A 112,188-nucleotide genomic window follows, 5' to 3' on the forward strand; every position below is an offset into this window, starting at 1 on the left:
CTTCGCAGGTGGCGATCGCCTGGTTGGTGGTCGAGCTCGGCGGCGACGGTCTCGCCCTCGGCGTGGTGACGGCGAGCACGATGGTGCCCACGCTCGCCCTGGGGCCGTTCATCGGAGCGATCGTCGATCGCTTCTCGCGCCGCGGCGTGCTGGTCGTCACCGCGGTTGCTCAGATGACGATCGCCGGCGTGCTCGCCGGGCTCGCGTTCTCGGGTGCGTTGCAGATCTGGATGCTCGCCGTGCTCTCCTTCGCACACGGCGTGGCCTTCGCCGCCGACAACCCGGCGCGCCAGCTGCTGGTGCTCGACCTCGTCGGCCGCGACCGCGTGACGAGTGCGGTCAGCATGAACGAGGTCATCATCAACGGCGCCCGGGTGCTGGGGCCGGCGGTCGCGGGACTGCTGCTGGTCTTCGCCGATGCTGCGTGGTGCTTCGTCGTGAACGCGCTGGTGTTCGTTCCGTCGATCATCGTGCTGCTCGGCCTGAGGCTGCGTGCGCAGCCCGATCGGGCGACACCGGTGCGCGCCTCGGCCGACGGCGCACCGGAGACCGCCGCCGACCCGGTGCCCGCGGCGGGCGTTCCCGCGCCGAGCGCGTGCGTTCCCGCGCCGGGCGCGTGGCGTTTCGTCCTGCACACGCCCCCGGTGCGAGCGACCCTGCTGCTCGCGATCTGCGCGGCGGCCGGGTACAACATCGCCGTCGTGGTGCCGCTCATCGTCGCGAACGTCTTCGACGCCGAGGGCGGCACCTACGGCCTGCTCGCCGTCGCGTTCGGTCTAGGGGCGCTGCCCGGCGCGTTCTTCTCGGCCACCGGGCCGACGACGCCCCGCGGGGGAGAGGTGCGCGTGCTGGCGCTCGTCATGGGGCTCGCCGTGCTGCTCTCGGCTGCGGCCCCGGTGCTGCCTCTGCTGTTCATCGGACTCGGGGTGGTCGGTGCGGTCGTGATGTGGTTCATCGCCCGCGCCAACGCCCTGGTCATGCTCTCGACGCCGCCGTCCATCCGCGGACGGGTCATGGGCATCTGGGCGATGTGCCTCCCCGGGTCGACGGTGCTGACGGGGCTCGCCGTCGGAGCGCTCGCCGAGGCCGCAGACCCCCGGATCGCCTACGCCGTCGTCGGAGCGGCCACGATGGTGCTCGCCGCGGTGTCGTGGCGCGCGCTCGGCGACGAGCCCATCAGCGCTCGCGAAGCCTGATCAGCCGTTCGTGGCCGGTCTCCTCGAGCTCGGCGATGTCGTCGCGCGACTTGAGGAAGTCCGAGAACGAGCGGTAGCCGAGACCCTTCTCGCTGAACGAGGGGTCCATGCGCCGCATGTGCGTCTTGACGGCGGAGCTGTGCAGCCATTCGTCGGCATCCGCCTTGTCCTGCCCGAGTCGCAGGGCGCGCTCCAACAGCGCCGTCGCCTCCTGCTGCGGATCGACGACGGGTTCCACCGGGGCTGCCGTGGCGGACTTCGCGCGGCGCGACCGCGTCGTGGTCTTCTTGGCGCCCTCCGCCGGCTGCTCGGCCGCGGGCTCGGCGGGCGCCGCGACGACGGCATCCGCCGCGGCCTGCTTCGCCGGGCGCGTGACGCCCGACAGCGAGTCGTAAGCCTCGAACTGGTCGCACGCCGCCGCCAGCGACTTGGCCGTCGACCCCGCGACGCCCACGCCGATGACGTAGCGACCGAGGCGCTTGCAGCGCTGGGCGAGCGGCACGTAGTCGCTGTCGCCCGCGACGATGACCACATGGGTCAGATCGGGCAGGCGGAACATGTCTTCGACCGCATCGACGGCCAGACGGATGTCGGCGCCGTTCTTCGCATAGGCGGCGGCCGGGAAGAGCTGCACGAGGTCGACCGCGCGGGCGACCAGCTGCGAGCGGTACTCGGCGTTCACGGGCGACGACCAGTCGGCGTACGCGCGGGTGAGCACGAGGGTGCCGAACGAGGCGGCGTAGTCGATGATCGCGCCGACCTCGATCATGGCCTGCTTCAGGCGCTCGGCGACCTCGGGGTCGTTCGGGTTGTCGCTGATGCGCTGGCGGTCCTTGCCGTAGGCGTTGCGACCGTGCACCCGGTCGTACCAGGAGATGACGATGTTGTCGAAGTCGAGGTAGACCGCGACGCGGGCATCCGTGGTCTCGGCCATGCTCAGTTCCCGCCGTCCTGCGGCGCGGTCTCGTCGCTCTCGCCGGGATAGCGGACGCCGATCTGTCGGCGGATCTCGTCGAGGGCGCCCATGATGGCCACCGAGTCGGCGAGGGGGAGGATGTCGCCCGCGAGGTTCCCCTCGCGCACGAGCCGCTCGGCGGCGAGGGCTTCGAACTGCATGCCGCGGCCGCCGGCGTCGGGGTCGAGACGACCGTCGAACTCCTCGATCACGGTGCCCTCGGGGTCGATCACGCGCAGCACCGAGGGCGACCAGAAGAAGCGGTCGATCTCGATGCGCGCCTTCGTTCCGAGCACGACGGCGCGGTTGGGCCCGGCCGTCCGCGACGACGACAGCGTGGTCGACACCGCGCCGCTCGCATGGGTCATGACGGTCGCGACCTCGGCGTCGGCCCCGGTCTCGACGAGCTGGGCCACGGCGCGGATGCTCGTCGGCGCCCCGAGCACGTCCCACACGAAGGAGATCGGGTAGATCGCGAGGTCGAGCAGCGCACCGCCGCCGAGCTCGAGCGCGTTGAGCCGGTGCGTCGGGTCGGAGGGGAGGAGCTGGGTGTGGTCGGCGCTTACCGAACGGATCTCGCCGAGGACCCCGGAGGCGATGATCTCGCGGGCGCGCACCATGTGCGGCAGGTACCGGGTCCACATCGCCTCGGTTGCGAGCAGTCCGCGCTCCTCTGCGAGGCGCTGCAGGTCGGCGGCCTCGGCCTGATTCAGGGTGAACGCCTTCTCGACGAGCACGTGCTTGCCGGCCTCGAGCGCGAGGCGGGCGTTCGCGTGGTGCATCGGATGGGGTGTCGAGACGTAGATGATGTCGACCTCGGGGTCGGCCACCAGCGCCTCGTACGAGGGGTGCGCGTTCGGGATGTCGAAGCGTGCGGCGAAGGCATCCGCCGACTCCTGCGAGCGCGACCCCACCGCCACCAGGTCGAGCCCGGCGGCGCGCAGGTCGGAAGCGAAGGCGCCGGCGATGCCGCCGGTCGCGAGGATTCCCCATCGAAGACCAGTCATCCCCCCAGCGTAGGGCTTTCGCCTGGACGGCAGGACGCGGGTTGTCAGGGGACGAGCACGATCTTCCCGGCGACGTGCTGCTCGACGAGCTCGTGCGCCCGAGCCGCCTCGGCGAGCGGCAACTCGGGCCCGAGCTCGATCGTGAAGTCGCCGCTCGCGAGCAGTTCGATCGTCTTCGGCAGCGCCTCGGCCCGCCAGGCCAGTTCCTGCTCGGTCAACGGCTGCGGAGCCCCGCCGGAGAACGCACGGATGCCGAACGATGCGGCATCCGGTCCCCGCACGATCGTGGCGATGCGGTCGCGGTCGGCGACCAGGGCGAGCGACGTCTCGATGGCCTCGTCGGTGCCGGCGCCGTCGAGCACCACGGTCACATCGGACGGTGCGGCATCGCGGACGCGGTCGAGCAGCCCCTCGCCGTAGGCGACCGGGATCGCGCCCAGGTCGCGCAGCTGATCGTGCCGCGCGGGGCTGGCGGTCGCGATGACGGTGGCACCCCACGCGACGGCGAACTGCACCGCCGCCTGACCGACCGATCCCGAGCCCGCGTGCACGAGCAGCACGTCGTCGGCGGTCACGCCCAACGACTTCAGGGCCTGGTACGCGGTGCCGGCCGGGATGCCGATACCGGCGCCCTCCGCCGCGGTCACGGCATCGGGCAGCAACGCCAGATGCGCTGCCGGGACGGCGAGCGCCGAGGAATAGGTGCCGACGGTGTCGCGGATGGCGACGCGGTCGCCGACGACGAAGCCGTCGACCCCCTCGCCCACCGCGTCGATCACGCCCGCGCCGTCGAAGCCGACCGGACGCGGCTCGGTGATCGGGGGAGACGGGCGCTTGCCGCCCCGCAGCTTCGCATCGATGGGGTTCACGCCCGTCGCCTCGATGCGCACCACCACCTCGCCGGCCGCGGGCAGCGGGTCGGGGATCTCGGTGAGGTGCAGGACGTCGGGGGAGCCGATTTCGGTGTAGACGATCGCGCGAGCCATGCAGCCAGGCTACCGATCGGGTTCGTGTTGCGGGCAGATCAGTCCCGGCGGTGGCTGGGGAAAGCGGACGGGGCGGTGCTGAGGCGCGCGGCCAGCCGCTGCCGAGTGTCTCTTGGCCGAGGAATCCCTAGTCTTCGAATTGTGCCGCGATGACCTTCAACTTGGGCAGAGTCGCGCCGGCCTGCGGGCAAGCCTTTTGAGGGAGGCTGTCGGCGCGAGCGCAGGTCGCGTAGCGCCGCTACCGCCGCGCCTCCAGATACCGTCGCCAAGGCCTCAGTGGTGGAGAACGCCATCCCCATCCGAGGCTAACTTCGGACGCGAACTATCGGACCTACCTAGAACGGCGAATCCGCGTCCGGGTCTAGCAGGTCCAGCTCTGCAAGCAAACTGTCGATGGTCTCATCCGCACGGGAGAGACGTCGGACAATCGCGGTGTACAGGCTCCCGAGGACCGCCGATGCCTCCTCTTCCGGATTATCGAAGGGGCCATTCATATTGAAACCGGTGGTGGTGAACTGGCCGATCTTCTCATCTCCTCGAAACACCGCGAAGATGAATGGGAATCGTCCGTCAAAGTCTTCGGGATAGAGGTAGTATCGAGAGCCGTTCGGCGCGGACGCTCTGAAGGCCATGGGTTCTGGCGCGGTGGGGTCCTCCTCCCAGGTGAGAAGACCACCGCGGGTCAATCCGTCAACCCTGCTGCTGAGCTTCAACCAATCCTCACCGGTGAACTTGATTAGCATTCGACACCTCCGGGGCAGTGTATTTCTGAATCGTCTCGAACTGAACCAGTGACGAGTTCAGCCGAACTAGGACGGGCATGAGGCTCTTGGCGCTCGTTGTGGGTTTGGGGCTCTTGGATCTTGCGATCAGTTCCTTGACATCGGATGCGCCAGTAGCAGCGACTTGCAGGTCCGCGAGCACTTCCTCGGGAACGACGGGCGTCGTGTCCTGCTTTGCGAGAGCGACTGCGCGATGCATCATTTCAGAGAGCTGCACCAGCACGTGTTTGGCTACGGGGCTATCTTCATCCTCAATGGCCCGAGTGGCTTCCTTGATCGTCTCTCGGATGAGACGTAGATCGTTCACCATGTCCAGCGTCATTAGGTGCGACCGCGTTGTAGCGATCGCGCTCTTCGCGGCATCGGCGGCGGTTTCAGCGCGCTTCGCCGTGTCCTTGGCATCGCGCGCTTGACGCCAAGTCCACCACAGACCGACGAGCGTAAGAGCGAGCCCCACGATCGTTATCACCGCCATGGTCACGTCCAGCCACGTGATGCCGGTGAAGTCCATAACGCTGATACTAGCGGGCGATATGAGCGCTCTGCGGACACCCAACCCGGCTCGCTGCCAGTCGCAAGAGTCAGGCTTCCGCGGGCGGATGCCGCGACGGCGCTCCGCCCGGAGGTCCACACGCCCGGCGCCGTGCGACGGCGCTACTTCCCTGCGAGGGCCTTGGTGATGCGCTGCGGTGAGACGGGCTGGGCGGTGCCGAGGCGCTGGGCGAACACGCTCACCCGGTACTCCTCGAGCAGCCAGCGGGTCTCGACGAGATTCGGGGTGGCGTCGCGGGGGAGGGGGATCGTGCCCCCGGCATCCGCGAACTGCGCCGCCATGCGCTCGTACTCCGTCATGCGGCTGCGGTCCTTGCCCGGCTCGCTGCCGAGCGTCTTCAGGCGCTCGACCATGCCGTTCAGGTACCGCGGGAAGTGGGCGAGCCGGTCGACGCCCGCGGCGGACACGAATCCCGGATGCAGCAGCCCGCTCAGCTGCGTGCGGATGTCGTTCAGCGGGCCGAGCAGGGCGAGCGAGTTCTGCGACTTGATGCCGCGCTCGACCTCGCGCGACAGGGTGAGGATGCGGGCGACGAGCGAGACGCAGGCGAACAGCTCGTCGACGAGCACGGCCGACACGGCATCCCGCACGCGCGCGAAGTCCGCCTCGGTGCGCACGATGCCGCCGGGAACGGTGGCGTCGATCACCCGCCGGGCGACGGCGGCGCGGCAATCCTCGATGAGGGCGGCGGCCGAGGGGTAGGGCGAGGCCGCGAGCGCGAGCTTCTCCGCGCTGGTGAGGTGCTGCTGCACGTGCGACGACGGCGAGGGCACGGCCAGCAGCACGAGACGCAGCACGCCGGCGCGGGTGGCGGCGGCCGCGGCATCCGCCGACGCCTCGACGCGCACCGCGACCGTCTTGCCCTCGTCGCCGATCGCCGGGTACCCGCGCACGACACCACCGGCGACCCGGGTGTCGAGAACCTCGGGCAGCTCGCCGAACGTCCACGCCGTCAGCCCGGTGCGCTCGATCGATCCCGCTGAGACGGATGCGGCGGCGACGTCGTTCGCGCCCCGGCGGGACGAGCGGTCGGGTGCGGGGCGTGCGATCGACCGGGCCACGCTGCTGCGGGCGCGGTCGGCGAGGTCGCGCTGGAGGGCCGGGAGGTCGCGACCCGACCCGACGACGCGGCCGCGCTCGTCGACGGCGCGGAAGTTCATGCGCAGATGCGGGGGCACGCGCTCGTCGTCGAAGTCGGCCGCCGAGACGAGCTGGTTCGCGAGCGGTTGGATGAGACGCGCGAGCGCCTCCTTCAGCGAGCGTGCCGGTCGACCGTCGTGGTGCTCCGGGCCCTCTGCGGCGATCTCGGCGCCGAACTTGTCGGCCCAGTCGGCGGCGGGCACGACGTGGCGACGGATGGTCTTCGGCAGGGCGCGCAGCAGACCGGTGACGAGTTCGGCGCGCAGCCCGGGCACCTGCCAGTCGAACCCGCGGTCCTCGATCTGCGCGAGCAGCGGAAGGGGGATGACGACGCTCACGCCGTCGTCCGGCGCGCCGGGCTCGAAGCGGTAGGCGAGCCCGAGCACCTGATCGCCCTGCGTCCACCGGGTCGGGAACTCGTTCTGCGCGGCGCGGCCGTCGTCGTCGTCGATCAGATCGGACTCGCGCATCACGAGCAGCTTCGGCGTCTGCGCGAGGGTGTCGCGCCACCACTTCTCGAACGACCGCACGTCGAACACGTCGGCGGGGATGCGCTCGTCGTAGAACCGGAACACGGCCTCGTCTCCGGCCAGGATGTCGCGGCGGCGCTCGCGCTCCTCGAGCTTCTCCAGCCGCCGGCGCAGCTCGGCGTTGCTGCGCCAGAACGCACTGACCCGCTTGTCGAGGCGACTCGGATCCCACTCGCCCTCGACCAGCGCGTGCCGCACGAACAGCTCCCGCGAGGCGGCGCGGTCGATGCGGGCGAACTGCACGCGTCGCCGCGGCACGATCTCCAACCCGAACAGCGTCACCTTCTCGTAGGCGACGGCGGCCCCTGCATCCTTCGACCAGTGCGGCTCCGACACCTGTCGCTTGGCGAGGTCGCCCGCCAGCGGCTCGGCCCACGCCGGATCGATCGCGGCGACCGTGCGCGCGAACGTGCGCGACGTCTCGACGATCTCGGCCGCGATCACGGCCCGCGGGCTCTTCTTGCGCAGTCCCGACCCGGGGAAGATCGAGAAGCGGATGCCCCGGGCGCCGCGGTACTCGGCGATGCGGCGCTTGGCGTCCTTCGCCGGAGTGCCGCCCTTCCCCGCCGGAGCGGTGCGCTCGTCGAGCAGACCGATCTGCGACAGCAGCCCCGCGAGCATCGAGCGGTGCACGGCATCCGGATCGGCGGCCCCGTCGCCACGACGCCCGTCGCCGGCCTTCATCAGCGTGCGCAGCTGCCGGTGCACGTCGAACCACTCCCGCACCCGCACGTAGTTCAGGTGCTCGGCGCGGCACAGTCGGCGGAACGCGCTCGATCCGAGTTCGCGCTGCTGCTCGCGCAGGTGGTTCCACAGGTTGAGCAGGGTGAGGAAGTCGCTCGTCGGGTCGACGAACCGGGCGTGCAGGCGATCGGCCTCCTCGCGGCGCTCCTCCGGCCGCTCGCGCACGTCCTGGATGGTCATGCCCGACACGATCGGCAGCACGTCGTCGACCACGCCCTGCCGCCCCGCCTCCACGAGCATGCGGGCGAACCGCGGGTCGATCGGCATCCGCGAGATGTCGCGGCCGACACGGGTCAGGTACGGGGAGCCGTCGCGTCGGGAGGGCTCGACCGCCCCCAGTTCGGTGAGCAGGTCGAAGGCCGCCTTCACACCGCGCGAATCGGGAGGGGTGAGGAAGGGGAAGTCCTGGATGTCGCCGAAGCCCAGCGAGAGCATCTGCAGGATGACCGACGCGAGCGACGTGCGCAGGATCTCGGGTTCGGTGAACTCGGGTCGGCGGGCGAAGTCGTCTTCGGAGTAGAGGCGGATGGCGATGCCGTCGCTCGTGCGACCCGCGCGCCCCGAGCGCTGATTCGCCGACGCCTGCGAGATCGCCTCGATCGGCAGGCGCTGCACCTTCGACCGATTGCTGTAGCGCGAGATGCGCGCGGTGCCGGTGTCGACGACGTAGCGGATGCCCGGCACGGTGAGGCTCGTCTCGGCGACGTTCGTCGCCAGCACCACGCGCCGGCGCACACCCGCCACGCGGCTGCGTTCGAACACGCGGTGCTGCTCGGCGGCCGACAGCCGGCCGAACAGCGGGAGCACCTCGGTGGGGGAGCGGTCCTTCGCGTACGCGCCGCGCACGGCGTCGGCCGCGTCGCGGATCTCGGCCTCGCCGGGGAGGAACACGAGGACATCGCCCGGCGCTTCGCGGTCGAGCTCGCGCAGGGCCGCGACGATCGCCGAGACCTCGTCCTCGGGGTCGCCCGCGGCCGCGGCATCCGCGTCGTCCTCGTCCGCCACCAGCGGGCGGTACCGGATCTCGACGGGATAGGTGCGCCCGGAGACCTCGATGATCGGCGCCGGCGTGCCGTCGGCCGCAGCGAAGTGCCGCGCGAAGCTCTCGGGGTCGATGGTCGCCGAGGTGATGACGACCTTGAGGTCGGGGCGCTCCGGCAGGATGCGCGCGAGGTACCCGAGCAGGAAGTCGACGTTGAGCGACCGCTCGTGCGCCTCGTCGATGATGATCGTGTCGTAGCGGGTGAGCAGGCGGTCGCGGTGGATCTCGTTGAGCAGGATGCCGTCGGTCATCAGCGCGATGCGGCTCGACTCCGACACCTTGTCGGTGAACCGCACCTTGTAACCGACGAGGGTGCCGAGCTCGACCTGCAGCTCCTCGGCGACGCGCTCCGCGATGGTGCGGGCGGCGAGACGCCGCGGCTGCGTGTGCGCGATGCGCTCGCGGCCCAGCTCGAGCGCGATCTTGGGCAACTGGGTGGTCTTGCCCGACCCCGTGGCGCCCGCGACGATCACGACCTGGTGGTCCCGCATTGCGTCGGCGATCTCACCCCGCGCCGCGCTGACGGGCAGCTCGGGGGGATACACGATCACGGGGGAGGACATAGCCCTCCATCGTAAGCCGGGATCGGGTGCGTACGATTCATGGAGTGACGACCTCCCCGCGCGTGGAGCGCTGGTTCCGCGACTTCGGACGCCCGCCCCGCATCCTCGGCCTCGACGTCGCGCGCGGCCTCGCGATCCTCGGCATGGCCGGGGCGCACGTCGGAGAGACGCCGACCCTCGACGTTCTCGACCCCGCGACCTGGGGCGACCTGGTGCACGGGCGCTCGTCGATCCTGTTCGCCGTGCTCGCGGGGGTGTCGATCGCGCTCATGACCGGCCGCAGCACCCGTCCAGACCCGGCGCTGCTGCCGAGCATCCGCCTGCAGCTCGTGGGGCGGGGCGCCGTCATCTTCCTGATCGGCCTGGCGCTCGAGTTCCTGAACACCCCGATCGCCGTCATCCTGACGCTCTACGGTCTGCTGTACGTCGCGGTCATTCCGTTCCTGCGGTGGAAGCCGTGGCAGCTGCTCGCGGGAGCGGCCGTCCTCGCGATCGCCGGCCCGCCCGTCGTCGCCCTCCTCTCGGCCGTGACCCTCGAACCGTACGGTGCGGGAATCGCGTTCGTGCTCGACGGGAGCTACTCGATCGTCGTGTGGTTGGCGCTCGTCCTCGCCGGCCTCGCGCTCGGGCGCCTGCACGTCGCCACGCTCCGCACCGCGTGGGTCGCGCTGGGCGCGGGCATCGCGCTCGCCGTCGTCGGCTACGGGCTCGGCGCGATCGGTGCCGGCGTCGTGCGACGTCTCGACGGCGCCGAGCCGCCGATGGGCGCATCGGGCAGCGGGTGGGAGGGGTACCCCGACGCGCTCGCCGACGCCGACCCGATCGGCGCGATGCTGCGCGCGGTGTTCGCCGTCGACCCGCACTCGGGCGGCGTGGCCGAGGTGCTGGGGTCTGGCGGGTTCGCGCTGGCGGTGATCGGACTGTGCCTGCTGCTCGCCCGCCCGCTGCGTTGGCTGTTCCTCGCCCTGGGAGCGTTGGGCAGCATGCCGCTCTCGGCATACAGCGGGCACATTCTCGCGATCGCTCTCCTCGTGGGCCCCGGTGGGTACTACACGAGCAACACCCTCTGGGCGGTGCTCGCGGTGGGGATGCTGGTGGCCGCGACGCTGTGGTCGATGCTGGTCGGCCGGGGCCCGCTCGAGCGTCTGGTCGGTGCTGCCGCGCGCCGGATGGCGGCGAGCCGGGCCTTGTCCGACTGACGCGCCCTAGGCTAGACGAATGACCATTCCTGCACTCGAACTGAACGACGGCACGACCATCCCCCAGCTGGGTTACGGCGTCTTCCAGGTTCCGCCGGCCGAGACCGAGCGCGCCGTGAGCGAGGCGCTCGAGATCGGCTACCGCCACATCGACACCGCCGCCATCTACGGCAACGAAGAGGGCGTCGGTGCGGCGATCGCGGCCTCCGGCATCGCCCGTGACGAGCTCTACATCACCACGAAGCTGTGGAACGACCGGCACGACGGCGACGAGCCGCGCGCGGCGATCGGCGAGAGTCTCGAGAAGCTGGGCCTGGAGCAGGTCGACCTGTACCTGGTGCACTGGCCCACCCCGGCGAAGGACAACTACGTGCACGCCTTCTCGAAGCTCATCGAGCTGCGCGAGGCCGGCCTGACCCGCAGCATCGGCGTGTCGAACTTCCTCGTCGAGCACCTCGACCGCGTCGTCTCCGAGACCGGCGTCGCCCCGGCCGTGAACCAGATCGAGCTGCACCCCGCGTACCAGCAGCGCGACGTCGTCGCCCGGGCGGCAGAGCACGGCATCAAGACCGAGGCCTGGGGTCCGCTCGGACAGGGCAAGTACGACCTGTTCGGCACGCCGGCCGTCGCCGAGGCCGCTGCCGCGCACGGCGTCACGCCCGCACAGGCGGTGCTGCGCTGGCACCTGCAGAAGGGCATCATCGTCTTCCCGAAGTCGGTGCGCGCCGAGCGCCTGCGCGAGAACATCGACGTGTTCGGGTTCGAGCTGACGGATGACGAGATCGCGGCGATCGACGCCCTCGACCCGCTCGACGGCTCGGGCCGCGTGGGCACGCACCCGAACGAGTTCAACTGATCGACGACCCGTCGTCGCACATGACGCCCCGTGTCGCACCTCCGCGACACGGGGCGTCTTCGTGAGTAGCGTCGAGACATGGCAGCTCACTACCGCGTCGTCGCCGTCTCCGGATCGCTGCACGAGCCGAGCAAGACGACCGCGCTGATCCGGGCGATCGCCGATGCGGTCGCCGAACGCGCCGACGTCGAGGTGCAGCTCATCGAGCTGACCGACATCGGCCCCGAGCTGGCAGGAGCGCTGCGGCGCGACCAGCTGCCCGCATCCGTCGAGGAGAAGCTCGTCGCGATCGAGCAGGCCGACCTGCTCATCGTCGGCAGCCCCGTCTATCGCGCGTCGTTCACGGGCCTGTTCAAGCACTTGTTCGACTTCGTCGGCCAGTACGAGCTGGTCGGCACGCCGGTGCTGCTGGCGGCGACCGGCGGCGGCGAGCGCCACGCGCTCATCATCGAGCATCAGCTGCGCCCGCTCTTCGCGTTCTTCCAGGCGCTCACGCTGCCGGTGGGCGTCTACGCCAGCACGACAGACTTCGACGGCTACGAGATCGCCTCCGACGTGCTGCGCGCCCGGATCGACCTCGCCGCCGACCGTGCTCTTCCCCTCATGAGCTACGCCGCGTCGCAGCCACTCGAGGCTCTCGCGATCTGAGCATCCCGGCCCCGGCGCGCGCCCGGGCGCGTAGCGTGAAGGCATGACGAACCGGCTCGCCGACACGCTCAGCCCGTACCTCCGCGCGCACGCCGACAACCCCGTCGACTGGTACCCCTGGGGCGAGGAGGCGTTCGCCGAGGCGCAGCGCCGCGACGTGCCGCTGCTCATCTCGATCGGCTACTCCACCTGTCACTGGTGTCATGTGATGGCCCGGGAGTCGTTCGCCGACGCCGACACGGCGGCGTCGATCAACCGCGACTTCGTGGCCGTCAAGGTCGATCGCGAGGAGCATCCGGAGGTCGACGGCGCGTACATGGCGGCCGCCTCCGCCTTCACCCAGAACCTCGGCTGGCCGCTGACCGTGTTCGCGACGCCCCGCGGCCGCACCTTCTTCGCCGGAACCTACTGGCCTCCGCAGGCCCGCCCGCCGATGCCGTCGTTCCGCGACGTGCTCGCCGCGGTGCGCCAGGCCTGGGCCGAACGGCGTGCGCAGGCGGAGGAATCGGCGGATGCGGTGACCGAGGCGCTCGCCCGCGCGGCGGAGCGCCAGCCCTCCGACCTTCCCAATGCGGCGGCGATCGCGGCGGCGGCCGGTGCGATCGCCGCGCGGGAGGACGGCGCGCACGGCGGGTTCGGCGGCGCGCCGAAGTTCCCGGTGGCGACGACGCTGCGCTTCCTCCAGTCGCCGCTGGTGCGTCGGCAGGCCCCGGCGGCCGCGGCATCCGCGGAACGGGCGCTGGCGGCGATGGCGGCATCCGACCTGCGCGACGAGGACGGCGGCTTCTTCCGGTACGCGACCCGCGCGGACTGGACGGTGCCGCACTACGAGCGGATGCTGACCGACAACGCGCAGCTGCTCGATGTCGCGGTCGCCGACGGTGACGAGACCACCGCCCGCGGCATCGCGGACTTTTTGCTGCGTGTGCTGCGCCGCGACGGCGGCGGCTTCGGCGCCGCGCAGGATTCGGAGTCGTGGATCGACGGCGAACGCAGCGAGGGCGGGTACTACCAGCGCCCCCTCGCCGCGCGCGCCGAGCTTCAGCCCCCGGCCGTCGACGGCAAGGTCATCACCGGCTGGAACGGGCTGGCGATCGGCGCCCTGGCACGGGCGGGGTCCGCGCTCGACGAACCCCTCTGGATCGACGCGGCCCGCGCCGCGGTCGACGCGGTGCAGCACGCGAACCGCGGGGCGGACGGTGCGCTCGTGCGCGCGTCCCTCGACGGCACGCCGTCGCCGGCGGCCGCGACCCCGGCCGATCTCGCCCTTCTCGCCGACGGGATGCTCGCGCTCGCCGTCGCGACGGGTGACGCGTCGTGGGCCGTGCGCGGTCGAGCGATCCTCGACGAGGCGCTCGCCGGGGTGGCGGGCGAACCGCTGCTGCGAGCGCAGGGCATCGCCGCCGCGCCCGACCAGACCGACGGCGACCTCCCGTCCGACGCGGCCGCGCTCGCCGAGGCGGCGTACCGGGCCTGGGTGCTCGGAGCGGGCGATCGATACCGCGACGCGGCGGCGGTCCGGGTGCGCGAGCACACGGCCTCGGCGCTCGCCCAGCCGTTCGCGCACGGGAGTCTGCTGCGGGTCGCCGCCGCCCTCGTCGACGCGCCGCGGCAGATCGTGGTCGTCACCGACGATCCGTCGAGCGCGCTGTCGCGCTCCGCACGCCGGGCGGATGCCGACGTCGTCGCCGTGGTCACGCCCGCGCAGGCCGACGCCTTCTCAGTCGCGGGGTTCGAGCTCTTCGAGGGCCGGTCGGTCGGAGACGCCGACGTGCGGGAGCGCGCGTTCGACTGCCGGGGCTTCGTGTGCCGTCTGCCCGTGACCGACGCCGCCGAATTGCCGCACGCGCGCGCGGCGGTCTAAGGTGACGCGGGTGCGCCCGCCCGCCTCCGCCCCCGCTCCGTCCGCCGGTCTCCACCGCGGACTCACCCGCCGTCAGATCTCGATGATGGGGCTCGGCAGCGCCATCGGCGCCGGTCTCTTCGTCGGCTCGGGGCAGGCCATCGGGCTCGCCGGCCCGGCGGTGCTCGTGTCGTATCTCGTCGCGGGCGGCATCGTGGTGCTCGTCATGTCGATGCTCGCCGAGATGGTGGCGGCGCGGCCGAGTCCTGGCGCGTTCAGCGAGTACGCCCAGGATGCCCTCGGTCGCAGCGCCGGCAGCGCGATCGGGTGGCTGTACTGGATCCAGCTCGTGGTGGTGATCGCCGCCGAGGCGACGGGGGCCGCCGGCATCCTCGCCGGCTGGGTGCCCGGGGTCCCGGTGTGGGCGTGGGTGCTGGTCTTCGTCGCCGGCTTCACCACCGTCAACCTGCTCGGGGTGCGCGATTACGGTCGCTTCGAGTTCTGGTTCGCCGCGATCAAGGTCGGCGCGATCGTGGCCTTCCTCGTGATCGGCGTCTGCGCGATCCTCGGGGTGATCCCGGGCGTACCGGCGACCGGGCTGAGCAACCTCGTCGCCCAGGGAGGCTTCGCGCCGAACGGCGTCCCGGGCATCGCGGCGGCGCTGCTCATCGTGCTGTTCGCCTTCGGCGGCACCGAGCTGGTGGCCATCGCGGCCGCCGAGTCCGACGATCCCTCCCGCAACATCCGGCGCATCGTGCGTCAGGTCCTCGTGCGCATCCTCGTCTTCTACGTCGGCTCGATCGTCGTGATCGTCGCCGTTCTGCCGTGGAACGACCCCGCGGTGCTCGACGGACCGTTCTCCGCCGTGCTCGCCACCCTGCGCGTGCCGGGCGTCGACCTCGTGATGTCGCTGCTCGTCGTGGTGGCGCTGCTGTCGGCGATGAACGCGAACATCTACGGCGCATCCCGCATGTTCTTCTCGCTGGGCGAGCGCGGCCTCGCCCCGCGGGCCGTCACACGAACGACAGCCGGGGGAGTGCCGCTGGTGGCCGTGCTGTCGTCGGTGGCGTTCGGGTTCGTCGCGGTGGTGCTCAACTACGTGTTCCCCGACGTCGTGCTGCCGGCCCTGCTCAACGTCGTCGGCTCGACGCTCATCGTCACCTGGACGGCGGTCGCGGTCTCGCAGATCGTGCTGCGCCGCCGGGCCGAGCGCGAGGGCACCGCGCTGCCGGTACGGATGCCCGGCTTCCCGTGGCTGTCGTGGCTGTGCCTGGCTCTCATCGCGGGCGTCGTCGTGCTGGCGGCATCCGACGAGGGGGCGCGCCTGCAGCTCCTGCTCACCGCCGCCCTGACGGCCGTGCTGTACCTCGGGGCGCTCGTCGCCGGTCGACGCGGGGAGCGCGCGGTTCGCCGCTGATCTCGGCAACCGCCGCCGCCTCGGGGCGGCGCCCGTCCGTCCGCGCCGTCGGACCGCCCGTCAGACCCAGCCGGGCAGCCAGTTGTGCACGAGCCAGAACGGGTAGGGCACGCTCATGCCGACCCACAACGGCAGGAAGAACGCCGACACCAGCACGGCGCCCACCAGGAACACCGCCACGGTGCGCTGCCCGGCGGTGCGGCGGTCGAGCGTGTCGTCTCTGCGGCCGGCGATGCGGCGCAGCGCCTCGGCGAGCGCCAGCACCAGGAACGGCATCATCACCACGGTGTAGAACTGGAAGATCGTGCGGTCGGGGAACAGCAACCAGGGCACGTAGGTCACGGCGAGGCCGACGAGGGGCACGCTCACCGCGGGGCCGACGGGGGAGCGGCGCACCCATCCGCGCACGAGCAGCACGAGCAGGAACACGGATGCCGCGACTCCGGCCCACCAGATGAGCGGGTTGGGGATCGCCGAGATCACCCCGATGCAGTGGTCGGTGCCGCACCCGGAGGGGTCGGATGCGACCCACACCGCGGTCGGGCGCAGCAGGAACGGCCACTCCCACGCCGCGCTGGCGTACGGATGCCCCTTCGTGAGGCCGACGTGGAAGCCGTACATCGACTGGTGGTAGTTCCACAGCGCGATCAGCGGGTTCGGGTCGCTCTGCCGGTCGTAGCCGCCCGCGGTGACCAGCCACCCGGTCCAGCTCGTGAGGTACACCGCCGCGGCGGGCCCGACCAGCAGCAGGAACGACACCGGTCCCTGACGCAGCACGGCGTCGGTGGGCCACAGCACCACGCCCGCGCGTCGGCGCGCGAGGGCATCCGTCAGCACCAGGTACAGGCCGAAGCCGGCCAGCGCATACAGGCCCGACCACTTGACCGCGCAGGCCGCGCCGAGCGCGACGCCGGCCGCGAGCACCCAGGGGCGCCGCCACAGCACCCGTCCCCACAGCGGGTCCGGGCGCTCGGGGTCGCCCTGTGCGAGGAGCGGGAGGGTGCGTCGTCGATCGAGGAGCACGAACAGCACTCCCAGCAGCACGAAGAACGTCAGGATGCCGTCGAGCAGCGCGATGCGGCTCAGCACGATGCTCAGGCCGTCGATCGCGAGCAGGCCGCCGGCGACCGTCGCGACGACCACCGAGCCCGAGAGCAGGCGGGCGATCAGATAGACGAGCAGCACCGAGGCGGTGCCCAGGATGCCGGTTGCGAGGCGCCAGCCCATGCTGTCGTCGGGTCCGCCGACGGCCATGCCGAGGGCGATGAGCCATTTGCCGAGCGGCGGATGCACGATGAACGCACCCTGCTCGGACAGTGGCAGCTCCTGCAGGGTCGTGAACGCCTCGTTGGTGCCCTCGCCCCACGTGCCCTCGTAGCCCAGCGTCCACAACGACCAGGCGTCCTTGACGTAGTACGTCTCGTCGAAGGCCAGCTGGTGCGGATGCCCGAGGTTCACCAGGCGCAGGAACGCGGCGACGATCGTGACCGTGAACGGAGCCGCCCACCGCACGATCGCCGACCACTCCGCGTCGCCGAGCATGCGGTCGCGCAGCCGCTCCCACCGGGTCGTCCCCCAGACGTGGGCGGCGGGCGCCGCCTGCTGCGCGGGGGTGGCGGGCGCGGGCGGCAGGGGCTCGGGCGCGGTCACGGGGTACAGCCTAGGCTGGGCGGGTGATCATCCTCGCCGCGACCCCGATCGGAAACCTCGGCGACGCGTCTCGCCGTCTCGTCGAGGTGCTCGAGAACGCCGAGGTGGTCGTCGCGGAGGACACCCGGACGACGCAGCGCCTGCTCCAAGCGCTCGGCGTCGCGAACCGCCCCCGTCTCATCGCGCTGCACGACCACAACGAGAAGCAGAAGGCGGCCGAGCTCGCCGCGCTCGCCGCCGAGACCGATGTCGTCGTCATGAGCGACGCGGGGATGCCGACGGTCAGCGACCCCGGCTACGGTCTCGTCGCCGCGGCCGTCGAGCAGGGGGTCACGGTCACGGCGATCCCCGGACCGAGCGCCGTGCTCATGGCGCTCGCGATCTCCGGCCTGCCGACCGACCGCTTCGCCTTCGAGGGGTTCCTGCCCCGCAAGCCCGCCGAGCGACGGTCGGCGCTGCGGGCGGTCGCGCACGAGGCGCGCACCCTGGTGTTCTTCGAGTCGCCCGCACGGCTGGCGTCGGCGTTGGTCGACATGGGCCAGGCCTTCGGCGCCGACCGCCGCATCGCCGTGTGCCGCGAACTCACCAAGCTCTACGAGGAGGTGCGCCGCGGCACCGCCGCCGAGCTCGTCGCCTGGGCCGAGAACGGTGTGAAGGGCGAGATCGTGGTCGTCGTGGAGGGGGCGCCCCGTCGCGAGGCCTCGCCCGACGACGCGCTCGCCCAGGTGCAGGCGCTCGTCGCCGACGGCATCCGTCTGAAGGAGGCGGCCTCCGAGGTCGCCGGCCTCACCGGCCTCTCGTCGCGCGACCTCTACCAGGCCGCGCTCGCCGCCCGCGGGGCGTAATCACCGGCGGGCGGACGCCTAGAATCGTTGCATGCCCGCTGGCGACTCCTTCTACATCACCACGCCCATCTACTACCCCTCCGATGTGCCCCACATCGGTCACGGGTACACGTCGGTGGCGGTCGACACGCTCGCGCGCTGGCACCGTCAGGCGGGTGACGACACCTGGATGCTCACGGGCACCGACGAGCACGGCCAGAAGATGCTGCGTGCGGCGGCGGCGAACAACGTCACCCCGCAGGAGTGGGTCGACAAGCTCGTCACCGAGGCCTGGTTCCCCCTGCTGCAGACGCTCGACGTCGCCAATGACGACTTCATCCGCACGACGCAGGAGCGTCACGAGGAGCGCGTGAAGAAGTTCGTGCAGGCGATCTACGACCGCGGCTACATCTACGCCGGCGAATACGAGGCGCTGTACTGCGTGGGCTGCGAGGAGTTCAAGCCCGAGTCCGAGATCCTCGACGGCACCGGCCCGTTCGAGGGGCTGAAGGTGTGCGCCATCCACTCGAAGCCGCTCGAGCTGCTGCAGGAGAAGAACTACTTCTTCAAGCTGAGCGAGTTCCAGGACCGGCTGCTCGAGCTCTACAAGACGCAGCCCGACTTCATCCGCCCCGAGTCGGCGCGCAACGAGGTCGTGTCGTTCGTGCGACAGGGCCTCAAGGACCTGTCGATCTCCCGCTCGGCGTTCGACTGGGGCATCGAGGTGCCGTGGGACCCGTCGCACGTCATCTACGTGTGGGTCGACGCGCTGCTCAACTACGCCACCGCCGTCGGGTACGGCGACGACGAGGCGACGTTCGACCGCCGGTGGCCGGCGTACCACGTGGTCGGCAAGGACATCCTCCGCTTCCACGCCGTGATCTGGCCGGCCATGCTCATGGCCGCGGGTGTCGACGTGCCGAAGGGCGTGTTCGCTCACGGCTGGCTGCTCGTCGGCGGCGAGAAGATGTCGAAGTCGAAGCTCACGGGCATCGCCCCCACCGAGATCACCGACGTCTTCGGCTCCGACGCGTATCGCTTCTACTTCCTCTCGGCGATCGCGTTCGGCCAGGACGGCTCGTTCTCGTGGGAGGACCTCGCGGCGCGCTATCAGGCCGAACTCGCCAACGGCTTCGGCAACCTGGCCTCGCGCACGACGGCGATGATCGAGAAGTACTTCGAGGGCGTCGTCCCGCCTGCGGGTGCCTACACCGAGAAGGATCTCGCGATCCAGCGGATCGTCGCCGACGCGGCGACGAACGCGGATGCCGCGATCGAGCAGTTCCGCATCGACGAGGCCATCTCGTCGATCTGGACGATCGTCGACGCGCTGAACGGCTACATCACCGAGAACGAGCCGTGGGCCCTGGCCCGCGACGAGGAGCAGCGCGAGCGACTGGGCACCGTGCTCTACACGTGCGCCGAGGGTCTGCGCGCCCTCGCGGTGCTGCTGTCGCCCGTGATGCCGCAGGCCACCGAGAAGCTGTGGGTCGCCCTCGGTGCCGCCGAGACGATCGGACGCCTGCAGGACCAGCCGATCCGCGAGGCGGGTGCCTGGGGCGTGCTCGCACCGGGCACGAGCGTGAACGGTCTCGCGCCGCTCTTCCCCCGGGTGGAGTCGACGGCCTGACTGAGGAGCATCCGATCGTGAGCACGTACGTGCAGCAGCGCTCCGGCGACGGCCGCAAAGACCTCCGGTACCCGGCCGCCCCGGAACCGCTCGCGGTGCCGGTGTACGACAACCATGCGCACCTCGACATCGTCGACGGCGACGAGCCCCTCACGCTCGTCGAGCAGCTCGACCGAGCGCAGGCGGTCGGCATCGCGGGGGTCGTGCAGTCGTCGGGCGACATCGAGTCGTCACGGTGGGCCGTCGAGGCCGCGGCGTCCGACTCCCGGGTGCTCGCCGCGGTGGCCATCCACCCCAATGACGCGCCGACGTACGCCGAGCAGGGTCGCCTCGACGAGGCGATCGCCGTCGTCGACGAGCTCGCCGCTCACGCCCGCACGCGTGCCGTGGGGGAGACGGGGCTCGACTTCTTCCGCACCGAGCCCGAGCGGCGGGGGCCGCAGTTCACGTCGTTCGAGGCGCACATCGACATCGCCAAGAAGCACGCGATCGCGATGCAGATCCACGACCGCGACGCCCACGAGGCGGTGCTCGAGACGCTGACGCGTGTCGGCGCCCCCGACACGACGGTGTTCCACTGCTTCTCGGGCGACGACGCGATGGCGCGTGTGTGCGCCGACGCCGGGTACTACCTGTCGTTCGCGGGCAACGTGACGTTCAAGAACGCCCAGAACCTGCGCGATGCGCTCGCCGTGACCCCGCTCGACCGCATCCTCGTCGAGACGGATGCCCCGTTCCTCACCCCCGTGCCGCTCCGCGGGCGCCCGAACGCGCCCTACCTCGTGCCGATCACCGTGCGGTTCATGGCGGCCGAGCTCGGGGTGGAACTCGACGAGCTGTGCGCCCGGCTCGCCGCCAACACGCTGCGCGTCTACGGCTCGTTCGACGCCTGACGGGCGCCGCCCTCAGGTGGGGGACAATGGGGGGATGACCGTCTCCCTGCTCGGCGCCACCGAGATCCGCCGACTCGCCGCCGAGCTCGACGTCACCCCGACGAAGAAGCTCGGCCAGAACTTCGTCGTCGACGCCAACACGGTGCGCAAGATCGTGCAGGCCGCCCGTGTGCAGCCGGGGGAGCGGGTGGTCGAGGTCGGGCCGGGGCTCGGGTCGCTGACCCTCGCGATCCTCGAAGCCGGCGCCGCGGTCACCGCGGTCGAGATCGACCACCGGCTCGCGGCGCGCCTGCCGCAGACCGCCGCCGAGCGCGGTGTGCCCGACGGGATGCTCACGGTCGTCGACGCCGACGCGCTGCGCATCACCGAGCTGCCGGGCGAGCCGGCCGTGCTCGTCGCGAACCTGCCGTACAACGTCTCGGTGCCGGTGCTGCTGCACTTCCTCGAGACCTTCCCCTACCTGCGGCGCGGCGTCGTGATGGTACAGGCCGAGGTCGCCGAACGCCTCGCCGCGAAGCCGGGGTCGAAGATCTACGGCTCGCCGAGCGTCAAGGCGGCGTGGTACGGCGAGTGGAAGCTCACCGGCACCGTCTCGCGCCAGGTGTTCTGGCCCGTTCCCAACGTCGACAGCCTGCTCGTCGGATTCGACCGGGCAGAGGGGGAGCGGGGCGACGAAGACGAACGCCGACGCACCTTCCTCGTCGTCGACGCCGCCTTCAACCAGCGGCGCAAGATGCTGCGGCAGGCGCTCTCGGGGATCTTCGGCAGCTCGTCCGCGGCATCCGAGGCACTGGTGGCCGCCGGGGTCGCCCCCACCGCTCGGGGCGAGGACCTCACGGTCGACGACTACCAGCGCATTGCGCAGCATGTCCCGGCGGCCGCGCACGACGCGGTCGGCGGGTAATCTGACACCGTGACCGACTCGCCCCGCTTCAGCCCGAACGTCCCCGAGCTCCACCGCCCGTACGCCGCCGATGAGGGCCGCTACGGCACGTTCCCCTACCGCCAGGTCGGATCGACCGGCCTGTACCTGCCGCCGATCTCGCTCGGCCTGTGGTGGAACTTCGGCGACAACATCCCCCTCGACAACCAGCGCGCCCTGCTGCGTCACGCGTTCGACCGCGGCATCACGCACTTCGACCTCGCCAACAACTACGGCCCGCCGTACGGATCGGCCGAGAAGAACTTCGGCCGCATCTTCGCCGAGGACCTGCGTCCCTACCGCGACGAGCTGATCATCTCGTCGAAGGCCGGATGGGACATGTGGCCCGGGCCGTACGGCGACTTCGCGAGCCGCAAGTACATCCTCGCCAGCGCCGAGCAGTCGCTCACCCGCATGGGGCTCGACTACGTCGACATCTTCTACTCGCACCGCGTCGACCCGGTGACCCCGATCTTCGAGACGGTGGCCGCGCTCGACACCCTCGTGCGGCAGGGCAAGGCGCTCTACGTCGGCATCTCGTCGTACAGCGCCGAGCGCACCGAGGAGGCCGTCGCGGTCGCCGCCGAGCTCGGCACTCCGCTCGTGATCCACCAGCCCGCCTACTCGATCCTCAACCGCTGGATTGAAGACGGCCTCACCGACACCCTGCAGCAGCACGGCCTCGGCGCGATCGCGTTCACCCCACTCGCCCAGGGACTCCTCACCGACAAGTACCTCGGCGACGGGACGGCCGACCGGGCGCAGAAGCGCGGCTCCCTGCCCGAGGGCAAGCTGCCCGACGAAGCGGTGCAGACGCTGCGCAGCCTGAACGAGATCGCGAAGGAGCGAGGTCAGACGCTCGCGCAGCTCGCCCTGCAGTGGACGCTGCGCACCCCCGTCGTCGCGTCCGCCCTGATCGGCGCCTCGCGCACGTCGCAGCTCGACGAGAACATCGCCGCGCTCGACGGGCCGGCCTTCACCGACGACGAGCTGTCGCGCATCGACGAGCTCGCCGGCGCGATCGACGTCAACATCTGGGCGAAGTCCTCGGACCTCTGATCGGCACCGCCAGGAACCGTCATGCCCTCCGACTCCGTGCACGTCCGCGCCCCCGGGAAGATCAACGTCTACCTGGGGGTGGGGGCCCGGCATGACGACGGCTACCACGCGCTGGCGACCGTGTTCCAGGCCGTATCGCTGTTCGAGGACGTGATCGCCCGCCCGGCCGACGACTTCTCGATCACGGTGCACGGTGCCGAGGCGGATGCCGTTCCCCTCGACGACCGCAACCTCGCGATGCGCGCGGCCAAGCTGCTCGCGGCGGCCGCCGACTATCACGGCGGCGTCGCGCTCGAGATCCGCAAGAACGTACCCGTGGCGGGCGGCATGGGCGGGGGATCGGCGGATGCCGCCGCCGCCCTGGTCGCCTGCGACGCGCTCTGGGGCACCGGGTTCTCGCAGACCCGTTTGCACGAGCTCGCGGCGCGGCTCGGCGCCGACGTGCCCTTCTCGCTGCACGGCGGCACGGCGGTCGGTACCGGTCGAGGCGACCAGCTCAACCCGGCCCTCGCCCGCGGACGCTTCGACTGGGTGCTCGTCACGAGCGACGAGGGCCTCTCGACGCCCGTCGTGTACGACGAGCTCGATCGACTGCGCGACGCGGAGGCAGCGCTCGCCGACGATCCCGCGGAGTCGCTCGACGTGCCGATCCCGGTGCTCCAGGCGCTGCGCTCCGGTGATGCCGTGCAGCTGGCTGCGAGCCTGCAGAACGATCTGCAGGCGGCGGCGGTGCACCTGCGCCCGGATCTCGAGGAGACGATCCGCCAGGGGGTGCGCGCGGGTGCGCTGCACGGGATCGTCTCGGGATCCGGACCCACGGTCGCGCTGCTCTGCGCCGACGCCGACACCGCCCGCTCCGTGCGCAATGCGCTGCAGGAGGACGGCCGCGAGGCGCTGCAGGTGTACGGCCCCGTGCCCGGCGCCCGCATCCTGGTCTGACGGCAGGCTCGCTGCCCCGCACGACCCCTCCGCGCCGGTCGTGACATCGCATGTAGGCGCTCGGGCGCGCCCGGGGTCATAATGAGACGATCGATGTGACCGTGCACATGACGTGTGCACATGCAAGGAGGCCGTGATGTCCACTGCCTCTGAGCGCGCCCGGATGCCGAGCATCCGCGACGTCGCACGCCTCGCCGGCGTCTCGCATCAGACGGTCTCGCGGGTGCTCAACGACCACCCGAGCATCCGCCCCGAGACGAAGGCCAAGGTGCTCGACGCCATCTCGGTGCTCGACTACCGTCCCAACCTCGCAGCGCGGGCGCTCGTCACGAGTCGGTCGAACATGCTCGGGGTGCTGTCGGCCACGATCGGCGAGTTCGGGCCGACGTCGTCGATCGCCAGCATCGAGGAGGCCGCGCGCGAAGAGGGGTACTCGGTCACCACCCTGAACCTGGCCGCCACCACGCCCGAGGCCATCGGCAGCGCCGTGCGCCAGCTCGCGCGGGAGCAGGTCGACGGCATCGTGGTGCTCGCCCCGCAGGTGCGGGTGTTCCATGTCCTGCGCGGCATGGCGGTCGACTTCCCGTTCGTCACGCTGCAGACCGCGTCGGGATCGGACGGGGTGAGCCTCTCGGCGGACCAGGTCGCGGGAGCGCGCGCCGCGACCGAGCACCTCATCGCGCTCGGCCACAGCGACATCCTGCACCTCGCGGGGCCGCAGGACTGGATCGAGGCCGAGTCGCGCATGCGCGGCTACCTCGACGCGCTGCGCGAGGCCGACCTGCCGACGTTCCCGCCGATCCGCGGCGACTGGACCGCCGACTTCGGATACTTCGCGGGGCAGGAGCTGTCGCGTCGCCGCGACTTCTCCGCGGTGTTCGCGGCCAACGACCTCATGGCGATCGGGCTCATGCACGGGTTCCGCGACGCCGGGGTGCGCGTGCCGGACGACATCAGCGTGGTGGGGTTCGATGACATTCCCGTGGCGGCGCACGTCGCCCCGACCCTCACGACCGTGCACCAGGAGTTCCGGGAGCTCGGCCGTCGGGCGGTGCGGATGCTGCTGTCGCAGATACGCGGCGAGGAGACGCCCGAGTTCGGTCCGCTGCAGACCGCCGTGCGCGATCGCGAGTCGGCCGGACCGCACACACCTCGCGTGTCACGGTAACGACACGAAATGCCCGGGCGGACTTGACACTGCTCGCCCCTCGGGAGTTACATGTACCAATGTGAACGGTCACATCGAAGGTGACCGCACGTCGCGAGGAAGATCCGTGAGCACCACAGCAACGTTGCCTACCGTGTCTGGCCCGATCCTGGAGATGCGCAACATCACCAAGGAGTTCCCGGGGGTCAAGGCTCTCGCCGACGTCTCGATCACCGTCCGCGCCGGCGAGATCCATGCGATCTGCGGCGAGAACGGTGCCGGGAAGTCGACGCTCATGAAGGTGCTGTCGGGGGTGTACCCGTACGGCACCTACGACGGAGAGATCCTGCTCTACGGCGAGGAGCAGCGCTACCGCGACATCGCGGCGAGCGAGGCCGCCGGCATCGTCATCATCCACCAGGAGCTGGCGCTCATCCCCGAGCTCTCGATCACCGAGAACATCTTCCTCGGCAACGAGATCAGCCGCTTCGGCGCGATCGACTGGCAGGCGCAGACCAGCCGCACCGTCGAGCTGCTCGCCCGCGTGGGACTGAACGAAGACCCCGACGTGGCCGTCAAGACGCTCGGCGTGGGCAAGCAGCAGCTCATCGAGATCGCGAAGGCCCTCAATAAGGACGTCAAGCTGCTCATCCTCGACGAGCCCACCGCGGCCCTCAACGAGAACGACTCGCAGCACCTGCTCGACCTGATCCTCGGCCTCAAGGCCAAGGGCATCGCGTCGATCATGATCAGCCACAAGCTCAACGAGATCGAGCAGATCGCCGACGAGATCACCATCATCCGCGACGGCCGCACGGTCGAGACGCTCGACATCTCGCGCGGCGAGATCAACGAGGACCGCATCATCCGCGGCATGGTCGGCCGCTCGCTCGAGAGCCGCTACCCCGACCGCACGCCCGAGATCGGCGAGGTGTTCTTCGAGGTCAAGGACTGGTGGGTGCAGCATCCCACCGTCTCCGAGCGCATGGTCGTCAAGGGGTCCAGTCTCAACGTGCGCCGCGGCGAGGTCGTCGGCATCGCCGGACTCATGGGCGCCGGGCGCACCGAGTTCGCGATGAGCATGTTCGGCCGCTCCTACGGCACGTTCCTCTCGGGAACGATGATCAAGGACGGCCAGGAGATCGCCCTCCCCGACGTCGCGGCCGCGATCAAACACGGCTTGGCGTACGTCAGCGAGGACCGCAAGGTGCTCGGCCTGAACCTGCTCGACACGATCAAGCGGTCGGTCGTCGCGGCGAAGCTGTCGAAGATCGCCAAGCGCGGCGTCGTCGACGACCGCGAGGAGTACTCGGTCGCCGAGCGCTACCGCAAGGCGCTCCGCATCAAGACCCCGTCGGTCGAAGAGGGCGTGGGCAAACTGTCGGGCGGCAACCAGCAGAAGGTCGTGCTCGCCCGGTGGATGTTCACCGACCCCGACCTGCTCATCCTCGACGAGCCCACCCGCGGCATCGACGTCGGCGCGAAGTACGAGATCTACGCGATCATCAACGAGCTCGCCGCCCAGGGCAAGGGCGTCATCGTGATCTCCAGCGAGCTGCCCGAGCTCCTGGGCATCTCCGACCGCATCTACACCGTCTTCGAAGGTCGGGTCACCGACTGCATCCCGGCCGACCAGGCCACCCCCGAGGCCCTCATGCGCAGCATGACCTCCGCGACCCAGAAAGCATCCGCATGACCACCGAATCCACCCCCGCGAAGAGCGGATTCCACCTCAAGGACATCACGAAGATGTTCGGAGGGGGCGGCACGTCGACGCTGCGCCAGTTCGGCATCCTCGGCAGCCTCATCGTCATCATCGTGCTCTTCGAGATCCTCACCCTGCTGCGCAACGGCCCGAACGGTGCGACGCTGACCTCGGGCAACCTGATCAACGTCATCAATCAGTACTCGTTCATCCTGATCCTCGCGATCGGCATGGTGATGGTCATCATCATGGGTCACATCGACCTGTCGGTCGGATCGGTGGCGGCGTTCACGGGCATCATCGTCGCGAAGGCGATGACCGAGGGCAACCTCCCCTGGCCGCTCGCGATCCTGCTCGGCCTCGGCGTCGGCGCGCTGGTGGGCGCATGGCAGGGCTTCTGGGTCGCGTACGTCGGCGTCCCCGCGTTCATCGTGACCCTCGCGGGCATGCTGTTCTTCCGTGGTGCGCAGCAGTTCATCGGCGACGCGCAGACGATCCCGGTGCCCAAGGGGTTCCAGGTGATCGGCACCGGGTACCTGCCCGAGATCGGTCTGCCGCTGCCGTTCAACATCCCGACCATGCTGCTCGCGCTCGTCGCGGTCGCGTGGCTGGTCTTCTGGGAGATCCGCACCCGCCGCGTCCAGCGCAAGATGGGCTCCGACATGGCGCCGCTCTGGGTGAGCGTCACGAAGGTCGTGCTCCTGTCGATCGTCGTGCTCGCCGCCGCCTGGATGTTCGCGACCGGCCGCCCCGGCACGAGCTTCCCTGTGCCCGGTCTCATCCTGCTCGCGCTCGTCATCCTCTACACCTTCGTCACGAGCAAGACCGTCTTCGGCCGCCACATCTACGCGGTCGGCGGCAACCGGCAGGCCGCGCGCCTGTCGGGTGTGAAGGACCGCTGGGTCGACTTCTTCGTCATGATGAACATGTCGGTCCTCGCCGCCCTCGCCGGCATGATCTTCGTCGCCCGTTCGCAGGCCTCCGGGCCGAACGACGGCACCGGCTGGGAGCTCGACGCCATCGCCTCGGTCTTCATCGGCGGCGCGGCCGTCGCCGGCGGTATCGGCACCGTGATCGGCTCGATCATCGGTGGTCTCGTGATGGCGTTCCTCAACAACGGCCTCGCGCTGCTCGGCCAGGGCGCCGACGTCGTCTCGATGATCAAGGGCCTCGTGCTCCTGCTCGCGGTCGGCATCGACGTCTGGAACAAGCAGCAGGGCCGCCCCTCGCTCATCGGCTTCATGACGCGACGCTTCGGCCGCCAGGTCGACCCCGCGACCGAGACCTTCGAGCCCAACAAGACCTACCAAGCCCCACCCGTCGACAAGACGAGCGGAAAGTAGGGGTCCGTCGCGTGGCCCACGCGCGACGAGACCTTCACACACCAGAGAAAGAGATCACATGAAGAAGATCCTCCTTACGACGACAGCGCTTGTCGTCGCGGGCGCCTTCGCCCTCACCGGCTGCTCGTCGGAGCGCGGCGGTGACACCGGATCCGGCAGCGGTGACGAGGCCGCATCGGGCTTCGAGGCGGGTTCCACGATCGGCGTCGCCCTTCCCGACAAGACGTCGGAGAACTGGGTGCTCGCGGGCAAGCTGTTCACCGACGGACTGGAGGAGGCCGGCTACAAGGCCGACGTCCAGTACGCCCCGGCGAGCAACACCGTCGCCGAGCAGCAGAACCAGATCCAGGCCATGGTGCAGAACGGCGCCAAGGTCATCATCATCGGCGCGAAGGACGGCAAGCAGCTGGCCACGCAGGTGCAGGCGGCCAAGGATGCCGGTGCCTACGTGATCGCGTACGACCGCCTCATCGAGAACACCGAGGCCGTCGACTACTACGTCGCGTTCGACAACTTCAAGGTCGGTCAGCTGCAGGGTCAGGCTCTGCTCGACGGCCTCGAGGAGCGCGCGGGCCACGAGGCGCCGTACAACATCGAGCTCTTCTCGGGTTCGCCGGACGACGCCAACTCGGCCGTGTTCTTCGACGGCGCGATGGACGTGCTGCAGCCGAAGATCGACGACGGCACGCTGAACGTCGTCTCGGGTCAGACCGAAATCGCTCAGACCGCCACCGAGGGCTGGCTCGCCGAGAACGCGCAGAACCGCATGGACACCCTGCTCACCGGCTCGTACAGCGGTGACACGGTGCTCGACGGCGTGCTCTCGCCGAACGACACGCTCGCCCGCGCCATCATCACCTCGGTGCAGCAGGCCGGCAAGCCGGTTCCGGTCGTCACCGGTCAGGACTCCGAGGTCGAGTCGGTGAAGTCGATCATGGAGGGCGTGCAGTACTCCACCATCAACAAGGACACCGCGCTGCTCGTCGAGCAGGCCATCAAGATGGTCGGCCAGCTGCAGAAGGGCGAGGAGGTCGACGTCAACGACACCGAGTCCTACGACAACGGCGTGAAGGTCGTCGACTCGTACCTGCTCGAGCCGCTGATCGTCACCAAGGAGAACGCTGCCGAGGCGTACAAGAACGTTCCGAGCCTGCTCGAGATCGTCGAGTCCTACAAGTAACCAGACAGACGACTAACGAGTCGTAAGACTTACCAGTCGTCCTTCTGAGCAGCACCGCGAGCATCCGCTCCGCCGACGAGAACCGCCCGGGCCCTCCGCCCGGGCGGTTCTCCGCGTCTCCGGCGGCTTCGACCGCTCCGGCGCTCGCGTCGCCGGCTCCGGTCGCACGAACGGTCGCTTCGCTCGCTCCGGTCGCACGAACGGTCGCTCCCGGCGCTGAGAACGACCCTTCGTGCGACCGGAGCGGGACGGGAGGCGGGGGGAGGGTACAGCGGGGACGTGATTGAGTGGACGGATGCTGTTGCATGCGGAGGTGCGCGGAGACGCGAGCGGGCCGAGCGTCGTCCTGCTCCACGGGCTGATGGGGTCGGCGGAGAGCTGGCACGAACTCGTACCGCTGCTCGGCTCCCAGGGATTCCGGGTCGTTGCCCTCGATCTTCCGGGTCATGGCCTGTCGCCGCGCGATCCGGCGCTCACGGTTGCATCGGCTGCGGCATCCGTCGTTGAGACGGTCCGCGCGCTCGGCGGGGGCGCGCCGGTGTTCGCCGTGGGGCACTCGTACGGCGGGAGCGTGCTGGCAGAAGCCGCAGACTCGCTCGGGGCCGGGACGGCTGTGTACGTCGACGCCGGACTCGCGATCAAGGGAGGCGCCGACCGTCGATCGCTGACCTCGCAATACGCGCTGGAGGCGCGGGGGCGGAGCGTCGCGTCGCTGCAGGCCCGGTCTGAATACACGCTGGGCCGCGCCGTGCGGGAGGCGCGGGCGGCCGCGCGGTTCGACGCGGCGACGTCGGCATCGATCTCCTGCGGCGACGAACTGGTGTGGGCTCCGGCCCCCGGCTCGATCGTCGTGCGAGCGTCGCCGAGCCGGTTCGTGCCCGACGCCCTCGCCGCGGAGTGGTCGGAGCGCGGCGTCGACGTGCGCAGCATCCCGCACGCGGCCCACACACTCTGGTACAGCCACCCCGACGCATTCACCGCTACCCTCCCCGAGCTGTTCGCGGACCCGCTCGTCTCGTCCTCCGGTCGCACGAACGGCGGCTTCGCTCGCTCCGGTCGCACGAACGGTCGCTCCCGGCGCTGAGAACGACCCTTCGTGCGACCGGAGCGGGACGGGAGGCGGGGGGAGGGGCGAGCGGGGGCGATTAGTCTGGGAGGGATATGGCACATCTCCTGGGGGCCGAGTCCCTGCACCTCGAATACCCGACGCGCGTCGTCTTCGACTCCGTCACCCTCGGCATCGAGGAGGGGGACCGCATCGGCATCGTCGGCCGCAACGGCGACGGCAAATCGAGCCTGCTCGGCATGCTCGCGGGCACCAAGGAGCCGGATGCCGGGCGGGTCACCGTGCGCGGCGGCACACGCATCGGTGTGCTCTCGCAGGCCGACACCCTCGACGACGACCTCACGATCGGCGAGGCGGTGGTCGGCGACACCCCCGAGTACGAGTGGGCGGGGGATGCCCGCACACGGGATGTCATCGAGGGTCTGCTTGCTGAGCTGCCGTGGGACGCCCGCGTCGGATCGCTCAGCGGCGGCCAGCGCCGCCGCGTCTCGCTGGCCCGCCTGCTCGCCGGGGACTGGGACGTTCTCGCCCTCGACGAGCCGACGAACCACCTCGACGTCGAGGCCATCACGTGGCTCGCCGGGCACCTGAAGAAGCGGTGGGCGCCGAACTCGGGCGCGCTGCTCGTCGTCACCCACGACCGGTGGTTCCTCGACGAGATCTGCACCGAGACCTGGGAGGTGCACGACCGCATCGTCGAGCCGTTCGAGGGCGGCTACGCCGCGTACATCCTGCAGCGCGTCGAGCGCGACCGCATGGCGGCGGCGACCGAGGCGAAGCGGCAGAACCTCGCCCGCAAGGAGCTGGCCTGGCTGCGCCGCGGCGCCCCCGCGCGCACGAGCAAGCCGAAGTTCCGCATCGACGCGGCGAACGAACTCATCGCCGACGTGCCCGAGATCCGCGACACGGTCTCGCTGCAGTCGCTCGCCGTCTCGCGTCTGGGCAAGGACGTCGTCGACCTGCTCGATGTGGCGGTGACCTATGCGACGCAGGACGGCGGCGCGAAGACCGTGCTGCGCGATGTCGAGTGGCGCATCGCGCCGGGGGAGCGCACCGGCATCCTGGGCGTGAACGGCGCAGGCAAGTCGACCCTGCTCGGTCTGATCTCGGGCACTGTCGAGCCGACCGAGGGGCGGGTCAAGCGCGGCAAGACCGTGCAGGTGCGCACGCTCACCCAGCGCATCGACGAACTCGAACCGCACTGGAACGACCCGGTGCGTGTCGTCATCTCGGGCCTGCGCACCTCATACACGCTCGGCGCCGGATCGAAGGCGCAGGACCTCACACCCGGGCAGCTGCTCGAACGCCTCGGCTTCTCGTCGGCCCAGCTGTCGACACCGGTCAAGGATCTCTCGGGCGGCCAGCAGCGGCGCCTGCAGCTGCTGCTCGTGCTGCTCGACCAGCCCAACGTGCTGATCCTCGACGAGCCGACCAACGACATGGACACCGACATGCTCGCCGCGATCGAGGACCTCCTCGACTCGTGGTCGGGCACGCTGCTGGTGGTCAGCCACGACCGCTACTTCCTCGAGCGGGTCACCGACCAGCAGTACGCGATCCTCCCGGGCCGCGACGGGGCGGGGCGCCTCCGTCACCTTCCCGGCGGTGTCGACGAGTACCTGCGTCTGCGGCAGCTGCAGGATGCCGGCACGGGAGCGACCGCCGGCACCGGGTCGCCCGCATCCGCCCCGGCCGCGGCAGCGCCGGCGGCCGGTCTCGACGGCGCCGCCCTGCGGACCGCTCAGAAAGAGGTGTCCGCCCTGGAACGGCGCATCCAGAAACTGACGCAGCAGGTCGACGCGGCGAAGCACGCCCTCGCCGATCACGACCAGAGCGACTACGCGGGTCTCGGCGACAAGATGGCCGCGATCACGGCGCAGGAAGCGGAGATCGCGGAGCTCGAGGAGAAGTGGTTCGAGCTCACCGAGCAGATCGGCTGAGCGGCTTCCGTCCCATCGGGGGGAGTGCCGGTCCCTGGTGATCGGCGCACCCGAGGGAATACCTTTGCCCTCAGACGCGCTGTGCTCTGGGTGGGATCCGACGCCATCCGGTGTCGCACGGCATGATTCTGCGGCATTTCGGGAGGTACGCCCATGGAAGGACTCGAGGTCACCGTCCTGCTCGGACTCACGATCCTCGTCGGCACCCTGCTCGCCCCGCGCATCCGGCTGGCTCTGCCGCTCGTGCTCGTGGTGCTGGGGCTGCTGCTGGGGTTCGTCCCGGCGCTGCGCGAGGTGCAGCTGCCGCCCGAGACCGTGCTGCTGCTCTTCCTGCCGGTCATGCTCTTCTGGGAGAGCCTCACGACCTCGTTGCGGTCGATCCGACGCGACTTCCGCTACATCCTGCCCATGAGCACGCTGCTCGTCGTCGCCTCCGCGTTCGCGGTCGCCGGAGTCGGGGTGCTATTCGGGATGCCGTGGGAGATCGCGCTCATCCTCGGGGCCGCCGTCGCCCCACCCGACGCCACGGCCGTCGCGGCCCTCGGACGCCTGCTGCCTCGGCGCATGTTCATGAAGCTGAAGGCCGAGAGCCTCACCAACGACGGCACGGCGCTCGTGCTCTACGCGATCGCCGTGTCGCTCGCCGTCGGCGGGCAGATCACGCCGCTGTCGGTGACGTGGACGGTGCTGGTGTCCTACGTCGGCGGAATCGCCGCGGGGGTCGTCGTAGCGCTCCTCGGCGCTCTGCTGCTGCGCGGCACGAACCGCACCTCGGTGCTGAACGTGACGCTGCTGCTCATCCCGTTCACGGCGTTCCTCGTCGCCGAGATCATCCACGCGTCCGGGGTGCTCGCGGTGGTCGTCGCCGGGCTGATCGTCTCGTTCGTGTCGCCGCGGGTGACGACCGCGTCGTCGCGGCGTCAGACCGACGCCGTGTGGCCGTTCGGGGTGTTCCTGCTCAACGGCGCGCTCTTCATCCTCATCGGCCTCGAGGTGCAGTACGTCGTGCACGAGATCTCCGGCGCGATGATCGGATGGCTCGCGCTCACCTCTATCGCGGTGTGGGTGACGCTGGTCGTCGTCCGGTACGTCTTCCAACTGCTCACCGCGCCGTTCCAGAGGCAGAGCGGTCAACGACCCCCGCGGGGCCTGCGGGCGCGCTCACGTCTGGTCTCGACCGTCGCCGGGATGCGCGGCGCCGTCTCGCTCGCGATCGCCCTGTCCGTGCCCTCGACCCTCGCCGATGGATCGTCGGGCCGCGACGAGGTCGTGTTCGTCACCGCGGGTGTCATCCTGCTCAGCCTCCTCGTGCAGGGGCCGCTCCTGCCGGCCGTCGTGCGCTGGGCGCGGATGCCCGTCGATCACGCCGAGCAGGAGGAGTACGAGCTCGCCGAGCGCACCATCTCGGGCGCGGCCCTCGCGGCGCTCGACGATCTGGCAGCGGAGCACGGCGTGGGCCAGGAGGTGCGCGACCGCGTGCGCACCGAGGGGTATCAGATGCTCGAGCTCGCGAACGCCAAGGCGCTCGCGCGCGAGCAGGAGCTCGTCGATGCCGAGGCCCGCGAGCTGGATGCCCTGCTCGCGCAGCCCGACACGACGACCACCGCGCCCGCCGTTCCGGCCCTGGATTCCGACGACCCCCTCGCCACGGGCGGCGTGACGGATGCCCTCGACGGCACGACTCTTCAGATGATCGCGACCTCGACCGATGTCGACGTCATGCAGCGGTCGCCGCTCGTGCGCCACGAGGAGCACACCCGGCTGAAGCTCGCACTGCTCGAGCGCAAGCGCGAGGTGCTGCTGGGTCTGCGCCGTTCCGGAACGATCGACGACGTGGTCGTGCGCCGCATCGCGGCCCGACTGGACCTCGAACAGGTGCGGCTGCAGGGCATCGAGGAGTTCGACTGAGCCCGACCGCGGCGGGGGCGCAGCGACCGGCGGGCGGGCGGATGCCGTGGCGACACGCGCGGGCGATGCCGTCGCGTGACGCTGTGTGACGATGCGATTCCGCGCGCTGCCGCCGCCCTGCCTAACGTATTCGAGTCCCTGACAGAAGGAACCCGCACACATCATGTCCCGTCGTACCACCTCCCTCCTCGCCGCGCTCGCCGCGGTCCCGCTCGTCGTCGCGCTCGCCGGCTGCGCCACGTCGTCCGACGCCGGATCCGGCGACTCGGGCTCGTCCGACGGCGAGACCGTCAAGATCGGCGTCGTCGGCAAGGGCGACCCGCAGTGGCCCGCGTTCGTCGACGCGGCCGCCGAAGAAGGCATCACGGTCGAGCTCGTCGACTTCGGCTCCTACGAGCAGCCGAACCCCGCGCTGAGCGAGGGCGAGATCGACCTCAACCAGTTCCAGCACATCGTGTACCTCGCCGACTACAACGTGAACTCGGGCTCCGACCTCGAGCCGATCGGCTCGACCGCGATCTACCCGCTCGGCCTGTACTCGAAGAAGTACGACGACGTCGACAGCATCCCCGAGGGCGAGACCGTCGCCGTCCCCGACGACGCCTCCAACCAGGCGCGCGCCCTGCTCGTGCTGCAGTCGGCCGGCCTCATCGAGCTCAAGAGCGGCGGCACGATCTTCTCCGACATCGCCGATGTCGACACCGCGAAGTCCAAGGTGAAGGTCACGGCCCTCGAGGCCGCCCTCATCCCGACGTCGCTGCCCGACGTCGCCGCCGCGATCATCAACAACGACTTCGTCGAGGACGCGGGTCTGACGTTCGACGACGCCATCGCGCAGGACGACCCGGAGGACCCCAACGCCCTCCCGTACGTCAACATCTTCGCGGCTCGCGCCGAAGACGCCGACAACGAGACGTACCTCAAGCTGGTCGAGATCTTCCAGACCAACGAGGCCGTGCAGAAGGGCCTGAGCGAGTCGTCCGGCAACACCGCCGTCGCTCTGCAGACCCCGGTCGAGGACCTCGTCGCGTCGCTCGAGAAGGTCCAGAAGGACACCGAAGAGAACAAGTGAGTCAGCGCGGGGGGAGACCCCTCCCGCCTGATGCGAGAGAATCGGGTGGCGCATCGCGCGTCACCCGATTCGTCGTTCCCGACACCACCCCGGAGCATCCCATGCCGATCGTGCGCCTGACCGACGTGTCCAAGGCCTACCCGTCCCGCGTGGCGGGCGACGCCGAGATCCTCGCCGTCGACGATGTCTCGCTGTCGATCGAGAAGGGCGACGTCTTCGGCATCATCGGGTACTCCGGTGCCGGCAAGTCGACGCTCGTCCGCCTCATCAACGCGCTCGAGCCCGCCACCTCCGGCTCGATCCACGTCGACGGCGTCGACATCACCGCCCTGCCCGAGCGGGCGCTGCGCACGGTGCGCGGCGGGATCGGCATGATCTTCCAGCAGTTCAACCTCTTCTCGTCGCGCACGGTCAAGGCCAACATCGCCTACCCGCTCAAGCTGGCCGGCTGGTCGAAGGCCGACATCGAGGAGCGCGTCGCCGAGCTGCTCTCTTTCGTCGGCCTGGCCGACAAGGCGAAGGCATACCCGGAGCAGCTCTCGGGCGGGCAGAAGCAGCGCGTCGGCATCGCCAGGGCGCTCGCCACCAAGCCCGCCATCCTTCTCGCCGACGAGGCCACCAGCGCCCTCGACCCGCAGACCACCCACGAGGTGCTCGATCTGCTCAAGCGGGTCAACGAGGAGCAGGGGGTGACCATCATCGTCATCACGCACGAGATGGACGTCATCCAGACGATCGCCACCAAGGTCGCGGTGATGGAGCGCGGGCGGGTCATCGAGCAGGGCGACGTGTTCAACGTGTTCTCCGCTCCGCAGAACCCCGCGTCGCAGCGGTTCGTCGGCACGGTGGTCAAGGGCATCCCGTCGCCCGCCGAGCTCGCCGTCCTGCGCGAGCGGCACCGCGGGCGCATCGTCACCTTCTCCTTCCGCGACGGCGACTCGTCGCAGGCGCAGGTCTTCCTCGACCTCGCCGCCGCCGGCCTCGACTTCGAGCTCGTGTACGGGGGCATCAACGACATCCGCGGACGCGCGTTCGGACACCTGACGCTGGCGATCCGCGGCGAGGGCGCCGCCGTCGACCGCGCACTGGCGGCGATCGCGCAACGCGTCGAAGTGACCGAGATCGCCGGAGAGGAGGCCCGCTGATGGAGCGTCTGATCGAACTCGGACCGGAGTTCTGGAGCGCCGCGCTCGAGACCCTGTACATGACCTCCTTCGCGCTGCTGCTCGGCGGCGTGCTGGGCCTCGTCATCGGCATCGTGCTCTACGTCTCGCGCCCCGGCGGACTCATGCAGAACGCCGCCGTGTCGGTGATCGCGAACCTCGCGGTCAACTTCTTCCGCCCCATCCCGTTCGTGCTCTTCGTCGCGGTGGCGCAGCCGTTCGCCCGCGCCGTGGTCGGCACCGGCATCGGCACCACCGCCGGTGCGTTCCTCATCGGACTCGCGGCGGCGTTCGCGATCGGCCGCATCGTCGAGCAGCACCTCGTGTCCGTCCCGCCCGGCGTGATCGAAGCCGCCCGCGCGATGGGGGCGGGGCCCCTGCGCATCCTGTTCACCGTGGCCATCCCCGAATCGCTCGGACCGCTCATCCTCGGCTACACGTTCATCGTGGTCGCGTTGATCGACATGACGGCCATGGCCGGTCTCATCGGCGGCGGCGGCCTCGGTGCCTTCGCGCAGATCTACGGCTTCCGCCAGTTCGAGCCCGTCGTGATGTGGGCGGCGATCATCCTGATCGTGGTGTTCGTGCACCTCGTGCAGCTGCTGGGCGCGCGCCTGGCACGTCGGATCATGCGCCGCTGACACGCCGTCACCGGCCGGTCGGCGCCTCCTGCAGACGTCGGCCGGTGGTGAACGCGCGCTCCTCTCCCGACAGGGGGTCGGTGAAGCGCAGTTCGCGGGCGAGAAGCTGCAGCGGACGCGAGAAGTCGTCGGGCGTCTCGGGCAGCAGCACCGGGTAGAAGCCGTCGTTCAGGATGCCGGCGCCCAGCGCGGCGAGATGCACGCGCAACTGGTGCATCTTGCCGCTGTGCGGGCGCAGCAGGGTGTGGATCACCCGCTCGTCGCTGCCGAGCAGCTCGATGCGGGTCTCGGAGTTCGGCTCGCGCTCGGCCTCGACTTGCACGCACACCTGGCCGCGGTGCTTGACGATGTGGTTGCGGTAGACGACCGGGAGCGGATGCCCCGCCAGGGCGGGTGCGGCGTCGTCCCAGTCGTCCGGTCGACGCGACACCGCCTCGTAGACCTTGCGCACTTCGCGGTTCTCGAAGAGCAGCTGGTAGGCGCCCCTCGTCTGCGGCCGCACCGAGAACATCAGCAGACCCGCCGTCGCCCGGTCCAGCCGGTGGATGGGGGTGAGTTCGGGGATGCCGAGCCGGTTCCGCAGACGGACGAGGGCGGAGTTCTGCAGGTACTTGCCCCCCGGCGTGGTCGGGAGGAAGTGGGGCTTGTCCGCGACGACGAGGTCGTCGTCGCGGTGGAGGACCTCGATCTCGAAGGGGATCTCGGTCTCGACCGGGGGCTCGCGGTAGTACCAGACGAACTCCGCGGCGCCGAGCGGGGTGTCGCGTGCGAGCGGCCTGCCGTCGCGGGCGACGATCTCACCGCGGTCGAAGCGCACGCGCAGACGCTCTGGGTCGAGATGGAAGAAGCGCTCGATCATGTAGTCGGCGATCGTCGGCCATGATCCGCTCAGGGGCACGTGCAGTCGCGTCGCGCCCACGCCGTCCCGCACGGGCAGGGGAGAGGCCATGCCCATCAGCGGACGCCTCTCATGCGTCGAAACTCAGGCTGAGCTTGCGCAGCAGCCCGGCGAGCCGATCGCGGTCCGACCGGGAGAGCGCGCGCAGCAGCTCGGCCTCGACGTCGACGAGGCGGGTGATGGCGGCGTCGACCCGCACGCGTCCGTCGTCGGTGAGCGTGACCAGGATGCTGCGGCCGTCGCCCGGGTCGGCCTCTCGCCGCACGAACCGGCGCCCGACGAGGCGGTCGATGCGGTTGGTCATGGTGCCGCTGGAGACGAGGGTCTGCTGCAGCAGCTGCTTGGGCGAGAGCTGGAAAGGCGAGCCGGCGCGGCGCAGGGCCGACAGCACGTCCCACTCCCACGGCTCGATGTCGCTGCGGCGGAACACGTCGCGCCGGGCGCGGTCGAGGTGGCGCGAGAGGCGGTCCATGCGCGACAGCACCTCGAGCGGCGAGAAGTCGAGGTCGGGGCGCTGGGTGTTCCAGGCCCCGACGATGCGGTCGACCTCGTCGGTTGCGCTCATCCGTCCATTATCGCGCGCGCGTCGCCGCCTGCGGACCCGGCCGCCTCGGGGGAGAGGTCGATGTGCAGGAACGTGCTGTGCGGGTCGGGCACGTACGCCGCGAACGGGGGGCACTCGACGAACCCGGCACGCTCGTAGAGCCGTCGTGCGGGGGCGAAGAACGCGTCGCTCCCGGTCTCGAGCGACACCCGGCGCACGCCGCGCCGTCGGGCGTCGTCGAGCAGGGCGTCGAGCATCGCCCGGCCCAGTCCCTGGCCCCGGCGGTCCGGATCGGTGCGCATCGACTTCAGCTCCTCGTGGCCGTCGTCGCCCGCGAGGGGCGCCAGGGCGCCGGTCGCGACGAGCTCGTCGCCGTCGCGTGCCGCGAACAGTCGCACGCCCGGGTCGAGGAGCCGGTCCATCGGCAGAGCGTGCTGGCTCTCGGGCGGGGCGGTGCCCGCCATGTCCGCGTGGTGCGCGAGGAGGAAGGCGGCGAGGCCGGGGGTGGGGCCGTCGACGCGGTCGATCCGGATGTTCATGGGGCGAGCATCGCACGACCGTGTTTCGGCCGGATGACGGCGTGGCAGAATTGTCGAGCGGCGCCCCCGGGGTGGCCGCGGTCCGCCGTGGTGTAATGGCAGCACGACAGCCTTTGGAGCTGTGAGGTCTAGGTTCGAGTCCTGGCGGCGGAGCATGACAGCAGACAACCTCGCGATCATCGTCCTCGCCGCAGGTCAGGGCACGCGCATGAAGTCCCGCCTGCCGAAGGTGTTGCACCGCATCGGCGGACGCCCGCTCGTCGGCCACGTGCTCACGACCGCGCGTGCGCTGGGAGCGCAGCACGTCGAGGTCGTGGTGCGGCACGAGCGCGACCAGGTCGTGGCGGCCCTGCGCGACGACTACCCCGACGCGGTCTTCGTCGATCAGGACGACGTCCCCGGCACCGGACGCGCCGTGCAGGTGGCCGTCGACGCGCTGCCGGCCGACTTCGACGGCGATGTGCTCGTGCTCTCGGGCGACTGCCCCCTCGCCGACGCCGACACGCTCTCCTCGTTCCTCGACGAGCATCGCGCCTCGGGTGCGCCCGCCACGCTCATGACGGCCGTCGTCGACGACCCGACCGGCTACGGCCGCGTCATCCGCGACGTCGACGGCGGGGTCGACCGCATCGTCGAGCAGAAGGACGCGAACGACGACGAGGCCGCCGTGCGCGAGATCAACGCCGGCATGTACGTCTTCCGTGCGACGACGCTGCGTACCTACCTCCCCGAGATCGGCGTCGAGAACGCCCAGGGCGAGATGTACCTCACCGACGTGCCGGGTCTCGTACGCCGAGACGGCGACCGGGTCGCGGCATCCGTCGTCTCCGACGTCTCCGTCACCTTCGGCGTCAACGACCGCGCCCAGCTCGCCGAAGTCGGCCGCCTGCTCAACGCCCGCATCGTGCGGCGTTGGCAGCTGGAGGGCGTCACGATCGTCGACCCGGCGACCACCTGGATCGACGACGACGCCGTCCTTGCGCCCGACGTGCGGATCCTCCCGAACACGCAGATCCTCGGAGCGACGCGCATCGCCGAGGGCGCGATCGTCGGCCCCGACACCTCGCTGGTCGACTGCGAGGTGGGGGAGGACGCGGTGGTGCGCCGCACCGACGCGACGCTGGCCGTCATCGGCGCCGGCGCGACCGTCGGCCCCTTCTCGTACCTGCGCGCCGGCACGGTGCTCGGCGCGAAGGGCAAGATCGGCGCCTACGTCGAGACGAAGAACGCCGAGATCGGCGATGGGAGCAAGGTGCCGCACCTGTCGTACGTCGGAGACGCCACGATCGGCCGCGGTGTGAACCTGGGCGCCAGCACGATCACCGCCAACTACGACGACGTGAACAAGCACCGCACCGAGATCGGCGACGAGGTGCACACCGGGTCGCACACGGTGCTCGTCGCGCCGGTTAGGCTGGGTGCGGGCGCGAAGACCGGCGCCGGCGCGGTGGTCCGCAAGGACGTTCCGGCCGGAGCCCTGGCCATGACCGTCGCCCCTCAGCGCAACATCGAGGGCTGGGTCGAGAAGAACAGAGCAGGCACGGGTGCGGCGGACGCCGCGTCCCGAGAACGAGCGGCGGAGTAGGCACGGAATGGCGCGCAAGAAGAAGACGGTCGATCTGGATCGCGACAACGGCGTGGCCCCCGGCCTCGTCGCGAAGACGAAGAAGCGCCTCGTCGTCGCAGGTGGTCGATCGCACCCCGAGCTGACCGCGGCCGTCGCCGCCGCGCTCGGCACCGAGATCGCGCCCGTCGAGCACCGCACCTTCGCGTCGGGCGAGATCTATGCGCGCTTCGAGGTCTCGATCCGCGGCGTCGATCTGTTCCTGATCCAGACCTTCGGCGAGCCGGTCAACGAGTGGCTCATGGAGACGCTCATCATGATCGACGCGGCCAAGCGCGCGTCGGCGAAGCGCATCACCGTGGTCGCGCCGTACTATCCGTACTCCCGGCAGGACAAGAAGGGCCGGGGCCGCGAGCCGATCAGCGCCCGCCTCGTCGCCGACCTGCTCAAGACCGCCGGCGCCGACCGCGTGATGAGCGTCGACCTGCACGCGGCGCAGATCCAGGGCTTCTTCGACGGCCCCGTCGACCACCTGTTCGCCAAGCCCGTGCTGCTCGATCACTTCGAGCGCACGCTCTCGCCCGCCGACCGCGAGATCCTCACGGTCGTCTCGCCCGACATGGGCCGCGTGCGCGTCGCCGACACGTGGTCCGACAGCCTCGGCGCCCCGCTGGCGATCATCCACAAGCGCCGCGACCCGAAGGTCGCCAACCAGGTGTCGGTGCACGAGATCGTCGGCACGGTCGAGGGGCGCACCTGCCTCCTCGTCGACGACATGATCGACACCGGCGGCACGATCGTGAAGGCGGCACAGGCCCTCAAGGCCAACGGCGCCCACCGCGTGATCGTCGCCGCGACGCACGCGATCTTCAGCGACCCGGCATCCGAGCGCCTGCAGGACGCCGCGATCGACGAGGTCGTCGTGACCGACACCATCCCCCTCACCGAGTCGCGCCGCTGGGAGAAGCTCACGATCCTTCCGATCGCCCCGCTGCTGGCGCGCGCCATCCACGAGGTCTTCGAAGACGGATCGGTGACGAGCATGTTCGGCGGCGACGCATAGACCACGCCTCGACACGGCACAGCAGGTCCATAGGCGGCCTTCCTACTCTCGGAGCATCGACACCGCGTCGACGACATCGAGCCGGAGGACCATCATGATCCGTACGACCGTTCCGACCCCTGTCCGCACGGGCTCCGCCCTGCTCGGCATCGCCGGGATCCTCGTTTTGGCCGGATGCTCCGGCACCGCGACCACCGACGATGCGGCGGACTCCGGCTCGACCGGTTCCGACAGCGGTACCTCGTCGGGAGGCGACGCGGGCGGCACCTACGAGGACGGCACGTACACCGCCGAGGGCTCGTACCAGACGCCCGAATCGGTCGAGACGATCTCGGTGACCCTCACCCTCGCCGACGGCGTCGTGACCGACGTCGAGGTGACCGGCGATCCGAAGGCCCGAGAGACCGAGCAGTACCAGGGAGCCTTCATCGACGGCATCTCCGAAGAGGTCGAGGGCAAGTCGATCGACGAACTGAACGTCACGCGCGTCGCCGGGTCGTCGCTGACGAGCGGCGGCTTCAACGCCGCCGTCGACGACATCAAGAAGCAAGCCGCCGCCTGACCCGCGCACCATGGTGATCTGGCGTTTCGAGGCGATCGGCACGCGGTGGGAGGTCGAGACCGTCGCCGAGCTGCCTGCGCAGACATGCGCCGCCGTCGACGCGCTGATCGAGGACTTCGATCGCACCTGGTCGCGATTCCGTGACGACTCCGCCGTCTCACGCCTCGCTCGCGACGGCGGCGAGCTGGCCTCGGCCGACGCGGCGTCGATGCTCGACGCGTACCGGGAACTCTCGGCGGCGACCGGCGGAGCGGTCAATCCGCTGGTCGGCGACAGCCTCGCCGCACTCGGCTACGACGCGCGCTACTCGCTCGTGACGGGCGAGGCCGTGCCGGCGCCCTCGGGGTGGGAGCAGGTGCTGCGGTGGACGCGCGACGGCGCGACGCTGCAGACACCGGCGACGATCGACGTGGGTGCTGTCGGCAAGGGACGCCTCGTCGACCTCGTGCTCGCGGCGCTCGGCGACGTCGAGGGCGACGTCGTGGTCGACGCCGGCGGCGATCTCGCGGTGCGCGGGCGGCCGGTGCGGGTCGGGCTGGAGCATCCGTTCGACACCACGCGCGCCATCGGCGTCGCGACCATCCGTGACCAGGCGCTCTGTGCGTCGGCGACCAATCGACGGGTGTGGGGCGACGGCCTCCACCACGTTCTCGACGCCCGCACCGGCCGGCCGGTCACGACCTGGGCCGCCACCTGGGCGATCGCCCCCGATGCGATGACCGCGGATGCCGTCGCCACCGCCCTCTTCTTCGACGGAGGGCCGGCGCTCGCCGCACGGTGGGGCGTGGAGTGGGTGCGCATGAGCACCGACGGCCGCGCGCAGCGGTCGCCCGCCTGTCCCGTCGAACTCTTCACCCTCGCCCCGCAGCCCTAGGAAACCCATGTTCCGTTCCGCCACCGCCCTCCGTCAGCGGGTGCTCGCGCGCCTCGGCGCCCTGTCGATGTACCGTCTCGTGCTCGCCGCGCTGGCCACGCTCGCCGTCATCGCGCTGGTCCTGTCGACGCTGGGCGTGATCGTCTCGCCCGCGCCGCTCGACATCATCGTGTCCCTGCTGGTGCTCACGGTCGTCATCTCGGGTGTCGATGCGCTCGTGCAGCGCCTGCTGCGACGGCCGTGGCGCGTGGAGTCGTCGCTCATCACCGCGCTCATCCTGCTCTTCGTGCTGCGACCCGGCGTCGAGCCCGCAACGCTGCTGGGCCTCGCCCTCGCCGGCGCGCTCGCGAGCCTCACGAAGTACCTCGTGGTGTGGCGCGGACGGCACATCCTGAACCCCGCCGCGTTCGGGGCCGCGGTCGTCTCGATCGTGGGGTCGTTCGGCGCCTTCTCGTGGCTCGGCACCTCGGCGTCGTGGTGGGTGGGCACCCCGTCGCTCGCACTCCCGGTGCTGCTGCTCGGTCTTCTCGTGCTGTGGCGCACCGAGAAGGTGCGGGTGGTCGCCCTGTTCCTCGTGCTCGCCGTCGCGACCTCGGTCGTGCGGCAGTTCGTGCAGGCGCAGGAGGTCGGGCTGGCTGCCGATCTCGGCACGGCGCTCTCGTTCGCCGTGCTGCAGTCGCCATTCCTGTTCCTCGGCGCGTTCATGCTCTCGGAGCCCCTGACGCTGCCGCCGAGGCGTCGGCAGCAGTACATCGTGGCCGCGGTCGTCGGAGTGCTTGCCGGGTGGCCGATCTCCATCGGCGGTCTGTTCACCCTCGGCCAGGACCGCGCGCTGCTCCTCGGCAACCTCGTCGCGTTCGCCTTCGCGCTGCGCGGTGCGGTGCGGCTGGTGCTCGAACGGCGTCGCGCGGTGACGCCCACCGCGCAGGAACTCACCTTCCGCGTGACGGGGCGCTTCGCGTTCGACGCCGGTCAGTACCTCGAACTCGACGTGCCTCACCGTCGCGCCGACGCCCGGGGTACGCGACGCGAGTTCAGCATCGTCTCGGCACCCGCCGACCTGCCGGAGCTGCGTCTCGCGTACCGGAACGGCGACCCGCAGCATCCGTCGTCGTACAAGCGGGCGCTCGCAGAGGTCGCGCCGGGCACCGCGCTCGCCGTGACCGGTACGTGGGGCGACTTCGTGCTGCCGAAGGCCGACGTGCCGCTGCTGCTCGTGGCCGCCGGCATCGGGGTGACGCCGTTCGTGTCGCAGCTGCGTCAGCTGCAGGCGGAGGGGGCGCGGCGCGATGTCGTGCTGCTCTACGTCGCCGCCGAGGCCGCCGAGCTCGCGTTCCGTGACGAGCTGGCGGCGACCGGCGTGCGCACTGTGGTGTTCACCCGCGACGAGCCGCGCGACCTGCCCGCGCACTGGACGTGGGCCGGAGGCATCCGCCTCGACGCCGACGGCCTCGCACGGGTCGTGCCCGACCTCGCCACGCGCCACGCCTTCGTGTCGGGCCCGCCGCGGCTGATCGCCGAACTCGCTCCCGCGCTGCGTCGCAGCCGCGGCCTCACCACCGACGCCTTCGCCGGCTACTGACCGCCCCAGGGCCGTTCGGTGGCGCCGGGGGTGCGCGTCATCTGCAGGCGGAATTGCGACCTGCAGGTGGCAAGCCACCGAATCGGCCTGCATTTGTCGTCCATGCCTGCAACTCGCGACGCGCGGGCCGCAGGAGGTCAGCGCGGGGGAGTGATCCCGTGGCGCACGATCGCGCGGAGTATCGCGGACTGGACGACGGGCCACGCCCGGATAATCAGGTCGTAATCGAATCGAAGCGTCTCGTAGCCTCGGACCGATGCCTCCGCGTCACGGCGTCGGTCTCGACGTCGTTCGGCCGCGCCGCCGTGAAACTCTTCGCCGTCGGCCTCGAGGATGATGCGCCCTGCGATCACGAAGTCGACCCGCCCGACGCCATCGATGACCACTTGGCACTGCAGCGCGACTCCGAGCAGATGAAGCCGCAGACGCAGGAGGGATTCCAGTCCGCTGTCGGCGTCATGGCGGGCGAGGTCGACCAGCCAGCGCGCGGACGTAGGAAGGCGCGAGCGGAGACGGCTCAGTGAAACGATCTTCCGTTGGCGAAGAGCGGACTCGAGGCCGGCGAAGAAGGTCTCGGCGCCTCGGCAGCGATAGACGTCGAGCAGCACATCTTCGAGAGGTGCGAGGCCGAGAGCGCTCGCGCCATCGTGCCAGTGCGCGATGCAGGTGCAGTCGGCGTGATGGATGCGACTCTTGCGGCCTAACCACACGTGCGGATGAGCATCATCGTCTAGGGCCCAGACGCCGTGCAGGCGCAGTGCACGGCAGCAGGTGAGCGAGCCGCCGTGTTCCGCGGCCCGCACGACGGTCGCATCTGCAGACGCGGTCGCGAACACGCCCTGCCGCACTCGGAGGATGGATCCGCCTTCGACCGCTCGGCTGATGGCCGCGGACGTGACGCCGTAGCGGCGGAGGTCGGAGGTGCGGCAGACGCCGCCGTGGTGAGCGATGAGATGTTCGGGTGGGAGCATCCGATCATGTTCGGCCACCGCCGGCCATGCCGGGCCGTGCCGAACGTCATCTGTGGATGCTCGACAACGATCGGCTCTTGTGCAGGCCGCCCACCGAGGCGAAATGCAGGCACAGACGTTTGATGCAGGCTCAACGGGGTGGTTTCAGCCTGCATGTCGTCGTCGTGCCTGCATTTCGCGGGCGGGGTGGGGGGTCTCAGGCGGGGGTGGGGGAGTCGTCGGAGAGGTCGGGAGTCCGGACATCGGGCGGCACGAGCGGCAGGCGCACCGTGAACGTCGTATCGCCGGGCTCGCTCGCGACGGAGATGTACCCGCCGTGCCCCTCGACGATGGCCTTCGCGATCGCCAGGCCGAGGCCCGTGCCCCCGGTCTGACGTGCGCGTGAACTGTCGCCGCGTGCGAAGCGGGCGAACAGCTCGTCGCGCACCCCCGGATCGATGCCGGGGCCGTCGTCGTGCACCCGCACGACCGCCTCGCCGCCCTCGGTGTGCACGCTCACCGTGATCGTCGTGCCGGCCGGGGTGTGGGTGCGGGCGTTCGCGAGCAGGTTCGCGACCACCTGGTGCAGGCGCCCGGCGTCGCCGATGATCACGACGGGCTCGTCGGGCACCTCGATGCTCCAGTGGTGGTCGACGGCGGTCGGTCGGGCGTCCGCCAGGCTCTCCAGCGCCAGCTGACCGAGGTCGACGCTGCCGTGCACGAGTTCGCGGCCCTCGTCGAGTCGGGCGAGCAGCAGCAGATCCTCGACCAGTCGCGTCATGCGCAAGGACTGCGCCTGGATGCGTTCGAGAGACGTGGTGGTGCCGTCGATCGCCTCCGGGCCGTGATTCTGCCCGAGCGCTCGCAGCGACAGCTCGGAGTACCCGCGGATGGAGGCCAGAGGAGTCCGCAGCTCGTGGCTGGCGTCGGCGACGAACCGGCGCATCCGCTCCTCGTTCTTCTGGCGCGCTGCGAGGGAGGCGTCGACGTGGTCGAGCAGCTTGTTGAGCGACGCGCCGACCAACCCGGTCTCGGTGCGCGGGTCTGCTTCGGATGCCGGCACCCGCTCGGTGATCGAGACCTCACCGCGGTCGAGCGGGAGGTCGGCGACGCGGGTCGCGGTGGCGGCGACGGCGCGCAGCGGCCGCAGACCCACGCGGATCGTGATGGCGGTGGTGAGGGCGAGCAGGATGAGACCGCCGATGGTCGCGAGTGCGATCACCGTGAGAAGGGTGGTGAGCTGCGCCTGGATGTCGGCGCGGGGGAGTCCGGTCACGACGATCACACCGCTGTGCGAGGTCGTGACGGCGACGCGGTACGAGCCGACGTCGGTGATCGACACGGTCGCGAGGCGCGGGCCGTCGAGGCCGTCGTTGATCTGACTCAGTTGCGCCGCCGAAAGCGTCACGGAGCTCGCGTCGAGCTCTTCGGCCGAGCTGGTGAACACGGCGCCGCTCGTACCGGTGAGGGGGCTCGATACGGCCAGCAGCAGCCCGGGTGGGGCGTTGCCGGCCCGGGCGAGGATGTTGTCGATCGTCGCCGTGCTCGCCGGCAGCGGGTCGACCCACTTCTCGGTCACCTGGAGGGCGTAGCTCTTCACGCGCTGGTCGAGCTGATCCTCGAGCGTGCGGCCGAGCGATGCGCTGGTGATGACCGCGACGATGACGAGGATGAGCGACACGAACCCGATGACGGCGGTCATCAGGCGGGCCTGCAGGCTCAGCGGGCGTCGCGGCATCCTCGTCCCGCTCACTGCGGGGCCTTGATCATGTAGCCGACGCCGCGAACGGTGTGCAGCAGCGGCGTGCGGCCGGCGTCGATCTTCTTGCGCAGGTACGAGATGTACAGCTCGACGACCGATGACTTGCCGCCGAAGTCGTAACTCCACACCCGATCGAGGATCTGCGCCTTCGAGAGCACTCGACGCTCGTTGCGCATCAGGTACCGCAGCAGTTCGAACTCGGTGGCGGTGAGTTCGATCTCGGTGCCGTCGCGCACGACCTCGTGGCTGTCCTCGTTGAGGGTGAGGTCGGCGACGCGCAGGATCGACTGGCCGTCGTCGGCCATCGCGTGCCCGGTGCGGCGGATGATGGCGCGCAGCCGCGCGATGACCTCTTCGAGGCTGAACGGCTTGGTGACGTAGTCGTCGCCGCCAGCGGTGAGCCCGGCGACGCGGTCGCCGACCGCGTCCTTCGCGGTGAGGAACAGCACGGGTACGAGGCTGCCGGATTCGCGCAGGCGCTTGAGCACGGCCATGCCGTCGAGGTCGGGCATCATGATGTCGAGCACGAGGGCGTCGGGTTCGAACTCCCGCGCGACCTGCAGCGCCTCGAGCCCGGATGACGCGGTGCGCACCTCCCAGCCCTCCATGCGCAGCGCCATCGCGAGCAGGTCGGTGAGCATCTGCTCGTCGTCCACGGCGAGGATGCGCAGGGGTGAGCCGTCGGCGCGGCGAAGATCGGGCAGGTCGCTGGTCATGCTCCCATTCTGCGGAGTCTCCTATGGGTTTTCTATGGAGCGCACTATGCGTTGTCTGTGAAACCGGCATTTCCTTCGGATCATGGTGACGGGAGCGCCGCGATCCATAGCGTGCTCATCGCGGGGCCTTCGAACCCGCATAGACCCGCTTCCTACCGTCGTTCCCGGCACCGCGATCCACGCGGAAGAAGGAGAGACATGTACGGAACGTATCTACGGCGCGAACTCGCGGGCCGGAAGAGGCAGACCGCGATCGTGGCCATCGGGCTCGCGATCGCCATCGGACTGGTGATCGTCGTCAACGCGCTCGCCACGGGGGTGCGGGATGCGCAGGCGCAGGCGCTCGACGCCGTCTACGGGGTCGGCACCGACCTCACGGTGACGGGCGCGGCGGCGGAACCGGGGGAGGGCGGAGGGCCCCGCTTCGAGTTCGACGCCGGGGAGGGCCAGACCGACGGCGACACGACCACGCTCACGCAGTCGTCGCTGCGCACCGACCTGATGCGCGGCACCCTCGACGCCGGCGTCATCGATCAGGTCAGCGGGGTCGACGGGGTGGCGGATGCGACGGGCGCACTGAGCCTGACGAATTCGACCTTCTCCGGCGAGCTTCCGAGCGGCGGCTTCGGAAGCGAGGGCGGTGCGACCGACGGGCAGAACGGGATGCCCTCAGAAGGACAGACTCCTCCGCAGGGCGGGGCCGACGGCGCAGGCGGCGGCGCGTTCGACGTCGATTCGTTCTCGGTGCTCGGCGTCGACCCCGACGTCACGACCATCGGCCCGCTGGCCTCCACGGCGGTGACCGACGGTCGGACGTTCTCGTCGTCCGATTCCGGTTTGCTCGTGGCGCTCGTCGACAGCGCCTACGCCTCGACGGCGTCCATCGCGGTCGGCGACGTGATCGACGTGGCCGGCTCGGACGTCGAGGTGGTCGGCATCCTCGCGTCGACCTCCGACACCGCCGACACCGCCGCGAACGTGTATCTGCCCCTCGACACCGCGCAGGACCTCGCCGGGGTGGGCGATGTGGTCTCGACCGTATACGTGCAGGCCGATTCCGCGTCATCCATCGATGCGGTGCAGGCGTCTCTGGCAGACGAGCTGCCGGACGCGACGGTGACGTCGCAGGCCGAGCTCGCGGCGAGCGTCTCGGGCTCGCTTTCGGGCGCGACGGCGCTCGTGTCGAGCCTCGGCACGTGGTTGTCGGTCATCGTTCTCGCGGTCGCAGTGCTCCTCTCCGTGCTGCTGACCTTGTCCAGCGTCGGGCGACGCACCCGCGAGTTCGGAACCCTCAAGGCTCTCGGATGGTCGAACGGTCGGGTGATGCGTCAGGTCGCCGGCGAATCCATGGTCCAGGGCCTGCTCGGCGGAGCCGCGGGTCTCGTCCTCGGTCTCGCGGGCATCCTGATCGTCAATCTCGTGCGCCCGACGGTCGCGTCGAGCGCGGGCACCGCCCAGAGCGGCCCCGGAGCGCCGGGAGGCGGTCCCACGGGCGGCGGGATGTTCCAGACCACCGCCACGGCCGACGTCGTGCTGCAGGCGCCGTTCACGCCCTGGGTCCTCGTCGCCGCCGTCGGCCTCGCCCTTCTCGGCGGCTTTGTCGCCGCCGCGTTCGGAGGCTGGCGTGCCGCCCGCCTGAGCCCGGCCGAAGCCTTGCGGGCCGTGGCATGAGCCCGATCCCGAACACGACCCCCGGTGACCCCACCGATACTCGCAGACCAGGAGGAGAACCCATGAGCATGACCCACACCCCCACGATCGAAGCCTCGACGGATGCCCCGACGCCGTTGTACCGCGCCACCGGCGTCACCCGCACCTACCGCCGGAAGGGAGGGGAGGTGACGGCGCTGCGCGGCGTCGACCTCGAGATCGCGGCCGGCGAGTTCGTCACGATCCAGGGCCCCACGGGCGGGGGGAAGTCGACCCTGCTGCAACTCCTCGGCGCCCTCGATCGACCGACCGCGGGGTCTCTCGCGATCGGAGGCACGGAACTCGCCTCGGCATCCGCGCGCGAGCTCGGACGCCTCCGGGCCGAGGAGATCGGATTCGTCTTCCAGGCGTTCAACCTCATCCCGACCCTCACTGCTGCCGAGAACGTGGACATGGCGCTGGAGCCCTCGTCGCCCGCCCGGGCGGAGCGCCGGGCTCGTGTGAGCGAGGCCCTCGCCCACGTCGGGCTGGGCGACCGCGGCGCGCATCTGCCGTCCGAGCTGTCGGGCGGCCAGCAGCAGCGCGTGGCGATCGCCCGCGCTCTCGTGAAGCGGCCTCGGGTGCTGCTCGCCGACGAGCCGACGGGGAACCTCGACGAGAGTATGCGCGACGAGGTGCTCGACCTGCTCGAGTCCCTGTGCGCGGAGGGCCTCACGATGATCGTCGTGACGCACGACTCCGCCGTCGCGCGTCGTGCGACGCGGCGGCTCCGCCTCACGCAGGGCGTGGTGCAGGACATCACGCGGTAAGGGCGGATACACGGAGGGCCCCGACGAACGCGCCGGGGCCCTCCGTGATGTTCACATCGAGGTCAGTGTGTGTCCTCGGCCTCGATCTCGGTGCGGTCGCCCGACCAAAGGGTGTGGAACGTGCCCTCCTTGTCGATGCGCTTGTAGGTGTGCGCGCCGAAGAAGTCGCGCTGACCCTGCACGAGCGCGGCCGGGAGGCGGTCGGCGCGGATGCCGTCGTAGTACGACAGCGACGACGAGAATGCCGGGGCCGGGATGCCGGCGGTGGCGGCAGCGACGACGACGCGGCGCCACGCGGACTGCCCGCGCGTCAGGGCCTCGGCGAAGTACGGGGCCGTCATGAGCACCGGCAGGTCGGGGGTCTCGGCGTACGCGTCGGCGATGCGGTTGAGGAACTGGGCGCGGATGATGCATCCGCCGCGCCAGATCTTGCTGATCGCGCCGAGGTCGATGTTCCAGCCGTACTCGGCCGCACCTGCGCGGATCTCGTCGAAGCCCTGGCTGTAGGCGACGATCTTCGAGGCGTACAGCGCGAGCCGCACGTCTTCGATGAACGCCTCGACATCGCCGTCGGCGACCGTGAACTCCTCGTCGGGGCCGGGGAGAGCCGCGGCGACGGCGCGCTGCTCGGGGTGGCTCGACAGCGAACGCGCGAAGGTCGCCTCGGCGATGCCCGAGACGGGCACGCCCAGCGAGAGCGCGGTCTGCACGGTCCATGCGCCGGTGCCCTTGGCGCCGGCCTGGTCGACGATCACGTCGACGAGCGGCTGACCCGTCGCGGCGTCGACCTGGCGCAGCACCTCGGCGGTGATCTCGATGAGGTACGACTCGAGCTCGCCACGGTTCCACTCGGCGAAGATGTCGGCGATCTCGGCGGGCGACTTGCCGGTGCCGCGGCGGATGAGGTCGTAGGCCTCGGCGATGAGCTGCATGTCGGCGTACTCGATGCCGTTGTGCACCATCTTCACGAAGTGACCGGCGCCGTCGTGGCCGACGTGGGTCACGCACGGCTCGCCCTCGGCGACCGCGGCGATGGACTTGAGGATCGGGCCGAGGGTCACCCACGACTCGTCCGAGCCGCCGGGCATGATCGAGGGGCCCGTGAGGGCGCCCTCCTCGCCGCCGGAGATACCGGCGCCGACGAAGTTCACGCCGGTCTCGCGCACGGCCTTCTCGCGGCGGATCGTGTCGGGGAAGTAGGCGTTGCCGCCGTCGACGATGATGTCGCCCGGCTCGAACACCTCGAGCAGCGAGTCGATGACGGCATCCGTCGGGCCGCCGGCCTTGACCATGATGATCGCGGTGCGCGGCTTCTGCAGGCTGTCGGCGAACTCCTGGTACGTCGACGCCGCAACGAAACCGGCCTCCGGATGCTCGTCGAGCAGCGTCCGGGTCTTCTCGTAGCTGCGGTTGAAGATCGCCACGGTGTTGCCCTCGCGGCTGGCGAGGTTGCGGGCGAGATTCGACCCCATGACGGCGAGTCCGACGACTCCGATATTCGCTGATGCTGCGGGCACAGAAGGCTCCTCGATCGTGAAGAAGGGTTGCTCTCAGGGTATCGCTGTCCCGCGGCGGTCGCGCGCGTGTGTCACGCCCGGTGTCTGTGCAGGGAGGGATGCCTCGACGCGGGCCTCTACGCTGGGAGGACGACGACTCGAGGAGGAACAGCGTGGCGGACAGCGGCAGCAGGCTCAGGGCGGTTGTGGCGGTTCCTCTGCCGGAGGAACTGTGCCGGCTCATCGAGGAGATCGAGCCCCGGGTCGAGGTCGTCCGCGATCACGCGCTCGAGCATCCGGCGCGGTGGCCGGCCGACTGGTCGGGAGATCCCGCGCACACCCGCACCCCCGCCGAGCAGTCGGCGTACGAGCGCATGGTCGACTCCGCCGACGTGCTGTTCGGCATCCCCGATGTCGATGCCGAGGCGCTCGCCCGCACGGTGCGCGCCAACCCGCGGCTGCGCTGGGTCATGACGACAGCGGCCGGGGGAGGAGCGACGGTGAAGGCCGCCGGCCTCGATCGCGACGAGCTCGACCGCGTCGTCTTCACCACGAGTGCCGGCGTGCACGGCGGGCCGCTCGCCGAGTTCGCGGTGTTCGTTGTTCTGGCGGGGGCGAAGGGTCTTCCCCGTCTGCTCGACGACCAGCGCACCCGCACGTGGCCCGACCGGTGGCGGATGCGTCAGCTCGACGAGCTGACCGTGCTGGTCGTGGGTCTCGGCGGGATCGGGGCGGAGTGCGCTCGTCGGTTCCATGCGCTGGGCGCGACCGTGTGGGGCACCACGCGCTCCGGCGACTCGGTCGACGGCGTCGACCGCCTCGTGCCGATCGACGACCTCGCCGATGCCGTGGCCGAGGTGGATGCCGTCGTCGTCACTCTCCCCGGTACGGCGCAGACCGAGCACCTGATCGGCGCGGAGGTGCTCGCCGCCGTACGGCCCGGTGTCATCGTCACCAATGTCGGACGCGGATCCGTCATCGACGAGACGGCGCTCCTCGAGGCGCTCGACGACGGCCGCGTCTCGTTCGCCGGTCTCGACGTGTTCGAACAGGAGCCGCTCGCCGACGACTCGCCGCTGTGGACGCACCCGCGCGTGCTCGTCAGCCCGCACACCGCCGCCATCGACGCCCGCGAGGAGGAGCGCATCGCACGCCGCTTCGCCGAGAACGCCGGACGCCTGCTCGACGGACGTCCGCTGCAGGCGGTCGTCGACACCGTCGAGTTCTACTGAGGCGCCGCATGCACACCGTGCGCATCGTCGTGATGGGGCCGAGCGGCTGCGGCAAGTCGACGGTCGGCCGCGCTCTGGCGGAACGGATCGGGGCGACGTTCGTCGACGCCGACGACCTGCATCCGCTGACCAACGTCGACAAGATGGCCGCCGGCATCCCCCTCGACGACGCCGACCGGATGCCGTGGCTCGGCGTCGTCGGCACGACCCTCGCCGCGCACGGGCGCATCGTCGTGGCGTGCTCCGCGCTGCGGAGGGCCTATCGCGACGCGATCCGGGTGGAAGCGCCGGACGCGTTCTTCGCCGAGCTGCGCGTCGATCGCGACGAGCTGGAGCGGCGGATGCGCGAGCGACCCGGCCACTTCATGCCGGCGGCGCTGCTCGATTCACAGCTCGAGACGCTCGAACCGGTGGAGCCCGACGAACGGGGCGCGCGCATCGCGGCCGGTGGGGTCGCGGAGCAGGTGACGGCGATCGAGGACGCCGTCGGCGCAGGGCTGCGCGGGAGCGGTCAGTCCTTGCGGTAGCCCGAACGCCCGAGCGAGAACAGGGCCGCGAAGCTCGCGACGCCGGCGCACACGGTCATCGCGCCGATGACCCAGAGGATGATGTGCGAGAAGAGGGCGCCGTCGAGCATGGAAGTCTCCGAGATCTGCGAGAGGGAACGGTGTCCTCAGCCTACCGGGTCATCCGGTACCATTGACCGAGTACCTCGGCGAGGGACGCTTTCGCGCGTGCGCGGGCATCCGTTATCGACGCGGCGAAGCGAGTCCCGGTGGCTCTTTTCCCGTGTCCCTCTCGAGAACACGAACCACAGACCACCGCGCGGCGCTTCGCTGCGTGCCCCGAAGGAGAACCTCATGTCTGAAGACACCAAGGTCCACGCCGAGCTGCGCGACAGCTTCGGCAAGGGCTTCGCCCGCCGTCTGCGCGCCGCCGGCAAGATCCCCGCTGTCATCTACGGCCACGGCACCGAGCCCGTGCACGTCGCTCTGCCGGGCCACCAGGTCTCGCTGATCATCCGTCGTGCCAACGCGCTCCTCGAGCTCGACATCGAGGGCACCGAGCAGCTCGCGCTCGTCAAGGACGTGCAGAAGGACCCGGTGCACCAGATCATCGAGCACATCGACCTGCTCGTGGTGAAGAAGGGCGAGAAGGTCACGATCGACGTTCCCGTCGTTGTCACCGGTGAGTCGGCCGCCGGCACCATCGCGAACCTCGACGCGACCACGCTGTCGCTCGAGGTCGAGGCGACCCACATCCCCGAGAACGTCGAGGTCTCGGTCGAGGGACTCGAGGACGGCACGCACATCACCGCCGCCGACGTCACCCTCCCGAAGGGCGCCTCGCTGCTGACCGAGGGCGACGTGCTCGTCGTCGCGATCTCGGTCCCGGCCCTCGAGGTCGAGGACGACGCCGAGGCCGCGGAGGGCGACGAGCCCGCCGCCGAGGAGACCGCCGCGGAGTGATCTCCGCCCGCAGTACGACAGAGGGGACGCGATCGGATCGCGTCCCCTCTCTCGTATCCTGACCCGCACACCGCCCGCGAGGCGGAACGAGAGGACGACGGCATGACTTCCACCTGGCTCGTGGTCGGACTCGGCAACCCCGGTCCGCGGTACGAGGCGACCCGCCACAACATCGGCCAGATGGTCGTCGACGAGCTCGCGGCGCGGCGCGGCGAGTCGTTCCGCGAGCACAAGGGCGGTGCCCGGGTCGTTGAGACCTGGCTGCGGCCGGGTGCCGACAAGATCGTGCTGGCGAAGCCGAACACGTTCATGAACGTCTCGGGCACGCCGGTGGCCGCGCTGGCGCGGTTCTACTCGGTGCCGCCGGAGCGCGTCATCGTCGTGCACGACGAGCTCGACATCCCGTTCGACACCCTCAAGCTCAAGACCGGGGGAGGGCACGGCGGCCACAACGGAGTGCGCGACGTCGCGCGCGCCCTCACGACGCCCGACTTCCCGCGCGTGCGGGTGGGCATCGGTCGGCCGATCGGTCGGCAGGACCCGGCCGACTGGGTGCTCGCGCCCTTCGGCAAGGACGAGCGCGCGAACCTGCCGGTCCTCGTATCGGATGCCGCGGACGCGGTCGAGCAGGTGGTCGGCGAGGGTCTGCTCGCTGCGCAGCAGAAGCACCACGCACCGCGCTGAGACGCGGAACCGATCGACGGTCGCGCCTCGCGGCGACGCCGGGACGGACGGCGGTCAGCCGTAGTACGAGGCCGCTCCGGCACCCGCACCCACGCCGAGGCCGATACCCAGCAGCAGGAAGAACAGCACCGGGCCGATCACGGCGATGACGAGTCCGGCGATGCCCTGGCCCCGACCGCTCTTGCGCACGATCGCGAGGATGCCGAGCACGATCGCCGTCACACCCAGGACGGTACCGGTCCAGAAGCCGATCTCGGCCCACAGCACCTGGTCGCGGGCCGGGGAGAGGAAGGCGAGCGAGCTGGCCGAGCTCTCGCCGCTCAGTTCCATGATCGCCTCGGGCACGCGCCTCCCGATCTCGTAGCCCATGACGGCGGCGACGATCGGGGTGACGACGGTCGCGACGAGACCCAGGATGAGCGAGAGCATGCCGAAGAGCTTCGACGGGCGGCCCGTCGCGTCGGGCGTGCGGTAATCGCCGGTCGGCGCGGCGTAGCCGCCCACGGGCACCTGATACGCGCCGGGCGGGGTGGCGTACTGCTGCGCGGGTGACGAGGCGTAGCCCGGGGCCTGCGGGGCGGGCGCGTAGCCCGGGGCCTGCGGCGCCGCCGGGGCGGATGCGGGCGGCTGCGGCGGCGCGGCGAAGCCGGGCGCCAGCGGCACCGGCGGCACGGCCGGAGGAGCGGGCGGGGCCGGGGGCACGACGCCGTGCGGCGGCGGGAACTGGGGATCGGTCACGAGGCCATCCTAGGGGCGGGCGTCGTCAGACGCGGCGGAGCAGACCCACGCGGTCGTAGACGCGGCTCAGCGTCTCGTCGGCGACGGCATCCGCGCGCGCGGCGTTCTCGGCGAGGATCCGGTCGAGCTCGGCCGGGTCGTCGAGCAGCTCGAGAGCGCGGTCGCGCACGGGCTGGAACTCCGACACCACGACCTCGGCGAGACCCTTCTTGAAGTCGCCGTACCCGCGGCCGGCGTACTCGTCTTCGATCGACGCGACCTGGCGGCCGGTGAGCGCCGCGTAGATCGTGAGCAGGTTCGAGACGCCGGGCTTGTTGTCGCGGTCGAAGCGCACCGCACCCTCGTTGTCGGTCACGGCGCGCATGATCTTCTTCGCCGACTTCGCGGGGTCGTCGAGCATCCAGAGCACACCGGCGTCGCTCTCGGCAGACTTCGACATCTTCGACGTCGGGTTCTGCAGGTCGTAGATGCGGGCCGTGTCCTTCTGAATCACCGGCTTCGGCACGGTGAACGTCTCGCCGAAGCGCGAGTTGAACCGCTCGGCGAGGTCGCGCGTGAGCTCGACGTGCTGCTTCTGGTCGTCGCCCACCGGCACCACGTCGGTCTGGTAGAGCAGGATGTCGGCGGCCATGAGCACCGGGTAGGTGAACAGCCCGACGCTCGTGGCGTCCTGTCCTTGGCGGGCGGACTTGTCCTTGAACTGGGTCATGCGGCTGGCCTCGCCGAAACCGGTGATCGTGCTGAGGATCCAGGCGAGCTCGGCGTGGGCCCGTACGTGCGACTGCACGTAGAGGGTCGACTGCGAGGGCTCGATGCCGGCCGCGATGTACTGGGCGGCCGTGCGGCGCGTCTTCTCGCGCAGCACTTCCGGGTCCTGCGGCACGGTGATCGCGTGCAGGTCCACGACCGAGAAGAACGCGTCGTACGAGGACTGCAGGTCTCGCCACTGGAGGAGCGCCCCGATGTAGTTGCCGATCTGGAGGGAGTCGGCGGAGGGCTGCATTCCGGAGTAGAGGCGAGGCTTGGTCACCCTGCAATCCTATGCCGCGTGCGCGCCCGCTCCCGCGCGCTCGTCCCCTACGCTGGCGGGATGGGGGAGAAGGCGACCGCAGCGCGACGCGACGGCGCGCTGTACGTCGAGATCCTCATCGACGCGCCCCTCGACCGCGTGTGGGAGCTGACGCAGACCCCGCAGGAGCACGTGCGATGGGATGCACGATTCACCGCGATTCGCCCCACCCGTGTCCGTGACGACGGCGCGCAGGAGTTCGTGTACGAGCTCGCCCTCGGGGTGCACACGATCCGCGGCACGGGCGTCTCGCTCGGAGAGCGGCGGTCCGCCGGCGGGGAGCGCACCTCGGCGCTGCTCTTCGACACGGCCGACCGGCTGTCACCGCTCGGAAAGGGCCGCGGCTACTGGCGGTACGTGCCGACGCCCGATGGTGTGCGCTTCCTCACCGGCTACGACTACGCGCCGGGGTGGGGTCCGATCGGCCGCGTGCTCGATCGCTGGATCACCCGGCGCGTGGTCTGGTGGTTGACGGCGTGGAGCTTCGACCGTCTGCGCCTGTGGGCCGAGAGCGGCATCGAGCCGGAACGCACGACGTGGTGGCGCAGCCTGCTGCCCGGGCGCCCGCGGGCTCGGGCGCGCCGATGCCTCTCGCGTCCGCCGCAGCGCGGAGCGCGACGGATCATGGATGACGCCCCCGCGTCGCTGGAGAGGATCGATCGATGAGCGACGGAGTGTTCGTACGAGCCCTCGGCGCCGACTTCGAGCGGTTGCACCCGCAGATGCAGCGCCGCTTCCGCATCGGGCTCACGGCGGGCTACGGGTGCGTCGGACGCGGCGTGATGACCGAGGTGCGACGGGGGCCCTGGTGGACTCGGCCCTTCCTCCTGCTGGGGGCGATGCGGAACATCCTCCTCTCCGAGCACGGACGCGGCATCCCGTTCCAGATCGACAACCATGCCTACGTCGACGGCTTCGGACGTGAGACGGTGACCTTCGTGCGCACCATGCGCACGCGTCCGGGGCGGCGGCGCCGATTCGACGCGACGATGATCTACAGCGAGGCCCGCGGCCGCGTCGTCGACTACCTCGGCACGCATCAGCACCTCGCCGTGGATCTCGACCTGGCGGTCACCGAGAACGGCGGGCTGCGTCTCACCTCCGGCGAGCAGAGGTTCTACGAGGGGCCGGTGGCTTTCCGCTTTCCCATGATCTTCAGTGGCCGGGCCCACCTCGTCGAGCACTTCGACGACGAGAAGGACTGCTTCGTCATCGACCTCGAGGTGCACAACGACCTGCTGGGCTTCCTGTTCGGCTACCGGGGCGAGTTCCGCTGCACCTACGTGCCGACCGACGCGGTGCCCGAGACCGTCAAGCCCTACCGGGAGGAGGTGCGCGAATGATCGCACAGGGAGAGGTGTTCCTTCGGGCTCTGGGCGACCGCGCTGAGGCGCTGCACCCCGAGCTGCGCAGTCAGATGAGCGCCGACGGCGCGGAGGCTCGGGCGGAGGGCGTGTTCGCCGTCGCAGGCAGTCGTTTCGGGCGCCTCACTGCGCTCGCTCGCCCGTTCGTCGGGCGACGCATGCTCGTGACCCGGTACGGACGCGACGTGCCGTTCACCCTGACCACGCGCTCGGGCACCGATGCTCTCGGTCGTGCGACGCTCGACAGCGAGCGGGCGTTCCGTTTCTCGTCGGGCACGCAGTACATTTCGGACCGGCTCACGGTGAGTGTGCACGCGGGTCTCGTGCGGAATCTGCTCGGCGCCCGCGGCCGGGTCGAGATGATCGAGGAGTGCAGCGTCACCGGCGAGGGTTTCCTGCGCATGCGCACGCGGCGTATCGCGCTGCGCATCGGCGGGCGGCGTATTGCTCTGCGCGGCATCCTCGGCATCCATGTCGATCTCGTCGACGGGTGGGACGCCCAGAACGCGCGGCGCACGATCGAGATGCGCGCCGTGAACCCGCTCGTCGGCACGGTGCTGGAGTACCGCGGGTGGTACCGTCACGTCTCCTCCGAGTCCGGCGCGACGGCGGGGGAGCCGGACTCTCAGAAGGAGTAGTCGACGACCACGGGGGCGTGGTCGCTCCACCGCTGGTCGTAGGCCGCCGCGCGGGCGACGTGGTAGTCGACCACGCGGTCGGCGAGCGCTGGGCTCGCGAGGTGGTAGTCGATGCGCCACCCCGAGTCGTTGTCGAACGCCTGTCCGCGCATCGACCACCAGGTGTACGGTCCTTCGACCTCGCCATGGAAGCGACGTCCGACGTCGACCCAGCCGAGCCCGGTGCCGACCGATCCGTCGACCCCGGTCACCTCGGCGCCCGCCTCGCCGAGGAAACGGTCGAAGTAGGCGCGCTCGCGGGGGAGGAAGCCGGCCTTCTTGCGGTTGCCCCGCCAGTTCTTGATGTCGAGTTCGCGGTGCCCGACGTTCAGGTCTCCCGTGACGAGGGCGAAGGCGTCGTCGGCAGCGAGTTCGCTGAGCCGGGGCCCGAACGCGTCGAGGAAGCGGTACTTCTCGTCCTGCTTGGGGGTGTCGGCTTCACCGGAGTGCACATAGGCGCTCACCACCGTGAGCGGACGGTCGCCGAGCAGGAAGTCGGCCTCGATCCACCGGCCCTTGGCGTCGAAGTCGTCGGGGCCGAACGCGGTGCGCGCGGCCAGAGCCGGCACGCGGCTCGCGATGGCGACGCCGGCGCGCCCCTTCGCCGTGGCCTCGTCGTGCACGATCGACCACCCCGGGAGGGCGGCCTCGAGGTGCTCGTCCTGCCCGCGCACCTCCTGCAGGGTGAGGATGTCGACCCCCGCATCGTCGAGCCAGCCGCTCATACCGTTGCGGGCGGCGGCACGGATGCCGTTGACATTGACGGAGGCGACGCGCAGATGGGGCATGTCGTCCAGCCTACGGTCGGGGTCGGACATTGCCCGCCGTGACCCCGTCGTCCTCGGCATCCGCCCTGGCCTCCGCCAGCTCCGCCTGCGCGGCCCGCAGCTCTCGCTCTGCGCCGAGGCGCCGGTACCAGGGCGCCCGGTCGGCGGCCTGCTGCGCCTCGCGGAGACGCACTCGTGCGGCCACCAGGAGCGCCTGCTGCTCCGCGCGACGAGCCGTTTCGGCGTCGACGCTCTCGAGAGGCTGATCGTGGTCCTCGGCCGCGACGGCGATCCACGACGCGGCCATCAGCATGACGATCGCGAGCCAGCGGCACCAGAGCAGCAGCCCGATGATCACGGTGAACGAGGCGAGCAGAGGATTGCTCGGCACGTGGGAGAGCAGCAGGCCCGCGCCCAGTTGCAGCACGGTCATGGCGCCCCCGCCGAGCAGCGCACCCGGCACGATGAAACGCCACCGCAGCTGCGTGCCCGTGAGGAAGCGCACCAGCATGGCGAGGGCGGCCGCGTCGAGGGCGAAGGCGACGGCGACGGAGGCCACCTGCCCTCCGAACGAGAAGACCCACGAGTCGGTGCTCCACGCGAACAACAGGAACAGCTGCTCCAGGGCCCACGCGCTGAGCGAGATGAGCACGGCCCCGACGAGCATCGCGCCGCCGAAGACCACCGCCGCGAAGGCATCCCTCGCCTTCAGCAGCCAGTAGGCGCGCGCGTCGAACGGCAGCCCGAACAGGTCGCGCACGGCGCGGCGGGTGAAGGTCACCGCGCTGACCGCGGTCCACAGGGCGATGCCGACCGCGATCGCACCGGTCACGCCCAGCACGCCGGTCGCGTTCTGCGCGATCTGGGTCACGTCCGCGACCGTGAACAAACCGCCGGGCCCGATGAGGCCGGGGATGTAGGTGTTGGCGAGCCGAACCAGGGCCTCGACGGCGGTGTCGCTGCCGCCGAGCCACAGACCGGCGCTCGCGAACCCGACGTACAGCAGCGCGAACAGGGCGAACAGCACGTAGTAGCTCATGCCCGCCGACAGCAGGAAGCCGTTGCTGAACGCGAAGTTGCGCCAGACGCGCACGGGGAACGCGGCGAGGGTGCGGTCCTTCAGCTCGGTCACGCGCTCGATCGGCGCTTCGAGGCGCTCGCGGAGGGGACGGGAACCGGACACGCCTTTCACACTATCCGCCCGCCTCCGACCGACGCAGAGCGGGCCGCCCGGATACGCGAACAGGCGGCCCCCGAAGAGAGCCGCCTGTTCGCGTATCGATGTCGGATGCCGGTCAGGGGCGTCCGCGCAGAACCGCCTGCTTGACCTCGGCGATGGCCTTGGTGACCTCGATGCCACGGGGGCACGCCTCGGAGCAGTTGAAGGTGGTGCGGCAGCGCCACACGCCCTCCTTGTCGTTGAGGATGTCGAGGCGCACGGCGGCGTTGTCGTCGCGCGAGTCGAAGATGAAGCGGTGCGCGTTGACGATCGCGGCGGGACCGAAGTACTGCCCGTCGGTCCAGAACACGGGACACGACGAGGTGCACGCGGCGCAGAGGATGCACTTCGTCGTGTCGTCGAAGATCTCGCGGTCGGCGATCGACTGCGTGCGCTCCTTGCCCTTCTCGGGTACCGAGTTCGCGACGAGGAACGGCTGCACCTCGCGGTACGACGCGAAGAAGGGCTCCATGTCGACGATGAGGTCCTTCTCCAGCGGCAGGCCCTTGATCGCCTCGACGTAGATCGGCTTCGAGATGTCGAGGTCCTTGATCAGCGTCTTGCAGGCGAGACGGTTACGGCCGTTGATGCGCATCGCGTCGGATCCGCAGATGCCGTGGGCGCACGAGCGGCGGAAGCTGAGCGAGCCGTCGACCTCCCACTTGATCTTGTGCAGCGCGTCGAGCACGCGGTCCGTGGAGTAGAGCTCCACGTCGTAGTCGACCCAGTGCGGCTCGGCGTCGACCTCGGGGTCGAACCGGCGGATGTTGAAGGTGACGATGAAGGATTGGATGCCGGTGTCCTCCGCGGCCGCTGCGGGGGCCTCGGCAACTGCATTCGACATTCTCAGTACTTCCTCTCCATGGGCGGGTAGTTGTACTCGCCCTTCTCGTTCTTGGTGAAGACGACGGGCTTCCAGTCGAGCTTGATGTGATCGCTCGGGTCGGAGGAGTGCGGGTCGCCCGTGAGGTACGCCATGGTGTGCTTCATGTAGTTCTCGTCGTCGCGCTTCGGGAAGTCGTCGCGCATGTGGCCGCCGCGGCTCTCCTCGCGGTTCTGCGCGGCGTAGACGACGACCTCGGCGATGTCGAGCAGGAAGCCCAGCTCGACGGCCTCGAGCAGGTCGGTGTTGAACCGGCTGCCCTTGTCGTCGACGTGGATGTTCTTGTACCGCTCGCGGAGCTCGGCGATGACGCCCAGCACGTGCTGCAGCGAGTCGTGCGTGCGGAACACCTGCGCGCCCTTGTCCATCTCGTCCTGCAGCGTCTTGCGCAGCACGGCGATGCGCTCGGTGCCCTGGTTGTTGCGCAGTCCCTCGAGCATGTCGGACACGAACGCGGCGGGGTTCTCGGGCAGCGGCACGAAGTCGGCCGTCTGCACGTACTCGACGGCGTTGCGGCCGCTGCGCTTGCCGAACACGTTGATGTCGAGCAGCGAGTTGGTGCCGAGGCGGTTGGCGCCGTGCACCGAGACGCACGCGCATTCGCCGGCGGCGTAGAGGCCGGGCACGACGGTGTCGTTGTCGGCGAGCACCTCGCCGTTGTTGTTCGTGGGGATGCCGCCCATCGCGTAGTGCGCGGTCGGCATGACCGGCACCGGCTCCACCACCGGGTCGACGCCGAGGTAGGTGCGCGCGAACTCGGTGATGTCGGGGAGCTTGGTCTCGAGCACCTCGGCGCCCAGGTGGGTGCAGTCGAGCAGCACGTAGTCCTTGTGCGGTCCGGCGCCGCGACCCTCCGCCACCTCCTGCACCATGCAGCGCGCGACGATGTCACGGGGAGCGAGGTCCTTGATGGTGGGGGCGTAGCGCTCCATGAAGCGCTCGCCCGACGCGTTGCGCAGGATGGCGCCCTCGCCGCGGGCGCCCTCGGTGAGGAGGATGCCGAGGCCGGCGAGACCGGTGGGGTGGAACTGGAAGAACTCGAGGTCCTCGAGGGGGAGGCCCTTGCGCCACACGATGCCGACTCCGTCGCCGGTGAGGGTGTGCGCGTTCGAGGTCGTCTTGAAGATCTTGCCGAAGCCGCCGGTCGCGAAGATGACGGCCTTCGACTGGAAGACGTGCAGCTCGCCCGTGGCCAGGTCGTAGGCCACGACACCGGCGACCTGCGTCTTGCCCGCGTCGTCCTTCACCGTGATGAGGTCGAGCACGTAGAACTCGTTGAAGAAGTTGATGCCGAGCTTGACGCAGTTCTGGAACAGCGTCTGCAGGATCATGTGGCCCGTGCGGTCGGCCGCGTAGCAGGCCCGGCGGACGGGCGACTTGCCGTGCTCGGCCGTGTGCCCGCCGAAGCGGCGCTGGTCGATCTTGCCCTCGGGGGTGCGGTTGAACGGGAGACCCATGTTCTCGAGGTCGATGACCGCGTCGATCGCCTCCTTGGCGAGGATCTCCGCCGCGTCCTGGTCGACGAGGTAGTCGCCGCCCTTGACGGTGTCGAAGGTGTGCCACTCCCAGGAGTCCTCTTCGACGTTCGCGAGCGCCGCCGCCATGCCGCCCTGCGCCGCACCGGTGTGGGAGCGGGTGGGGTACAGCTTCGAGATCACCGCGGTGCGCGCACCCGGACCCGCCTCGATGGCGGCCCGCATGCCGGCGCCGCCGGCGCCGACGATCACGATGTCGAACTGGTGGTAGTGCACGCCGTCCCGGACGACGGAATCCTGCGTATCGGTAGTCACTTCTCGTATGCCTTCTTCTCTCAGTTGCCCAGCGACTGGCAGGTCTCCCACAGCGTGCTGGACTCGGTCACTCCGAGGCACGGGTCGAACGTGAAGACGACCAGGGTGCCGAGGAGGATGAGGAGTCCGGCCGCGAGGCCGAGCGCCCAGACGAGCGCCTTGCGCGCGGTGGCGTTCGTGACGTAGTCGTTCACGATCGTGCGCATGCCGTTGGCGCCGTGGATCAGCGCGAGCCACAGCATGATGACGTCCCACCACTGCCAGAAGGGGGTGGCGAACTTGCCGGCGATGAAGGCGAAGTCCAGGGCGTGGATGCCTTCGCCGACCATCAGGTTGACGAAGAGGTGGCCGAAGATCAGCACGACGAGCACGACGCCCGAGGCGCGCATGAACACCCAGCCCCACTTCTCGAGGTTGATCCCGCGGCGCCGACGGGCCGGGGCGGCGATGGTCTGAGCGGTCATCAGTGTCCTCCTCCGAAGCCGGCGAAGGCCAGCATCAGGTGGCGCGGCACGAAGCCGGCCATGATGACGACCCAGACGGCGAGCACGCCCCAGAAGAGCTGGCGCTGGTAGCGCGCACCCTTCGACCAGAAGTCGACCGCGATGATGCGCAGGCCGTTCATGGCGTGGAAGACGATGCCCGCGACGAGGACGACCTCGCCGATCGCCATGACCGGGTTCTTGTACGTGCCGATGACGGCGTCGTACGCCTCGGGGGAGACCCTGATGAGCGCCGTGTCGAGCACGTGCACCAACAGGAAGAAGAAGATGGCGACTCCGGTGATGCGGTGAAGCACCCACGACCACATGCCTTCGCGTCCCCGGTAGAGGGTGCCGCGGGGGGTCTTGGACGTGGTTTCCGAAATCGACGGTGTCAAGCGAGCGCTCGTGGACACGGTCGTCCTCCCTGGATCGATGTGCGTCGGTCGCATGCCGCCAGGCACGCCCGATCGCCCTCCATCCTATTCCCGTCTGAGAGGGGCGGGCGACGAAGGGGACCCTAACCGTCGGCGCGCCACGACGCGCCTTGAGCGCTTCTTGAGGGACGGCGACGAGGCGGGGGTCGCGACTACGCTGGCGGGATGACGGAACCGATCGACGACTTCTACGCCGTGATCCCCGCCGGCGGCATCGGCAGCAGGCTCTGGCCGCTCTCTCGGGCCGACGCGCCGAAGTTCCTCCACGACCTCACCGGGTCCGGGCACTCGCTGCTGCGCGACACGTGGGATCGGCTGCTGCCGCTCGCGGGCCCCGACCGCATCGCGGTGGTCACCGGTCGTGCGCACCGGGCCGCCGTCGAGGAGCAGCTGCCGGGCATCGCCGACCTCAACGTCTTCCTCGAGTCGGAGCCGCGCGAGTCGGCCGCCGCGATCGGACTGGCCGCGGCGATCCTGCATCGGCGCGACCCCGACGTGATCGTCGGGTCGTTCAGCGCCGACCACGTCATCCGCGGCACGCGCGTGTTCGAGTTCGCGGTGCGGGATGCGGTGGAGGTCGCCCGCGAGGGGTACATCTGCACGATCGGCATCTCGCCCACGGAGCCGGCAGTCGGCTTCGGCTACATCAAGATGGGCCCGGAGCTCGTGGTCGAGGGCGCGCGCGAGGCCGCCCTGGTCGAGAGCTTCGTCGAGAAGCCCGACCTCGAGACGGCGCGGCAGTACATCGCCGATCGGGGCTATCTCTGGAACGCGGGCATGTTCATCGCGAAGGCGAGTGTGCTCCTCGACGAACTCGCCGCGAACGAACCCGCCCTCCACGCCGGCCTGCTCGAGCTGGCCGAGGCCTGGGACGACCGCGAGCGCCGCGGGCCCGCCGTCGACCGCATCTGGCCGCGCCTGAAGAAGATCGCCATCGACTACGCCGTCGCCGAGCCCGCCGCGCGTCGCGGACGCCTCGCGGTCGTACCGGGGCACTTCGACTGGGACGACGTGGGCGACTTCGCCTCGCTCACGAAGCTGATCACGAACGGCCGCAAGAACGACCTCGCGGTCCTCGGTCCGCGGGCGCGCGTGCTGTCGGATGCCGCGAGCGGCATCCTCGTGAGTCAGACCTCGCGGGTCATCAGCCTGGTGGGGGTGAAGGACATCGTGGTGGTCGACACCCCCGACGCGCTCCTCGTGACGACGGTCGAGAACGCGCAGCGGGTGAAGGGCGTCGTGGAGTCGCTCAAACTCACGGGACGGGGCGATGTGCTCTGATGCGCAGCACCCGCTGCTCATCCGCTGCCCAGGTTTCAGCTTTGTAAAGATTCGTCTGCGCCGGGGCCGCCGGTATACGGAATCGCTGAAACACTAGGTAACTTTGATCGACCCGCGAGGGACGCGGTTCCGTTCAGGGAGGCACTGAGTTGACCATCTCCACCACCAAGAAGCTTCTCGGCGCGACCGTCGCCGCGGGCGTCGTCTTCGCACTGGCCGGCTGCGGCCAGGCACCCGCCGAATCGGGCGGCGACGGCGGCGAGGCAGCATCCGACTTCCTGCCCTGCCTCATCTCCGACGCAGGCGGCTGGAACGACAAGTCGTTCAACCAGTCGGCCAAGGAGGGCATGGACCGCGCCGCCGACAGCCTGGGTGTGAAGCCGCTCGAGTTCGAGTCGGCCAACGACAACGACTACGCGCCGAACCTCGAGACCGCGGTCTCGGAGGGCTGCTCGCTCATCGTCTCCGTCGGCTTCAAGCTCTCGGCCGCGACGGTCGAGTCGGCGCTCGCGAACCCCGAGATCGACTACGCGATCATCGACGACTGGGCCGACAACGACTTCGACGGCGAGGTCGACGCGCCCAACATCAAGCCGCTCGTCTTCGACACGGCACAGGCCGCCTACCTCGGCGGATACGCCGCGGCCGGCTGGTCGGCGCAGAGCGGTGTGAACAAGGTCGGTACCTTCGGCGGCATGCAGATCCCGTCGGTCGCCGTGTTCATGGACGGCTTCGCTCTCGGCGTCGACAAGTACAACGAGGACAAGTCGGCGGCGGTCGAGCTGTTCGGCTGGGACGTCGCCTCGCAGAAGGGCTCGTTCACGGGCGGCTTCGACGCCAACGACACCGCCAAGCAGACCGCCCAGGGCGTGCTCGACCAGGGTGTCGACGTGATCCTGCCCGTCGGCGGCCCGATCTACCAGAGCGCTGCGGCTGCCATCTCGGACAGCGGCAAGGACACGCTGATGGTCGGCGTCGACAGCGACCTCGCCGTCGCCGACGAGTCGGTCGCCGACGTCACGCTCTTCTCGATCATGAAGGCGATCGACGTCGCCGTCGAGGACGCCACGATGGCCGCCTCGAAGGGTGAGTTCGACCCGGCGCCCTACGTCGGCACGCTCGACAACGAGGGCGTCAAGCTCTCGGGCTTCGGCAGCTTCGAGGGCGACCTGCCCGAGGGCCTGATGGACGAGATCATGGCTCTGCAGGAGCAGATCATCGCCGGCGACATCACGGTCGAGTCCCCGAACTCGCCGAGCGCACAGCAGTAACTCCGTTCCACGCACGGGGCGAGTGGCAGCACGACCGCCACTCGCCCCGTCGCATGGACGGGCACCAGCGACTTCCGTCGCGGGCACGACGACGTGCGCCGCGCACGACCACCCTCGAATACCTCTGGATAGGGTTCAGATATGAAGCTCGAACTCCGCGGCATCACCAAGCGATTCGGCACCCTCGTCGCGAACGACCACATCGACCTCGTGGTCGAGCCCGGGCAGATCCACGCGCTGCTCGGCGAGAACGGCGCCGGCAAGTCCACCCTCATGAACGTGCTCTACGGGCTGTACCAGGCCGATGAGGGCGAGATCCTGCTGGACGACGTCGTCCAGCGCTTCCGCGGACCCGGCGACGCCATGGCCGCCGGCATCGGCATGGTGCATCAGCACTTCATGCTGGTGCCCGTGTTCACGGTCGCCGAGAACGTCATGCTCGGCCACGAGCAGACCAAGGGCGCCGGCACCCTCGACATCGCGAAGGCCCGCGAGCACGTGCGCGCCGTCGCCGCTCGCTTCGGCTTCGACATCGACCCCGACGCGATCGTCGGCGACCTGCCGGTCGGCGTGCAGCAGCGCGTCGAGATCATCAAGGCGCTCTCGCGCGACGCGAAGGTGCTCGTCTTCGACGAGCCGACCGCCGTGCTCACCCCGCAGGAGACCGACGAGCTCATGGGCATCATGCGGCAGCTGCGCGAAGAGGGGACGGCGATCGTCTTCATCACGCACAAGCTGCGCGAGGTGCGCGAGGTCGCCGACACGATCACGATCGTGCGCCTCGGGCGCATCGTCGGCGAGGCGTCGCCCACGGCGAGCAACTCCGAGCTCGCGTCGCTCATGGTCGGGCGAGCGGTCGAGCTGACCGTGCAGAAGGATGCTCCGCGCCTGGGTGACGGCGGCCTCGAGGTCGCCGGACTCCGCGTGCTCACGCCGTCCGGCGCGATCGTGGTCGACGGCGTCGACTTCACCGTGCGGCCGGGCGAGGTGCTCGCCATCGCCGGCGTGCAGGGCAACGGTCAGACGGAGCTCGTCGAGGCCATCGTGGGACTCGCGGCGCGCGTCGAGGGGTCCATCCGACTCGACGGCACGGAGCTGGTCGGTCGCAGCGTGCGAGCGATCCTCGACGCCGGGGTGGGCTTCGTGCCGGAGGACCGCAACGAGGACGGGCTGGTCGGCGGGTTCTCCGTCGCGGAGAACCTCATCCTCGACCGGTCGACCGACGAGGCGTTCAGCCGCGGAGGCACCCTGCGTCGCGCCGCCCTCGAGGAGTTCGCGAAGGAGCGGATCGCCGAGTACGACATCCGCACGCAGGGCCCGCACACGCCGGCCGGCACGCTGTCGGGCGGGAACCAGCAGAAGGTCGTCATCGCGCGCGAGATGAGCCGCGAGCTGCGCCTCCTCGTCGCCGCGCAGCCCACGCGCGGCGTCGACGTGGGGTCGATCGAGTTCATCCACAAGCGCATCATCGAGACGCGCGACGCGGGCATCCCCGTCGTCGTCGTCTCGACCGAGCTCGACGAGGTCGCAGCTCTGGCCGACCGCATCGCGGTCATGTACCGAGGAACCATCGTCGGCATCGTGCCCGGCGACACCCCGCGCGAGACGCTCGGGCTCATGATGGCGGGCGCCGCCGAGGGAGAGGTGGCCGCATGAGCGGGACGACACCGGGAGCGGAAGACGCGACGACGGGCCTTCCGACCGAGCAGCTTCCCCGCGCGACGGGTCCGCTGACCACCGATGTGCCGCCGCCGCCGCGCGGGAACGTCATCCTCAAGGAGATCCTGCGGGGGAGCGCCGTGTCGACGGTGCTCGCGATCCTCCTCGCTCTCGTCGTCGGCGGCATCCTGATCGCCTCGACGAACGAAGACGTGCAGAAGGCCTCCGGCTACTTCTTCGCTCGCCCCGGCGACACCCTCGTCGCCGCCTGGAACGCCGTCTACAACGGCTACGAGGCGCTCTTCCGCGGCGCGATCTTCAACGCCCGCGGCGCGGACTTCGCGGCGCAGATCCGTCCGCTCACGAACACGCTGGGCTTCGCCGCTCCGCTGATCGCCGCCGGACTCGGCGTCGCGCTCGCGTTCCGCGTCGGCCTGTTCAACATCGGTGCCCGTGGACAGATGCTCTTCGGCGTCGGCATCGCCGGCCTGCTCACCTTCGGACTCGATCTGCCGATGTGGCTGCACATCCCGGTCACCCTCGTCGCGGGTATCGCCGGCGGGGCGCTCTGGGGCGCGATCGCCGGTCTCATCAAGGCCCGCACCGGCGCGCACGAGGTGATCCTCACGATCATGCTCAACTACGTCGCGTACTACCTGCTGCTGTGGATGATCCGCACGCCGGGCCTGCTGCAGAAGCCCGGCACGAACCAGGCGCTCGGCTCCGCGACCCCCGAGACGGCGCAGTTCCCCGAACTGCTCGGTCCGAAGTTCCCGCTGCTCGACCTCGGCTTCGTGATCGTGATCGTCGCGACGCTGTTCGTGTGGTGGCTGATCGAGCGCTCGTCGCTCGGCCTCCGCATGCGCGCGGTGGGCGAGAACCCGCACGCCGCCCGTGCTGCGGGCATCAGCGTGCCGCGGGTCTACGTGTACGCCATGCTGTTCGCCGGCGGCCTCGCCGGCCTCGCGGGCATGAACCAGCTTCAGGGCGCCGTGACCACGGGCATCACCGAGACGATCGACGCCGGCATCGGCTTCGACGCGATTACGGTCGCGCTGCTCGGCCGCAGCCGGGCCTGGGGCACCTTCGCCGCCGGCATCCTGTTCGGCGCGCTCAAGGCGGGTTCGTTCTCGATGCAGGCGCAGGACATCCCGGTCGACATCGTGCTGGTCGTGCAGTCGCTCGTCGTGCTGTTCATCGCGGCGCCGCCGCTGCTGCGCGCCGTGTTCTTCCTCCCCAAGTCCGAGGCCGAGAAGGCCGCCAAGGCGAGAGCCAAGGCCGCGAAGAAGGCGGTGGCCGCATGATGTCGCTCGCACAGACCGAAGCCGCCGACGGCACGGTGCACCTCGCCACCGTGCGCGAACGGCACCTCAAGGCGCCGATCGTGCTGGCCGCGGCCACCGTGCTGCTGGCCCTGCTCGTGCTGCTCGTCCCGCGCTCGGGCACGAGCACCTTCCGCCTCGGCGACTCGTCGCAGTCGTTCGAGCTCCCCGACATCGCCCTGCCCACGGCGGCCACGATCTGGGTCACGATCGGCATCCTGGTGGTGCTCGTCGCGATCGCGTTCTTCCGCGCGTGGACGTACCGCTCCTCGTCGCTGTGGCTGATCGGCGGGTTCGGCGGTCTCGCGGTGTTCGCCTTCCTCGTCTGGGCGGGCGCCGGCGGCCTCGTCCCGGTCACCAGCCTGCTGTTCGGCGCCGTGTCGCTGTCGGTCCCGCTCGTGTTCGGCGCCCTCGGCGGCGTGATCGGCGAGCGCGCGGGCGTGGTCAACGTGGCGATCGAGGGGCAGCTGCTGCTCGGTGCCTTCTCGGCTGCCGTGCTGTCGAGCGTCACGGGCAACCCGTTCATCGGCCTCATCGGCGCGGTGATCGGCGGCGTGCTGGTCTCGAGCGTGCTCGCCGCGTTCGCCATCAAGTACCTCGTCGAGCAGGTCATCGTCGGGGTCGTCCTCAACGTGCTCGTCAGCGGCCTGACCGGCTTCCTGTACGGCGCGCTCCTGGCACCGAACGAGGCGCAGCTCAACACGCCCGAGCGCTTCTCGCGCATCGAGATCCCGCTGCTCAGCGACATCCCGATCCTCGGCCCCGTGCTGTTCAACCAGACGTTCATCGTGTACCTCATGTTCATCACGGTCGCGGTGGTCGCCTGGGGTCTGTACCGCACGAAGTGGGGTCTGCGTCTGCGCGCCGTCGGCGAGCATCCGCAGGCCGCGGACACCGTCGGCATCAAGGTCAACGCGACGCGGTTCTGGAACGTGCTGCTCGCGGGCGCGATCGCCGGTGTCGGCGGTGCGTACTTCACGCTCGTGTCGGTGCCGCAGTTCGGCAAGGACATGACCGCGGGTCTCGGCTTCATCGCCCTCGCCGCCGTGATCTTCGGCCGCTGGGACCCGATCCGCGCCACGCTCGCGGCTCTGCTCTTCGGATTCGCGACGAACCTGCAGAACCTGCTGTCGATTTTGAAGACGCCCATCCCCGGCGAGTTCATGCTGATGCTGCCGTACGTCGTGACGCTGCTCGCGGTCGCCGGGTTCGCCGGGCAGATCCGCGGCCCGGCGGCCAGCGGCAAGCCCTACATCAAGTCCTGATCCGAGGAGTCCGATTCACATGACAGACATCGACTGGGACGAGCTGCGCCAGGTCGCCACCTCCGCCATGGAGCGCGCGTACGCGCCGTACTCGCGCTACCGAGTGGGTGCGGCGGCGCTGGTGGGCGACGGACGCATCGTCGCGGGGTGCAACGTCGAGAACGCCTCCTACGGGGTGACGCTCTGCGCCGAGTGCGCCCTCGTCGGCGACCTGCACATGTCGGGTGGCGGCCAGCTCGTTGCCTTCGTCTGCGTCAACAACGACGGGCAGACGATCATGCCGTGCGGTCGCTGCCGTCAGCTGCTGTTCGAGCACGCGATGCCCGGCATGCTGCTGGAGACCGTCTCCGGCATCCGCACGATCGACGAGGTGCTGCCCGACGCGTTCGGGCCGCGCGACCTGGAGGACGCCCGATGAGCATCGAACCCTACGACGCGGTCGACGTCATCCGCGCCAAGCGCGACGGCGGAGTCGTGCCAGAGCCGGCGCTGCGCTGGATGGTCGACGCCTACACGCGCGGATACGTCTCCGATGCGCAGATGGCCTCGTTCGCGATGGCGGTGTTCCAGCGCGGTATGGAGCGCGACGAGATCCGCGTGCTCACCGACGCGATGATCGCGTCGGGGGAGCGGATGAGCTTCGCGGCGCTTGGCAAGAAGACGGTGGACAAGCACTCGACCGGCGGCGTGGGCGACAAGATCACCCTGCCGCTCGCACCCCTGGTCGCCGTCTTCGGCGTCGCGGTGCCGCAGCTGAGCGGCCGCGGCCTGGGGCACACCGGAGGCACGCTCGACAAGCTCGAGTCGATCCCCGGGTGGCGCGCGGCGCTGAGCAACGACGAGATGTTCGCCCAGATGCAGAGCGACGTCGGCGCGGTGATCTGCGCCGCGGGCTCGGGCCTCGCCCCCGCCGACAAGAAGCTGTACGCGCTGCGCGACGTCACCGGAACGGTCGAGGCGATCCCGCTGATCGCCTCGAGCATCATGTCGAAGAAGATCGCCGAGGGGACCGACGCGCTCGTGCTCGACGTGAAGTTCGGCTCCGGGGCGTTCATGCAGGACATCGACCGCGCTCGTGAGCTGGCTCGCACCATGGTGGCGCTGGGCACCGATTCCGGGGTCGCCACGACGGCCCTGCTCACCGACATGAACGTGCCTCTCGGCCGCGCCATCGGCAACGCCAACGAGGTCAGGGAGTCGGTCGAGATCCTGGCGGGCGGCGGCCCCGCCGACGTGCGCGAGCTCACGCTGGCGCTCGCGCGGGAGATGCTGGCGCTGGCCGGGCAGCCGGATGCCGATGTCGAGGCCGCCCTCGACGACGGACGCGCGATGGACCAGTGGAAGGCGATGATCCGCGCGCAGGACGGCGACCCGGATGCCGAGCTCCCGACGGCTCGCGAGACCCACGTCGTCACGGCTCCGGCCGACGGCGTCGTCTCGCGCCTGGAGGCGCTGCCGTTCGGCGTCGCGGCGTGGCGCCTCGGCGCCGGTCGTGCTCGCGCCGAGGATCCCGTGGTGTTCGAGGCCGGGATCGATCTGCATGCCAAGCCCGGCGACCGGGTCACCGAGGGGCAGCCGCTGTTCACCCTCTCCGCCGCCGACGACGCCCGGTTCGCCCGCGCGCTAGAAGCACTCGACGGCGCCTGGGATATCGGCGACGAGGCGCCGGCGCGCGGATCCATCGTGCGCGAGCGCATCACGGCCTGACACCCTCTGGCACTACCCTGGTCGGGGGCGACTCCCGCCCCCGACTCTTCACGACTGGAGGATCCCATGGCGATCGATGCGAACGGCGACATCAAGGTCGACGGTGTCTCGCTGCGGAGCCTGCCGAAGGTGTCGCTGCACGACCACCTCGACGGCGCGGTGCGTCCGGCGACGATCGTCGAGTTGGCGGATGCTGCGGGCATCGCTCTCCCGCAGGGGGACGCGCGCTCCCTCGCCCGGTGGATCGCGAAGCAGAGCGACTCGGGGTCGCTGGTCGAGTACCTCCAGACGTTCGACGTCACCGTCGGCGTGATGCAGACGCGCGAGGCGTTGACCCGCGTCGCGCGGGAGTTCGTGCTCGATCTCGCCCGCGACGGCGTGATCTACGGCGAGGTCCGCTGGGCGCCCGAGCAGCACCTCGCCGGCGGCCTCACCCTGAAGCAGGCCGTGGAGGCCGTGCAGCAGGGGATCGAGGAGGGCGAGGACGCCGCCGACGCGAAGGGCAGCAGCATCCGCGTGGGTCAGCTGCTCTCGGCGATGCGGCAGCACGATCGTGCGCGCGAGATCGCCGAACTCGCCGTGGACTTCCGCGGCCGCGGCGTCGTCGGCTTCGACATCGCCGGTCCCGAGGCGGGATTCCCCGCGTCGAAGGATCGTGCGGCGTTCGATTTCCTGGCCGAGAACTTCTTCCCCGTGACGGTGCACGCCGGCGAGGCGGCGGGGCTCGACTCCATCCGCTCCGCCCTCATCGACGGCCGCGCACTGCGTCTCGGCCACGGTGTGCGGATCGCGGAGGACCTCGACGTCGTCACCCGCGAGGGAGACGAGGTGCAGGTGCAGTTCGGCGACCTGGCCCGCTGGGTGCGCGACCGGGAGATCCCGCTCGAGCTGTCGCCGTCGTCCAACCTGCAGACCGGAGCGGTCGCCGCATGGGGCACCGAGCTCGCCGACCACCCGTTCGACCTGCTCTACCAGCTCGGCTTCGCCGTGACCGTCAACGTCGACAACCGCACCATGAGCGGCACCTCGCTCACGCGCGAGCTCGCGCTGCTCGTCGAGACGTTCGAGTACGACCTCGACGATCTCGAGACGTTCCAGTTCAACGCGGCGTCTGCCGCGTTCCTGCCGGTCGAGGAACGGGAGGAACTCGTCGATATGATCGGCGAGGGCTTCGACGCCTGACGATGGGGGCTCGGAGGAGGCGTCCGGGGGGACGCCGTCGCGGCGTGTGGATCGCGACGACGCTGGCGGCGGTGACGGTACTCGGCGCGGGCGCCGTGGCGTGGTCGGCGACATCGACGCCGACGGAACCGACGCCGCGGACCGCCGACGACGCGCTCGTGCATCCGCTCACGCCCGCACAGCAGCTCGTGGCGGACTCGGGCGACCCGAACGGATGCGCCGTGTCGTTCCAGGGCGAGGGGATCGCGCTCGACATGCAGGTGCAGTCGCAGGGCGCTCTCTTCCGCTCCCTTCCGATCCCCGCGCAGGACGGTCGGGTGTTCGCGGGCTGGTACCCGACGGCGGAGGCGGCCGCGGTCATGGATCCCGCCGCACGCATCAACGGCGCCGATCTCGTGGCCTGCGTCGACGACGAGCTGGTGCTCGTCGGCGCGTGGACCACGCCCGAGGCGAACGCCGCGGCCGACGTGCGGGTGCCGATCCTCATGTACCACCAGTTCACCCCGAAGCCCGAGGGCGAGTCGGGGTGGCTGCGCGGCAACTACGCCTACATCGGCGACTTCGAGGCGCACATGGAGCACATCGCGTCCACCGGCTTCTACCTGCCCACGTGGGACGAGCTCTCCGCGTTCATCGACGGTCGTCTCGCGCTCCCCGAGCGCAGCGTGATCGTCACCGACGACGACGCCGACCAGTCGTGGTTCGACCTCGCCGTGCCCGTCGTCGACCGTCATCGCGTGCTGGCGACGTCGTTCATGATCACCGCGTACCGGCAGGACCCGGCGCCCTCGCCGTACGTGCAGCGGCGGTCGCACACGAACGACATGCATCGCCCTGGCGCGAACGGAGACGGGATGCTCGTCAACGCGACGGCTGACGAGATCGCGGCCGATCTCACCGCGTCGGCGCAGGCGCTCGGCGTCGCCGAGGTGGTCGCGTATCCGTTCGGGCACTACAACGACACCACGAAGCAGGGCGTCGCGCAGGCGGGATTCGAGATGGGGCGCACGATCGAACCGGGCACCGTCGCGATCGGCACCGACAAGCTGGCGCTGCCGGTGGTGCGCATCGACTACGGCATGGGGCTCGACGCGCTCATCGCCCGGATCGGCTGAGCGGGCGCGACCTCATCGGGGTGCGATCGCCTCGAGGAACGGACCGAGCTGCTCGGTGACGACGCGGTGCATCTCCTCGTCGGCGATCCGCGGGGTGCCGTCGCCGTCCTGCGGGCCGTAGTCGCCGAAGGAGGCGTGTGCCGCTCCCTCGATCTCGACGAGGTCGGCGTCGTCGGGAAGGTTGCCGCGGGCGTCGGCGATCTTCGCCGGGGTCGACAGACCGTCTTCCGAGCCCGCGAGGCTGAGCACGGCGAGGTCGTCGCCCGACAAGTCGTTCGCGCAGTACGAGCCGAACAGCACCAGGGCGTCGGCATCCGTCGCGAGCTGGCACGCCCGGACGCCGCCGAGGGAGTGCCCGCCCACAGCCCAGCGGTCGATCTCGGGCGCCGCGGAGGTGAAGGCGTCGAGCGGGCGGAGGTCGAAGAACGCGAGGTTCAGCCAGGGGCGCGTGATCACGACCGTGACGCCGTCTTCGGCGACGCCCTGCAGCACCGCCGCGTACGCCCACGGGTCCACCTTGGCTCCGGGCACGAACACGAGCCCCACCTCGGAGTCACCGTCGGCCGGTGCGAGCACGATGCCCTCGCCGGTCTCCTCGACCGTGATCGCGGTGTTGCCGCGCACGTCGGCGAGCGGCTCCTTCTCGGCGGGCATGACGCCGATCTGGCTCCAGGCGACGACGCCGACGACCGCGACGACGAGAACGACGACGATGCTTCCGAGCGCCCACCGGAGGGCGCGACGACCACGCTTCTTCTGCACGTCTCCACGCTACGCGTGGGAGGCGGGCAATCGGCCCGGAGCGGGGTCAGTCGCGCCGTTCCAGCGCGTCCTGCTCCTGCCGCAGGGCGCGCCGGTACGCGTGCTTGTCGACGTAGTGCGCCATGCGGGGGAGGGCGACGAAGCGATAACCGCCCGTGAGGTCGGGCCACGGCCGGGTCGCCACGCGCGCCCGGAAGCGCGCGGCCCGCTCGGGATGCCGGTCGACGGCGTCGAGGTAGGCGGCGAGCAGCTCGGCCTGGTCGGCGCGCCCCTGCCACCCGAGTCCCGAGGCCTCGACCATGCCGATCACGAAGAGCCCGTCGAACGAGGCGGGGAAGATGTGCAGGAAGAGCCGCGGCGTCTCGCCCTCCCCGCCGAGGTGCGCGCGATCGACGAAGGGGTAGTCGAGTCGGTACCCGGTGGCCATCAGCACGAGATCGTACGCGTCGGCGGTGCCGTCGCGGAACAGCACCCGTTCACCCTCGAACCCCTGCACATCGGGCCGGATGCGCAGATCGCCCTGGCCGAGGTGATCGAGCACCCGCGTGTTGACGATGGGATGCGACTCATAGAGGCGGTGGTCGGGCCGCGGGAACCCGAACCGGCTCGGATCGCCCGTGAAGAGGCGCAGCACGCGCGTGTCCACCGCCTGCTTCAGGCGCGGGGGCAGCGGCCGCCCCCGCGAGATCGTGTCGCTCGGGCGGCCGAACAGATACCGCGGCACGAAGTACGAGCCGCGTCGCACGCTCATGTCGATCGACGCGGCATGGTGCACGGCATCCACCGCGATGTCGCAGCCCGAGTTGCCCGACCCGATGATGAGCACCCGCTTGCCGCGCAGCGCGTCGGCCGACGAGTAGGCGCTCGTATGCAGCAGCTCGCCGTCGAACGTTCCAGGGAAGACGGGCACGTTCGGTTCGGCGAGGGTGCCGTTCGCCAGCACGACTCCCCGATACCGGCGGGTCGACATGCCGTCGGGGCCCTCGGCCGTGAGGTCCCACCCGCCGTCCTGCGGTTCCAGACGCGTGACCCGGGTGTCGAAGCGGAAGAGCCCCGTGAGGTCGAACGCGTCGGCGTACGCCTGCAGGTACGCGAGCACCTCGCGATGCCCGGGGTAGTCGGCTCGGGAGCGCATCGGGAACTCGCGGAACTCCGTCGTCGTGCGCGACGAGATGAGGTGGGCCGATTCGTACATCGTGCTGCGGGGGTTCGTGATGTCCCAGAGGCCGCCCACGCCGTGCGAGGCCTCGTATCCCTCGACCGGGATGCCGCGCCGCTGCAGGGCGCGCGCCGCGGCCAGTCCCGACGGCCCCGCGCCAATCACCGCGTATGCGTCCACCCTCTGCCCCCGCACGTCGATGTGTCGAAAACGCCCCCGCCCCGATGGTAGCGGGGCGGGGGCGTTCGCGGCGGTTCCGGCGGTCAGCCGGCGCGGAGCGCGTCCTGACGTGCCTGCACGACGGCCTGCACGACGGCCTCCACGGCGGGGAAGAGCGGATGCTGCGGCTCGAGTCCCGTGGTGCGGGTGGTGAAGGTGCGGGCATCGTCGGAGCGCAGCAGCTGCTGCAGCTCGACGGCCTGCGGGTCGTCGGCGTCGTCGAAGTCGAGTGCGGCGCCGACGGCGGCGACGAGTGCCTCGGTCGGCAGGCCGTGCTCGGCGGCCGACGCGGCCGGTCCGATGAAGCGCTCGTGACGGGAGATCTTGCGCAGGGGTTGACGCCCCACGCGCTGCACGGTGTCGACGAGCGCGGGGTTGCGGAACCGGTCGAGGATCGTCGCGCGGTAGTCGGCGAGATCGGCCGGGTCGAGGCCGTGCACGGCGGCCAGCACGGCCGAGGTCTCTTCGAGGGCGGAGGTGACCGCGGCGGAGATCTCGGCGTCGGCGAGAGCGTCGGAGATGCGCTCGACGCCGGCCCGCGCACCGAAGTACGCCGTCGCCGCATGCCCGGTGTTCACCGTGAACAGCTTGCGCTCGATGTACGGTGCGAGGTCGTCGACGAAGTGCGCGCCGGGGATGCTCGGCAGGTCGCCGCCGAACGGCCCGGCCTCGATCGTCCACTCGAAGTACGGCTCGACGGTGACGTCGACACCCGCGCCCTCGGGCTGCGCCGGGACGATGCGGTCGACGGCGGTGTTGGCGAAGACGGCGCGGGCGAGCAGGTCGGGGGCGTCGGCCCCCGCGACGCGCTCGATCTCGGCGCGGAGCAGGTCGGTGGCGCCGATCGCGTTCTCGCACGCCATGATCTTCACCGGTGCCGCGTCGGGGGAGCGGCGGGCGAGACCTTCGACGATGGTCGGGGCGATGAACCGCAGCACGGTCGGCCCGACCGCGCAGGTCACGACATCGGCGGTCGCGACCTCGTCGGCGGCGGCATCCGGGTCGGTCTTGCTGTTCACCGCGCGGAACCCGGTGACGACACGGTCGACGCCGCCGGGGCCGACCTCGTGCACCGTGTACTCCGAGACGGCGTTGATCGCGTCGACGAGGGCCCCGGCGACGTCGGAGAACACGACCTCGTAGCCGCCCTCGGCGAGCAGCAGCCCGACGAATCCGCGCCCGATGTTGCCGGCGCCGAACTGGACGGCCTTCATGCCTCGTTCACCGCCGAGAGCAGCGCGTAGAGCTCCTCGGGGGTCTGCGCCGCGTTGAGCTTCGCGACGTCGTCCTCGTCGGAGAACAGGATGGCGATCTGCGAGAGGATCTCGAGGTGCTCGTCGCCCTTGCCGGCGATGCCGACCACGAAGGTCGCGGGCTCGCCCGCCCAGTCGACCCCGCCGTCGTAGCGCACGACAGACAGGGCCGAGTCGAGGATCGCGTCCTTGGTCTCGTTCGTGCCGTGGGGGATCGCCAGGCCGTTGCCCATGTAGGTCGAGACCGTCTCCTCCCGCTGGCGCATGGCGTCGACGTACGCCGGGGTCACGGCTCCGACCTCGACGAGGATGTCGGTCGCCTCCTGCAGCGCGGCCTCCTGGGTCGCCGAACCTGCGTGGATGCGGACCTGGCCGGGGGTGAGAACGCTCATGATGTTCCTTTCGCGGTGTTCCTCGGGAAATGGTCCGGTGGGCGGATGCCGGAGCATCCGCCCACCGGGGTCTGTGTCAGGCGCCGGTGCCGCGCTGGGCGCGCACCATCTCGACGACCTCTTCATACTTCGGGGAGTTCATGAAGTTGTCCACCGAGACGTGCACCGAGGCCGGCGACTGCGCCTTCGCGCGATCGGTCAGCTGCTGCTGCGTGATCACGAGGTCGGCCGAGCCGTCGAGGTTGGCGATCGCCTGGTTGGTGACCGTGACGCCCTCGATGCCCGCCTTCTTGAACTTGTTGCGGAGGACGCTGGCGCCCATCGCCGACGAGCCCATGCCGGCGTCGCACGCGAACACGACGTTCTCGATGCGGCGGTCGGTGGCGACCGGGGCGGCCGTCGTCGCGGCCCGGGCGGCGAGGCCGCTCAGCGCGTCGGACGACTTGCCCTTGTTCGCCTCGGTCTGCGCGACGGCCGCAGCGAAGGCGTCTTCCTTCGCGAGGTCCTTCTTGCGGCTCGCCCGCAGGATCAGCGTCGAGATGAGGAACGTCACCGCGGCCGAGAGCACCACCGAGAGGATCACTCCGAGGTAGTCGGTGCGGTACGTCTGCCCGAGCACCGCGATGATGCTTCCCGGCGCGGCCGGGGCGATCAGTCCGGTGCCGAGCAGCATGTTCGTGGTGACACCGGTCATGCCGCCGGCGATCAGGGCCAGGATCAGCACGGGCTTCATCAGCGCGAACGGGAAGTACACCTCGTGGATGCCGCCGAAGAACTGGATGACGGCGGCGCCGGGGGCCGATGCGCGGGCCGCGCCGATGCCGAACAGCGTGAACGCGAGGAGCAGGCCGACGCCGGGGCCGGGGTTCGCCTCGAGCAGGAAGAGGATCGACTTTCCGCTCTCGGCCGCCTGCTGGGTGCCCAGCGGCGTGAGCACGCCGTGGTTGATGGCGTTGTTCAGGAAGAACACCTTGGCCGGCTCGATGAGGATGCTCGTCAGCGGCAGCAGGTTCGTCTCGACGAGCCAGTTCACCGCGGTGGAGAGCAGGTTCATGAGCCCGTTGACCAGCCAGGCCACCGGGTAGAAGCCGACGACGACCATGACGAAGCCCCAGATGCCGGCCGAGAACATGTTCACGAGCATCTCGAAGCCGGCCTTGATCTTGCCCTCCCAGAGGGAGTCGAGCCACTTCATGGTGTACGCCGCGAGCGGGGCCATGATCATCGCACCGATGAACATATGGATCTGTCCGAGCTGGTTGTCGGCGGGGAGCGTCTCGTTCACCTGGGCGATGAGGTAGTCGGAACCCGCGATCGCGCCCATGACGGCGATCGCTGCGACCACGCCGCCGCGGGTGCGGTAGACGAGCGTTCCGCCCGTGTACGCGATCACGATCGGCAGCAGATAGTGGATGATCGGGCCCACGAGGGTCGCGAGCTGCTCGTTCGGCGTCCAGCCCACGGGGATGAAGAACGCCGTGATGATGCCCCACGCGATGAGCGCGGGGATGTTGGGCATGATCATGCCCGAGAGGAACGTGCCGAACCGCTGCACGCCCAGTCGGACACCGCCCTGCTTCTGGGCGGCGGGTGACGTCGTCGTCATGATGTCGTCTCTTTCTGGTGAGGAGGGAGTGCCGCGGCGGCTTCGGCCGCGGCGGTGCGCGCACCTGCGGCGTCGTCGGCCGCGAGTGCCTGCTCTGCGAGGTGTCGGGCCTCGTCGAGCGTGCGTTCGGAGAGCGCGTGGCGGACGTCCGCCAGCGCTGCGGGGGCCATCGACAGGCTCGTGGCGCCGAGGCCCACGAGCACGACGGCGAGGAGCGGGTCGGCGGCGGCTTCGCCGCAGATGCCGACGGGCTTGCCGAGTCGGGCGCCGGCGGCGCCGACCTCGCGCACGAGGCGGAGCACGGCCGGATGCCACGGATTCTGGAATGCCGACACGGACCCGAGGAGGCGATCCGCGGCCATCGTGTACTGCGTGAGGTCGTTCGTGCCGATCGATGCGAAGTCCGCGTGTGCGAGCACCCGGTCGGCGAGCAGGGCGCTCGACGGCACCTCCACCATCACGCCCGCCGTCTTCAGCCCGTACTCGCGAGCGAGCGAGGTGAAGTACGCCGTCTCCTCGACGGTCGCCACCATCGGCGCCATGACCCACAGGTCGGCCTCGGTCGCGGCATCCGCCTCGGCGAGAGCCGTGAGCTGCTCGCGCAGGATGTCCTCGCTGGCGCGGAGCGCACGCAGCCCGCGCAGTCCGAGCGCCGGGTTCTCCTCGTGGGCGTCGTTGAGGAAGGCCAGGGGCTTGTCGGCGCCGGCGTCGAGCATGCGCACGACGACCTTCTGCCCGGGGAACGCCGCCAGCAGCTCGCGGTACGACTCGCGCTGCTCGGCGACGGTCGGCGCCTGCGACGACGACAGGAACAGGAACTCCGTGCGGAAGAGCCCGACACCCTCGGCGCCGCGGGCGACGGCATCCGCCGCATCGGCCGGCTTGCCGAGGTTCGCCAGCAGCGGGATCGCCGTGCCGTCGGCGAGGGCGCCGGGGGTGAGCGGTGCGGCGTCCGCCGAGGCGCGGTCGGCGGCGCGCTGCGCGGCGCGCTCCTGCTCGTCCTCGGTCGGGTCGACGGTCACGAGCCCGGCGGCGGCGTCGACGATCACCGTCGTGCCGGTGGCCAGGTCGGCCGCCTCGGCGGCGCCGACGATCGCGACGATGCCCTTCTCGCGGGCGAGGATCGCCGTGTGCGAGGTCGGACCGCCGTCGCTCGTGACGAGCGCGAGCACCTGGTCGAGGTTCAGCAGAGCCGTGTCGGCGGGGGCCAGATCGCGGGCGACCAGCACGAACGGATGCCCGGGGTCCGGCACGCCGGGGGCGTCCAGGCCCTGCAGGCGGGCGAGCACTCGCTGGGCGATGTCGTCGAGGTCGGCGGCGCGCTCGCCGAGGTACCCGCCGACGGCCTCCAGGGTGGCCTTGAAGCCCGCGAACGCGTCCTGCACGGCCCACTCGGCGGTCGAGCCGCCGTCGATGCGCTCGTCGACCTCGTCGAGCAGGGTCGGGTCCTCGGCGATCATCGCCTGCGCCTCGAGCACTTCCTGCGCCGACCCGCCTGCGGCCTCGCCGCGGGTGGTCAGTTCCTGCGCGACGTGCGAGATCGCCTCGCGCACGCGGGCGCGCTCGGCTTCGGCGCCCGCCGCGCTCGGCGTCTGCGCGGGCGCGGGGAGCGCCTCGGTCATGCGGACCACCGGGCCGTGGGCGATGCCCAGCCCGATTCCGACTCCTCGCAGCTCGCTCATCCGGCGGCTTCCTGGTCGTGATCGGTGGTGAGCAGTTCGGTGAGCGAGTCGAGCACCTGCTCGGCGCCGTCGCCCTCGGCGGTGAGGGTCACGTAGTCGCCGTGCTCGACGGCCAGGGCGATGACCCCCAGGATGCTCGCGGCGTTGACGGGCTTGCCCGAATCTTTCGCGATCGTCACGGGGATGCCCGACTCCTTCGCGGCCTGCGCGAAGAGCTTCGCGGGGCGGGCGTGCAGGCCGTGGGAGGAGCCGATCCGAACGGTACGGGAAGCGGTCATGATGTTCCTTTCGGGGTGGTCTCCGCGGGGAGGAGGGCACGCACGAGGGCGAGCGTCCGTTCTCCGTCGCGGTCGGCGAAGATGTCGGCGGGGAGGAGCGAGACCGGGGCCCCGGCGCGCGCGGACAGGTCGTCGAGCCGGTCCGCGAGATGCGGTCCGACGAGGACGAGGTCCTGAGAGCCGGGAACGAGGGATGCCTCCGTGCCGGCGGCCGCGTCCCACGCGAGACCGGCGTCGGCTGCGGCGCGGCGCAGGCGCTGCGCGACGAACGTGCTCGACGCACCGGCGCCGCACACCACGAGGATCCTCATCGATTCCACCTTCCTGAGAACAGTCTGGGAAATCACGCGGGGGACTTTCCAACAGGAAGATTTCCGCCCCTGCGGAACTCCGCTTCCGCCCCCTGCCCTCCCGCGGGCCTGACATCATGGGGAGGGCGGCGTACAGCGAGGTCGCACCGGGAGCAGAGGGAGGACCATGTCGCGTCAGCGCCAGGACCAGATCCTCACCGCTCTGCTGCGACGGGACAGCTGGATGACCGCCGCGAGCCTCGCCGATCTGGTCGGGGTGACGCCGCGCAGCATCCGCTCCTACGTCTCGGCCCTCAACGCCCGCGTGGGCGGAGACGCCGTCGAGTCGGGTCCCGCGGGCTACCGCGCGGGTGCGTCCGCTCGTGACGCGCTGCGCGCCCGCTCGGGCGGCGAGTCGACGCCCCGTGATCGCCTGCACGCGATCGTGCGGATGCTCCTCGACCGCGCCGACGGCCTCGACGTCTATGCGACCGCCGACGGATTGCACGTCAGCGAGGCGACCCTCGAAGCCGACCTCGTGCGCGTGCGGGGGTTGCTGGAGGGCACCGACCTCGTGCTCGAGCGCGAGCGGGAGAGGGTGCGCCTGCGCGGCAGCGAGGAGGACCAGCGCCGTCTGATCTCGCGCCTCGCCCACGACGAGATGGATGCCGCATCGTTCCACCCCGAGACGTTCCGCCGCGCGCTCGGAGCGACCGGGGTGTCGACCGACGCCGTCGGGCCGTTCAAGCAGGCGCTGGTGCGCGAGCTCGGCGCGCTCGGGTACTTCGTGAACGAGCTGGCGATCGCCGACGTTCTGCTGCACATCACCATCGCGGCCGATCGTGTCGCCGCGGGCTACGCGATCCCCGGCGAGGCCGCCGGCCCCCGCGACGAGATCGCCCGCGTGGGCGAGGTCGTCGCGCGTCTCGCGCAGGAGGCCTTCGGGGTCGAACTCGGCGTCGGCGACCGCCGCCACCTCGCGTCGCTCGTGCTCACGCGCGTCGTCGCCCCGGGCGAGGAGACCACGCGAGAGGTGGCGCGCAGCGGCGTGGAGGAAAGGGTGGAGGAGGCGGTGCGCGCCGAGCTCGCCCGCGCATCCGCCGAGTACGACGTCGACCTCGTCGAGGACTCGTTCGTGCTGAGGCTGGCGCTGCACGTGCAGAACCTGCTGCGCCGCGCCGAGGGTCAGGCGCTCGCCCGCAACCCGCTCACCCGCTCCCTCAAGACGTCGTACCCGATGATCTTCGAGGTCGCCGTGTCGATCGCCAGCGGCCTGCACGACCGCCTCGGCACGCCCATCCACGACGACGAGATCGCGTACATCGCCATGCATGTCGGCGGTCGGCTCGAACGCAGCCGCAAGGCCGCGTCGATCCTCAGCGCGACGATCGTCTGCCCCGGGTACCACGAGCTCCGCGAGCTGCTGCGCGCCAGCGTCGACCGGTCGCTCGGCTCCGCGATCGAGGTCACCAGCGTGGTGACGGCCGTCGACCCTGACTGGGCGTCGTTCGGCACCGACCTCGTGCTCAGCACCATCGAACCCGGGGCGACCGGCGACCGCTTCGTGCGCATCCATCCGTTCTTCACCGACTCCGATGTGGAGCGCGTGCAGCAGGCCGCCGGTCGGGTGCGTCGCGTGCGCCGTCTCGCCCGACTGCGCGATGAGCTGTCGCAGTACTTCGCGCCGGACGCGTTCGTGCACCCCCTGCCGGACGAGGGGGAAGAGGCGATCATCCGCCGACTCGGGGGTCTGCTCGTCGGCACCGGCGTCATCGACCAGGAGTACGTCGAGAACACCATCCTGCGGGAGCGCATGTCGTCGACCGCGTTCACGGATGCCCTCGCGGTGCCCCATGCGCTGCAGATGACCGCCACCCGCACGGCCATCGCAATCGGCGTCGCCGACGGCTCGGCCGCCTGGGCCGACGGGCGGGTGCAGGTCGTGGCGCTCGCCGCCTTCAGCGAGAACGACCGCGCAGCGTTCCAGACGGTGTTCGAGCAGCTCGTCGAGGTGTTCAGCGAACGGGAGAGCGTGCAGCGCATCGTGCGCCGGGGGACGACGTTCGAGGCGTTCCTCGACGAGCTCGTCGCCGTGATCGACGGCTGATCACCGGGAGGCCGACGGGCGACGCCGGTTCAGGACCCCGGCGCGAGCACCGCGGCCAGCTCGTCGAGCAGCGCGTCGGCGCCGGGGGAGTCGGGGGTGCGCAGCTCGACCGCGTCGCCCGTGCCGAGGGCCAGATCCATGACCGCCAGCACGCTGCGCAGGTCGACGGTGGTGCCGTCGGATGCCCGGAGGGTGACGGGAGCGCCGTGCGCCTGCACCAGGCGCACGATCTCGGCGACCGGGCGCGCATGCACGCCGTTGTGGGCGCGGATGATGACTTGACGGGTCGGCATGGGTCCGATCGTAACGGTCGAGGATGTCCGGCGCGCCGGGTGGAGGCGCGCCGGACATCCGATCAGGATCGCTCGGCGAGCAGGGCGCGCACGCCCGCCTCGATCTCGGCGACGGCGTCGCGCGCGGCGTCGGCCGCTTCGGCGCGGGCGTCGATGTAGACCTTCAGCTTGGGCTCGGTGCCGCTCGGCCGCACGATCACGCGGGATCCGTCGGACAGCCGGTAGCGCAGCACATCGCCCGAGGGCTGGCCAGGCGCCGACTGCAGCAGGTCGTCGGCCGTCGAGACGGCGCGCTCGCCGATGTGCGACGGCGGGGTCGCGCGCAACGACGCCATGACGGTGCCGATGAGCGAGAGGTCGTCGACGCGGATCGACACCTGGCCGCTCGAGAAGTGACCGTAGGTGTCGCCGAGCTCGCGCAGCAGATCGGCGAGCGTGGCGCCGCGCTCCCGCGCCTCGGCGGCGAGACCGAGCACGGCGACGGCCGCCGAGATACCGTCCTTGTCGCGCACGGTGCCGGGGTTCACGAGGTAGCCGAGCGCCTCCTCGAAACCGAACACGATCCCCGGGGCGCGCGAGATCCACTTGAAGCCCGTGAGCGTCTCGTGGAAGTCGAGCCCGTGGTGGGCCGCGACCGCCCCGAGCCCGGGCGACGACACGAGAGAGCACGCGAGCGACGCGCCGGGGGTGCCCTCCGCGGCGCGTGCCGCGCGGGCGCCCAGGAGCAGGCCGACCTCGTTGCCCGAGAGCCGGCGCCAGCCGCCGTCAGCGGTCTCGTCGGGGATCGCGACCGCGAGGCGGTCGGCATCCGGGTCGTTGGCGAGGATGAAGTCGGCGTTCGCGCGGCGTGCGCGGGCGAACGCGAGATCCATCGCGCCCGGCTCCTCGGGGTTGGGGAACGCGACCGTGCGGAAGGTGGCATCCGGCTGCAGCTGCTCGCCGACCACCGTCGGACGGGGGTAGCCGGCGGCGTCCACGATGCGGGCGAACGTCTCCCACCCCACACCGTGCATGGCGGTGTACACCCAGCGCAGGCCCTGCGCGCCCGTCGGGGCGGGAGCGACGGCGGCGGTCGCGGCGATGTACGCCTCGACGACCTCCTCACCGGCGGTCTCGTAGTCGCCGGAGCGGGGGAGAGCGGCGATCGTCCCGGCCTCGGCCACCTGCCGGATCGCGGCGGCGATCTCGGCGTCGGCCGGGGCGACGATCTGCGAGCCCTCGTCGGCGCCCCCGAGGTACACCTTGTAGCCGTTGTCGTTCGGCGGGTTGTGGCTCGCGGTCACCATCACGCCCGCATCGGCGCCGAAGTGGCGCACCGCGAACGCGAGCACGGGCGTCGGGAGCAGGCGCGGAAGCAGGATCGCCCTCAGCCCGGCCCCGGTAAAGATCTCGGCCGAGTCGATCGCGAACACGCGCGAGTTGCGTCGCCCGTCGTAGCCGATCACCACGGTCGGGGTCGCCCCGTCGGCGCGGTCGCGGAGGTACGCGGCGAAGCCCGCCGCCGCCTGCGTCACGAGCACGCGGTTCATGCGGTTGCTCCCCGCGCCCAGTGCGCCGCGCAGACCCGCGGTGCCGAACGCCAGGCGGCTGCCGAAGCGGTCGTCGAGGTCGGCGAGGGCGGCCGCGTCGCCGGACGACGCGCGCGTGACGATCCCGGCGAGCTCGTCGCGGGTCTCGTGGTCGGGGTCCTGTCGCAGCCAGGCGCGTGCCTGGGCGAGCCGCTCCTCGCTCACAGGGCCTCGACCACCCGCGCCAGCAGCTTCGAGATCACCGGCTCGGCCTCGCGGCCCGCCTCGATGACCTCGGCGTGGCTGAGCGGCGTCTTCTGGATGCCCGCGGCGAGGTTCGTGATGAGCGAGAAGCCCAGCACCTCCATGCCGGCCTCGCGGGCGGCGATGGCCTCGAGCGCGGTCGACATGCCGACGATGTGTCCGCCGATGGCCTTCGCCATCTGCACCTCGGCCGGTGTCTCGTAGTGCGGGCCGCGGAACTGCGTGTACACGCCCTCGTCGAGGCTGGGATCGATCGTGCGGGCGATGTCGCGCAGGCGCTGCGCGTACAGGTCGGTGAGGTCGATGAAGGTCGCGCCCTCGAGCGGCGAGTCCGCGGTCAGGTTGATGTGGTCGCTGATGAGCACGGGCTGCCCCGGCTTCCAGGTCTCGCGCACGCCACCTGCGCCGTTGGTGAGCACCATGATCTTCGCGCCCGTCGCGGCGGCGGTCCGCACGCTGTGCACCACCCGGCGCACGCCGTGGTCCTCGTAGTAGTGGGTGCGCGCGCCGATCACGAGCACGTTCTTGCCGCCGGGCGTGCGGATGCTCCGCAGGGTTCCCACGTGTCCCTCGAGGGCGGGCTTCGAGAACCCGGTCACCTCGGTGGCCGGGATGGTCGCCACGGTCTCGCCGATGATGTCGGCTGCCTTGCCCCAGCCGCTTCCGAGAGTGAGCGCGATGTCGTGCTTCTCGACGCCGGTCAGCCGGGCGATGTCGGCGGCGGCGGTGGCGGCGACGTCGAACGGGTTGGCGTTCGGGTCGTCCAGGGGGTTGCTGTGAGTCTCGGACATAGGCTCCACTCTAGGAAGGTGACGGCTCGGCTGCCAAGATTGCGGAAGAATGGGAAGCATGGCTTCCACCCCTTTCGAGCGCACTCAGCGCGTCGCCGTCCTCGGCGGCGGTCCCGGCGGATACGAGGCGGCTCTCGCAGCCGCCCAGCTCGGAGCGGAGGTGACCCTCGTCGAGCGCGTGGGTGTCGGCGGCGCGGCGGTGCTCACCGACGTCGTCCCCTCGAAGAGCCTCATCGCCACGGCCGATGCCGCGGTCGCGATCTCCGAGGCGAGCGACCTCGGCGTGCAGTTCTACGCCAAGGGTGAGAAGGGCAAGCCGCTCAAGCCCGAGATCGCCATCAACCTCGCTGCGGTGAACAAGCGGCTCATGGCTCTCGCCGGGCAGCAGTCCGAAGACATGCGCTCGACCCTCCTCGAGGCCGGCGTGCGCATTCTCTCCGGTCACGGGCGTCTGGAGGGGCGCGACGCGATCGTCGTCTCGACCGGACAGGGCGGCACCGACTTCGACCGCGTCGAGGCCGACACGATCATCGTCGCGGTGGGCGCCTCGCCGCGCGAGCTGGATTCGGCGAAGCCCGACGGACGCCGCATCCTCACCTGGACGCAGCTGTACGACATGAAGGCCCTGCCCGAGCACCTCATCGTGGTCGGCTCCGGCGTGACGGGCGCCGAGTTCGCCTCGGCCTACATGAACCTCGGCGCGAAGGTCACGCTCGTCTCGAGCCGCGATCAGGTGCTCCCGGGCGAGGATCAGGATGCCGCGCGCGTTCTGGAGCAGGTCTTCACCCGCGGCGGCATGACCGTGCTCTCCAAAGCCCGCGCCGAGAAGGTCGAGGCCACGAAGGACGGCGTGACCGTCACGCTCGCCGACGGGCGCACGGTCGACGGCAGCCACTGCTTGATGGCGGTCGGCTCCATCCCCAACACCGCCGACATCGGCCTGGCCGAGGCCGGGGTCGAGCTCACCGAGCAGGGGCACATCCGGGTCAACCGTGTCGCCCGCACCTCGGTGCCGAACATCTACGCCGTGGGCGACTGCACGAACTTCTTCCCGCTGGCATCCGTCGCGTCGATGCAGGGCCGCACGGCCGTGTTCCACGCCCTCGGCGACATCGTCATCCCGCTGGAGCTCATCAAGATCACCTCGAACATCTTCACCGCGCCCGAGATCGCGACGGTCGGCTACGGCGTGAAGGACGTCGAAGACGGCAAGGCCGACGGCATGGTCTACAAGCTGCCGCTCGCGGCCAACCCGCGGGCGAAGATGATGGGCATCAAGGACGGCTTCGTGAAGCTCATCGCCCGCAAGGGGTCGGGCACCGTGATCGGGGGAGTGATCGTCGCGCCGAAGGCCTCCGAGCTCATCTACCCGATCGCGATCGCCGTCGAGCGCCGACTGACGGTCGATCAGGTCTCGCGGGTGTTCGCGGCGTACCCCTCGCTGTCGAGCAGCATCACCGACGCGAGCCGGGCGATGCACCTCTTCAACATCTCCTGAAGGTCCGCGGGCGCCGAGCCGGCGAACGACGAAGGGCGCCCCACCTCGGTGGGGCGCCCTTCGTTCGTGCGGAGTGTCAGCTGATGGTGAGCAGCTGGTGACCCGCCGAGACGGTGGCTCCGGCGTCCGCGGCGATGTTGCCGACCACGCCGTCCTTGTGCGCCTGCAGCGGCTGCTCCATCTTCATCGCCTCGAGCACCACGACCAGGTCGCCCTTGACGACCTGCTGGCCCTCCTCGACGGCGACCTTGACGACCGTCGCCTGCATGGGCGACTTCACGGCGTCGCCGGATGCTCCGGCGTTCGCGGTGGTGGCGTGGCTCCGGCGCGACGGGGGAACGGCCGCCGGGCGGCCCGTGGTGGTCGGCGCCGCGGCGACGCGGTCGGGCAGGCTGACCTCGAGGCGCTTGCCGCCGACCTCGACGACCACGGTGTGGCGGCCGGTCCCGGGCGCGGGGGCGTCGAGCTCACCGTCCCAGGCGGGGATGTCGTTGACGAACTCGGTCTCGATCCACCGGGTGAACACGCCGAACCGGCCGTCCTCGGCGGTGAAGGCGGGGTCGCGCACGACCTTGCGGTGGAAGGGGAGAACGGTGGGCAGGCCGGCGACCTCGAACTCGTCGAGTGCCCGGCGCGAGCGCTCGAGCGCCTCGGCGCGATCCTTGCCGGTGACGATGATCTTGGCGAGCAGCGAGTCGAACGCGCCCGAGACCTCGTCGCCCGCGGTCACCCCGGAGTCGAGACGGATGCCGGGGCCGCCGAAGGTCTTGAACACGTGCACGGGGCCGGGCTGGGGGAGGAAGCCGCGCCCCGGGTCCTCGCCGTTGATGCGGAACTCGATCGAGTGGCCCTGCGGCGCCGGGTCGGAGTAGTCGAGGGTGCCGCCGGCCGCGATGCGGAACTGCTCCCGCACGAGGTCGATGCCGGTGACCTCCTCCGAGACCGGGTGCTCGACCTGCAGCCGCGTGTTCACCTCGAGGAACGAGACGGTGCCGTCGGCTCCGATGAGGAACTCGCACGTACCGGCTCCCACGTAGCCGACCTCGCGGAGGATGGCCTTCGATGCCGCGTAGAGCTGGGCGTTCTGCTCGTCGGTGAGGAATGGCGCCGGCGCCTCCTCGACGAGCTTCTGGTGGCGGCGCTGCAGCGAGCAGTCGCGCGTCGAGACGATGACGACGTTGCCCTCGGCATCGGCGAGGCACTGGGTCTCGACGTGGCGCGGCTTGTCGAGGTACTTCTCGACGAAGCACTCGCCGCGCCCGAAGGCCGCGACCGCCTCGCGCGTGGCGGAGTCGAACAGCTCGGCGACCTCGTCGAGCTCGCGGGCGACCTTGAGGCCGCGTCCGCCGCCTCCGTACGCCGCCTTGATGGCGATGGGCAGGCCGTGCTCCTTCGCGAACGCGACGACCTCGTCGGCGGTCGCGACGGGACCGGGCGTGCCGGGAGCGAGCGGCGCGCCCACCTTCTCGGCGACGTGTCGGGCGGTGACCTTGTCTCCGAGCGCCTCGATGGCCTCGGGCGACGGGCCGATCCAGGTCATCCCCGCGCCGATCACGGCGCGAGCGAACTCGGCGTTCTCGGCGAGGAAGCCGTAGCCGGGGTGCACGGCGTCGGCGCCGGCGCGGCGGGCGACCGAGAGGATCTTCTCGATCTGCAGGTAGGTCTCGGCGCTGGTGGCGCCCCCGAGGGCGTAGGCCTCGTCGGCGAGTCGCGTGTGCAGCGCGTCGCGGTCCTGGTCGGCGTAGACGGCGACCGAGGAGATCCCGGAGTCCCGGGCGGCGCGGATGATGCGGACGGCGATCTCGCCGCGGTTGGCGATGAGCACCTTGGCGATAGCAGGCATGAATGCCAGCCTAGCGAGTAGAACCGTCGGGCATTTGACGACTCTCCACAAGAAAGACCGATGAACGTGGCGGGAAGTCTACGACCGGGCGTCGGCGTTCCAGAGGTCGGTCCACACGACTCCCAGCTCGGCGGCGAGGCGACGCACGGTCGACAGCGACATGCCGACGACCGTGGAGGGGTCGCCGTCGACGCGGGTGATGAACGCGCCGCCCAGGCTGTCGACCGTGAACGCGCCGGCGACCAGCAGCGGTTCGCCGGACGCGACGTAGGCCGCGATCTCCGCATCGGTGACGTCGTCCGCGAAGGTGACGGATGCGGCGGCGGTGGCGGTGGCCTCGACGGGTTCGCGGCCGGGAGAGACGCGGAACACCGAGTGGCCGGAGTGCAGGATGCCGGTCGCGCCGCGCATCTCCGCCCATCGTCGCGTGGCCTCCTCGGGGGTGTACGGCTTGCCGTAGACGCGCCCGCCGAGCGCGAACATCGAGTCGCCACCGATCACGATGCCGTCGAAGGCCGGGTCGTCGACCGCGATGCGGCGCGCGACGTCGGCGGCCTTCGCTCGCCCGAGCAGCAGCACGAGCTCCTCCGGGGCGAGCTGCGCGCCCCGTTCCGCTGCCGCCGCGGCGGCGACGGCGTCCTCGTCGACATCGGGAGCGAGGGTGAGGGGTTCGATGCCGGCCTGACGCAGCAGCATGAGGCGGGCGGGGGAGGTCGAGGCGAGGCAGACGCGCATGTGCCCACCGTATCCTCGAAGGATGACCTCTTCCGCCCCCGACCTGCTCGACCTCGACATCACCGGGATCGCGCACGGCGGCACCGCCGTCGCCCGCCACGAGGGGCGCGTCGTCTTCGTCTCCGACGCGATCCCCGGCGAGCGGGTGCGGGCCAGGGTGGTCCTTCCCGAGGGCGGCGCCGATGCCGAGACGCGCAGCTTCTGGCGCGCCGACACCGTCGAGGTGCTCGACGCCTCGCCGCACCGCCGCCCGCACCTCTGGGCGGAGGCCGACGTCGAGAACGACCCCGCCGCGCGCCCCGGCGGAGCCGACTTCGGCCACATCGCCCTCGCACACCAGCGGGTGCTCAAGCGGCAGGTGCTCTCGGAGGCGCTCGACCGCTTCGCCGGCGGGGGGCTGGACGCGCCCGAGATCGAGGCCGTCGAGTCGGGGGACGGAGCCGGCTGGCGTACCCGACTGACCCTGCACGTCGACGACGCGGGCCGCGTGGGCCCGTTCGCGGCGCGCAGCCACCGGGTCATCCCCGTCGGCTCGCATCCGCTCGCACGTCCGGCGATCGCCGAAGCCGCCCTCGCGCTGCACGGCGAGGCTCCCGGTCGCGTCGAGCTCGTCGAGCCCGCCGACCGGCGTGTGCGCGTGCTGCGGCGCCCCGACGAGACGCGTCGACCGGCCCGCGGTGCGCGGCGCCCCGCGCCCGAAGTGGTGCACGAGCGCGTCGGCGACCGACGTTTCCAGCTGGATGCCGGTGGCTTCTGGCAGGTGCATCCGCGGGCGGCCTCGGTGCTCGACGCCGCCGTGTACGGCCTGCTCGACGGGCACGTCGACGAGCAGTCCTCGCATCTCGACCTGTACGGGGGCGTCGGTCTGTTCGCGGCGACACTGGCCGACCTCGGTGGCACGCGCATCACGACGGTCGAGTCGAGCCGCCGCGCCACCGAGCACGCGCAGGCGAATGTGGGCCCGCTCGGGGCCACCGCCGTCACCGCGCGGGTCGACCGCTTCCTGGCGGACCGACCGGATGCCGGACGCACGGGCGCGGTCGTACTCGATCCGCCGCGCGCGGGTGCGGGACGCCGGGTCGTCGAGGCCATCGACGCCCTCCGTCCCGACGCCGTCGCCTACGTCGCCTGTGATCCGGTGGCCCTGGCACGTGACCTCGGCACATTCCGCGATCTCGGCTGGAACGTCGAGCGGATGCGCGGCTTCGACCTCTTCCCACACTCGCACCACTTCGAGGTCGTCGCGCTTCTCACCCGGTGACGTCGCCGGGCGATCGGCGCGCAACTCACTAGGCTGTGGGCATGAGCACGGTCGCCCTCATCGATGATCACGAGTCGGTCCGTCTGGGTCTCGAGGCGGCCTGCGGTCGCGACGGACAGACGGTCGTGTTCTCGGGCAGCACCGTGGCGTCCTATCTCGACTGGCGCGCATCCACCGGAACCACCCCTGCCGACGTCGTCGTCCTCGACCTCACGCTCGGCGACGGCACCACGGTCACCGAGAACGTCTCCTCGCTCGTGGCCGACGGCGCGAGCGTCGTCATCCACAGCGTCGCCGATCGCCCGGCCGCGGTGCGCGAAGCGTTGGCGGCCGGCGCGGCGGGCGTCGTCAGCAAGTCCTCCGCCCTCGACGACGTACTCGACGCCATCCGCACGGTCGCGAACGGCGAGGCGCTCAACAACGTCGAATGGGCGAGCGCGGTCGACGGTGACCGCGAGTTCGCCGACGCGCAGCTGTCCACGCGCGAGCGCGAGGTGCTCCGTCTCTATGCCACCGGCCTGCCCCTCAAGGCCGTCGCCGACCGACTCGGGGTCGCCTATTCCACGGCGAAGGAGAACATCACCCGCATCCGCGTGAAGTACGTCGAGGTGGGGCGGCCGGCGCCGACCAAGGTCGACCTGCTGCGCCGCGCGATGGAGGACGGCATCGTGGCCGCGGACGGGACCGCGGGTGGCCGCTGAGTCGCTGAGCGTCCGGGAGGCCTGGAGCCAGATCCCGTCGCCCGGAGCCGCCGGGGGCGAGTTCGAGCGTTTCACGGGCAAGCGCATGGAGCGCATCCTCGCGATCGTCGTCGCGATCGGCTCGGGGTTCCTCGGCGTGCAGGGCTTCACCAAAGCGTTGGAGACGCTGCCGGACGGAGACGTGCCGCACCTCGTCGTCGTGCTCGTGGTCTTCGTGCCCCTCGCCGCCATGCTGTTCTGCTGCCTGATCGGTCGCGGCGTTCGTGTCGCCTCGGGCGCGTTCGCTCTCGTCTATGTGCTCGCGCTCGCCGTCTGGCCGAACATCGTCGACGCCGGAGCGGCCGTGAGCACCCCCGAAGTGCGCCCGTGGATCTTCTTCCTGGTCAACGTCGCCGTGGTCGCGGCGATGCTCGCCTTCCCGCTACGCGTGCAGTACGCCTGGGCGGTCGCGGTGCCGATCGTCTACGGATACGTCAGCCTGGTGGAGGGTGGATTCGCCGTCGAGTTCTGGTTGCGGGTGGGCTTCGAGGTCTCGTTCACGGTGATCCTCGGGCTCATCATCATCTCGCTGGGGTGGATGCTCCGATCGGTCGCCGCCGGTGTCGATGACGCACGCGGACGTGCCGTCGCCGCCTACGCGGGCGCAGCGGCCGCTGCGGCGGCGGAGGAGGAGCGGATGGCGATGTCGGCGCTCATGCACGACAGCGTGCTGGCGGCGCTCATCGCGGCGGAGCGTGCGGACGGCGAGCGGGCCCGCGAGCTCGCGGTCGCCATGGCGCGTGAAGCGCTCACCCGACTCGCGAACACCGAGGCCGCCGTCGCTCAGGAGGGCAGCGACGAGCCGGTCACTCGGGGACAGGTGGTCGTGGAGCTGCGCCGCGCGCTGTCCGAGCTCGGCGTCGACGCCGTCGTCGAGGAGTCGGGTGCGGGGCCGGCGATCCCCGGACGCGTTGCGCGTGCGATCGTGCTCGCCGCGCGGCAGGCGATCGGGAACGCGGTCGCGCACGCCGGAGGCCGCGGACTGCACGTGCTCGTCGCCACGGTCCCTGGAGGCAGCATCCGCGTCGTGGTCAGCGACACCGGCCCGGGCTTCGACCTCGCGTCGATCGGTGAAGACCGTCTCGGTATCCGCGCGTCGATCCTCGCCCGGATGGCGGGGGTGGCCGGCACGGCCGAGATCTCCTCCGACGCGGCGGGCACGACCGTCGAGCTCGGGTGGGACGCCGAATGAATCGCACGGTGCGCGGGGTCGCGACGTCGCTCGCGATCGGCTTCGGCATGTACTTCGCGGCGACGGCGATGGTCTGGAACCCCCGGCCCCACGCGCCCGTGCTTGCCGTGGTGGCTGTCGCCGCCTATCTCGCCGTGCTCAACACGGCGATCCTCGGTGCGCCCGCCCGGGTGCGCATGCCGCTGTGGTCGGCGTTGCTCGCGCTCCTGTCGGCCGCGGCCATCCCGGTCATGGTCAACCTCTCCTTCCCCGAGGCGGCACGTACGACGACCGTCGTGACCTGGTACATCGGTGGGATCGGACTGCTCGGGATCGTGTTGGTCGTGCGCCGCCGGTTCGTCTTCGCGTGGCTGCTGCTTGTCACCCTCGTCGCGGTGTCCCTGGCGTTCCTCGGACTCGCGAAGGCCCTCGATTCCGGGCTCGTCGGGTCGACGATGTGGATCCTCGTGGCGCAGTTGCTCGTCCTGTTCTGGGATCGTGCGGTCAGCGACACCGAGCGGCTCGCCGAGATCCAGCAGGCCGTCTCGGCATGGCACGCGACGCAGCTGGTGCGGCAGCGGGAGCGACGATTGCGCACCCAGTTCGCCCTGGCGGTCGCGGGCCCCGTGCTGAGCCGTACGGTGGCATCGCACGGCGTGCTGACCGACGAGGAGCGTCTCGAGGCCCGCCTGGCTGAGGGACGTCTGCGTGACGAGCTGCGGGGAGCAGACCTGCTCAACGATGCCGTCCGCGATGCCATCGAAGCGGCGCGACGGCGCGGAGCGAGCGTCACCGTCTTCGACGAGGGCGGACTCGACGGGATCGACGAGGCCCGACGGGCGCAGATCCGCGACGAGCTCGCGGGGGTGGTCGCGGGTGCGCATGCAGGAAGGCTCATCATCCGCTCGGCGCGGGACGACCGTATCGCGGTGACGGTCGTGGGACGCGTCGGCTCCGGTTCGTCGCGCGACGACGACGCGGTCGACGTGTGGCACGAGATCCCCCGCGCGGCGGGAACAGCCTGAGACGACGCCGCGTGTGCCGGAGCGCGCGGGGGCCGGCATACCGACGGCTCCGATCGGGGGAGGGCACCGGAGCCGAAGGAAGAGAATGGGCGAGGGGCGGCGAAGCCGCCCGCCCCTCGCCATGCGGCCCAGTTACCCGAAAACCGGCCGCGGGTGACCGGTCATCGTCTGTCTACCCTGGGACAGAGAGCCGGTCGAACGCGAAGCGTCTCTCTAACTATCGCGGTTCGTCCCCGCGGTGTCTGTAGGTATTTTGGGGGACATCTGGGTGACGACGTCCCTCCGGGCGGATCAGCCCGAGAAACGGCCCCACGGGATGTCGCGTCGCAACGGGCGCCGGAGCGGCCGCTGCGTGCGCACCCACGCCGAGACACGGGGTTCCTCGGCGACGGCCGCCGACGCCTCCTGCACGTACGCGTCGCTGACGACCGCGATGAGGGCGGCGAGCTCCTCCTCCGTCGCGGTGCCGCGGGTGATCTCGAGGTCCGGCCTCTCGTCGCTCGCCCCACTCACAGCGGGATGTTCCCGTGCTTCTTGGGCGGCAGTTCCGCCCGCTTGCCGCGCAGCGCACGAAGCGACTTCGCGATCGAGACGCGGGTGTTCGCCGGCTCGATGATGCCGTCGAGCTCTCCGCGCTCGGCGGCGAGGAAGGGCGAGGCCACGTTGTAGGTGTACTCGTTGGCCAGGCGGGTGCGCACAGCGGCCACGTCCTCGCCGGCCTCTTCGGCCTTCTTGATCTCACCGCGGTACAGAATGTTCACGGCGCCCTGTCCGCCCATGACCGCGATCTCCGCCGTCGGCCATGCGAGGTTGACGTCGGCACCGAGCTGCTTCGACCCCATCACGATGTACGCGCCGCCGTAGGCCTTGCGCAGGATGACGGTCACGAGCGGCACGGTCGCCTCGGCGTAGGCGTAGAGCAGCTTGGCGCCGCGGCGGATGACGCCCGTCCACTCCTGATCGGTGCCGGGCAGGTAGCCGGGCACGTCGACCAGGGTCACGATGGGGATCGAGAATGCGTCGCAGAACCGCACGAAACGGCTCGCCTTCTCGCCGGCCTCGATGTTGAGGGTTCCGGCCATCTGCGACGGCTGGTTGGCGATGATGCCGACCGATCGGCCCTCGATGCGTCCGAAGCCGATCACGATGTTCGGGGCGAACAGCGGCTGCACCTCGAGGAAGTCGCCGTCGTCGACGACGTGCTCGATCACCGTGTGGATGTCGTACGGCTGGTTGGGCGAGTCGGGGATGATCGTGTTGAGCTCGCGATCGGCATCCGTCGTCTCGAACTCGAAGACGCCCTCGTACGACGGCAGCTCGGCCATGTTGTTGTCGGGCAGGAAGCCCAACAGCGTCCGCGCGTAGTCGATCGCGTCGTCCTCGTCCTCGGCGAGATAGTGCGCGACGCCGGAGCGGGTGTTGTGCGTGTAGGCGCCGCCGAGCTCCTCCATGCCGACGTCCTCGCCGGTGACGGTCTTGATCACGTCAGGGCCGGTCACGAACATCTGGCTGGTCTTGTCGACCATGATGACGAAGTCGGTGAGCGCAGGGGAGTACACGGCGCCGCCGGCCGCCGGGCCCATGATGATCGAGATCTGCGGGATGACTCCCGAGGCGCGGGTGTTGAGGCGGAAGATCTCGCCGTACTTGCCGAGCGCGACGACGCCCTCCTGGATGCGGGCGCCGCCCGAGTCGAGGATGCCGATGCAGGGCATGCCCCCGGCGAGAGCGAACTCCATGATCTTGACGATCTTCTCGCCGGCCACCTCGCCGAGCGATCCGCCGAAGGTCGAGAAGTCCTGCGAGTAGACGGCGACGGTGCGGCCGTGGATCGTGCCGACACCCGTGACCACAGAGTCGCCGTAGGGACGCGAGCGGTCCATACCGAATGCGGTCGTGCGGTGACGGACGTACTCGTCGAACTCGACGAAGCTGCCCGGGTCGACGAGCAGCTCGATGCGCTCGCGGGCGGTCATCTTGCCCTTCGCGTGCTGCTTCTCCTTCGCCTTCGCTTCCGCGTCGACGACGGCTTCGCTGTAGCGGGCCCGCAGGTCCGCGATCTTGCCGGCAGTGGTAAAGAGGTCGGGCTGTTCCGTCACGAATTCCACCCTAGCGTCGGGGCGGCGTCGACCGTTGGATGCTCGCCACAACGGCTCGCGTGATCCTTTGGCGGCGTGCTCCTGTCGTCAGGAAGCGGGTGCGCCCGCCGAGTCGGGGAGGCGATGGTCGCCGGATGCCTCGTCGAGCGCCTCAATGTCGGAGTCGGTGTCTCGCCGGGAGCGGCGCGGAGCGAGTTCGCCGACGCGGTGTCCCGCTCGGCCCATGCCGCGCACCACGGTGCCGGCCGCTCCCGCAACGGCGGAGCCCGCGGCCCGCACACCGTGCAGCATCCGCAGTTCGGTCTGCTGCGCCCCGTCGACCGGTTCGAGCTCGACGGGGAACTGGAGGGGAGCGTGCCCGAATGCCCGTCGCGACGTGGTGAGCACACGGCGTCCGAGGATGTGGTTGCCTGCGCCGCCGATCGCCGCACCGACGCCGAACGGGAGGGCCTTGCCAAGGAACGAGGCACCGCCCCGCGCGGCGAACTGCCGCACGAAGGTGCTCTTCAGTCGATCCACGAGCGGGCCGACAGCGGCGCGCGGCAGCGACTTCGTAACGAGCTCGCCCCAGTACGAGGAGCGGTTGCCGCCCTTGCCCACGACCTGCCCCGCGAGCTGACGCACGAGGTCGACCCCCTCCTTGCCCAGCATGAGGGTCATCACGAGGGCGCGTGCGCGCTCGGGGTCGGCCACGGCGATCCCGTGCACCTCGGCCACTGATTGCGCGAACAGCGCGGTCGACTCGACGAACCCGACCGTCTCGACGCCCGAGAGGGCCAGCGTGATGCCGGTGCCGATGCCCGGGACGACCGCGGTGGCTCCGACCGCAGCCCCGCCGGCGGTGACGGCGGCGAGGTAGCGGCGCTCGAGGGTGTGGACGATCTCGTCGGGCGTCGCCCGGGGATTGCGCAGGCGGATGCTGCGGATGTGCGCGAGGACGAGCGGGCGCTGGATCGACAGCACCCGGTCGAGCCCCCGAACCATGAGCGGATGCTCGGTCGAGCCCGCCGGCGGGAGGCCCGTGTCCCAGGGCGCGTCGTCCGGAAGCGAGTGGATCTTGTGCACCTTGCGAGCCATGGTCCGATCCTAGGAAGAGTCGCCGCGAGAAAGCAGAGAGCCGCAGCCTCGGCGAAGGCTGCGGCTCTCAAGAGCGGGTCAGACGAAGAGGTTCGCCCGCTCGAGGTCTTCGGCGAAGTCGACCTCGACCGCGTACAGGTCGGAGACGTCCATGGGCTCGAGCAGGAGGCCGTCTTCGGCGATCGCGAGCTCGAGGCCGCGCTCGAAGTAGTCCTGGTCGTCGACGCGCTGCAGCTGTCGCATGAACGCCCGCTTGTCGGCCGACGAGATGTAGTTGATGCCGACGGCCTCGCCGAGACCGCCCTGGACGGTCTTCGACAGCTCGTGGATGAAGCCCTCGGAGGTCACGGTGTACTTGACCTCCTCGTCGCTGACCTTGGACGTGTTCACCGTGACGAACGACTGGTCGCGCTCGATGTACGCCGCCGCGCGGCCGAGGATCATCGGGTCGAAGACGACGTCGCCGTTCATCCAGAGGACACCGCTGCGACCGGTCGCGCCGAGGGCGCGGAGGAGGCTCTTCGAGGTGTTGGTCTCGTCGTAGCGCTCGTTGTGGACGTAGTTGGCCGAGGGGAATGCCTCGATGATCGTCTCGGCACGGTAGCCGACGACCGTGGTGATGCGGGCGTCCGAGCCGAAGGCGGCGCGGATGTTGTCGTGCTGCTGGCGCATGATCGTGCGTCCGTCGCTGAGCTCGGTCAGCGGCTTGGGCAGGGCGCGACCCAGGCGCGAGCCCATGCCCGCGGCGAGGATGACGGTCTGAAGAGTCACGAGTGCTCCTTAAAAAGGTGTGTTCAGGGCCGGTTCACCGGCCGGACACTTCTTCGTGCCGCGTTCATGCTAGCGAGAGACCCTGGGAAGACAGGGCGGGGGTTGACGACGTTGTCAATTCGTGATCCGTTTGCCACGGAACGTTCAGGGTCGCGCTGGAGCGATGCGATGACTCGATTCTCCACAGTTTCTCCGACTCATGCCAGGCCTTTCGGTGCGCCTTGATACCGTAGGACGGTGACTGCTTCCTCTGACGACCGCACCGAAGAAGCCGACGTCTCCCGGGCCCGATCAGGGGCCGACGCATCGACGCGGCCGACGGGCGAGGCGACCGGCTCGTCGTCGACGACGACCGACGCCGGGTCGTCCGACGCACCTGCGCCGAAGACGGGGGCGGCGAAGAAGTCCGCGTCCTCGGCTGCGGCGCGAACGACGGCGGCCAAGAAGACCGCCGCGTCCACGTCGTCGGCGGCGAAGGCGAGCGCTGCGAAGAAGAAGCCCGCTGCGAAGTCCACGACCCGTACGACGGCGCCGACGAAGAAGACATCACGTCCCGCAGGCGCGCGCACCCCGGTCAAGACGGCTGCCGAGAAGGCGGCCGTCGTCGCCGACGTCGTCATCGAGCCCCTGCGCGCCCCGAGCGCGAGCGACGCGGGGACGACCACGTCCGACGCTCGGACGCTCCCCGCGTCGACGTCGTCGACCGACTCCGCCGCGACGACATCGTCGACGACGAAGCCGACCGCGACCACGGGCGCTTCGGCCCCGAGGGCGTCGGCGAAGACCACGGCGGCGAAGACGACCACGGCGGCGAAGACGACCACAGCCAAGACCACCGCGGCGAAGACGGCGGCGGCGAAGAGCGCTGCGGCGAAAACGGCGACATCCCGGACCACCGCGGCGAAGACGACTGCGGCGAAGACGACTGCGGCGAAGACCGCTGCGGCGAAGACGACTGCGGCGAAGACGACGGCGGCGAAGAGCACTGCGGCGAAGACGACCCCAGCGCGGTCGACCACGTCGGCGGATGCCGCGGGCACCGCGCGCACGGCGGCGGCGAAAGCCGCGGCGGCGAAGGCATCCGCCTCGAAGACGGCTGCGCGCACCGCGGCTTCGCGAGCCGCCTCGGCGAAGACCGCGGCCGCACGCACGGCAGCGGCGAAGACCGCGGCCGCGAAAGCAGCGGCCAAGGAGGCAGCGGAGTCTCCGGTAGAGAAGTCTCCGGTGACCGAGGCGCCCGTGACCGAGGCTGCGGCTGTGGAGACCCCCGCAGTGGAGACCCCCGCAGTGGAGACCCCCGCAGTGGAGAGTCCCGCTGCGGATGCTCCGGAGGTCGAGGCTCCGGTCGCAGACGCGCCTGTCGCCGCGACCACGGGCGATGAGACCGCCGTTGCCCCGGACACCGCAGCGAACGCCGTCGCCGACGCCGCCGCCGCCTCGGAACCCGCCGACGATGAGACGGAGGACACGACCGTCGTCGAGGCAGCCCGCGTCGCTCACGGGGCGAGCGCCGACCCGGCCGAGATCGCACCGTCCGCAGCCGAGCCGGCCCTCGAGCCCACCGCCGCCCCCGGTGCAGAAGCTGCCGACGCGGCCCCCCTCGCAGAGACGAGCTCGGACGACGCCTCGACGAGCGCGGTCGCGTCCGCGCCCGCCGAGCCGGACGAACCCGAAGTTCCCGCGGCCTCCGAGCCGTCGGCAGAGGGCAGCGGCGAGGCCATCAGCATCCGCGGTCTCGTCAAGCACTTCGGCGACAACCACGCCGTCGACGGCATCAGCCTCTCGGTGCCGGCCGGCACCTTCTACGGCATTGTCGGCCCCAACGGCGCGGGTAAGACGACCACCCTCTCGATCGTGGCCGGGCTGCTGCGCGCTGACGCCGGGTCGGTCACGATCTGCGGCATCGACCAGGCCGCCGACCCCCTCGCGGCCAAGCGTGTGATGGGCGTGCTGCCCGATCGACTGCGCACGTTCGACCGCCTCACCGGTCGCCAGCTGCTCCACTACTACGGTCTGCTGCGCGGTCTCGCCTCGGACGTGATCGAGAAGCGCGTCGCCGATCTCGCGCGCGCCTTCGACCTCGGTGATGCGCTCGGCCGCGTCGTCTCCGACTACTCGGCCGGCATGACGAAGAAGGTCATGCTCGCGGGTGCGATGATCCATTCGCCGCGGGTGCTCGTGCTCGACGAACCGTTCGAGTCCGTCGATCCCGTGTCGTCCGCCGTGATCCTCGACATCCTGCGCGCCTACGTGGCCCATGGCGGCACCGTGATCCTCTCCAGCCATGGAATGGATCTCGTCGAGCGGGTCTGCTCGCGGGTGGCGATCATCGTCGGGGGAGAGGTGCTCGCCGAGGGCACCGTCGACGAGGTGCGTGCCGGTCAGACGCTGGAGGCGCGATTCGTCGAGCTGTCCGGCGGTATCGGCGAGGTGGAGGGTCTCGAGTGGTTGCACACGTTCTCCGACTGAGGCTCGCGCTGGTCCTCGGATCGCTGCGCGGCGAACGCCGGATCCGCTCGATCGCGGGCTTCGTTTTCGTCGTCGCCCTGGCCGCCGTGGTGTGCGCCTCGCTGCTCTCTCTCGCCGACGCGCCGCTGGCCGTCGCCCGCACGGTGACGGTGCTCGGCGGTGCGGCGATCACCCTGGGGTTCCTCGTCGGCCCGATCCTCGTCGGGGCGACCGATCAGCTCGACCCGCGTCGCTTCGCGGTCTTCGGGGTCGACGAACGGCGGATGCCGTGGGTGCTCGCCGTCGCCGCGCTGGTCAGCGTGCCCAGCCTCGCCCTCCTCGCCGTGCACATCACGGCATGCATCGTGGCGATCCGCCTCGGCACACCTCCTCTGTTCGCGATCGTCATGGCCCTCGTCGGCCTGCTCACCACCGTGCTCGTCGCCCGGATCGGCATGGCGCTGAACGCCGTGCTGCTGCCCGAGCGGCGGCCGCGCGAACTCACGGCCCTCTTCGTGCTCGCCCTGCTCGTGGTCGCTTTCCCCGTCGCGGTCTTCCTCGCGTCGTTCCGGTGGGACGGGCGTGTCCCGCAGGGCCTCATCTCGCTCACCGGTGCGGTCGCATCGAGCCCCCTCGGCGCCGCCCCCGGCGCGCTGCTCGACGACCCGGGCGCTGCGTGGCTCAGCGCCGTCGTCGCGGTGCTGACGCTCGCCGTGCTGCTCGCGGTCTGGGCCTGGCTCGTACGTCGTCTGCTGACCACGACGGCTCGCCCGGTGACATCGCGCGAACGCACGGGGCTCGGGTGGTTCTCGCTCCTGCCGTCGTCGGCGTTCGGCGCGATCGCCGCCCGCAGCCTGGTCTACTGGCTGCGCGACCGCCGCTACATCGTCAACATCATTGTCGTGCCCGTCGCGGGTGTGCTCACGGTGCTGCCGCTCCTCGTCGCCGGAGTGCCGCTCGAGATCGCGGCCCTCGTGCCCGTGCCCGTCATGGCGCTGTTCTTCGGCTGGCTGCCGCACAACGACGTCGCCTACGACTCGACCGCCCTGTGGACCCATGTGGCGAGCGGAGTGCGCGGACTGCCCGACCGCCTGGGACGACTGCTGCCCGTGCTCCTCGTGTCGGTGCCCGTGCTCGCCGTCGCCGTGCCGGTCACGCTGCTCGTCACGGGCGACTGGTCGCTGCTCCTGCCCTTCACCGGCGTCGCCGCCAGCCTGCTCTTCAGTGCGCTGGGCGTGTCGAGCGTGATGTCGGTCGTGGCGCCGTATCCGGTGTCGCGCCCCGGCGACAGTCCGTTCCAGCAGCCGCAGCGCGCCAGTGCGCGGAGCGCCTACGGACCTGCGATCGCGTTCCTCGCGGCTATCGCCGTGAGCACGCCGACGCTCTGGTTGTTCGCATCGACGCTCTCGGAGGGGTCCGCACTGGCCATGACCACCTTCTGGACCGGCATGGCGACCGGAATCGTCGCCCTCGCCCTCGGCGCGGTCATCGGCGGTCTCGTGTTCGAGCGCAGCGGCACGCGCCTCATGGAATTCGTCGAGACGGCGTAGTTCGCCGAGTCGGCGTGAGCCCGACCCCCGCCGTCGTTCTGCACGATTAGACTCTCGGGATGAGCACTCCCCTGGACAGCCCCGATCAGGGCGGCGTGGCAACGCTTGATCGCGAACTCGAAGAGCTTCTCAAAGAAGAGAACATCGAACCGGGCGACCACGAGCGTTTCTCGCACTACGTCAAGAAGGACAAGATCCTCGAGTCGGCGATCACCGGCAAGCCGGTGCGTGCGCTGTGCGGCAAGAAGTGGACTCCGGGTCGCGACCCCGAGAAGTTCCCCATCTGCCCCACGTGCAAGGAGATCTACGAGTCGATGACGCGCTGAGTGCGGGTCACGCCACCTCGACGTAGACGGTGGGGATCGCCGGGTCGGACTTGCTGAGCGCGAGCGCCCGTACCGGCAGCTCCTCGCGGACCCGGGCGTGGTGCGCCCGCGCGGATGCGGTGCCCTCGGGTCCCTCGTGCGCGGTGTCGATGTCGCCGTTGTCGATCAGGGTGACCTGCAGGGCGCGGCCCTCGGCATCCGGCCCCGGAGCATCGAGTCGCTCGAAGCCGTCGGCGACGAGGATGCGCTCGCTGCTCGCGACTCCGTCGTCGATGGTGCGGAAGGCCGCCTTGCGACCGCCGTGCGACGCCTTGTCGGCCGACGCCTTGGCGACGCCGATCCAGGCGCCGGCGGCATCCTGTCGCGCCACGAGCTTGTAGACCATGCTGGCGGTGGGGTAGCCGGAACCGGTGACGACCGACGTGCCCACGCCGTACGCGTCGACGGGGGAGGCGGCGAGGGCGGCGATGGCGTACTCGTCGAGGTCGCTGGTCACGGTGATCCGGGTCGACGTGGCGCCGAGAGCATCCAGCTGCTCGCGCACCTCGGCGGCGACGATGGGCAGGTCGCCCGAGTCGATGCGCACACCGCCCAGCTCGGTGCCCGCGACCCGGATGGCGGTCTCGACCCCCGTGCGGATGTCGTAGGTGTCGACGAGCAGCGTCGTGCCGGTCCCGAGGCTGTCGACCTGCGAGCGGAAGGCCTCCTCCTCGCTGTCGTGCAGCAGGGTCCAGGAGTGGGCCGCGGTGCCCATCGTGGGGATGCCCCAGGTGCGGCCGGCCTCGAGATTGCTCGTCGAACGGAACCCGGCGATGTAGGCGGCGCGGGCGGCGGCGACGGCCGAGCGGTCGGCGGCCCGACGCGAGCCCATCTCGGCGAGCGGGCGCTCTCCCGCCGCGATGCTCATGCGCGAGGCGGCGGTCGCCACCGCCGAGTCGTGGTTGAGCACGCTGAGGGCGAGAGTCTCGAGCACCACGGCGTCGGCGAAGCTGCCCTCGACCGTCAGGATCGGCGATCCGGGGAAGTACAGCTCGCCCTCGCGGTACCCGCGGATCGTGCCGGTGAAGCGGTAGCCCTCGAGGTAGCGCAGCGAGTCGGCGTCGACCACGTCGTTGTCGCGCAGGAAGCGCAGTTCGTCGTCGCCGAATCGGAAGTCGCGGATGAGGCTGAGCAGCCGGCCGGTGCCCGCCACCACGCCGAACCTCCGGCCGCCCGAGAGGCGACGCGAGAACAGCTCGAACACGCTCGGGCGTGCGGCCGTGCCGTCGCGCAACGAGGCGGCGAGCATCGTGAGTTCGTAGCGGTCGGTGAGCAGCGCCGTCGACGAGGTCATGCGCCTCAGCTTAGTGAGCCGGAACCACCGTGGTCGTCTCGGCCCGAGTAGGCTGGGGAGTCATGAACGACGCGCCCATCGGTATCTTCGACTCCGGTGTCGGCGGGCTCACGGTGGCGCGGGCCATTCGCGCCCAGCTGCCCCGTGAGTCGTTCGTCTACATCGGTGACACGGCGCATTCCCCGTACGGGCCGAAGCCCATCGCCGACGTGCGCCGCTACGCGCTCGAGGTGCTCGACACCCTCGTCGATCAGGGCGTGAAGATGCTCGTGATCGCCTGCAACACGGCATCCTCGGCCATGCTGCGCGATGCGCGCGAGCGCTATGACGTCCCGGTCGTCGAGGTCATCGGCCCGGCGGTGCGCCGTGCCGTATCGACCACGCGCAACGGCCGTATCGGCGTGATCGGCACGATCGGCACGATCGGTTCGCGCGCCTATCAGGACATGCTCGAGGTGAACGAGCGCCTGCAGGTCTTCACCGCGGCGTGCCCGCGGTTCGTCGAGTTCGTCGAGGCGGGCATCACCGGCACTCCCGAGGTGCTCGCCGTGGCCGAGGAGTACCTGGCCCCGCTGCGCGATGCCGGGGTCGACACGCTCGTGCTCGGCTGCACGCACTACCCGTTCCTGCGCGGAGCGATCAGCTACGTGATGGGTGAGGGCGTCACCCTCGTGTCGAGCGACGACGAGACCGCCGGCGACGTCTACCGCCAGCTCGTGCGCGGCGACCTCCTCGCGTCGCCCGACGCGAACGCGAGCTACGTCTACGAGGCGACCGGCGACTCGGCGGCCGACTTCACCGCTCTCGCGAACCGTCTCATGGGGCGCGAGGTGCGCGATGTGCAGCTCGTGCAGACCGGCGTCATCACGCTTCCTCCCTCTCTTCCCGACCCGCAGTAGCCCATCGACCGAAGGAACACCATGTCCGACATCGTCCGCGCCGACGGCCGCGCCACCGACCAGCTCCGCGAGATCACGATCGAGCGGGGGTGGAGCGCGCACGCCGAGGGCTCGGCGCTGATCAGCTTCGGCGGCACCAAGGTGCTGTGCACGGCATCCTTCACGAACGGTGTTCCGCGGTGGCTCACCGGCAAGGGCAAGGGCTGGGTGACCGCGGAGTACTCGATGCTGCCGCGCGCCACGAACAGCCGCAACGACCGCGAGAGCGTGAAGGGCCGCATCGGCGGTCGCACGCACGAGATCTCCCGTCTCATCGGCCGCGCCCTGCGTGCGGTGGTCGACACCAAGGCGCTCGGCGAGAACACCATCGTCATCGACTGCGACGTGCTGCAGGCCGACGGCGGCACCCGCACGGCCGCGATCACCGGCGCATACGTGGCGCTCGCGGATGCGATCGAGTGGGGCCGCGAGAAGAAGTTCATCGCCCGCAACTCGACGCCGCTGATCGATTCGGTCGCCGCGGTGTCGGTCGGCATCATCGACGGCGAGCCGATGCTCGACCTCGCGTACGTCGAGGACGTGCGCGCCGAGACCGACATGAACGTCGTCGTCACGGGGCGGGGGCTGTTCGTCGAGGTGCAGGGCACCGCCGAGGGTGCGCCGTTCGACAAGAGCGAGCTCGACGCGCTTTTGGGCCTCGGCGTCGACGGATGCGCGACGCTGACGCAGCACCAGCGCACGGCTCTGGCGGGGGAGTGACCGTGCAGGTCGTGCTCGCCACGCACAACCCGCACAAGGTGGCGGAGTTCCAGCAGATCGTGGCGCGCGTGCGGCCCGATCTCGAGGTCGTCGCGTACGACGGGCCCGAGCCGGTCGAAGACGGCGTGACCTTCGCCGACAACGCGCTCCTCAAGGCGCGGGCCGCCTCGGCGCACACCGGCCTGCCTGCCCTGGCCGACGACTCGGGGATCTGCGTCGACGTGCTCGGCGGGTCGCCGGGCGTCTTCTCGGCCTACTGGGCGGGGCAGAAGAAGGATGCCGCCGCCAACCTCGATCTCCTGCTCGATCAGCTGCGCGACATCGCCGACCCGCATCGCGCGGCCCACTTCACCTCGACGATCGCCCTCGTCACGCCCGAGGGCGGCGAACAGGTCGTGACCGGCATCTGGCCCGGGCGTCTCGCGCACGCGGCATCCGGCGGGGGCGGGTTCGGCTACGACCCGATCTTCGTGCCGGACGGACAGCCGGCGGGTGCCGAGCGGACCGTCGGCGAGTTCACCGACGACGAGAAGCAGACGCAGTCGCATCGGGCCCGCGCCTTCGAACAGCTCGCCCCGCTGCTCGCCGACCTCTGAGACTGGTTCTCGTTACCCTTCCCGACTAGGCGGAATCGCCCTTCGACGGGGTGCGGGCGTCCTAGCCTGGAAGCATGCACGATCACGCGCCCGCTGCCGGCGGCATCCGTTCGGCAGGCCATCGCCGCCTGCTGACGATCTCGCTGTGCCTCACGGCGACGATCATGCTCGTGCAGGTGGTCGGAGCCGTGCTCACGGGCTCTCTGGCGCTTCTCGCAGACGCGGCGCACATGTTCACCGACGCCTCGGCGCTCGTGATCGCGCTCATCGCGGCGGCGGTGGCGGCACGCCCCGCCGACGACCGCCGTACCTTCGGATACCAGCGCGCCGAGGTGTTCGGAGCGCTGATCAACGCGATCATCCTGCTGCTGCTCGCGGGCTGGGTGGGGATCGAGGCCGTCGGGCGTCTGCTCGATCCGCAGGAGGTCGAGGTGGCGGGCGGTCTCATGCTCGTCGTCGCGGGCGTCGGCCTGCTCGCGAACGCGGTCTCGATGTGGCTGCTCAGCCGTGCTCAGCGCACGAGCATCAACGTGCGCGGCGCCTACCTCGAGGTGATGGGCGACCTCATCGGGTCGGCCGCCGTCATCGTCGCCGCCGTCGTGATCGTGACGACGGGATGGATGCCGGCCGATGCCCTCGCCTCGCTGTTCATCGCCGTCATGATCGTGCCGCGCGCGATCGCGCTGTTGCGGGAGGTGTTCTCGGTGCTGTCGGAGTCGGCGCCGCAGGGCACCGCGGTCGCCGACATCCGCGCGCACCTCCTCGGCCTCCCCGGCGTCGTCGGGGTGCACGACGTGCACGTGTGGCAGCTCACGCGTGGCGCGCCGGTGTTCAGCGCCCACGTGGCCGTCGAGCCGGCCCTTCTGGCGGGCGGGGGGAGCGCGGCGCTGCTGGCCGAGCTGCGCGGCTGCCTTGCCGACCACTTCGACGTCGATCATTCGACCTTCCAGATCGAGCCGGCGGAGCAGGCGCACTGCGACCCGCGGCACGTCTGAGCATCTGCTCTTCTCGCGTCGCGCGTGTCAGCTCTCCCGCACGACGTCGGCGGGACTCTTTTCGGGGCGCAGACCGCGCCAGCGCGCGTGGCGCAGCACGCCGTCGGGCGTCCAGTTCGCGAACTCGACCTCGCCGACGAGGTCGGGAGACACCCACAGCGCGTCGGAGGCGTCGGGGCCCGGCACGCCCGCGAGGGGAGCGCGGTCGATGCGCAGGGGTTCGAGGCGGGCGAGCAGGTCGGCGAGGATGCGGTCGGTGAATCCCGACCCGACGCGACCGATGTACTGCAGGTCTCCGCCGGGTTCGTCGCGCACCGCGAGCAGGAGCGACCCGAGCGTCCGCTCGCGGTCGCCCTTGCCCGGACGGATGCCGACGATCACCGCCTCCTGCGTGCGGGTGTGCTTGAGCTTCAGCCAGGCCGGTGAACGCACACCGGGGCGGTAGCGCGACGACGCGTCCTTCACCATGACGCCCTCGAGACCGAACTGTGCGCTCGCCGCGAGGGCGGCGTCGAGGTCGTCGAACACCGGCGGCACCTGAACGGGTGCGTCGAGGTCGTGCACGAGCTCGTCGAGCAGGGCGCGGCGGTCGCGCAAGGGCAGGCCGGTGAGGTCGTGGCCGTCGAGGCGTAGCAGGTCGAAGATCAGGTACACGATGGGGGTGCGCACGACCTCGCGTTCGATCTCGCGCGGCCGGGTCAGGTGCATGCGGTTCTGCAGCAGCGCGAAGCTCGGGCGCCCCTGCCGGTCGAACGCGACGATCTCGCCGTCGACCACGGCGTCCGCGGCGGGCAGGAAGGGCGCGCCGTCGGCGGTGAGCTCGGGGTATCGGCCGGTGATGTCGGTGCCGCGGCGGGCGTGCAGGCGCATTCGTCCCTCGGCCCAGGTGCCGAGGGCGCGGATGCCGTCCCACTTCACCTCGACCCACGGAGGGGCGCCGAGCCGCCGGGCCAGCGCGGGCGTGCCGTTCTCGGCGAGCATCGGCTCGATGCTCGGAAGCGTGGCATGCGGGTCGGGGCGGGCGGTGGCGGCGGCGCGGATGCGCTCGCGGGTGCGGGAGCGCGGGGTGGCGGTGGGTGCATCCTCCACCCGCGTCGAGGGCGCGGCAGCCGCGGGAGGGTCATCGGTGGGCGGGGGTGCCTGCTCCGACGCGTGCGCCGCCGGCTGGGCGTCATCCTGTGCGGGCGTCACCGTCGCCATCGGGTCGATGCCGGCGGCGGCGCGCGCCAATACCTCCTCGAAGTCGAGCTGGCGCAGATCGGGGTCGTCGAGCTCGTCCCACGTGCGGGGCGCGGCCACCCAGGGATGCGCGCGCCCGCGCAGCGAGTACGGCGAGATGGTGGTCTTCTTGCCGTTGTTCTGGCTCCAATCGAGGAACACCCGGCCGCCGCGCACGGCTTTCGACATGGTGGCGGTCGCGAGGTCGGGATGCTCGTTCTCGATCATCCGCGCGATCTGTTTGACCACCGCCGAGATCTCGGCGCTCGTCTGCGCCCCGGGGAGGGCGGCGTAGAGGTGGATGCCCTTGCTGCCGCTGGTGACCGGCATCGGGTCGAGGCCCATACCGGTGAGGATGCCGCGCGCGAGCCGGGCGATCATGGCGCACTGCTCCAGTTCGACGCCGGGGCCCGGGTCGAGGTCGAGCACGAGACGGTCCGGGTTGCCCGGCAGCCCGTCGGTCGTGAAGCGCCACTGCGGTACGTGCAGCTCGATCGCGGCGACCTGCGCCAGCCACACGAGCGTCGGCACGTCGTCGACCAGCGGGTACTGCTTGGGTCCGTCGGAGTGCTCGATCGCCTGCCGGGGGATCCACTCGGGGGCGCCGGGCTCGAGCTGCTTCGTGAAGAACGCCTCGGCGGGAGCATCCGCCGTGCCGACGCCGTCGACCCAGCGCTTGCGGGTCACCGGACGTCCGGCGAGCTGGGGCAGCAGCTGCGGGGCGATGGCCGAGTAGTAGGCGATGATCTCGCCCTTCGTGGTGCCCGTCTCGGGGTACACGACCTTGTCGAGGTTGGTCACGCGCAGCCGACGGCCCTCCACCTGCACGATCTGACCGTCTGCGACCATACGGCCAGCGTAGTCAAGGGACTGGCCGCGGCTCGGGCGGCTGGTGTTCACTGAGGTCATGAGAACCATCTGGAAGGGCGCGCTGACCTTCGGCCTCGTGAACGTTCCCGTGAAGGTGTACTCCGCCACGGAGGACCACGACGTGCCGCTGCACCAGGTGCACGACAAGGACGGCGGGCGCATCCGCTACCAGCGCACGTGCGAGATCTGCGGCGAGACCGTCGCGTACTCCGACATCGACCGCGCGTACGTCGACGACGGACACACGGTGGTGCTCACCAAAGACGACCTCGCCGCGCTGCCGTCGGAGAAGAGCCGTGAGATCGACGTGGTCGAGTTCGTGCCGACCGAGCAGGTCGACCTGCTCACGCTCGACAAGCCCTACTACCTGGAGCCCGACTCGAAGTCGCCCAAGGCCTACGTGCTGCTGCGCAAGACGCTGGAGCAGAGCGACCGCACCGCGATCGTGCGCTTCACGCTGCGGCAGAAGACCCGTCTCGCCGCCCTGCGCGTGCGCGGCGACGTGCTCGTGCTGCAGACGCTGCTGTGGGCCGACGAGGTGCGCGAGGTCGACTTCCCGGCGCTGCACGAGGACGTGCGCATCTCGCAGAAGGAACTGGAGCTGTCGGAGGCGCTCGTCGAGAGCTACTCGAGCGACTTCGACCCCGACGAGTTCGTCGACGAGTACCAGAAAGAGCTGCGCACGCTCATTGACGCGAAGATCGAGGCGGGCGAGGGATTCGACGTCTCCGACACGTTCGACGATGCCGAGGGCGAGAAGAGCGGCGAGGTCATCGACCTCATGGAGGCGCTGCGCGCGAGCGTCGCGAAGACCAAGGAGCAGCGGGCCGCGGCGAAGAGCGGGGCCGGCGAGGGGTCGGGGTCCGCGTCGAAGTCCGGGTCCGCGTCGAAGTCCGGGTCTTCCTCCAAGTCGGGATCCGATGCGAAGTCGGGTGCGAAGTCCGGTTCCGCCTCGTCCGGGTCGAAGGCCGCCGCGAAGAAGTCCGCGCCGAAGAAGAAGGCCAGCTGACGACGACGGGCGGATGCCGTGGGCCTCTGCCCCGGCATCCGCCCGTCTGTCGTGCTCCCGACGGGGAGCGTCAGTGCTTTCCGTCGCCGTCGAGGTCGGGGGCGCGGTCGAAGACCTCGCGGTCGAGCGTGAGCTCGCGCGCCTCCTCGGCATCGGTCTCGCCGTCGCCGACCGCGGCCTCCTTCTTGGCCTTGTA

The 112,188-nt window shown here is 70.6% G+C and carries 103 protein-coding genes and 1 tRNA gene (2 of these 104 running past the window's edge); 60 read left to right on the top strand and 44 right to left on the bottom strand.

Annotated features, from left to right (window positions below):
- Positions 1–1,196: the 3' portion of an MFS transporter gene (locus AC3A3J_RS07155; RefSeq protein ID WP_487671615.1), read on the top strand. It extends 118 nt beyond the left edge of the window; 1,196 of the gene's 1,314 nt are visible here — the last part of the coding sequence; the start codon falls outside the window, past its left edge; the stop codon is at positions 1,194–1,196.
- Here AC3A3J_RS07155 and AC3A3J_RS07160 read toward each other — a convergent pair.
- The 6 genes from AC3A3J_RS07160 to hrpA all read right to left on the bottom strand — a co-directional run bounded on the left by AC3A3J_RS07160 (position 1,177) and on the right by hrpA (position 9,498).
- The gene (locus AC3A3J_RS07160) at positions 1,177–2,130 is read right to left on the bottom strand and encodes an NYN domain-containing protein (RefSeq protein WP_487671616.1); all 954 of its coding nucleotides are present in this window, start codon (positions 2,128–2,130) and stop codon (positions 1,177–1,179) included. The genes AC3A3J_RS07155 and AC3A3J_RS07160 overlap by 20 nt on opposite strands.
- Before the next feature lie 2 nt (positions 2,131–2,132).
- Positions 2,133–3,158: a Gfo/Idh/MocA family protein gene (locus AC3A3J_RS07165; RefSeq protein ID WP_487671617.1), complete on the bottom strand. Its 1,026-nt coding sequence runs from the start codon at positions 3,156–3,158 to the stop codon at positions 2,133–2,135.
- Between the two features lie 44 nt (positions 3,159–3,202).
- Positions 3,203–4,144 (bottom strand): quinone oxidoreductase family protein, encoded by a 942-nt coding sequence (locus AC3A3J_RS07170; protein WP_487671618.1) that lies wholly within the window; start codon positions 4,142–4,144, stop codon positions 3,203–3,205.
- Between the two features lie 335 nt (positions 4,145–4,479).
- Positions 4,480–4,887 (bottom strand): hypothetical protein, encoded by a 408-nt coding sequence (locus tag AC3A3J_RS07175; protein WP_487671619.1) that lies wholly within the window; start codon positions 4,885–4,887, stop codon positions 4,480–4,482.
- Positions 4,865–5,437 carry a hypothetical protein gene (locus AC3A3J_RS07180; protein WP_487671620.1) on the bottom strand — a complete coding sequence of 191 codons (573 nt, stop codon included), beginning with the start codon at positions 5,435–5,437 and terminating at the stop codon, positions 4,865–4,867. The genes AC3A3J_RS07175 and AC3A3J_RS07180 overlap by 23 nt, the downstream gene beginning before the upstream one ends.
- A 143-nt stretch (positions 5,438–5,580) precedes the next feature.
- Complete coding sequence (gene hrpA, locus AC3A3J_RS07185) at positions 5,581–9,498, bottom strand: ATP-dependent RNA helicase HrpA (RefSeq protein WP_487671621.1); 3,918 nt, start codon at positions 9,496–9,498, stop codon at positions 5,581–5,583.
- Positions 9,499–9,542: 44 nt separating this feature from the next.
- Here hrpA and AC3A3J_RS07190 point away from each other — a divergent pair, with 44 nt between their 5' ends.
- The 5 genes from AC3A3J_RS07190 (at position 9,543) to AC3A3J_RS07210 (ending at position 15,461) form a co-directional block, all read left to right on the top strand.
- Positions 9,543–10,697, top strand: a complete 1,155-nt coding sequence (locus AC3A3J_RS07190) for a heparan-alpha-glucosaminide N-acetyltransferase domain-containing protein (RefSeq protein WP_487671622.1) — start codon at positions 9,543–9,545, stop codon at positions 10,695–10,697.
- Positions 10,698–10,716: 19 nt separating this feature from the next.
- On the top strand, positions 10,717–11,553 hold the full coding sequence (locus AC3A3J_RS07195) for an aldo/keto reductase (protein WP_487671623.1): 837 nt from the start codon (positions 10,717–10,719) through the stop codon (positions 11,551–11,553).
- A gap of 78 nt (positions 11,554–11,631) precedes the next feature.
- Complete coding sequence (gene msuE, locus AC3A3J_RS07200; RefSeq protein WP_487671624.1) at positions 11,632–12,201, top strand: FMN reductase; 570 nt, start codon at positions 11,632–11,634, stop codon at positions 12,199–12,201.
- Between the two features lie 43 nt (positions 12,202–12,244).
- Positions 12,245–14,065: a thioredoxin domain-containing protein gene (locus tag AC3A3J_RS07205; RefSeq protein WP_487671625.1), complete on the top strand. Its 1,821-nt coding sequence runs from the start codon at positions 12,245–12,247 to the stop codon at positions 14,063–14,065.
- Positions 14,066–14,075: 10 nt separating this feature from the next.
- A complete protein-coding gene (locus AC3A3J_RS07210) occupies positions 14,076–15,461 on the top strand; it encodes an amino acid permease (RefSeq protein WP_487671626.1) in 1,386 nt (461 codons plus the stop codon).
- Positions 15,462–15,521: 60 nt separating this feature from the next.
- Here AC3A3J_RS07210 and AC3A3J_RS07215 read toward each other — a convergent pair whose 3' ends face one another.
- Complete coding sequence (locus AC3A3J_RS07215) at positions 15,522–17,111, bottom strand: dolichyl-phosphate-mannose--protein mannosyltransferase (RefSeq protein ID WP_487671627.1); 1,590 nt, start codon at positions 17,109–17,111, stop codon at positions 15,522–15,524.
- 23 nt (positions 17,112–17,134) lie between these two features.
- Between AC3A3J_RS07215 and rsmI the strand changes: the two genes are divergently transcribed.
- The 16 genes from rsmI to AC3A3J_RS07295 all read left to right on the top strand — a co-directional run bounded on the left by rsmI (position 17,135) and on the right by AC3A3J_RS07295 (position 36,543).
- Entirely contained in the window at positions 17,135–17,956 is an 822-nt protein-coding gene (gene rsmI / locus AC3A3J_RS07220) for a 16S rRNA (cytidine(1402)-2'-O)-methyltransferase (RefSeq protein WP_487671628.1), read from the top strand.
- 31 nt (positions 17,957–17,987) lie between these two features.
- On the top strand, positions 17,988–19,565 hold the full coding sequence (gene metG, locus AC3A3J_RS07225; protein ID WP_487671629.1) for a methionine--tRNA ligase: 1,578 nt from the start codon (positions 17,988–17,990) through the stop codon (positions 19,563–19,565).
- A gap of 14 nt (positions 19,566–19,579) precedes the next feature.
- Positions 19,580–20,458, top strand: coding sequence for a TatD family hydrolase (locus AC3A3J_RS07230; protein ID WP_487671776.1), 879 nt, complete (start codon positions 19,580–19,582; stop codon positions 20,456–20,458).
- 34 nt (positions 20,459–20,492) lie between these two features.
- On the top strand, positions 20,493–21,362 hold the full coding sequence (gene rsmA / locus AC3A3J_RS07235; protein WP_487671630.1) for a 16S rRNA (adenine(1518)-N(6)/adenine(1519)-N(6))-dimethyltransferase RsmA: 870 nt from the start codon (positions 20,493–20,495) through the stop codon (positions 21,360–21,362).
- Positions 21,363–21,371: 9 nt separating this feature from the next.
- A complete protein-coding gene (locus AC3A3J_RS07240; RefSeq protein ID WP_487671631.1) occupies positions 21,372–22,439 on the top strand; it encodes an aldo/keto reductase in 1,068 nt (355 codons plus the stop codon).
- 21 nt (positions 22,440–22,460) lie between these two features.
- Positions 22,461–23,378 (top strand): 4-(cytidine 5'-diphospho)-2-C-methyl-D-erythritol kinase, encoded by a 918-nt coding sequence (locus tag AC3A3J_RS07245; protein ID WP_487671632.1) that lies wholly within the window; start codon positions 22,461–22,463, stop codon positions 23,376–23,378.
- 136 nt (positions 23,379–23,514) lie between these two features.
- The gene (locus AC3A3J_RS07250; protein ID WP_487671633.1) at positions 23,515–24,546 is read left to right on the top strand and encodes a LacI family DNA-binding transcriptional regulator; all 1,032 of its coding nucleotides are present in this window, start codon (positions 23,515–23,517) and stop codon (positions 24,544–24,546) included.
- A gap of 133 nt (positions 24,547–24,679) precedes the next feature.
- Positions 24,680–26,221: a multiple monosaccharide ABC transporter ATP-binding protein gene (gene mmsA / locus AC3A3J_RS07255; RefSeq protein ID WP_487671777.1), complete on the top strand. Its 1,542-nt coding sequence runs from the start codon at positions 24,680–24,682 to the stop codon at positions 26,219–26,221.
- The gene (gene mmsB / locus AC3A3J_RS07260) at positions 26,218–27,573 is read left to right on the top strand and encodes a multiple monosaccharide ABC transporter permease (RefSeq protein WP_487671634.1); all 1,356 of its coding nucleotides are present in this window, start codon (positions 26,218–26,220) and stop codon (positions 27,571–27,573) included. The genes mmsA and mmsB overlap by 4 nt, the downstream gene beginning before the upstream one ends.
- Before the next feature lie 58 nt (positions 27,574–27,631).
- Positions 27,632–28,753: a substrate-binding domain-containing protein gene (locus tag AC3A3J_RS07265; RefSeq protein ID WP_487671635.1), complete on the top strand. Its 1,122-nt coding sequence runs from the start codon at positions 27,632–27,634 to the stop codon at positions 28,751–28,753.
- Positions 28,754–29,048: 295 nt separating this feature from the next.
- Positions 29,049–29,837, top strand: coding sequence for an alpha/beta fold hydrolase (locus AC3A3J_RS07270; protein ID WP_487671636.1), 789 nt, complete (start codon positions 29,049–29,051; stop codon positions 29,835–29,837).
- Between the two features lie 77 nt (positions 29,838–29,914).
- Complete coding sequence (locus AC3A3J_RS07275; RefSeq protein WP_487671637.1) at positions 29,915–31,759, top strand: ABC-F family ATP-binding cassette domain-containing protein; 1,845 nt, start codon at positions 29,915–29,917, stop codon at positions 31,757–31,759.
- 153 nt (positions 31,760–31,912) lie between these two features.
- Positions 31,913–33,667, top strand: coding sequence for a Na+/H+ antiporter (locus AC3A3J_RS07280; protein WP_487671638.1), 1,755 nt, complete (start codon positions 31,913–31,915; stop codon positions 33,665–33,667).
- Between the two features lie 163 nt (positions 33,668–33,830).
- Entirely contained in the window at positions 33,831–34,739 is a 909-nt protein-coding gene (locus AC3A3J_RS07285; RefSeq protein ID WP_487671639.1) for a MetQ/NlpA family ABC transporter substrate-binding protein, read from the top strand.
- A gap of 101 nt (positions 34,740–34,840) precedes the next feature.
- Positions 34,841–35,884 carry a methionine ABC transporter ATP-binding protein gene (locus AC3A3J_RS07290; RefSeq protein ID WP_487671640.1) on the top strand — a complete coding sequence of 348 codons (1,044 nt, stop codon included), beginning with the start codon at positions 34,841–34,843 and terminating at the stop codon, positions 35,882–35,884.
- Positions 35,884–36,543 (top strand): methionine ABC transporter permease, encoded by a 660-nt coding sequence (locus tag AC3A3J_RS07295; protein ID WP_487671641.1) that lies wholly within the window; start codon positions 35,884–35,886, stop codon positions 36,541–36,543. Before AC3A3J_RS07290 ends, AC3A3J_RS07295 begins: the two co-directional genes overlap by 1 nt.
- Positions 36,544–36,550: 7 nt before the next feature.
- Here AC3A3J_RS07295 and AC3A3J_RS07300 read toward each other — a convergent pair whose 3' ends face one another.
- Genes AC3A3J_RS07300 through AC3A3J_RS07310 form a run of 3 tightly spaced genes read right to left on the bottom strand, consistent with a single transcriptional unit; the run spans position 36,551 to position 38,524 of the window.
- A complete protein-coding gene (locus tag AC3A3J_RS07300) occupies positions 36,551–37,492 on the bottom strand; it encodes a pseudouridine synthase (protein WP_487671642.1) in 942 nt (313 codons plus the stop codon).
- Between the two features lie 19 nt (positions 37,493–37,511).
- Positions 37,512–38,006: a MarR family winged helix-turn-helix transcriptional regulator gene (locus tag AC3A3J_RS07305; RefSeq protein ID WP_487671643.1), complete on the bottom strand. Its 495-nt coding sequence runs from the start codon at positions 38,004–38,006 to the stop codon at positions 37,512–37,514.
- Entirely contained in the window at positions 38,003–38,524 is a 522-nt protein-coding gene (locus AC3A3J_RS07310; protein ID WP_487671644.1) for a GNAT family N-acetyltransferase, read from the bottom strand. Before AC3A3J_RS07310 ends, AC3A3J_RS07305 begins: the two co-directional genes overlap by 4 nt.
- 81 nt (positions 38,525–38,605) lie before the next feature.
- On the opposite strand from AC3A3J_RS07310, the gene AC3A3J_RS07315 reads away from it, so the two are divergent.
- The 6 genes from AC3A3J_RS07315 (at position 38,606) to AC3A3J_RS07340 (ending at position 44,169) form a co-directional block, all read left to right on the top strand.
- A tRNA-Gln gene (locus tag AC3A3J_RS07315) sits at positions 38,606–38,677 on the top strand.
- 1 nt (position 38,678) lies between these two features.
- The gene (gene glmU, locus AC3A3J_RS07320; RefSeq protein ID WP_487671645.1) at positions 38,679–40,109 is read left to right on the top strand and encodes a bifunctional UDP-N-acetylglucosamine diphosphorylase/glucosamine-1-phosphate N-acetyltransferase GlmU; all 1,431 of its coding nucleotides are present in this window, start codon (positions 38,679–38,681) and stop codon (positions 40,107–40,109) included.
- A 7-nt stretch (positions 40,110–40,116) separates the two neighbouring features.
- Positions 40,117–41,151 carry a ribose-phosphate diphosphokinase gene (locus tag AC3A3J_RS07325; RefSeq protein WP_487671646.1) on the top strand — a complete coding sequence of 345 codons (1,035 nt, stop codon included), beginning with the start codon at positions 40,117–40,119 and terminating at the stop codon, positions 41,149–41,151.
- Between the two features lie 94 nt (positions 41,152–41,245).
- Entirely contained in the window at positions 41,246–41,713 is a 468-nt protein-coding gene (locus AC3A3J_RS07330) for an FMN-binding protein (protein ID WP_487671647.1), read from the top strand.
- Positions 41,714–41,723: 10 nt separating this feature from the next.
- Positions 41,724–42,587 carry an FAD:protein FMN transferase gene (locus AC3A3J_RS07335; protein ID WP_487671648.1) on the top strand — a complete coding sequence of 288 codons (864 nt, stop codon included), beginning with the start codon at positions 41,724–41,726 and terminating at the stop codon, positions 42,585–42,587.
- A gap of 7 nt (positions 42,588–42,594) precedes the next feature.
- Positions 42,595–44,169 (top strand): FAD-dependent oxidoreductase, encoded by a 1,575-nt coding sequence (locus AC3A3J_RS07340; protein ID WP_487671649.1) that lies wholly within the window; start codon positions 42,595–42,597, stop codon positions 44,167–44,169.
- A gap of 137 nt (positions 44,170–44,306) precedes the next feature.
- On the opposite strand, the gene AC3A3J_RS07345 is transcribed toward AC3A3J_RS07340, so the two are convergent.
- The 3 genes from AC3A3J_RS07345 to AC3A3J_RS07355 form a co-directional block, all read right to left on the bottom strand.
- Positions 44,307–45,140, bottom strand: a complete 834-nt coding sequence (locus tag AC3A3J_RS07345; protein ID WP_487671650.1) for a DUF559 domain-containing protein — start codon at positions 45,138–45,140, stop codon at positions 44,307–44,309.
- A 196-nt stretch (positions 45,141–45,336) separates the two neighbouring features.
- A complete protein-coding gene (locus AC3A3J_RS07350; RefSeq protein WP_487671651.1) occupies positions 45,337–46,857 on the bottom strand; it encodes a sensor histidine kinase in 1,521 nt (506 codons plus the stop codon).
- Positions 46,858–46,868: 11 nt separating this feature from the next.
- Positions 46,869–47,597 (bottom strand): response regulator transcription factor, encoded by a 729-nt coding sequence (locus tag AC3A3J_RS07355; RefSeq protein WP_314650895.1) that lies wholly within the window; start codon positions 47,595–47,597, stop codon positions 46,869–46,871.
- Between the two features lie 198 nt (positions 47,598–47,795).
- Here AC3A3J_RS07355 and AC3A3J_RS07360 point away from each other — a divergent pair, with 198 nt between their 5' ends.
- Both AC3A3J_RS07360 and AC3A3J_RS07365 read left to right on the top strand, forming a co-directional pair.
- On the top strand, positions 47,796–49,268 hold the full coding sequence (locus tag AC3A3J_RS07360) for an ABC transporter permease (RefSeq protein ID WP_487671652.1): 1,473 nt from the start codon (positions 47,796–47,798) through the stop codon (positions 49,266–49,268).
- A gap of 62 nt (positions 49,269–49,330) precedes the next feature.
- Positions 49,331–50,056 (top strand): ABC transporter ATP-binding protein, encoded by a 726-nt coding sequence (locus AC3A3J_RS07365; RefSeq protein ID WP_487671653.1) that lies wholly within the window; start codon positions 49,331–49,333, stop codon positions 50,054–50,056.
- A gap of 62 nt (positions 50,057–50,118) precedes the next feature.
- Here the strand turns inward: AC3A3J_RS07365 and gndA are convergent, their stop codons facing one another.
- A complete protein-coding gene (gene gndA / locus AC3A3J_RS07370) occupies positions 50,119–51,573 on the bottom strand; it encodes an NADP-dependent phosphogluconate dehydrogenase (protein WP_487671654.1) in 1,455 nt (484 codons plus the stop codon).
- Between the two features lie 152 nt (positions 51,574–51,725).
- Here gndA and AC3A3J_RS07375 point away from each other — a divergent pair, with 152 nt between their 5' ends.
- Both AC3A3J_RS07375 and AC3A3J_RS07380 read left to right on the top strand, forming a co-directional pair.
- Positions 51,726–52,784 carry a D-2-hydroxyacid dehydrogenase gene (locus tag AC3A3J_RS07375; protein ID WP_487671655.1) on the top strand — a complete coding sequence of 353 codons (1,059 nt, stop codon included), beginning with the start codon at positions 51,726–51,728 and terminating at the stop codon, positions 52,782–52,784.
- A gap of 8 nt (positions 52,785–52,792) precedes the next feature.
- Complete coding sequence (locus AC3A3J_RS07380; protein ID WP_487671656.1) at positions 52,793–53,311, top strand: gluconokinase; 519 nt, start codon at positions 52,793–52,795, stop codon at positions 53,309–53,311.
- Here the strand turns inward: AC3A3J_RS07380 and AC3A3J_RS07385 are convergent.
- Positions 53,296–53,421 carry a hypothetical protein gene (locus AC3A3J_RS07385; RefSeq protein WP_314650885.1) on the bottom strand — a complete coding sequence of 42 codons (126 nt, stop codon included), beginning with the start codon at positions 53,419–53,421 and terminating at the stop codon, positions 53,296–53,298. The two genes, AC3A3J_RS07380 and AC3A3J_RS07385, sit on opposite strands and share 16 nt — an antisense overlap.
- A gap of 223 nt (positions 53,422–53,644) precedes the next feature.
- Here AC3A3J_RS07385 and AC3A3J_RS07390 point away from each other — a divergent pair, with 223 nt between their 5' ends.
- On the top strand, positions 53,645–54,253 hold the full coding sequence (locus tag AC3A3J_RS07390) for a 50S ribosomal protein L25/general stress protein Ctc (RefSeq protein WP_487671657.1): 609 nt from the start codon (positions 53,645–53,647) through the stop codon (positions 54,251–54,253).
- A 102-nt stretch (positions 54,254–54,355) separates the two neighbouring features.
- A complete protein-coding gene (gene pth / locus AC3A3J_RS07395; RefSeq protein WP_487671658.1) occupies positions 54,356–54,937 on the top strand; it encodes an aminoacyl-tRNA hydrolase in 582 nt (193 codons plus the stop codon).
- Between the two features lie 54 nt (positions 54,938–54,991).
- Here pth and AC3A3J_RS07400 read toward each other — a convergent pair whose 3' ends face one another.
- Entirely contained in the window at positions 54,992–55,675 is a 684-nt protein-coding gene (locus AC3A3J_RS07400; RefSeq protein ID WP_487671659.1) for a hypothetical protein, read from the bottom strand.
- A 25-nt stretch (positions 55,676–55,700) separates the two neighbouring features.
- Positions 55,701–56,705: a tryptophan--tRNA ligase gene (trpS, locus tag AC3A3J_RS07405; RefSeq protein WP_487671660.1), complete on the bottom strand. Its 1,005-nt coding sequence runs from the start codon at positions 56,703–56,705 to the stop codon at positions 55,701–55,703.
- Positions 56,706–56,765: 60 nt separating this feature from the next.
- Between trpS and AC3A3J_RS07410 the strand changes: the two genes are divergently transcribed.
- Genes AC3A3J_RS07410 through AC3A3J_RS07420 form a run of 3 tightly spaced genes read left to right on the top strand, consistent with a single transcriptional unit; the run spans position 56,766 to position 58,746 of the window.
- Complete coding sequence (locus tag AC3A3J_RS07410) at positions 56,766–57,410, top strand: SRPBCC family protein (RefSeq protein WP_487671661.1); 645 nt, start codon at positions 56,766–56,768, stop codon at positions 57,408–57,410.
- On the top strand, positions 57,407–58,087 hold the full coding sequence (locus AC3A3J_RS07415; RefSeq protein WP_487671662.1) for a DUF4166 domain-containing protein: 681 nt from the start codon (positions 57,407–57,409) through the stop codon (positions 58,085–58,087). The genes AC3A3J_RS07410 and AC3A3J_RS07415 overlap by 4 nt, the downstream gene beginning before the upstream one ends.
- Complete coding sequence (locus AC3A3J_RS07420) at positions 58,084–58,746, top strand: DUF4166 domain-containing protein (RefSeq protein WP_487671663.1); 663 nt, start codon at positions 58,084–58,086, stop codon at positions 58,744–58,746. Before AC3A3J_RS07415 ends, AC3A3J_RS07420 begins: the two co-directional genes overlap by 4 nt.
- On the opposite strand, the gene AC3A3J_RS07425 is transcribed toward AC3A3J_RS07420, so the two are convergent.
- The 6 genes from AC3A3J_RS07425 to sdhC all read right to left on the bottom strand — a co-directional run bounded on the left by AC3A3J_RS07425 (position 58,734) and on the right by sdhC (position 64,342).
- Entirely contained in the window at positions 58,734–59,573 is an 840-nt protein-coding gene (locus AC3A3J_RS07425; RefSeq protein WP_487671664.1) for an exodeoxyribonuclease III, read from the bottom strand. The genes AC3A3J_RS07420 and AC3A3J_RS07425 overlap by 13 nt on opposite strands.
- Positions 59,574–59,583: 10 nt before the next feature.
- Positions 59,584–60,735, bottom strand: coding sequence for a YihY/virulence factor BrkB family protein (locus AC3A3J_RS07430; RefSeq protein ID WP_487671665.1), 1,152 nt, complete (start codon positions 60,733–60,735; stop codon positions 59,584–59,586).
- 112 nt (positions 60,736–60,847) lie between these two features.
- Complete coding sequence (locus AC3A3J_RS07435; protein WP_314650866.1) at positions 60,848–61,615, bottom strand: succinate dehydrogenase iron-sulfur subunit; 768 nt, start codon at positions 61,613–61,615, stop codon at positions 60,848–60,850.
- 2 nt (positions 61,616–61,617) lie between these two features.
- Positions 61,618–63,444, bottom strand: a complete 1,827-nt coding sequence (sdhA, locus tag AC3A3J_RS07440) for a succinate dehydrogenase flavoprotein subunit (protein WP_487671666.1) — start codon at positions 63,442–63,444, stop codon at positions 61,618–61,620.
- A 20-nt stretch (positions 63,445–63,464) separates the two neighbouring features.
- Positions 63,465–63,908 (bottom strand): succinate dehydrogenase hydrophobic membrane anchor subunit, encoded by a 444-nt coding sequence (locus AC3A3J_RS07445; RefSeq protein WP_487671667.1) that lies wholly within the window; start codon positions 63,906–63,908, stop codon positions 63,465–63,467.
- Entirely contained in the window at positions 63,908–64,342 is a 435-nt protein-coding gene (gene sdhC, locus AC3A3J_RS07450) for a succinate dehydrogenase, cytochrome b556 subunit (RefSeq protein ID WP_314650860.1), read from the bottom strand. Before sdhC ends, AC3A3J_RS07445 begins: the two co-directional genes overlap by 1 nt.
- Before the next feature lie 186 nt (positions 64,343–64,528).
- Here sdhC and AC3A3J_RS07455 point away from each other — a divergent pair, with 186 nt between their 5' ends.
- From AC3A3J_RS07455 to AC3A3J_RS07495, 9 genes are all read left to right on the top strand, one after another.
- On the top strand, positions 64,529–65,644 hold the full coding sequence (locus AC3A3J_RS07455; protein ID WP_487671668.1) for a mannose-1-phosphate guanylyltransferase: 1,116 nt from the start codon (positions 64,529–64,531) through the stop codon (positions 65,642–65,644).
- 149 nt (positions 65,645–65,793) lie between these two features.
- Positions 65,794–66,915, top strand: coding sequence for a BMP family lipoprotein (locus tag AC3A3J_RS07460; protein ID WP_487671669.1), 1,122 nt, complete (start codon positions 65,794–65,796; stop codon positions 66,913–66,915).
- Positions 66,916–67,056: 141 nt separating this feature from the next.
- A complete protein-coding gene (locus tag AC3A3J_RS07465) occupies positions 67,057–68,571 on the top strand; it encodes an ABC transporter ATP-binding protein (RefSeq protein WP_314650854.1) in 1,515 nt (504 codons plus the stop codon).
- Positions 68,568–69,878, top strand: a complete 1,311-nt coding sequence (locus AC3A3J_RS07470; protein ID WP_487671670.1) for an ABC transporter permease — start codon at positions 68,568–68,570, stop codon at positions 69,876–69,878. Before AC3A3J_RS07465 ends, AC3A3J_RS07470 begins: the two co-directional genes overlap by 4 nt.
- Positions 69,875–71,161, top strand: a complete 1,287-nt coding sequence (locus tag AC3A3J_RS07475; RefSeq protein ID WP_487671671.1) for an ABC transporter permease — start codon at positions 69,875–69,877, stop codon at positions 71,159–71,161. The genes AC3A3J_RS07470 and AC3A3J_RS07475 overlap by 4 nt, the downstream gene beginning before the upstream one ends.
- Positions 71,162–71,180: 19 nt before the next feature.
- The gene (locus tag AC3A3J_RS07480; RefSeq protein WP_314096271.1) at positions 71,181–71,579 is read left to right on the top strand and encodes a cytidine deaminase; all 399 of its coding nucleotides are present in this window, start codon (positions 71,181–71,183) and stop codon (positions 71,577–71,579) included.
- Complete coding sequence (locus AC3A3J_RS07485; RefSeq protein ID WP_487671672.1) at positions 71,576–72,868, top strand: thymidine phosphorylase; 1,293 nt, start codon at positions 71,576–71,578, stop codon at positions 72,866–72,868. The genes AC3A3J_RS07480 and AC3A3J_RS07485 overlap by 4 nt, the downstream gene beginning before the upstream one ends.
- A 66-nt stretch (positions 72,869–72,934) precedes the next feature.
- Positions 72,935–74,050: an adenosine deaminase gene (locus tag AC3A3J_RS07490; protein ID WP_487671673.1), complete on the top strand. Its 1,116-nt coding sequence runs from the start codon at positions 72,935–72,937 to the stop codon at positions 74,048–74,050.
- 44 nt (positions 74,051–74,094) lie between these two features.
- Positions 74,095–75,165 (top strand): polysaccharide deacetylase family protein, encoded by a 1,071-nt coding sequence (locus AC3A3J_RS07495; protein WP_487671674.1) that lies wholly within the window; start codon positions 74,095–74,097, stop codon positions 75,163–75,165.
- Positions 75,166–75,177: 12 nt separating this feature from the next.
- On the opposite strand, the gene AC3A3J_RS07500 is transcribed toward AC3A3J_RS07495, so the two are convergent.
- From AC3A3J_RS07500 to AC3A3J_RS07535, 8 genes are all read right to left on the bottom strand, one after another.
- Entirely contained in the window at positions 75,178–75,927 is a 750-nt protein-coding gene (locus AC3A3J_RS07500; protein ID WP_487671675.1) for an alpha/beta hydrolase, read from the bottom strand.
- A gap of 46 nt (positions 75,928–75,973) precedes the next feature.
- A complete protein-coding gene (locus AC3A3J_RS07505; RefSeq protein WP_487671676.1) occupies positions 75,974–77,266 on the bottom strand; it encodes a flavin-containing monooxygenase in 1,293 nt (430 codons plus the stop codon).
- Positions 77,267–77,349: 83 nt separating this feature from the next.
- Complete coding sequence (locus AC3A3J_RS07510; RefSeq protein WP_487671677.1) at positions 77,350–78,519, bottom strand: mannitol-1-phosphate 5-dehydrogenase; 1,170 nt, start codon at positions 78,517–78,519, stop codon at positions 77,350–77,352.
- A complete protein-coding gene (locus tag AC3A3J_RS07515; RefSeq protein WP_314650835.1) occupies positions 78,516–78,950 on the bottom strand; it encodes a PTS mannitol transporter subunit IIA in 435 nt (144 codons plus the stop codon). The genes AC3A3J_RS07510 and AC3A3J_RS07515 overlap by 4 nt, the downstream gene beginning before the upstream one ends.
- 76 nt (positions 78,951–79,026) lie before the next feature.
- Entirely contained in the window at positions 79,027–80,556 is a 1,530-nt protein-coding gene (locus AC3A3J_RS07520; RefSeq protein WP_487671678.1) for a PTS mannitol transporter subunit IIBC, read from the bottom strand.
- Positions 80,553–82,238: a phosphoenolpyruvate--protein phosphotransferase gene (ptsP, locus tag AC3A3J_RS07525; protein ID WP_487671679.1), complete on the bottom strand. Its 1,686-nt coding sequence runs from the start codon at positions 82,236–82,238 to the stop codon at positions 80,553–80,555. Before ptsP ends, AC3A3J_RS07520 begins: the two co-directional genes overlap by 4 nt.
- The gene (locus AC3A3J_RS07530) at positions 82,235–82,516 is read right to left on the bottom strand and encodes an HPr family phosphocarrier protein (RefSeq protein ID WP_487671680.1); all 282 of its coding nucleotides are present in this window, start codon (positions 82,514–82,516) and stop codon (positions 82,235–82,237) included. The genes ptsP and AC3A3J_RS07530 overlap by 4 nt, the downstream gene beginning before the upstream one ends.
- Complete coding sequence (locus tag AC3A3J_RS07535) at positions 82,513–82,827, bottom strand: PTS sugar transporter subunit IIB (protein WP_487671681.1); 315 nt, start codon at positions 82,825–82,827, stop codon at positions 82,513–82,515. The genes AC3A3J_RS07530 and AC3A3J_RS07535 overlap by 4 nt, the downstream gene beginning before the upstream one ends.
- A gap of 166 nt (positions 82,828–82,993) precedes the next feature.
- Between AC3A3J_RS07535 and AC3A3J_RS07540 the strand changes: the two genes are divergently transcribed.
- Complete coding sequence (locus tag AC3A3J_RS07540; RefSeq protein WP_487671682.1) at positions 82,994–84,913, top strand: BglG family transcription antiterminator; 1,920 nt, start codon at positions 82,994–82,996, stop codon at positions 84,911–84,913.
- A 29-nt stretch (positions 84,914–84,942) separates the two neighbouring features.
- Here AC3A3J_RS07540 and AC3A3J_RS07545 read toward each other — a convergent pair whose 3' ends face one another.
- From AC3A3J_RS07545 to AC3A3J_RS07555, 3 genes are all read right to left on the bottom strand, one after another.
- Positions 84,943–85,206, bottom strand: a complete 264-nt coding sequence (locus AC3A3J_RS07545) for an HPr family phosphocarrier protein (RefSeq protein ID WP_487671683.1) — start codon at positions 85,204–85,206, stop codon at positions 84,943–84,945.
- A 62-nt stretch (positions 85,207–85,268) separates the two neighbouring features.
- Positions 85,269–86,939 carry a phospho-sugar mutase gene (locus AC3A3J_RS07550; RefSeq protein WP_487671684.1) on the bottom strand — a complete coding sequence of 557 codons (1,671 nt, stop codon included), beginning with the start codon at positions 86,937–86,939 and terminating at the stop codon, positions 85,269–85,271.
- Positions 86,936–87,769: a purine-nucleoside phosphorylase gene (locus AC3A3J_RS07555; protein WP_487671685.1), complete on the bottom strand. Its 834-nt coding sequence runs from the start codon at positions 87,767–87,769 to the stop codon at positions 86,936–86,938. The genes AC3A3J_RS07550 and AC3A3J_RS07555 overlap by 4 nt, the downstream gene beginning before the upstream one ends.
- 49 nt (positions 87,770–87,818) lie before the next feature.
- On the opposite strand from AC3A3J_RS07555, the gene AC3A3J_RS07560 reads away from it, so the two are divergent.
- A complete protein-coding gene (locus AC3A3J_RS07560; protein WP_487671686.1) occupies positions 87,819–89,267 on the top strand; it encodes an NAD(P)H-quinone dehydrogenase in 1,449 nt (482 codons plus the stop codon).
- A gap of 76 nt (positions 89,268–89,343) precedes the next feature.
- Here AC3A3J_RS07560 and AC3A3J_RS07565 read toward each other — a convergent pair whose 3' ends face one another.
- A complete protein-coding gene (locus tag AC3A3J_RS07565) occupies positions 89,344–91,110 on the bottom strand; it encodes an acetyl/propionyl/methylcrotonyl-CoA carboxylase subunit alpha (protein ID WP_487671687.1) in 1,767 nt (588 codons plus the stop codon).
- 78 nt (positions 91,111–91,188) lie between these two features.
- Positions 91,189–91,845, bottom strand: coding sequence for a Maf family protein (locus tag AC3A3J_RS07570; RefSeq protein ID WP_487671688.1), 657 nt, complete (start codon positions 91,843–91,845; stop codon positions 91,189–91,191).
- 22 nt (positions 91,846–91,867) lie between these two features.
- Here AC3A3J_RS07570 and AC3A3J_RS07575 point away from each other — a divergent pair, with 22 nt between their 5' ends.
- From AC3A3J_RS07575 to AC3A3J_RS07590, 4 genes are read left to right on the top strand one after another with little or no spacing between them, the layout of a single operon-like run.
- Positions 91,868–93,106: a class I SAM-dependent RNA methyltransferase gene (locus tag AC3A3J_RS07575; RefSeq protein ID WP_487671689.1), complete on the top strand. Its 1,239-nt coding sequence runs from the start codon at positions 91,868–91,870 to the stop codon at positions 93,104–93,106.
- 41 nt (positions 93,107–93,147) lie between these two features.
- Complete coding sequence (locus tag AC3A3J_RS07580; RefSeq protein WP_487671690.1) at positions 93,148–93,807, top strand: response regulator; 660 nt, start codon at positions 93,148–93,150, stop codon at positions 93,805–93,807.
- The gene (locus AC3A3J_RS07585) at positions 93,797–95,038 is read left to right on the top strand and encodes a sensor histidine kinase (RefSeq protein WP_487671691.1); all 1,242 of its coding nucleotides are present in this window, start codon (positions 93,797–93,799) and stop codon (positions 95,036–95,038) included. Before AC3A3J_RS07580 ends, AC3A3J_RS07585 begins: the two co-directional genes overlap by 11 nt.
- Positions 95,035–96,042, top strand: a complete 1,008-nt coding sequence (locus AC3A3J_RS07590; protein WP_487671692.1) for a hypothetical protein — start codon at positions 95,035–95,037, stop codon at positions 96,040–96,042. The genes AC3A3J_RS07585 and AC3A3J_RS07590 overlap by 4 nt, the downstream gene beginning before the upstream one ends.
- 291 nt (positions 96,043–96,333) lie before the next feature.
- Here AC3A3J_RS07590 and AC3A3J_RS07595 read toward each other — a convergent pair whose 3' ends face one another.
- From AC3A3J_RS07595 to AC3A3J_RS07615, 5 genes are all read right to left on the bottom strand, one after another.
- Complete coding sequence (locus AC3A3J_RS07595; protein WP_487671693.1) at positions 96,334–96,555, bottom strand: acyl-CoA carboxylase subunit epsilon; 222 nt, start codon at positions 96,553–96,555, stop codon at positions 96,334–96,336.
- A complete protein-coding gene (locus AC3A3J_RS07600) occupies positions 96,552–98,141 on the bottom strand; it encodes an acyl-CoA carboxylase subunit beta (protein WP_487671694.1) in 1,590 nt (529 codons plus the stop codon). The genes AC3A3J_RS07595 and AC3A3J_RS07600 overlap by 4 nt, the downstream gene beginning before the upstream one ends.
- Before the next feature lie 87 nt (positions 98,142–98,228).
- Complete coding sequence (locus AC3A3J_RS07605) at positions 98,229–99,218, bottom strand: hypothetical protein (RefSeq protein ID WP_487671695.1); 990 nt, start codon at positions 99,216–99,218, stop codon at positions 98,229–98,231.
- Between the two features lie 78 nt (positions 99,219–99,296).
- Positions 99,297–99,989, bottom strand: coding sequence for a phosphocholine cytidylyltransferase family protein (locus AC3A3J_RS07610; RefSeq protein ID WP_487671696.1), 693 nt, complete (start codon positions 99,987–99,989; stop codon positions 99,297–99,299).
- 197 nt (positions 99,990–100,186) lie between these two features.
- On the bottom strand, positions 100,187–101,179 hold the full coding sequence (locus tag AC3A3J_RS07615) for a hypothetical protein (protein ID WP_487671697.1): 993 nt from the start codon (positions 101,177–101,179) through the stop codon (positions 100,187–100,189).
- Between the two features lie 34 nt (positions 101,180–101,213).
- Between AC3A3J_RS07615 and AC3A3J_RS07620 the strand changes: the two genes are divergently transcribed.
- From AC3A3J_RS07620 to AC3A3J_RS07630, 3 genes are read left to right on the top strand one after another with little or no spacing between them, the layout of a single operon-like run.
- Positions 101,214–102,458, top strand: a complete 1,245-nt coding sequence (locus tag AC3A3J_RS07620) for an ABC transporter ATP-binding protein (RefSeq protein ID WP_487671698.1) — start codon at positions 101,214–101,216, stop codon at positions 102,456–102,458.
- Positions 102,434–103,987, top strand: coding sequence for a hypothetical protein (locus tag AC3A3J_RS07625; protein WP_487671699.1), 1,554 nt, complete (start codon positions 102,434–102,436; stop codon positions 103,985–103,987). Before AC3A3J_RS07620 ends, AC3A3J_RS07625 begins: the two co-directional genes overlap by 25 nt.
- A 59-nt stretch (positions 103,988–104,046) precedes the next feature.
- Entirely contained in the window at positions 104,047–104,313 is a 267-nt protein-coding gene (locus tag AC3A3J_RS07630) for a DUF3039 domain-containing protein (RefSeq protein ID WP_314650794.1), read from the top strand.
- 7 nt (positions 104,314–104,320) lie between these two features.
- On the opposite strand, the gene AC3A3J_RS07635 is transcribed toward AC3A3J_RS07630, so the two are convergent.
- On the bottom strand, positions 104,321–105,646 hold the full coding sequence (locus tag AC3A3J_RS07635) for a nicotinate phosphoribosyltransferase (RefSeq protein ID WP_487671700.1): 1,326 nt from the start codon (positions 105,644–105,646) through the stop codon (positions 104,321–104,323).
- A gap of 62 nt (positions 105,647–105,708) precedes the next feature.
- Here AC3A3J_RS07635 and murI point away from each other — a divergent pair, with 62 nt between their 5' ends.
- The 4 genes from murI to AC3A3J_RS07655 all read left to right on the top strand — a co-directional run bounded on the left by murI (position 105,709) and on the right by AC3A3J_RS07655 (position 108,895).
- Positions 105,709–106,545 carry a glutamate racemase gene (gene murI, locus AC3A3J_RS07640; protein ID WP_487671701.1) on the top strand — a complete coding sequence of 279 codons (837 nt, stop codon included), beginning with the start codon at positions 105,709–105,711 and terminating at the stop codon, positions 106,543–106,545.
- A gap of 21 nt (positions 106,546–106,566) precedes the next feature.
- Positions 106,567–107,304: a ribonuclease PH gene (gene rph, locus AC3A3J_RS07645; RefSeq protein ID WP_487671702.1), complete on the top strand. Its 738-nt coding sequence runs from the start codon at positions 106,567–106,569 to the stop codon at positions 107,302–107,304.
- The gene (rdgB, locus tag AC3A3J_RS07650) at positions 107,256–107,900 is read left to right on the top strand and encodes an RdgB/HAM1 family non-canonical purine NTP pyrophosphatase (protein WP_487671703.1); all 645 of its coding nucleotides are present in this window, start codon (positions 107,256–107,258) and stop codon (positions 107,898–107,900) included. The genes rph and rdgB overlap by 49 nt, the downstream gene beginning before the upstream one ends.
- A 74-nt stretch (positions 107,901–107,974) precedes the next feature.
- Positions 107,975–108,895: a cation diffusion facilitator family transporter gene (locus AC3A3J_RS07655; RefSeq protein ID WP_487671704.1), complete on the top strand. Its 921-nt coding sequence runs from the start codon at positions 107,975–107,977 to the stop codon at positions 108,893–108,895.
- A 27-nt stretch (positions 108,896–108,922) separates the two neighbouring features.
- Here AC3A3J_RS07655 and ligD read toward each other — a convergent pair whose 3' ends face one another.
- Positions 108,923–110,962 carry a non-homologous end-joining DNA ligase gene (gene ligD, locus AC3A3J_RS07660; RefSeq protein ID WP_487671705.1) on the bottom strand — a complete coding sequence of 680 codons (2,040 nt, stop codon included), beginning with the start codon at positions 110,960–110,962 and terminating at the stop codon, positions 108,923–108,925.
- Positions 110,963–111,020: 58 nt separating this feature from the next.
- Between ligD and ku the strand changes: the two genes are divergently transcribed.
- Complete coding sequence (gene ku / locus AC3A3J_RS07665) at positions 111,021–111,992, top strand: non-homologous end joining protein Ku (protein ID WP_487671706.1); 972 nt, start codon at positions 111,021–111,023, stop codon at positions 111,990–111,992.
- A gap of 70 nt (positions 111,993–112,062) precedes the next feature.
- Here ku and AC3A3J_RS07670 read toward each other — a convergent pair whose 3' ends face one another.
- Positions 112,063–112,188, bottom strand: partial view of a DedA family protein gene (locus AC3A3J_RS07670; protein WP_487671707.1) — the 3' portion only. 645 nt of this gene lie beyond the right edge of the window; the window shows 126 of its 771 coding nt (coding positions 646–771); the start codon falls outside the window, past its right edge — the gene reads right to left on this strand; the stop codon is at positions 112,063–112,065.

The organism is Microbacterium sp. Soil_N32, assembly GCF_057655505.1.

What these genes read in the sequence shown, in the direction of transcription:
- AC3A3J_RS07160 (WP_487671616.1), bottom strand. Translation starts at nt 2,130, where the DNA reads ATGGCCGAGACCACGGATGCCCGCGTCGCGGTCTACCTCGACTTCGAC.
- AC3A3J_RS07165 (WP_487671617.1), bottom strand. Translation starts at nt 3,158, where the DNA reads ATGACTGGTCTTCGATGGGGAATCCTCGCGACCGGCGGCATCGCCGGC.
- AC3A3J_RS07170 (WP_487671618.1), bottom strand. Translation starts at nt 4,144, where the DNA reads ATGGCTCGCGCGATCGTCTACACCGAAATCGGCTCCCCCGACGTCCTG.
- AC3A3J_RS07175 (WP_487671619.1), bottom strand. Translation starts at nt 4,887, where the DNA reads ATGCTAATCAAGTTCACCGGTGAGGATTGGTTGAAGCTCAGCAGCAGG.
- AC3A3J_RS07180 (WP_487671620.1), bottom strand. Translation starts at nt 5,437, where the DNA reads ATGGACTTCACCGGCATCACGTGGCTGGACGTGACCATGGCGGTGATA.
- hrpA (WP_487671621.1), bottom strand. Translation starts at nt 9,498, where the DNA reads ATGTCCTCCCCCGTGATCGTGTATCCCCCCGAGCTGCCCGTCAGCGCG.
- AC3A3J_RS07195 (WP_487671623.1), top strand. Translation starts at nt 10,717, where the DNA reads ATGACCATTCCTGCACTCGAACTGAACGACGGCACGACCATCCCCCAG.
- msuE (WP_487671624.1), top strand. Translation starts at nt 11,632, where the DNA reads ATGGCAGCTCACTACCGCGTCGTCGCCGTCTCCGGATCGCTGCACGAG.
- AC3A3J_RS07205 (WP_487671625.1), top strand. Translation starts at nt 12,245, where the DNA reads ATGACGAACCGGCTCGCCGACACGCTCAGCCCGTACCTCCGCGCGCAC.
- metG (WP_487671629.1), top strand. Translation starts at nt 17,988, where the DNA reads ATGCCCGCTGGCGACTCCTTCTACATCACCACGCCCATCTACTACCCC.
- rsmA (WP_487671630.1), top strand. Translation starts at nt 20,493, where the DNA reads ATGACCGTCTCCCTGCTCGGCGCCACCGAGATCCGCCGACTCGCCGCC.
- AC3A3J_RS07245 (WP_487671632.1), top strand. Translation starts at nt 22,461, where the DNA reads ATGCCCTCCGACTCCGTGCACGTCCGCGCCCCCGGGAAGATCAACGTC.
- AC3A3J_RS07250 (WP_487671633.1), top strand. Translation starts at nt 23,515, where the DNA reads ATGTCCACTGCCTCTGAGCGCGCCCGGATGCCGAGCATCCGCGACGTC.
- mmsB (WP_487671634.1), top strand. Translation starts at nt 26,218, where the DNA reads ATGACCACCGAATCCACCCCCGCGAAGAGCGGATTCCACCTCAAGGAC.
- AC3A3J_RS07265 (WP_487671635.1), top strand. Translation starts at nt 27,632, where the DNA reads ATGAAGAAGATCCTCCTTACGACGACAGCGCTTGTCGTCGCGGGCGCC.
- AC3A3J_RS07270 (WP_487671636.1), top strand. Translation starts at nt 29,049, where the DNA reads ATGCTGTTGCATGCGGAGGTGCGCGGAGACGCGAGCGGGCCGAGCGTC.
- AC3A3J_RS07275 (WP_487671637.1), top strand. Translation starts at nt 29,915, where the DNA reads ATGGCACATCTCCTGGGGGCCGAGTCCCTGCACCTCGAATACCCGACG.
- AC3A3J_RS07280 (WP_487671638.1), top strand. Translation starts at nt 31,913, where the DNA reads ATGGAAGGACTCGAGGTCACCGTCCTGCTCGGACTCACGATCCTCGTC.
- AC3A3J_RS07285 (WP_487671639.1), top strand. Translation starts at nt 33,831, where the DNA reads ATGTCCCGTCGTACCACCTCCCTCCTCGCCGCGCTCGCCGCGGTCCCG.
- AC3A3J_RS07290 (WP_487671640.1), top strand. Translation starts at nt 34,841, where the DNA reads ATGCCGATCGTGCGCCTGACCGACGTGTCCAAGGCCTACCCGTCCCGC.
- AC3A3J_RS07295 (WP_487671641.1), top strand. Translation starts at nt 35,884, where the DNA reads ATGGAGCGTCTGATCGAACTCGGACCGGAGTTCTGGAGCGCCGCGCTC.
- AC3A3J_RS07300 (WP_487671642.1), bottom strand. Translation starts at nt 37,492, where the DNA reads ATGGCCTCTCCCCTGCCCGTGCGGGACGGCGTGGGCGCGACGCGACTG.
- AC3A3J_RS07305 (WP_487671643.1), bottom strand. Translation starts at nt 38,006, where the DNA reads ATGAGCGCAACCGACGAGGTCGACCGCATCGTCGGGGCCTGGAACACC.
- AC3A3J_RS07310 (WP_487671644.1), bottom strand. Translation starts at nt 38,524, where the DNA reads ATGAACATCCGGATCGACCGCGTCGACGGCCCCACCCCCGGCCTCGCC.
- glmU (WP_487671645.1), top strand. Translation starts at nt 38,679, where the DNA reads ATGACAGCAGACAACCTCGCGATCATCGTCCTCGCCGCAGGTCAGGGC.
- AC3A3J_RS07325 (WP_487671646.1), top strand. Translation starts at nt 40,117, where the DNA reads ATGGCGCGCAAGAAGAAGACGGTCGATCTGGATCGCGACAACGGCGTG.
- AC3A3J_RS07330 (WP_487671647.1), top strand. Translation starts at nt 41,246, where the DNA reads ATGATCCGTACGACCGTTCCGACCCCTGTCCGCACGGGCTCCGCCCTG.
- AC3A3J_RS07335 (WP_487671648.1), top strand. Translation starts at nt 41,724, where the DNA reads ATGGTGATCTGGCGTTTCGAGGCGATCGGCACGCGGTGGGAGGTCGAG.
- AC3A3J_RS07340 (WP_487671649.1), top strand. Translation starts at nt 42,595, where the DNA reads ATGTTCCGTTCCGCCACCGCCCTCCGTCAGCGGGTGCTCGCGCGCCTC.
- AC3A3J_RS07345 (WP_487671650.1), bottom strand. Translation starts at nt 45,140, where the DNA reads ATGCTCCCACCCGAACATCTCATCGCTCACCACGGCGGCGTCTGCCGC.
- AC3A3J_RS07350 (WP_487671651.1), bottom strand. Translation starts at nt 46,857, where the DNA reads ATGCCGCGACGCCCGCTGAGCCTGCAGGCCCGCCTGATGACCGCCGTC.
- AC3A3J_RS07355 (WP_314650895.1), bottom strand. Translation starts at nt 47,597, where the DNA reads ATGACCAGCGACCTGCCCGATCTTCGCCGCGCCGACGGCTCACCCCTG.
- AC3A3J_RS07360 (WP_487671652.1), top strand. Translation starts at nt 47,796, where the DNA reads ATGTACGGAACGTATCTACGGCGCGAACTCGCGGGCCGGAAGAGGCAG.
- AC3A3J_RS07365 (WP_487671653.1), top strand. Translation starts at nt 49,331, where the DNA reads ATGAGCATGACCCACACCCCCACGATCGAAGCCTCGACGGATGCCCCG.
- AC3A3J_RS07380 (WP_487671656.1), top strand. Translation starts at nt 52,793, where the DNA reads ATGCACACCGTGCGCATCGTCGTGATGGGGCCGAGCGGCTGCGGCAAG.
- AC3A3J_RS07385 (WP_314650885.1), bottom strand. Translation starts at nt 53,421, where the DNA reads ATGCTCGACGGCGCCCTCTTCTCGCACATCATCCTCTGGGTCATCGGC.
- AC3A3J_RS07390 (WP_487671657.1), top strand. Translation starts at nt 53,645, where the DNA reads ATGTCTGAAGACACCAAGGTCCACGCCGAGCTGCGCGACAGCTTCGGC.
- pth (WP_487671658.1), top strand. Translation starts at nt 54,356, where the DNA reads ATGACTTCCACCTGGCTCGTGGTCGGACTCGGCAACCCCGGTCCGCGG.
- AC3A3J_RS07410 (WP_487671661.1), top strand. Translation starts at nt 56,766, where the DNA reads ATGGGGGAGAAGGCGACCGCAGCGCGACGCGACGGCGCGCTGTACGTC.
- AC3A3J_RS07415 (WP_487671662.1), top strand. Translation starts at nt 57,407, where the DNA reads ATGAGCGACGGAGTGTTCGTACGAGCCCTCGGCGCCGACTTCGAGCGG.
- AC3A3J_RS07420 (WP_487671663.1), top strand. Translation starts at nt 58,084, where the DNA reads ATGATCGCACAGGGAGAGGTGTTCCTTCGGGCTCTGGGCGACCGCGCT.
- AC3A3J_RS07425 (WP_487671664.1), bottom strand. Translation starts at nt 59,573, where the DNA reads ATGCCCCATCTGCGCGTCGCCTCCGTCAATGTCAACGGCATCCGTGCC.
- AC3A3J_RS07435 (WP_314650866.1), bottom strand. Translation starts at nt 61,615, where the DNA reads ATGTCGAATGCAGTTGCCGAGGCCCCCGCAGCGGCCGCGGAGGACACC.
- AC3A3J_RS07445 (WP_487671667.1), bottom strand. Translation starts at nt 63,908, where the DNA reads ATGACCGCTCAGACCATCGCCGCCCCGGCCCGTCGGCGCCGCGGGATC.
- AC3A3J_RS07455 (WP_487671668.1), top strand. Translation starts at nt 64,529, where the DNA reads ATGACGGAACCGATCGACGACTTCTACGCCGTGATCCCCGCCGGCGGC.
- AC3A3J_RS07465 (WP_314650854.1), top strand. Translation starts at nt 67,057, where the DNA reads ATGAAGCTCGAACTCCGCGGCATCACCAAGCGATTCGGCACCCTCGTC.
- AC3A3J_RS07470 (WP_487671670.1), top strand. Translation starts at nt 68,568, where the DNA reads ATGAGCGGGACGACACCGGGAGCGGAAGACGCGACGACGGGCCTTCCG.
- AC3A3J_RS07475 (WP_487671671.1), top strand. Translation starts at nt 69,875, where the DNA reads ATGATGTCGCTCGCACAGACCGAAGCCGCCGACGGCACGGTGCACCTC.
- AC3A3J_RS07480 (WP_314096271.1), top strand. Translation starts at nt 71,181, where the DNA reads ATGACAGACATCGACTGGGACGAGCTGCGCCAGGTCGCCACCTCCGCC.
- AC3A3J_RS07485 (WP_487671672.1), top strand. Translation starts at nt 71,576, where the DNA reads ATGAGCATCGAACCCTACGACGCGGTCGACGTCATCCGCGCCAAGCGC.
- AC3A3J_RS07490 (WP_487671673.1), top strand. Translation starts at nt 72,935, where the DNA reads ATGGCGATCGATGCGAACGGCGACATCAAGGTCGACGGTGTCTCGCTG.
- AC3A3J_RS07510 (WP_487671677.1), bottom strand. Translation starts at nt 78,519, where the DNA reads ATGAAGGCCGTCCAGTTCGGCGCCGGCAACATCGGGCGCGGATTCGTC.
- AC3A3J_RS07515 (WP_314650835.1), bottom strand. Translation starts at nt 78,950, where the DNA reads ATGAGCGTTCTCACCCCCGGCCAGGTCCGCATCCACGCAGGTTCGGCG.
- AC3A3J_RS07520 (WP_487671678.1), bottom strand. Translation starts at nt 80,556, where the DNA reads ATGACGACGACGTCACCCGCCGCCCAGAAGCAGGGCGGTGTCCGACTG.
- ptsP (WP_487671679.1), bottom strand. Translation starts at nt 82,238, where the DNA reads ATGAGCGAGCTGCGAGGAGTCGGAATCGGGCTGGGCATCGCCCACGGC.
- AC3A3J_RS07530 (WP_487671680.1), bottom strand. Translation starts at nt 82,516, where the DNA reads ATGACCGCTTCCCGTACCGTTCGGATCGGCTCCTCCCACGGCCTGCAC.
- AC3A3J_RS07535 (WP_487671681.1), bottom strand. Translation starts at nt 82,827, where the DNA reads ATGAGGATCCTCGTGGTGTGCGGCGCCGGTGCGTCGAGCACGTTCGTC.
- AC3A3J_RS07540 (WP_487671682.1), top strand. Translation starts at nt 82,994, where the DNA reads ATGTCGCGTCAGCGCCAGGACCAGATCCTCACCGCTCTGCTGCGACGG.
- AC3A3J_RS07545 (WP_487671683.1), bottom strand. Translation starts at nt 85,206, where the DNA reads ATGCCGACCCGTCAAGTCATCATCCGCGCCCACAACGGCGTGCATGCG.
- AC3A3J_RS07555 (WP_487671685.1), bottom strand. Translation starts at nt 87,769, where the DNA reads ATGTCCGAGACTCACAGCAACCCCCTGGACGACCCGAACGCCAACCCG.
- AC3A3J_RS07560 (WP_487671686.1), top strand. Translation starts at nt 87,819, where the DNA reads ATGGGAAGCATGGCTTCCACCCCTTTCGAGCGCACTCAGCGCGTCGCC.
- AC3A3J_RS07565 (WP_487671687.1), bottom strand. Translation starts at nt 91,110, where the DNA reads ATGCCTGCTATCGCCAAGGTGCTCATCGCCAACCGCGGCGAGATCGCC.
- AC3A3J_RS07570 (WP_487671688.1), bottom strand. Translation starts at nt 91,845, where the DNA reads ATGCGCGTCTGCCTCGCCTCGACCTCCCCCGCCCGCCTCATGCTGCTG.
- AC3A3J_RS07575 (WP_487671689.1), top strand. Translation starts at nt 91,868, where the DNA reads ATGACCTCTTCCGCCCCCGACCTGCTCGACCTCGACATCACCGGGATC.
- AC3A3J_RS07580 (WP_487671690.1), top strand. Translation starts at nt 93,148, where the DNA reads ATGAGCACGGTCGCCCTCATCGATGATCACGAGTCGGTCCGTCTGGGT.
- AC3A3J_RS07590 (WP_487671692.1), top strand. Translation starts at nt 95,035, where the DNA reads ATGAATCGCACGGTGCGCGGGGTCGCGACGTCGCTCGCGATCGGCTTC.
- AC3A3J_RS07605 (WP_487671695.1), bottom strand. Translation starts at nt 99,218, where the DNA reads ATGGCTCGCAAGGTGCACAAGATCCACTCGCTTCCGGACGACGCGCCC.
- AC3A3J_RS07630 (WP_314650794.1), top strand. Translation starts at nt 104,047, where the DNA reads ATGAGCACTCCCCTGGACAGCCCCGATCAGGGCGGCGTGGCAACGCTT.
- AC3A3J_RS07635 (WP_487671700.1), bottom strand. Translation starts at nt 105,646, where the DNA reads ATGACCTCGTCGACGGCGCTGCTCACCGACCGCTACGAACTCACGATG.
- murI (WP_487671701.1), top strand. Translation starts at nt 105,709, where the DNA reads ATGAACGACGCGCCCATCGGTATCTTCGACTCCGGTGTCGGCGGGCTC.
- rph (WP_487671702.1), top strand. Translation starts at nt 106,567, where the DNA reads ATGTCCGACATCGTCCGCGCCGACGGCCGCGCCACCGACCAGCTCCGC.
- rdgB (WP_487671703.1), top strand. Translation starts at nt 107,256, where the DNA reads ATGCGCGACGCTGACGCAGCACCAGCGCACGGCTCTGGCGGGGGAGTG.
- AC3A3J_RS07655 (WP_487671704.1), top strand. Translation starts at nt 107,975, where the DNA reads ATGCACGATCACGCGCCCGCTGCCGGCGGCATCCGTTCGGCAGGCCAT.
- ligD (WP_487671705.1), bottom strand. Translation starts at nt 110,962, where the DNA reads ATGGTCGCAGACGGTCAGATCGTGCAGGTGGAGGGCCGTCGGCTGCGC.
- ku (WP_487671706.1), top strand. Translation starts at nt 111,021, where the DNA reads ATGAGAACCATCTGGAAGGGCGCGCTGACCTTCGGCCTCGTGAACGTT.